Origin of the sequence: Citrobacter sp. RHBSTW-00887, assembly GCF_013728095.1 — a bacterium.
Classification (GTDB): Bacteria; Pseudomonadota; Gammaproteobacteria; order Enterobacterales; family Enterobacteriaceae; genus Citrobacter; species Citrobacter braakii.
In genome coordinates, this window is the sequence record NZ_CP056267.1 from 858,397 (window position 1) to 973,739 (window position 115,343).

Here is a 115,343-nt window from a genome sequence, read left to right on the forward strand (position 1 = left end):
GTGATTAGTAAAAAAACCGAGAAAGGAATTGATGTTGAATACGATACTCAGAGCATGAAAGAGCTTTACCGAAAAAAACCGCAACCACCCGCATTGCATAAGTTGATCTACAGTGATACGACACCAGAAGCGCTACAGCAGGGACTCTGCAGTCATGTGCCTTCATCGAGTCTTATGTCGGATGAGGCCGGTATTTTCTTCAAAGGACGTGCAAAGAATAACCTGGGATTTTTAAACCTTTTATGGGATGGAGCTCCGTTTGATATAGAACGAAAAAGTGGCAGATGTAGTATGGATGAATGTATGTTTACAATGTTATTAATGATTCAGTCCAGTGAGTTTAAAAAATATATCAAACTTCAGGGGGATTATGCAGTAGGCTCAGGGTTTCTGTCCCGTTTTATGATAACCGGAGTAACTTCAAAAAGAGGTCACCGCAGCTCTGTTAAGAATAACAGTAAAAGTAACACCATCAGGTTTCATGACAGAATAAAGGAACTACTGCTGCTTTCTGAAGAGAGGTACAAAAATAATGAAAAGCATAAATATCTATACTTATCCGAAGAGGCTCAGTCAGCACTCGGTTTAGTATATAAACATATTGAATCACGTATACTTAAAGACAGAGAGAAACATCCTGTTGTAGAAGGCATGTTGTCTAAGATGCCTGAAAATATTGTCAGACTGGCTGGGGTTTTTCATCTTTTTAGTGATGAGCACGGAAATGAAATATCTGAAAGAACCATTCAGGCAGGTGCGAAAACAGCGTATTTTTATTATCAACAGGCTCTTGATGCTATCTCATCATGCTCAGATTCAATAGAGCATAACGCTGATATATTGTACAAATGGTTATTAAAATACAAGGATCCTGATGTTAATTACCCTCAAATATTAAACACTCCCACCATTCTGAATAAAATGATAGTAAGGAGAAAAGGCCCATATGCTCTAAGAAACTCAAGAAAACTTAACGATGCGCTAGCTTATCTGGAAGAAGATGAGAAAATAAGAATTGAAAAAATTAAAAATAGTAATGGCAGCACCAGCGAAATAATACATATCCATCGTCATTGATGTCAACTGCACTGCTATCAGTTGCTACCAGTAGCAACTGATAGCAGTGATTAAGATATGTTGAATATTTCAAATGGAGTGGCAATAAATTGATATATATGATGTTTTTGAAAATATATAAAAACTTTTTTTATAAAAATATTATTTTCAGGGATGGTGTTCCAGGCGGGAAAAACATCAGTTATCACTGTCACCTCCGGACATTATCATATTAATTTTATACTATTCTAAGTTTGCAAAGAAAAATAATGCCCTTCCCTGGTCAAGTGTTAAGCACACTTGTGAATACATGAGATATGGAAGGGCATTGGAGGTGCAAAAAGTTATTTTTAACTCAATTAATTAACGCTTATTCTTATTTCGAATAAATTTATCATAATTGTCCCGCAGGTCGTCCAATAACCATTTATCGATTCTATTACGTAATGTGTTTTCCCTTTTTATTGGATCTCCCTTCCATTTTTCGGAATTGTGTTCTCCATCAAGTTTTACAACGAGTGGGATAATGGTATCAATGAATTGCCTCTTGCTTTCCCAACCACCTTCAGGGGAATGATCGGACAGCGCTGAAGATATATATAACTTTAGATAATCGAGATCTTTTGATTTTTTCTTTCCGCCAAGGCTTGATGCTGATTTTCTTTTAATTCTATCAAACCTTTCATTTAATCTAAGCCAATCACCAGTCTTTGCTTTATCATTTCTGTCTGCGGCGTAGGTGATATAAAGTAGTGCATAAAGTAAAAACTCGCAACTATCTTTTTTATTGCCATTTGATAAAATATACTCACTCCAGTAAAAATCCTTAAACCCCATAAAAAGATAATGTAACCAGAAGTTTTCATCCACTAATTTGATAATTCCAGAAATTCGACCGTCAAACATTTCTTTCTGTATACTGGCCCGAGCCTCAGCGTAAGTTTTTTTATAGACATACGGTTTTGGCACAATAATTCCATTAACATCATTAAATTCCTGTAGTAAACGGAAATTATCTAGATGGGATTCATCAACAATTCTCTCCGGCAGTACCTCCTCGATGGTCTTAAATTCCTCAATAACCTCATTAGCTTTTTCACGCATTGTTATCAGTTCATCGTATTGGACTGAACCTTTCAGCTTTGTTACTAACGCTTCAAGCTTCTCTTCAAAAGCCTTGCGTATGTCTTGATATATTTCATCCAAAGAATCGCAACTCACATTATCCATAAAAAGTAAAGCCCCCTGAAGTGATTTAACTGCTCATTTACTTAAGGCCTATTGTAGCCTGGCATTTGTTGGCAACATAGTCCCTGTCTAAAACGCAAAAAAGGTATTGATTATGTCTCAAAGTAACTCAACACAGCAGACAGTAAAGTATGTAAATCCAGCTAAAATGCTCAGGATCAAAGATGTCATGGAAAAGCTAGGCATCGCTCGTGCGACCATCTATGACTGGTTAAACACCAAATCACCACGATATGATCCAACTTTTCCCATCCAACGTCGCTTGGGCACTAAATCAGTTGGCTGGCTGGAGTCAGAACTGGACGACTGGATAAATAATCGCCCGATGTCAATCTGATATTGTAGCTGTAATGCTAATACCATCTATTCAATATTTATTGCTGTTGCCAGATCAACTCATGTCAGCATATAGGTAAGTTAACGATATATAAAAAATCGCTATTAATTCATGATCCATCCTGAATGATGATACTTATAATATCCGAAGGTGATTTTTCTTCGCACAGTTATATTTTAAAGGTAAAGTTTAGAAAAAAATCAGTCTAAACTTCAAACAACTCCAGATATTGTATATTTACCGAAAGAGAATTAATAATGAAAGAACATGCATCAGTATTTAATCATAAAAATAATAATCACATGTCAGATACAGACCTCACAAAAGATCGCCTCGTTAATATGGCCTTTATTACTGCTTACACTGGATTAACAGACAAATGGTTTTATAAACTCATCAAGGACGGTGAATTCCCGAAGCCGATTAAATTGGGCCGTAGCTCCCGCTGGACTGAAAGTGAAGTAAAGACATGGTTAAAACAGCGTATGGAAAAATCAAGAGGAAACTAACCATGCATGCAAAACGTAGAGGCAGAAAAAGCGTATTACGCTTCCATCGGGAACAAGGATCTGGCAGCCTGAACTCCCGAACTTAACTCACTCCAGGAAAACCGGGGCGGTTCAGGCGTGTTTTTTCAAAGACCAGACGGATGACATCGGCTTCCAGTCGCTGACGAGCCTGAACAACGGCGCTGGGTGCCACAAAGGGACGTTTACCAGGCAGAAGAATATCAAGGTGTGAGACTATCTGGTTCATGGACAGGGAACGAAACAATGCCATTCCGGTCACGGCCCAGACCATCATCTCCATCGGAAGCCGACGTTTGCGAATAGTGACGATACCTGTATCGGCGAGGCATTCATCAATGAGTTCAGGTGAAAGCAGTTCAGAAAGCGCAGAAAACGCCTCCGGTGTAAAATTATGAACGGTGTTGAGTACCTGACTGAGAAGCATAAAAAAATCCGGAAACGAATGAACATTTCCGGATTCTTACACAGCCACTGGATCGGTCAACCGATCCTTAACTGATCGGCATTACGCCGATAGTGGCGGGTTTCTTTTATGCGCTGGTCTTTGCGTCGCTTCCTGTGCCATACAGCACGATATTTGAGGTGTCTATCTCGCTTTCAAGCTGGCGTAAGTCGAAGGCACTTTGAAGTCTGAGCCAAAACTCAGGCGTACTGCCTAGCGCAGCAGATATTCGAATGGCAAGTGCGGGAGTTAATGCAGTTTTTCCAGCCAGAAGGCGAGATACGGTTGCTGGCGTAACCCCAATATTGAGAGCAAATCGACAACCGCTAATCCCCATATCAGCTAAATCCCTGGCGATCATCTCTCCGGGGTGGGAGATTTTAAACTGTCTCATCAATGATAATCCTCATAGTTCAGAAGGTTCGTGGATGACGGCGCGCTGCCGCTGGATAATAACCGGTGCGAACGGGCGATCCGGCAGGTGGTGATGGGGCGGAATACGTGGCTGTTCGCCGGATCGTTGCAGGCGGGGCATCGTGCTGCTGCCATCATGAGCCTGCTGGAAACAGCGCGGCTGAACGGCGTGGAGCCGTATGGCTGGCTGAAATCGGTGCTGGAGCGCCTGCCTTCATTACCGCAGGAGAGGCTGCACGAACTGTTACCCTTCGCGAAAAATCTCCTGATCGACTGACTGGAACTGTGGAATGCAGAACCGGTCACTGTCGTCAATGTGCGTTCACCGGAACGTTACATTCAATAGCCTGATCCTATTGTTTGAGAATTATTGATTACCATAATCAATAGGTATAAACAAAGAAAAGTGTTAAATAAATCGTTTATAACGATTATACATTTTGGCTAAATTTTATATATTATGTGTCAAAATATAATGTTTTTAGTCAATAATGATTCCGCGGTGGATTTTAGTAAAATTCTGGCGCGAAATGCAGTAGTGGGAAAAGCAGGTTCCGTTCAGTATCAGGGCTGAACTGACCAAGGGTGGGGGGCAAACACTGATGGTTACCTTCAGCATTATTAATCTCATCTAGGATGCAACGGTTATTTTGCACACTTCTGACAGAGGTTTTGGGATATTGATATCTTCTTCAGCCCCAACAGCTTGGATCCCGATGAACAACCCGGCCACTCTTGGCTGTGTCAACGGCAGCGTCATTGAAAGTCATTTTCTGGCCAGCCTGAAATGGCGCACCTACGCAGCTCTGACCAGAATAGGTGCTTTTAATGCATCGGCTAATGTTGATGTCACCTTCAAATAACCTAAGGGGCTATTAATGCTCACTACACCCAATATGCTGGCTGATGTATATTATGTTTTTCAACCCATGTTCGGTCGTGACGGAAATATTGTTGCCGTAGAGTGTCTGACCCGTCTAACGGACGCCCCCTTGCCCATGGAGGAATTTTTTCGTCAGATATCTGTCACACTACGCTCGCAGATCCTTCTGCAGCAGATTTCGCTTGTTGAAAAGCATCGGTCGTGGTTTCATCAGAATGATATTATTGCTACAGTGAATGTTGATGAATCAACATTACAGATACTGACTGATGACGCTATAATACAATGGGTAAGAAAAATCGGTTGTCTGCATTTTGAAATGAATGAGTTTTCTGAATCGCTGGTGAAATCCGGGTCAATCATTAACACTCTAAATAAAGAGTATTCACTCTGGATGGATGATTTCGGTGCAGGGTATGCAGGTTTTATGGCATTAGAAAATAATTCATTTCAAAATATAAAGATTAGTAAAAACCTTCTGTGGAATTTATCTGCGCAGAACGGCGGGCAGGACCTGATGTGTGCATTATTAAATTACTTCCATGTAAATAATTATAAAGTGGTCATTGAAGGTGTTGAGACTTTGCACTATGTTTCATGGTTAAAAGATATGCCATGGTTCGCTTTACAGGGATATCTGTGGCCAGAGAAAAGGATTGATGAACTTATCACGACACCACAGAGGGTAAAAACAGAAATTACACTATGAGTGTTAACTCTACTCCGTTTATAGTTCACTCCTGATCACAGAAGTAAACATGTTTATTAACGGAGCTTATGATGGTCGAATCTGGCCGTAGTAAACCGTGAATTTGTGCTCAAATTAAACAGGGAAGTAAGTTCGGAACATCTCGGAATAAAAGATCGGGTTGTGTGAGATATGCACTAGGATAAATATTTAAGAAATGTAGACCATACGTAGGATATACGGATGAAGAAAATAAAAATCTACACTGAAGATAATATTTCAGGAATGGCAATCCAGTTATTTATCAGCAGTATCAATAAAAATATTGATGTATTACCTTTCTCTGAAAGTTGTAACTTTAAAATAGAGAATCACACCAGCAGTATAATTTTTTTTAATTTAGCAAAAGATAACTTGTCCTGCTATGAGAAGATCAAGTTTATCAATAATAATTTATTGAATCCTGTTGATTCTGTACCTGTATTCATAGTTGATAATGTTCAGTCCTTTCCATATTATCGACTAATCCTCTTTTCAAAAATAATTGTTATAGATCTTAAATCTCCGCTTTCAGATTATCAAAAAATACTTGACGGAGTATATCATCGATATATTTACATTCATACTTTAACACAAAGGGAATTAATTATTTTCGACTTAATATCCAGCGAATATGATTGTAAAAAAATATCTTCAATTTTAGATGTTAATTTTAAGACAGTATATTCTCATAGGTTGAAAATCGTAAGTAAACTTAAATTAAAAAACACACATGACTTATATAATTTTATGGTCAAGTTAAAAGCCGATGATGAATTAAATTTTGAATAAAAATCTATCTCAATATGACTTTATTCCAGACGACGAGACCACATGCAAAATGTAACAAGGCTTCGTCATTTTTGCCCTTCTTTTCCCATCGGGTCAGATCCGGCGAAAGTAGTTCTTTAGGCAACCCGACGATGTAATTTAAAATCAGAGTGTTTGGCATTTTCTGCCCACACTGCCAATAATTCAACGCTGTCAGATTTGCGGACCATGCTCTGCTATCAATCCCCCGCATAGATTTATATCCGTCATCCGGTATCAACCCCACGGTGGAAGGATTAACGCGGAATAGGCAGGCGGCATCAGCGCCTGTTTCCTGCCCCGATGTGACAGGCGAGATAATCTCTTTCTGATTTTTTTAGATTATTCATGGGATTCCGTAACAAAAAAGCCAATGGGTAACTCCATTGGCTTTTTCGTCTGAACGCGGCTTAGTTGTACTCGATGGTAAAGGTGGCGGTCGATTTTATATTGCCGCCTTTAATTGTCGAGCCAGTGCGATAGTAACGCGCCTTCAGCGGCAACGTTAGCGTATTGGACTGGTTAGGAATGATACGTCCGGCATTGACCGCATCACCATTCTTGATCGGCTGGGTCGTATTGCCAGTCAACAGCTGGATGGCAACGCCGGATGCGGTGTTGGCACCAGGTTCGGATTTGATCACGCCAGGAGCATTGGAAGCATCCTGCGTATAGTCAAAACGTACATTGACGATCCCTTGCCCCGCATTGCCCGGCAACAGATCCTCGCCAATGCCACCAACGCAATTAATATTGATATCAAATGCCTTTTCGCCCTGCGTTGAACCTACACCACCAAATGAGGCTGCGGTGACGGTATCCAGATTAACCACCTTGTTCTTGGAACCGCTGTCCACGTTACAAGTCGATGTAACGATTGTCAGACTGTTGGCGTCGACGATCGATTCCAGCATCGGTAAGTTCCGTCCAGAGCCATCCATATAATAAGTCGTGTACTTTCCAGGGACCAGTTGCCCAGAACCGGTTTGTGCGGCGGTTTTAACAATGTCGATCTTGAAATAACCACCGTTCAGGTTGACAGCAATGTTGCCGTTCAACCGCAAGGTATGGGGATAATAGGTACTTATACTCCCCGCTTCTCGGTATAAACGAATCCCGATACCTGGAATATTGGTACTCCACACATTGCTGAAGCTCGTCGGGCTGCCCTGGAGGATCTCCCCAATCGCGTTGCCGCCATTAGTACAACTGCCATACCTAGAGACCGGGTTAATCGTGAACTGAGCGGTGACCAAAGTATCCCCAACCTGGCTGCTTGGTGTAACCAGCACACGCCCAAGATTCATGTTGATCACTTGCGCCTTGTAGCCATTATTGACGTAACAGGCGGCATAAGCACTCTGACCACCTGCCATTAGCAGTCCGAGCAGCATCAGGCATTTCGCTGCCGTTTTATTCAGCGATGGAACACATGTATACTTTATCATTTGCAACTCGCTTCAATAATTTCGTAGTCAGTATTATTAATTTGCGCCTTAGCGCTGTAGCTGACAGAGCACTGCTGCGTTGGCTGTGTGCCCCACTTAATTTGCAACAAACCTTTCTGAGCTTCGGTACGCAAGTAGATACGGCTGCCCTGCCCAACAATGCCGACCACCTGATTACGGGTATCCAGCACTTCGGCGCCAAACGGCAACGCGTTGCCATCAGGGCCGAGTGCATGAATGATCAACGCCTGGCCTTTCGTTGTCTTGAATTCCAACCGGGCAATCGCACCGGCATAGGGTGCAACCTGTTGGCTGCTGCTTTCCAATTCAACGTCGCGCGACATGCCGCTCGGATCGAGCGTTACGCTCGTCATGCGATATGGCGCAACATAAGGAACCACTGCATAACCGTTATCATCGATACGAACGCCTGACGAGTTGGTCACAATCGCGCCGGCGGCGTCCGGGGCTTCCACCAACACCATGGTCTGCCCGCGTTGCGGTGTCAGTGTGACACCACCGCTATGGGCAACGACGCTACCCGATACGCCGATCGAAGATTGACGGTAATCTTTACCATAGCTGTAGGACCCGTTCATCGTGGCAAAACGACTACGGTATTCACCGCTCACACTACTGTTAGTCCCGCCGGAACGATCGTTGGCCAACGTGGCACTATAGCTGATGTTGTTGTCTTCGCCGGTTGAACCATTCAGGCCCACACGACTGCTGTCGTAGCCGTTGTCGGTATAGCCTAGTGAACTATTCAGGCTCAGGGTCTGCGAACCGACGCTGAATGGAACCGACAATGTCAGGTAATAACGAGTCTCATCTCGGTTATACATATCCGTGGTACGCATAGCGGAAAGGCCATAGGTCACACGACTGTAATAGTTGTTATAGCCCACCTGGTATTGCTTGGTGCTCCCACCACGGTTCCAGTAATCACGCACCGAACCGGTGATGTACAAGGAACCGTAATTGTCCCCCAGCCCTTGGTTCAGCGTCAGCTGGTATTCGCTACGCTGGCGGTTAACCGCATCTACGCTCAATCCCTTGCGTTCATTGTCTCGGGAGTAGACGGCATCCTGCAAAGATAGGTAGCCGGAAGTTGAATAGCGATAAGCGGCGATAGTGAAGTTGGTATTAGTTTCGGCCATCAGTTTGCTATAGCTGAGCTTATAACTCTGTCCTGTCTGATCACCTTGCTTCAGTCGGGTATTAGACTGCGTTACGTCGAACGCAAATGCGCCGATCGGTGTCGCAACCGCGCTGCCCACCAGCACTGCGCCATAGCCATCACTGACGATCCCACCTGTGTATCCCGTAATAATGTTGGTAAAACCGCGCTGATAAGTCGCCTGGAACATATCGGGTTCCTTGCTTAAATTATCATCGCGTACTCGACCCGCGGTTATTGCATAACGCTGAATGCCTGGACGAAGCATCTGCGCTACCGAAGCATAGGGAACACTGAACTGGCGTTTGCTGCCATCGGCCTCATTTATGGTAACATTCAGATCGCCGCCGTAACCCGTAGGATAGAGATCGTTGATGATAAACTCGCCCGGAGCAACGGTAGTTTGATAGATTAGCTGGTTATTCTGGCGTATTTCCACCAGAGCATTGCTTTGCGCGACCCCACGCACAACCGGCGCATACCCGTTCAAGGAATCAGGCAGCATGCGATCATCCGTGGCGATCTGAACACCGCGAAAACCTATGGAGTTGAAGAAATCACCGCTGGTGTAACTGTCACCCAATGTCAGCATGCCGCGGATAGACGGCATTGCCCGCTGCGCGTAAGTCGCGGTATTTTGCCAATGAGTGCTGTCGTTAGAACGCCAGTTCACGTTGGAGTCATGACGCAGTTGCCAACCAGCCACGTTCAGCCCGGCGTTCAAAGTTAAGTATGCATTAGTTGAATCAGAATTGCTGCCGTTGGCGGAGCTGTGAGTATTGAACGCATTGAAGTTATACAACAAGCTGCCGGCGGTAATGCCACGATCCCAGAAGCGCGGATCTACATAGCCGCGAGCGCTGCGCCGCAGCGCCGCTTGGGGGATACTGATATCCATGCGCAGTGTACTGGTGTCCAAACGGTAATAGGCTTCAGGCACCCACTGAGCCAGAGTTTTGCACGTCTCGGTATTAACCGCAGGGTCCCCGCTCATTGTCGCGGTGTCTACACCAAACTCATCCAACGACAGTAGGGTAAAGCAGGTATCAGCGCTGTTTTTTCCCGGCACGTTTTTAAAGTCGATGTTTTTTTTGCCTTTCCACTCGCCGTTCACATACACGTCGAGCGAATATTTTCCCGCTAAGATCGGGTTACCATCACGGAAGCGTGAAAGATCCACACCTTGCGCTTCCCCAACCAGGAAGCTACTGTTAAAGGTCGCTTCAACCGGTGCCGTAGGCTTTTTGCTATCAGCCCCTCCATTCGCCCAAGACGCTGCAGGGGCCGCCATACAGAGCGCGCTGCCGCTTAACAGTAGAATCGATTTATAATTGGGCCACGCCATTTTAATCGCTGCAGAGATAGGTAACTCTTTCATATAAAGCATTCCTTTACCAAATTAAGCCCGCTCTCTGAAATAAATTGTTCTGGGCCTGAAACTCTGTTCCAAGAATTACTTTTGCTTATTCTTAGTACGGGACACGCGTCCGCCAAAATCATTAATGGTGGTGTAAGCAATATCAGCAATACGCGTGATGTCACCGGAGAAGGACAATGTTTTTTCCTGCCCAGGTGCCAGCATGTCACCGTTCGGGGCCAATGGCACACGTTTTTGATTTACGACTGCATTAATCTCGGTAAATGACACATAGTACGGCGTTGGGTTTTTCACGCTGACGCCCGCAGTGCTGAAACGCCACTGCAGTTTTTCGGGTGCATCATTCGCTTCCCCCGGCAGACCAGTAGGCCGATATAACAGTTTTACGCGGGAACGGAATGCCACCTGTAAATAGTTTTCAGGTGCACTATTGTTAGCCCCGGTTGGTGCTGGCGGGATCTCCAGTACGTTCAACCAGAACAAGGATTCTTTGTCTTGCGGCAAACTCGCCGTGGTCAATGAAACACGCAGCGCTTGGCCGGTAGTCGGTTCAACACGGCTGATTGGCGGTGAAATGATAAATGGCGCTTTGCTGTTTTCTGGTGTGGTTTTTGCGTCGCCTTCATCAATCCAAGACTGAATAAGTGCCGGTGAAGCACCATTATTTGATAATTGGACGGTAACTTCCCGTTGCTTCCCCGGATAAATAATACGAGTACCGTTAATAATGACACTGGAAAAAACGCTGCTGCTGAACAACATGGCGCTCAGCAATAGGCTGTATTTTTTAAATGAGTTCTTCATTATATTATCGCTACAGTAAGGGAAAACGGTGGGGACATAACATCCCCACCGGGATAAGAATATTTCTTAAAGAAATATTACTTACTGATAAATAATGGTGTACTGGACGGTAGAAGTTACATCACCGGCGCCGGCAGCGCTGGTAGCGTAATATTCAGCGTAGTAGTTCAGGTCAGCAGAGTCACCTTTGTTAGCAACGGTAACCCACTGGGAGTTCTCCTGCGCGCCATTAGTACCAGCAGCAAGGATTGGCAGGAATTGGTTGTTGCTGCCCAGCAACTGAATCTGTACGTTAGTTGCAGCGTCAGTCTGCGCTTGGTTATTCAGACGGCCAGTATTGAAATCAACAGTAGCGCCCGGCTCGAAATAAGTAGCCACATTGCCTTTAGAGCAGTCGCTCAGATTGATCGCGAACGGAGTACGGCCAGCAGTTGCGCTCTGAGCTGCCAGAGTAGAGGCAGAAACAGTTGGCAGAGTTACGGTGAAATCTTTACCGCCTGGGGTGGATATAGTACAAGTTTGGTCAGTCACTCTACCATTGAAAGTAATAGTCCCGTCAGTAGCTTGAGCTGAGAAAGAAGAAATTGCAGCAGTGCTTACAGCCAATGCCAATACAGCAGACAGTTTAGAGATTTTCATATTTAGACTCTCGATGAATTAATACGCTTATAAAGTACATTCAGCGATGCTACTCCTTGTCAGGAATGAAGCACGATGAATCCATTGCTGGACAGAATATAGTCTAAGTGTATTCAGAATGTTAAATCGTTTAAAACAATCGAAAACCACTCATTGTTAGGGGGGGGGCTATCAAGAAATGACTATTGATTGGAATTGCAATAGCAAAAATAGGAACAATCTGCTTTTAAACAAGATTAATCGTCCTGTATTTTGCGAAAATACATAAAGGTAAGAATAATATTCCAATATTTTACATTTAGCAACATGTTTAAATGTTTCGACTTTATCACGAATTGCACGTTAAATGGTCTGCCAACACGCTTCGTAAGTAACGCCTAGTGAACTCACATCTTCAAATTTTTTCAGCCCTGTAGCATCGTGGTTATGTTTATTCCCTAAGACAAAAAGCATGCCCCCACACCACCACGTAAAAAATTCAGCATGTCCGTAACTGGTACGTCAGAGGCCTTGCCCTGATTCATATTGTCTCCTGTAAGGTCTTCTCGCCCCTTCGCCTGCCGGATAACGACTTGTCTGCCACTCTGCCACCGGCGCTGCCGGAGGGAATGAAAGCCGAAGCGGGCTGGACGGCGGGCAACGGGAAGCGGAACGCGGTGAAGCTGGTACGGGAGTAGAGCAGGATGACAGAGCTGGAAACACAGTTGCTGAGCGCATTAGAGCAGTTACCCGGTCACTACCCCTAACCGTATCGGGGCTCTGTACGCTATCGAATCGGAGATCCGCGGCAGTCCGGCAGAAGAGCGACTGACCGCCAGGAAAGCCAGAAACATGCCGTTGATGCAGTCACTGTACGACTGGATACAGCAGCAGATGGGCATGCTGTCGCGTCACTCAGATACGGCGAAAGCGTTCACATACCTGCTGAAACAATGGGATGCCCTGAACGAATACTGTCGCAATGGCTGGGTGGAGATAGACAATAATCTGTGTGAAAACGCCCTCCGGGTGGTTGCGCTGGGGCGGCGTAACTATATGTTATTCGGTTCTGATGGTGGTGGCGACAGTGCAGCAGTGATGTACAGCCTGATCGGTAGCTGTAAACTTAACGGCATTGAGCCGGAGGCCTGGCTGCGGCACGTGGTCAGCGTCATCAATACATGGCCTGCCAACCGCGTGAAAGAACTGTTGCCCTGGAACGTAACTCTCTCTGTAAACTAATTTTTACCCCACGTCCTTCACGGTGCGCTTACGCTTCAGCTTCCATTTGTTCAGAAACTCGCTGATATGGCGATCAACCGTCGTCTGATGCAAGTAAAGTCTGAGCAATCATGGCTGAACTCCAGCCCTCGGAGGTCAGAAGAATGGCTTTAATACGATCGCAAACGCGCTTATCACGACTGGAGCCATGAAGACGTTCAAGTTCAGCTTTTTACTGGTCAGTGATAAAGATTTTTATGGTGAACGGCATGATCCCCTCTTGCTTGAAAATCAAGCATCTTCAATGATCACGGGTATATACCCTACAGATTGAAATTGAGCATAAATTAATAAAAATATTTACAGATCCAGATGTATAATAAAATATTTTCAGGAAGAAATGATGTCGTTTATTAACACCCCGTTTATTGCTGTTAAATTTACTGTTCTGGTTTCAGTTTTTACGTTCATTTTGTGGTGTTTTATGCCTGTCCAGACGTTGATTCATCTTGTTCAGGAAGGAGAGTTCATTGAGAGTCTGACATTGTATTTTTATGCTATTGCTCTGATAGTTATAACTCTATCCCCTTCATTCGCAGGTAGAAAATGGACCCGGTGGTCAGTCATTTGTGTATTATTTACAATGATGGCTCGTGAATCTGATTTGCATAAATCGATTAATGGAATGAGTATGCTTAAACTCCGTTTCTGGACCGGTGAACTGCCCTGGCAGGATAAAATTATGGCACTGGTGATTTTGCTGCCGATTGTTCTGGCCTGTTTACATATTTTATCCTGCCACGGGCGTAGGGTCTGGTCGGCGGCAAAAGCACATGAAGGGTACGCAATCACTGTTGTGACTTTTATTTTACTTATCATCGTGACTAATATTATTGATCGCTCCCTTGGTATTCTGAAAGAAGTCTTAGGCTGGCATGGCCCTGCATGGCTGATTGCACTGCAGACTTCTCAGGAAGAGTTTCTTGAGCTTTCTTTGCCTCTTCTGGTACTGATGGCTGTTTTTCAGTATCGCCGTGGTTCCTTGCATTTTCATTAAACTGTTCCATTTTCAGACGACTCAGCAGTACTTCAAGTTCATGCATCACAGCAATCCCTCATAGGCACTTAGCATACTCACCTGCTGTCATAGAAGGGCATGGTGCGCCGGGACGGTTTGCCAGCCAGATAATGCTGAACACAGCCGGTGTGGCGCCACCAGCACTCATCATCCAGTGATGATCCGTATCGAGACCGGCTGCCCGCACAGAGTCTCGGGAACACTGTAACGATTGCCGCCAACCTTGATATAGCTGTCCCAGGACACATGGCGGATGTCGAAGTAGCTGGTATCGAAGTCCGTATCCGGCAACGGCTGCAGATGCTCCTGTTCCAGCGCGAAGCGCTGCTCTGGTGTTTGTCTGAACTGGCGAAGCTCCCGTTTATCAGCAACATCAGCCATCCACTGCTCCAGTTGCTGGTTTACATGGGTGAAGCTGTCGAATCTGCTGTACCGGACGAAGAAGTTCTCCTTAAGATATTTCACCATCCGCTCCACTTTGCCTTTGGTTCTGGCTCTGCGCGGACGGCAGGCCCGTGGCAGGAAGCCATAGTGGTCGGCCAGCAACAGGAACCCGGAGTTGAACACCACCTTTCCGTTGTTATTCTTCATTACTGCAGCTTTCTGGTTATCAACCAGCACGGTTTTCACACTGCCACCGAAGTACCGGAAGGCGCGGACCAGCGACTCATAGGTGTGTTCAGCATCCTGTTTTGGTGCCGCGAAGACATGGAAGCGACGGGAGAACCCCAGCATATTTACCGCGAAGTTAACTTTGCATCGCTGTCCTGCAACCTCCACTTCGATTTCGCCCCAGTCGTGCTGCAACTGGTATCGTCATCTGGCACTGGGTGTGGCAGGCTGGATGCGTTATGTCAGCGGCACGGATGAGCTGCTGGCGATTGAATCCATTTTCGGTGACCACCTGACGAAGCAGCAGGGTTTTGTTGATGCGGTAAAACGTGCGTATCAGCGGTTACTTGATGCCGGTGCCCGTCAGGCCGTCGCCGCACTGTAATCCCGGAGATCTTATGAAACAGTTTCTTTGCGAAGACTTTTTACTGCACAATGACATCACCCGCCGTCTTTATCATGCGTATGCGGCGCAATCAGGCTCTACAATCGAAGAAAGAAGCTTTGGGGTAACCATTTTTTGGTCCCGAGGGTACTTTGTCGATACGGTAGGCCTAAATAAGAGAGTCGGTGAGTCTGGAGTTACAGGGGAAAATCAACTTACAGAAGCCACCTTCTTAGAAGGTGGTCTTTTACTTATTACGGTTCATAACACGCCGCAGCAGCCAGGTAAACCCCATTACCATGCTGAACAGAATAAACAGCAGCAGCACCCAGGTGACCGAGATTTTCAGCAGGGTACTTAGCGTCATACAGAGCTGAAGATACACGGTGAATGAGTGCTCTAACGGCTTTCCCAGTAGCGTCATGATGCCATCCGTCAGCCATACAATTACCCGACAAACCAACCAGATAATCGCTGGCCAGCAGAGCAAAACCAGAAAGGTGAAACGCTCTTGTATGTAATTTATTAGTTGGCGCAAAGGAGGCCAGTTAATCAGAATTTTCATTTATATTCTCATATTGCCAGCCGGTAACATGCATTATTCGTCAAAAGACGTTACCGGGTTAGCGTCCATACAGGTAATGCACCCTTATGTTTTTATCAAATTTGAATTAACTTAAACCAGCTCAAGTTAACAAAGTGTTAATGATGCTAAGAACCCATCCCAAAAGGGATTGTCAGGTAATAAATGATGGAAATTGCTGAGAGCAAAGTATGGCGGGCAACAAGTGGCAGATCAGCGATGAACTCTGGGAGAAAATGGCCCGACTCACCTTGGAACACAAAATTCAGCCCCCACTGTGTACGCATCGCAAGCGCGTTGATAATCGTGCGGCATGAATGCCATTTTCTTTATGTTCAGAAAGATTGCCAGTGGAATGATTTGAATGCTACAGGAATATGCTCGTCAAGCTCAGCCCACCGCCTCTTCCAGGAGTGGCGGGATGCCGGAGTATTTGAACGCTTCTGACAGAATGGACTGCTTGCCTGTGAGCAGTTGGATGCTATTGACTGGTCGTGGCTGTCGATGGATGGCAGCATGACCAAATCACCGCTGTCTGGCTAAAAAAAACAGGCCGAAACCCCACGGACCGCGGGAAACAGGGAGGAAGAGCAGCCTGATGACGGATGCGTACGGGCTTCCGCTTGCACTGGCTGTCGCCGGTGCAAATACCCACGACATAAAGCTGGTTGCAGATACCCTCGACGCTCTTCAGGCGGGCAGACCCGGCAGAAGACTCCGCCTTTGCATGGATAAGGGGTATGAAGCCGGATAGCTGGAGGCGTATCTGAAAATCCGGTGCTATGAACCTCATATCCGGTCACGGAAAGAGGGAGCAGAAACCATTAAAAACACAGATTTTAAGGCTCATCGCTGGGGTGTGGAGAGAACACACTGCTGGATGAATTGCTACCGCCGCGTCCTGACGCGCAGGGAACAGAAAATCGAAAATTATGAAGCGATGCTATATTTTTCCTGCGGCGTCATTGTCTGGAATAAAATCCGACTGGGATAGGCTCTTAATGAAAAACGATGAAGATTGTATGAGCAAGGCCCGGAGCATTAAACCCAATAAGCATCATGGGTAATATTGCCTCACCGTGCCTCAGCTGTTTTTTTATGTTAACTCTACGACAAGTCCATGTTTTGTATATGGACATATTTGTTGCGGGTGTTAGTATTGCATTGACAGTAGCAATAAATATGCGTGTTTCATTTAAGGCGAGGATTGCTGATGATGACCACATTAATCGCACCTCTTTCTGACCGGTTAGCAGCGCTGAAGGCGTCATGCGCCGGTTGGCCTTATCCCCCATACCTTCCTTTCCTGGAGAGACGATACTTCGCTATGCGGAGGAGAAACGCGCACCACTCAGCAAATGGAACAAAGCGAGTCGCGTATGGACAAAATCAAACGGCGTTGGGCAGTCTACGTTATTGGTTTACTGGTGGTGATTGCCGCCGCCGCATGGTGGATGCTGCGCCCACCGGGACTCCCGGCAGGCTTTGCCAGCAGCAACGGTAGAATTGAAGCCACAGAGGTCGATATCGCCACCAAAACCGCCGGACGTATCGATACCATTCTGGTCAAAGAAGGGCAGTTTGTCCGCCAGGGTGAAGTCTTAGCCCGCATGGATATCCGGGTGCTCAACGAACAACGGCTGGAAGCCGCCGCACAAATTAAAGAAGCTGAAAGTTCGATTGCCGCAGCGAAAGCGCTGCTCGATCAGCGTCAAGGCGAAATGCGCGCCGCTGAGGCGGTCGTGAAGCAGCGGCAGGCTGAATTAAACTCCGCCGCCAAACGCTACGGCCGTTCCAGCACACTCTCACAGCGCGGCGCGGTCTCCGCTCAGCAGCTTGATGACGACCTGGCGGCGGCGGAAAGCGCCAGAGCAGTGCTGGAATCAGCAAAAGCCCAGGTCTCTGCCGCCAGAGCGGCTATTGAGGCGTCAAGAACCAGCATTATTCAGGCACAAACCCGCGTTGAAGCAGCTCAGGCCACGGAGCGTCGGATTATCGCCGATATCGATGATAGCGAACTGAAAGCGCCCCGCGATGGTCGTATTCAGTATCGCGTTGCTGAACCGGGAGAAGTGCTGGCGGCAGGCGGGCGGGTGCTGAATATGGTCGACTTGTCCGATGTCTACATGACCTTCTTCCTGCCTACTGAACAAGCTGGCCTGCTGGCGCTGGGCAGCGAAGCGCGAATTATCCTTGATGCCGCACCCAATCTGGCCATTCCTGCCAATATCAGTTTTGTCGCCAGCGTGGCGCAGTTTACCCCCAAAACGGTGGAAACCAGCGATGAACGGCTGAAGCTGATGTTCCGCGTCAAAGCCCGCATTCCGCCGGAGCTGCTGGAACAGCACCTTGAGTATGTGAAAACCGGCCTGCCAGGTATGGCCTGGGTGCGTCTGGATAACCAGCAGGCGTGGCCTGAAGCGCTGACGGTGAGGTTGCCACAATGAACACGATCGCCCGCCTGGAGAACGTCAGTCAGCACTTTGGCGCAACCACCGCGCTAAAAGACATTACGCTGAGCATTCCCGCCCGCTGTATGGTGGGCCTGATCGGGCCAGACGGCGTCGGCAAGTCCAGCCTGCTGTCATTAATTTCCGGCGCACGGGTCATTGAGCACGGCAATGTGGTCGTGCTCGGCGGCGACATGAGCGATGTTCGCCACCGCCAGGATGTGTGCCCGAAAATTGCCTGGATGCCTCAGGGGCTAGGGAAGAACCTCTACCATACCCTGTCGGTCTATGAAAACGTCGACTTCTTTGCCCGCCTGTTCGGCCATGATAAGGCCGAGCGTGAGAGCAGAATCAATGAGCTGCTCCAGAGCACCGGACTCGCGCCGTTTCGCGACCGTCCGGCGGGGAAACTTTCCGGCGGGATGAAGCAAAAGCTCGGCCTGTGCTGCGCGCTCATTCACGATCCGCAGCTGTTAATCCTTGATGAACCGACCACGGGCGTTGATCCTCTCTCCCGGGCACAGTTTTGGGATCTGATCGACAGCATTCGTCAGCGCCAGCCGGAGATGAGCGTGCTGGTCGCCACCGCCTATATGGAAGAAGCGGAACGTTTTGACTGGCTGGTCGCCATGAATGCGGGGGAAGTACTGGCGACCGGCAGCGCAGACGAACTCAGGGCGCAAACGAAGAGCCAGACGCTGGAACAGGCGTTTATCGCCCTGCTTCCTGAAGCCCAGCGCCTGGCGCATAAAGAGGTGATCATTCCACCGCGCAACGCAGAGGAGAGCGAAATCGCCATTGAAGCTCGCGGCCTGACGATGCGCTTTGGCAATTTTGTCGCCGTTGATCACGTGAACTTTCGTATCGCCCGTGGCGAAATCTTCGGTTTCCTCGGCTCCAACGGCTGTGGTAAATCAACAACCATGAAAATGCTGACCGGGCTGTTACCGGCCAGCGAAGGCGAGGCCTGGCTATTTGGCCAACCGGTCGACCCGAAGGATATTGAAACCCGCCGCCGCGTTGGCTATATGTCGCAGGCCTTTTCCCTCTACAGTGAACTGACCGTTAGGCAAAACCTCGATCTACATGCCCGTCTGTTCCATATTCCGGATGCGGAGATCCCCGGTCGGGTCGCCGAGATGAGTCAGCGCTTTATGCTGGAAGAGGTTGAAGACACCCTGCCCGCCTCGCTGCCGTTAGGTATTCGTCAGCGGCTATCGCTGGCGGTCGCGGTCATTCACCGTCCGGAAATGTTAATTCTTGATGAACCCACCTCCGGCGTCGATCCCGTGGCCCGGGACATGTTCTGGCAATTGATGGTCAATCTGGCCCGCCAGGATCGGGTGACGATTTTTATCTCCACCCACTTTATGAATGAAGCCGAGCGCTGCGATCGCATTTCACTGATGCATGCTGGCAAAGTGCTGGCCAGCGATACGCCGCAGGCGCTGGTCGAACAGCGCGGGTCGGCCAGCCTCGAAGAGGCCTTTATCGCCTGGCTACAGGAGGCAGCAGATGCCGCACAGCCGCCTGCTGCTGAGGCTGCGCCGATTCCCATGATTGAACACAAAACCGAAACCATTGCTCCGCGTCAGGCGTTTAGCTTGCGCCGCCTGTTTAGCTACAGCCGTCGCGAAGCGCTGGAGCTACGTCGCGATCCGGTACGATCGACTCTGGCATTGCTGGGCACGGTGATCCTGATGTTTATTATGGGATATGGGATCAGTATGGACGTCGAGGATCTGCGATTTGCGGTACTCGACCGCGATCAAACCGTCAGCAGCCAGGGCTGGTCGCAGAATATCGCCGGTTCACGCTATTTTATCGAACAGCCGCCGCTGCAAAGCTACAGTGAACTGGACCGGCGGATGCGCAACGGCGAGCTGGCGGTGGCTATCGAAATTCCGCCTAATTTTGGCCGCGACATCGCTCGGGGAACGCCAGCGCAAATCGGCGTGTGGGTGGATGGCGCAATGCCAAACCGGGCGGAAACGGTGCGCGGCTACGTGCAGGCGATGCATTTGGCCTGGCTTCAGGAGATGGCCGGTCGCCAGGCCAGCCCCAATCGCGATACCTCACTGATTTCTATTGAAACCCGCTATCGCTATAACCCGGACGTGAAGAGTCTGCCAGCGATTGTTCCAGCAGTTATTCCGCTGCTGTTGATGATGATCCCGGCAATGCTCAGCGCGCTCAGCGTAGTGCGTGAGAAAGAGCTGGGCTCGATCATCAATCTGTACGTGACGCCGACCACCCGCAGTGAATTTCTTCTGGGCAAACAGGTGCCGTATATCGTGCTGGGGATGTTTAACTTCTTTCTACTATGTGCACTGTCGGTGTTTGTCTTTGGCGTACCGCATAAAGGGAGCTTCCTGACGCTTATGCTGGCCGCACTGCTCTATGTCACGATTGCCACCGGGCTTGGCCTACTGATCTCAACCTTTATGAAAAGCCAGATTGCGGCGATTTTCGGTACCGCGATTATTACGCTTATCCCGGCGACGCAGTTCTCGGGGATGATCGATCCCGTCGCTTCTCTGGAAGGGCCGGGCCGCTGGATTGGCCAGATTTATCCAACCAGCCACTTTCTGACCATTGCGCGAGGAACGTTTTCCAAAGCGCTAAATCTGACGGACCTGTGGGCATCCTTCATACCACTGCTTATTGCGGTTCCGCTGGTGCTGGGCCTGAGCGTGTGGCTGCTGAAAAAACAGGAGGGATAATGCGCGGATTACGCAATATTTATAATTTAGGCATGAAAGAGCTACGCAGCCTGCTTGGCGATAAGGCGATGCTGACATTAATTGTCTTCGCCTTTACCGTCTCGGTTTACTCCTCCGCTACCGTTATGCCGGGGTCGTTACATTTAGCCCCTATCGCTATTGCGGATATGGATAAATCGCAGCTCTCATCGCGCATTATCAACGGTTTTTATCGCCCCTGGTTTTTACCCCCTGAGCTGATTACCGCTGATGAAATGGACGCAGGGCTGGATGCCGGGCGATATACATTCGCGATCAATATTCCCCCTAACTTCCAGCGTGATGTTTTAGCCGGACGCCAGCCGGAGCTGCAGGTAAACGTTGATGCGACGCGAATGAGCCAGGCGTTTACCGGCAATAGCTATATCCAGAATATCGTCACTGGTGAGGTAAATAGCTTTGTCGCCCGCTATCGGGATAACAGCTCGTTGCCAGTCGAGCTAGCCGTCAGGATGCGTTTTAACCCGAATCTGGAACAGGAACGTTTCGGGGCCGTAATGGCGATTATCAACAATATTACTATGCTGGCCATCGTGCTTACCGGTTCGGCGTTGATACGTGAACGAGAGCATGGAACCGTGGAGCACCTGCTGGTGATGCCGGTGACGCCGTTTGAAATTATGATGGCAAAGATCTGGTCAATGGGTTTGGTGGTGCTGGTCGTTTCTGGATTATCGCTTATATTGATGGTCCAGGGAGTGTTGCAGGTGCCGATTGAAGGCTCTATACCGCTGTTTATGCTTGGAGTAGCCCTGAGCCTGTTTGCTACTACCTCAATTGGAATATTTATGGGAACCGTGGCCCGCTCGATGCCGCAGTTAGGGCTGTTGATGATTCTAGTGCTGCTACCACTTCAGATGCTATCCGGGGGATCAACGCCACGAGAAAGTATGCCGCAGGCGGTGCAGGACATCATGCTCACCATGCCGACAACTCATTTCGTCAGCCTGGCGCAGGCAATTCTATATCGAGGCGCAGATTTTGCGATTGTCTGGCCGCAGTTTCTGACGCTGCTGGCTATCGGTGGCGTATTTTTTACGATTGCACTGCTACGTTTTCGTAAGACGATTGGAGAGATGGCTTGAACGATGCCGTTGGAACTGCCACGGTACATGGCTGGCGAAAACAACTGGAACTTGAGGGCTTGATCATCCGAAAAGTGAAACCCGGTGTGGAACAATAGGCAGAGCAAATTTTTACTATTCTGCTTGAAACAGCTGCACTTTCTAAGCATGAGCTGTCTGAATACTGCCGTAAAAATGGCCTTTATCCTGAACATGTCGCTGAATGGAAGCCAAACTGTCTGATCGCCAACCAGCCGAAGCATCGCCAGTTGGTCGACGAGCAACGAGCGACCCGCACAGAGAAAAGCCGCATCCGGGCGCTTGAAAAAGAGTTACGCCGGAAAGATAAAGCACTGGCGCAAATGGCAGCGCTGCTGGTTCTTCAGGAAAAGTTGTCAGCCTGAAATCTCTCCAGGATTCACGGGGTGGTTCATTTTTGCCGACCATACTCAACGGCTTCCTTCAGCAGCGCATTCTCCATGGTCTTTTTACCCAGCAAGCGCTGTAGCTCTTTGATTTGTTTCACCGTCGCCGCAAGTTCTGAGGCGGGAACAACATCTTCGCCAGCCATGATCGCGGTGAGACTACCTTCCTTGTACTGCTTTCGCCAGGCGAAGATCTGGTTTGCATTCACACTATGAAGCCGTGCAACATGGGAAATGGTCATGCTAGGCGATGCGTTTCCTGAACGATGGCAATCTTTTCCTGTGGACAACGGCGCCTGTGGCGCTCTGGTCCCAGCAACTCTTCGATCATGCTTATCTCCCGACTAGTCATTAATTTAAAGTGGGTCGAAGTGTCTGGTGATTCATGGGGCCAGTCTAATCTGCATTACGACCCAAAAGTGACGGTTTACTCACAGAAAAAGATTAAGAGATAATTAATCTAAAGATAAATATTAAAAACATCATTTACTTATTGGGGTTGTTCACGCAGGCTGTTAGCAGCCATATATTTACAGATAGCCGATAAGAGATGATAGTAGGGAGGCATGATGAAAAAAAAAGTGATTGAAGCACTTTTTACTGGTTGCTGTTCGGATCCATTCTCTACACTTGGTATGCATTGTACCGACGCCAGCCCGATGTACTCTCTTTCGTATCAATTTCTCGATTGAAACTCTGCGTTTCACAGTTATCCAGTTTTTCCTCCACGACGTACTTATGGTGAATGAATGAAGCCAGTTGATCCTGATCGAATGAGCTTGCGAGATAAGGATAATTAATAACCATCTCGGCATTACTGCTCTCTTTAAGCAGCATATTCACGCGGCCAAAGAGGCGATCGACGCGACCATTCCTCTGCTCATTATCGCCGGGAGTCCAGGCAATGCCGTAATGATGGACTTTATGGCATTGCAGATGCAGATTTACGCCTTCCTGCATCACCGAAGTCGCCACAAGCACATCCGGGAAGAATGGCGAGTTAAATCCGCGTATAAGCCGCTCACGGTTGTGAGACTCACCGCTGGCGTACCATGCCGGACTGTTCAGGCTGCTGAGTTCGCGCCAGGCGTAAAGGCTATTATCAAGCGGCTGGCCAACAATCTTCTCACACAGCGTTTCAAACGTTTGGATGGCTGCCGAGAAATAACGCAGTATCAGCGAATCCTTGAATTTCGGCGTCACCCATTCAATAAATTGCAGATAGCGCTGCTGGGCATCGCCGCGCTGGGATACACGGTTAAATTCAGTAAACCAACAGTAAAGTTCGACCATCACCGGGCTGGCAAACAGGTAGCCAATGCGCAGATAGTTGGCAAAGTTCTCGACTATCGCCATGCCGTTCGGCTGCGCTTTCCATGTCCTGATCTGATGTTGATGCTGCTCAGGAAGTAAATCGAACATAATTCCCCAGGCCGTAGCCATCGGGTGGGCATAGTTTGAAACATTCTCCACCAGCATTTCCTGACGAATATCCCTCGCGGCATCACTGTAGCTATCACGCATCCGCTCTCCGGACTCTCTGCGATAATACTGTGTATAAGTTGCCGAAATACCATCGCGGGCAGGTTCCAGAAACAGCGATAACAAACTCTCCGGACGGCGAAAGCGCAGGCTGACGTTACTGCAGTCCGTGCGCCGCAGTATGCCACTCGTTTTGGTCACGAAAAGCGCCGCGATCCTGCTGGAAAGCTTTGCTTCATTTTCTTCGCCATCATCGTCCAGTAAGCATTCCTCTGCAGGCTCATCTGTATCCTGATAATTGATAGTCTTTTCCGATATCAGGTTTTCATACTCTTCCCGGGACCAGCGCGTACTGCGCCACTTCTCCAACGCCTCCGGCGGCAGTTGCCAAAGCCGAATTAATCGCTCAGCCATCATCTCATCATAGCGAGCATTAATACGCTGAGTTATCTCGCGCACCGACGGGATACGGCGGACAAAGACCAGATGCTTGCGGCTATATAGTGCCTGAGATGCAAAGGGATCGTCGGACATACACTCATTGACCAGTACATCGTATTTGGGATGATCCGGAAAACGGTGGTAGACATTATGAAACTGACGCGTCAGCCCGGTTAACAGGGACGAATCCAGCGCCCGGCTAAAATCAGTTTGAGTATGTTCATTATCATTTGCATCCTGCTCATTCTCAATATTGCCAGTGGATTCAAAACCCTCCAGGTATCCATACATCATCCGCTTGTCGCCGCTGCCTTTGTTCTCTTTATCCAGCTCTTCAACCAGTTTTTTTTGATAAAAGGCAAAAAACAGCTCTGCCTCAGCGCTACCAGAAAAACTGGCGGCACTTGCCTGTTCCCGACGATATGCATATTTACTGTAGTGCTGATTATTGCTCCCGCACATTTTCCGCAATCGACGGATGGCGAAATTCTCCATCAAAGAACGTACATCATCCATGCCATACTTCAACGTAATATCTGTAAAGTAACTTAATATATCGTATATATTCCGTGCCGCAGAATGATTTGGAGTTGCGGTCAGAAGCAGTGCATTTCGGGCCAGTCGGTCTTTCCCTTCCCCAAAGAAAGTACGTGCCGCAGCTGCTCGCTGGCTGTCATTACGGTTGCGGAAATAGTGGGCTTCGTCGATGATAATTAAATCCAAACCCGTACCATCGAGAGCGTCTTTTATTTCCTGCCGATATATCTCCCCATACTTCTCAGCGACAAAAAATGCATTGTCTTTTTCATCCTTCGGTACCAGTCCGCTCAACGAATAGATAGTAGTCAGAAAGAAATAGTGTGACTTTTCTTTAACAGCTGCGCTCAGTTCTTTCAGCCGACCATGAAACTGCGGCGCGTATTTTTCCTTTCCCTTATGAGAAGTAAAGGGGTTATCTTTCATTCTAAGATGCTTATGAATAAAGGTAGTGAACTCTGTTTTCCAGTTGTTGCACAGTGTCGAGTTTGGGGCCATGACCAGAATGCGCGCATCAGGCTTCTCCTGCCACATTAGCAGCATCACTGCTATTGCCTGATAGGTCTTTCCCATACCCACTTCATCGGCAAGCAGCGCTACCCGCTGATCAGCAAGTAAATTCCACAGGCCCGCTACGCCTTCAGCCTGCTTTGCCGCCATGCTGGTGCTGCACGTTTCGTAGCGCCATAAGGGGTCGGCTACATCAAAGTTCATCTTTTCTGAGACACAATGAGGCGTAACAGGCTGAGGTTGTTTAGTTATCATATCCACACTCTTTACGGATGATATCCAGATAACGTTGGGTGCTTTTTTTCCCCTTCAGAGGTGGGGGAGGAATGCGCAGTGAACTCCACTGATGCGCGGAAATATCTGCGGTGCTTGATGCATTTTTTTTGTTGATATCATCCAATCGCGCCTGTGCCAGAGCAGCCATGCTATTGACCTCATGTGCCAGAAACCAGTTGAATACTGACGCGGGTTCCTTTTCAACGCGCGCTTTGACCATTTCTGCCAGTTCCAGCAGACAACCGGGTTCGCTGAACAGGCGACGGTGTAGTTGTTCTCTATTATCCATGGCTGATAAGGTTTTACTGCGTAGCCGCATTGCCTGAAACAGCCGGAAGTAGCTGGTAGCTTCCGGGCTTAGGTACTCTGTCTCGTCGCTCTCCTCGCTGAATAATTCATCCTGACCAGCCACGCTGCGGAGTATCAGATTATCGCTTTGTTCAGGTTCGGAGGAATTCATATAACTGTCGAGAACATCGTCCAGTGATTTAAAGCGCAGGGCGCGGCGATATTCTGAGCCCGTTTCAACAATAGTGCCAGTCCAGTCCGCTTCACCGGTTTTACGCAGCGTGTAGAAAGGGCTATCCAGCAGTGCTGCGCTTTGCTCGACATCTATCAGAAAAGGAGATGCCAGCGTACCGTCAACTGTGTTCCAGGTAAGTCTGACCGGTTTTTTGATCCCGGGCAGAAGCAGCCGGTACCCCTCCTTCGGCTTGCCGAGAAACCACTTTCCGGTAAGCCTGTATTCGCAGCGCTGCCAGTCAAAAATAACCGTCAAGTCGAAAGGCGGGAGACTGCCCGGCACCAGGGCTTCCTCTTCCAGCAATTCTTCACTGGCAAAATCTCCCTCATTTACGGCCCATACCGTCGAGCACAATGTGGTCCGTTTGCTGACGGGATGTACGATCCCGGCTTCAACATTTCTCCCCTTTACCCTCAGGCTACTGCAGCCCGGTCCGGTGAAGTTCCATGAGCCTATCGCAAGGTGACGGCCCGTTGTACTCTCTCCCAGCCACAGTTTGGCGTGCGTCATCATTAATCGCGGATCACGTTCGGCGGGAGGTTTAAACAACGTCAATCGCTGTACCGTAATTAGCGCCTGCAGCTCCTCTCCCCAGCGTGTACGAATGAATTGCCCTGCAGCAAGATCAGGCACCAGCTCAACGCGCAGATAAGGCCCAGCCAACTTTGCTATCAGAGCAGGCAAGTTATCGGCAAGATAAGGAGACCAGACGCTGAGCGTTGTCAGTTCACCATTCGCGATTAGCGCATCCATCAGCGTGAGCTCGCTGAGGCTGTGAATAAACGACCACTTTGGATCGTCACCATAGAGTATGTCACCATCTGCAGGCAATATGTCCTGGTTAGGCTCCTCATCAAGTCCCATGAAAAACTGTTTTATCTGCTGATACTGCGCATTGCTGGAAACCGTCCGAAAGTCCACGGCTTCCTGATTCCGCCCCCAGCCGCTGAGCGTAAGATTCGCGCTTCCGGCTCCGAGGACAATTTTCTTGTTCTTATCTTCAAGGTAAAACACCTTTGGATGAAACAGGCTGTGCTCCCCGTCCAGATATAATGCTTCATCCGCAGCAAGCTTACGCACCGACACGGGATAAACTGCAATTGAGGTTCTTTTAGGTTTATCCAGGGCGATCATTCGCGGATCGCAATAAACGCGAAAATCAATATTGCTTTCATTTAATGCCCGCTGTAGCCCTTCATAATCCATGCGGCCTACAGGCGGGTCGATATCCAGGACGGCCGGAAGAATCCGGCTTTCGACAAACGCGATATCGAGATTAAAGGTCGTGAGCCAGACTCGTTTCAGCGGCCCCATCTGCGCTATTTGCTCTTTAAACGCATCGAGGAGCTTCACGCTTCAGCTCCCCATAATCCATCCAGTAAATGACGGAATTGCGGTATATAATAATGGTTGACCCAATCACTACTTTTACGTTCCAGATCAATAGCTACAAGTGGAGTCTGCAGCGAGATGATATTGCCTTCAAGCATAAGCCATGGAAACTGCCCACGGGCTTCCATCAGTCCACAGTGATACGCCAGCAGCCCACGCACCTGCGCCTCCAGAGACGGCCCACTGGCTAGCGAAAGCAGTTGCCGAAAGCGTCTGTTGGGTGTACCGGAAAGCGACGCCACCAACTCATTGTTTCGCCCAAGCCTCATCGACAGCTGAGGTAAAGTCTGAGTCGTCAGTCCGTTCCGCTGCCAGAATAGCGCGAAGTCGTCGAGGCTCTGCTGGCTCTGCCGCCTTAGTCCTGTGAACATCAGGTCAATTAAAGACAGAAACGGTTCTGCCTCAATAATGTATCCCAGCGTTTGCCGTTCGCATTCTTCCATTTCCATCGTTGCATCGGCATTCTTCCAGGCTTCAAGAAAAACACTCGAAATCGGCAAAAGTGATTGCTCAGGGTATTTTCGTTCTCGCTCCAGTACCCGATAAATGGCACCTGCACCATTTTTATTGAGCCCGGTTCTGGCGAGCCAGAATGCCTGCGAGTAGTTGCCCACATGTTTAGGGTTGCGAAATACGCTGGCGTAGAGAGTTTTAAGACTGTCGGGAATTTTACTGAAGAAGGGCGTCAGGGCATCCTTGCTTGCTTCGCACATCAGCGACTTAAGATAGGTCAGTACATCAGCATGCAGTTGGTGTAACTCGGGGACCTGGCGAATAAAGGCTTCAGCGGCCTCCCATACAGGCTTACTATCCGGCAGATCATAGTCGTAGGTCGTCGTGAAAAAACGCATGCTGATCATCGGCGATTTGTAGCGGCCGTTGGTACCGAGCGCAAGCTGGTTTGTCAGCAGTTCACTTTCCTTCTGATGGCCAAAAGTGAGCTGAGGGTTCTTATCAGAGATATGCCATTTTGCCCTGGCCTTATTAATCCCCTGCACTCCCGCGAGTGTTACGTCGCCCTGTTCCGTCCCCAACATCGAATAAATATAAATATTCTCCAGATGAATAAGGCTTGCCGCAATAAACTCCCTGAGCTGCTTTTTGGGATAGCGTATTTTCATCGCTCCAGCGGTTTGCACAGCATCATCCAGCATTATTTTTCGGATGACGCTGTGGTGCAGCAGGTTAAGCGTATACTGCCTGACATCATTGGCAATAGAAGTGATGCGTCCGTGAAAGAGATCCTGTCCCCAGGATGACCAGATAACCAGTTGACCCAAAGGGTCAATATTCATCTCGCCGGTCAGCGACTCATCATATTCAGTTAAAAATTTATCAATGTACATTGTACTGAATTCGTTGGAGAAACTACGAGAAAGAATAGCATGATGCGTGGCAGGGGACCTCTATCAAAGTCAATGTTTATCAGTTTGTAACATCCCGTTATGGTACTTGCGGATCAGAAATGGACATAAACACTCGCCCTCATGGTAAAGTACATCGGCATTAGCTCTTCCCCCGAAAGCGGGGAATAATACCCCATCACAACTGACAGCTCCCACCCTCATGAACGCATGAGGCATTATCATTCTCGCAGCGGGTCTCGTCACCCACTCTGCCAAGCGGGCGATTCCGGCATCCGGTCAATGGTACAGTGTTGCAGGAACAGTCGCTGGCACATGCGCAGGTCTGCAGGCTATCGGTACTTGTGATTACACAGCCTTCCGGTAGTTGAGGGACTAGCTAGACTAGCCCCATAGATCACCGGACACTTCGCCTCTCTTAAAATAAGAGGTAGTCTTAGACCTATGTTTAACACCAGTCAGAATAATAAGATGGTTGAAGTGTTATCAGGACCCGAGCGGCGGCGACGCCGAACACCGCAGGAAAAAATTGCCATTATTCAGCAGACTATGGAGCCCGGCATGACCGTGTCTCATGTTGCCCGTCTTCATGGCATCAATGCTAACCAGATCTTCAAATGGCGCAGGCAGTATGAAGACGGCTCTCTGACCGCCGTGGCATCAGGCGAAGAGGTCGTTCCCGCATCTGAACTTGCTGCTGCCAATAAGCAAATCCGCGAGCTTCAGCGCCTTCTGGGCAAAAAGACGATGGAAGCTGAAATACTTAAAGAGGCTGTGGAGTTCGGTCGGGCAAAAAAATGGATTGCGCATGCACCCTTGTTGCCCGGGGACGACGAATAACTGACGTCTGCCGGAGTATCGGTGTGTCGCGTGCGCAGCTGAGTATCAGGGTTAACCGGCCATCTGGCTGGCAGGATCGCAGAAGACAATCCAGCTTCGACGACACCGCGGTGTTGTCCCGGATAAATACGGCGGTGGCTGAACTGCCCACATACGGTTATCGCCGGGTATGGGCGCTGTTGCGACGGGAGTCTGAGCAGGACGGGCAGCCTGTTGTGAATGCGAAGCGGGTGTACCGCATTATGAGCACTCACTATCTTCTTCTTGAGCGTAAGCCAGCTGATCACCACCGGAAGCGGGCCCATAAAGGACGCGTGGCGGTGGCTGAAAGCAACCGGCGCTGGTGCTCAGACGGCTTCGAGTTCCGCTGTGACAATGGCGAAAAGTTGCGGGTAACCTTCGCCCAGGACTGCTGTGACCGGGAGATCATCGACTGGGCAGCGGGCACAGGTGGCTATGACAAAGAAACAGTGCAGGATGTGATGCTGGGTGCGGTGGAAAAACGCTTTGGGCAACATCTGCCGTCAGAGCCGCTGGAATGGCTGACGGATAATGGTTCGGCTTACAGGGCGCATGAAACACGGGCGTTCGCCCGGATGCTGGGGCTTGAACCGTGCACGACAAGAGTGCGTAGCCCGGAAAGTAACGGCATCGCAGAAAGCTTCGTGAAGACGATAAAGCGGGATTACATCAGCATCATGCCAAAAGCGGACAGCCAGATGGCGTTGATAAATCTGGCAGTGGCGTTCAGCCATTACAATGAACATCATCCGCACAGTGCGCTGGGATACCGCTCACCACGAGAATATATACGCAGAAAGTTATCGTAACCATAAGAGAGAAAAAGCGTCTGGATATAAAGGGTCAAATCCACTAGCAGCCAAACAATCCCAATGCATACCGCTATTAATACCCCTGCATAGGGCAGGACTATGGCACGAAAGTGGATGTTTACACGCACGACGCCCGAAAACCAAGCTAACAACTTGATTTTATTTAATTATTTTCAATTGATGTAGTGTGGCGCCAGATGAGTCACATTGAACGTAACGCGGTACTAGCGGCTTGTCTTCATAAGGCCGAGCATTTTTAAGCGCGCAGACTAATGCTGCAGTGATAGGAGGATTATTTGGATATGAATCGGAATAAGAGATTTGGTTCTTTATTGAGCAGGCGCCCAGTTAAATCTAAAACAAATCATGTAGTTACATTACCTCCCAGACTAGCTACCTTACTGAATCAGATAGTTATATAATTTGATTACGTAGCATCACCAACAGTTCTGCTGGTGATGCATTGCGTTTTTTAGGCTGTTTCAGCACCATTAGAATGAAATTGTAACACTCAGTTTCTTCTATTAACAAGCGTACCAGCATTGGGCGCTGGCATTTGATATGATCAAGGAATGGTTGAACATTGGGGCTAGGTATAAGCATAAACCTATTGCCAGCGAATTCGATAAATGTTTCCAAACCAGGAAGGGTTGCCATAACGTTAAGCGTACTAGTGTCTGAGCAAGCTAAAGAGCATTCTTATAACAACAATCACCATGATGTCTTTGACTACACTGAACTGGCAGACAAAAGTGAGATTGAAGAAGGCAAAGCAACTATTGGCAAGGAGTTAGATATCTTGATAACAGAGATGAATGAGGGATTGGTGGCGTGAGCGACTTACCGCTTGGATGGATGTATGCTCGCTTGCCTGAGCTAATTTCTAGCGATGGTATCCTCGTTGACGGCGATTGGGTTGAGACTAAGGATCAAGATCCAAATGGCGATGTTCGTCTTATTCAACTCGCAGATGTTGGTGATGGCCGGTACGTCGATAAATCGAATCGTTTTCTTACGCAAGCAACAGCAATAGAATTAGGGTGTACTTTCCTCAAACGTGGAGATGTGCTGGTAGCTCGCATGCCTGATCCGTTGGGACGGGCTTGTCTGTTTCCAGGGGACAGTAAACAGGCTGTAACCGTGGTTGATGTGTGTATTATCCGAGGAAAAGAGGAACATTTTAATCGCAAATGGTTAATGCATTTCATCAACTCTCCATCATTCAGAACAGAAATTCATTCTTTACAAAGCGGTTCAACGAGAAAGCGCATTTCTCGTGGCAACTTGAGCACACTAAGATTGCCTGTCCCCCCTCGCCCCGAACAAACACGAATCGTTGAAAAACTTGACGAGTTACTCACTGAGTTAGATATAGGCGTACAAGAACTTAAAATTGCTCAAAAGAAGCTCATTCAATATCGACAATCCCTACTTAAATCAGCCGTCGAAGGTGCGCTCACAGCAGATTGGCGTAACAACAACCATCCTGCTGAGAGTGGTGCTCAACTATTAGAACGGATCCTTTTTGAGCGGCGTGCTCACTGGGAATCCAAGCAGTTGGCCAAATTTGCTGAGCAAAACAAGAAGCCACCGAAAGATTGGCAAAAAAAATACCCATTGCCAGTTCAGCCCGATACCACAAGTTTATCGCAATTGCCTGAAGGATGGGTGTGGGCTAGTTTAGATATGCTGGGCGACATCGCATCAGGTGTTGCCAAAGGAATGAAGCGAAAAGATGGAGTTGTCTTGCGCGAGGTGCCTTACTTACGTGTTGCGAATGTGCAGAGAGGCTATTTTAATTTATCCGAGGTCAAAACCATTCTTGCAACTGAACGAGACATAAAGGAACTGGCACTCGTCAATGGTGATGTGCTATTCAACGAAGGCGGTGACCGTGATAAGTTGGGGAGAGGTTGGGTTTGGCGAAATGAGATTTCAGACTGCATTCATCAAAATCATGTATTTCGAATGCGCCCGTATGTTGAGGATCTTCAATCTGAACTTCTCTCCCATCATGGGAATACTTTCGGCAAGTTTTGGTTTAGAAAGGCAGGAAAACAAACGACTAATCTTGCATCAATTAACATGAAGATGCTGAGGTTGTTCCCTGTGCCAGTTGCTCCCGCCGCAGAGCAACAAGTGATTGTGGAAAAAATTCAAGCACACTTAGAAGCATTAACAAGCCAAGAACAATCTATTGAATTGGCTCTAAAACAATCGATTGTTCAGCGACAAAACATATTACGTTTAGCTTTCGATGGCCAGCTTGTACCGCAGGATCCTAACGATGAGCCAGCGAGTGTACTGTTGGAGCGCATCCGTATTCAGCGAACTGAACTGGCCAAGCCGTCGAAACCGCGTAAGAGCAAGAAAAAGGAGTGTTCTACAGTGGTCCGCAAATTAGTTGATGTGCTTTCTGAAGCGGGTGACTGGCTGCCAGCACAAGAAGTTTTCCGTCGTTGTGGCGTAGCCGATGGTGCACAGACCGATGAAATTGAAGCCCTTTATGCCGAATTACGTGCGTTAGATAAAAGTCAGCGTTTATTAGTGGAGGCTATCACGGAGTCAGTAGAAACCACAAAGGGTAAAGAACAACGTAAGATTGCTGACCGTTTAAAATTGGTAGATTAAGCTATGCGTTTAGATAAGCTCACCATAGGCAGTGCCAAAGATAGTGCAACCCACAAATTTAAAAATTTGAAAAATGTCACTATCGACTTTGACCAAGATCACTGGGTAACAGTTGTCATCGGCTGGAACGGAACAGGAAAGTCTAATGTGCTGGAGGCGCTGGCGATTATCTTCCGTGATCTGATCGCCAAAAAGCGCATATCCGAATTTGCTTTTAAATTGGCTTATCATATGGGTTCTGGGGAGAATCTACGACATATTTACATAGATGCTGATCCAGATCGCGAGAAGGAACCTTTTACAGTTCACATTGCAACGGATGCAGAGGCCCGTGGTGAAGATAACTCGCTTCCTTTCATTGAGGGAGAAGAATCTGTGCCAGCTTTGCGAGGCAAAGAGATAAAGTTCACTGACTTTTTGAATGCAGATAGTGAACATCTCCCGCGTTATGTATTTAGTTACTACTCGGGTGAAAGTCCGCGTATGCATGAGGTTTTTCGCCCCTATCTAGAAAGTTACGACAGCAAGCTGCGTAACGGCGAAGATCCTGGCCTGAAACGACTGTTCTATGCCATGCCTGTGCATAGCCAGTTTGTGTTACTAGCCTTCCTTATACAGCAATCTGATGTGGTGCGAACTTTCCTTGATGACCACCTTGGACTTGATCCTGATGAAGGTATTGAATCTGTCTTGTTTGTTCTGCGCCAGCCTCCATGGAAATCTGAAGCAGTCGATGGTGACCCTCGATTTTGGAATGCACGCGGTGTGGTGCGTGATTTCTTGTCGCGATTGTATGACATAGCTTTGGCTCCCATTGAAGTCAGTCGCCGTGTGTCTACATCCATCTGGAACAAAAAAAAACTGCAGTTCAAGTATTTGTACGTGAAAGATATTGCTGCATTGAGACGCTTGGTAGGCGATCAGGCCCCAGCACAATTTTTTCGAGATCTTGAGAGTACTTACGTCTCCGAATTAATCGAGGAGGTACGTATTCGAGTTCGCTTGAAAAAGAACGACGGCAGCGTTACGTTTCGCGAGCTGAGCGAGGGTGAACAACAACTGCTTACAGTATTGGGACTACTCCGCTTTACCGCAGAAGAAGAAAGCTTGTTTTTACTAGATGAACCTGATACGCATTTGAACCCACGCTGGTGTGTGGATTATCTTAACTACCTGAAGTCATTTGTTGGGCAGAATAGTAAAGGGGATGACAATAGCCACATTATATTGACAACACATAACCCCTTGGCTATTGCTGAACTAGTCAAAGAGCAAGTTCAGATTCTGTATCGCGAAGCTGGCAGTCGCACTGTACGAGCAGAAAATCCAGCTGTCGATCCTAAAGGCATGGGTTTCGCTGGTATCGTGACCAGCGATATGTTCGGCTTAGGCACCAGCCTAGATAAAGCCACCAATGACGATCTAATGATATTACATCAGCTATCTACGCAGCAGCAGCCACTCAATGAGGCTGAACGCTCGAAATTAGCGGACATCCGCCAGCGACTCGAAGGTCTAGATTTTAATTTTGCTTCGCGAGATAGGCTCGAACAAGAGTATCTACGCGCCAGATTTGATTTGGCTACTGACGGTGTTGTAGATGGTGCCGTTATCACTCCAGAAAATAAACAGCAAGCGTTAGATGTGTTAGTGCAAAGTCTACTTCGTAGCTTAAAGGATGGGCAGTCTTGAGAAGAATTTGGATTCCATTTCCACCTCACTTACCTACGCGCTGGAACAAAATATACGCGGCTAGAATTGCTAAGGTTGATGAGTTAGACGAGCATGTGCTTCGATCGGATTACATAAAGAATCATACAAGTTGGGGGGTGCTCAAAAAATGGCTTGCGAATATCAGCGGAGATAAATGTTGGTATTGTGAGGCCAAAAGTTCTCGCGCACCTTTTGATGTTGATCACTTTCGCCCTAAACTCGGTATCACAGTGGATGGTGTCGAACTAAAAAACCATAATGGGTACTATTGGTTGGCTTATGAATGGTGGAATTTCCGTCTTTCATGCCAACGTTGTAACCGTCCGGAAAAAGATGATTCTGGCACTCGGCATGGTAAGTCCAATGAATTTCCGATTCAAGATGAGAGGCTGCGTTGTGTATTACCTTCAGGCTCTTTAAATCTAGAGTTACCTAGGCTTTTAGATCCTTGTGTACAAGCTGATTGTGATCTCCTCGCACACGGCCTTGATGGTGAGGTGAAACCACTAGCCCCTGTAGGGTCTTGGGAGTATCTACGCGCGCGATATACAATTGACTGGCTTGGTTTCAATGATTGGAATACTCCCGAAGAAAAACGAAGTCGATGGCAAACGTTAGCTACCTTACTGATGATCGCCGGCAATAATGCAAATCCTACAGTCATAGCTGAACTGAAAAAATATTTATCCATAGATCAAGAATATTCAAGCTTTTATCGATCAGCTATTGGCACACATCGAGACAAAGCTTGGGTTGAGGCACTTTTATGAACGCTAGTACCCTTGTCCATAAACTTTGGAACTTTTGTAACACCCTGCGTGATGATGGTGTAGGTTACGGTGACTATTTAGAACAGCTCACCTACTTACTGTTTCTGAAATTAGCCCATGAATATGAGCAAGAACCTTATAACCACGAAACAAAAATACCGGAAGGATATGGCTGGAAGTGTTTGTGCAATAAAAGCGGAGAACCATTAGAGGCGCATTACCTGGCGACCTTGCACAAGCTTGGAGAAGAGCCTGGAATGTTGGGAGCCATATTTTTTAAGGCCCAGAATAAAATACAAGATCCGGCCAAGCTCTCTAGGCTGGTACAGATGATTGATGCTGAAAATTGGATCAGTCTTGATGCTGACACCAAAGGTGATCTATACGAAGGTCTGCTACAAAAGAATGCCGAAGATACAAAAAGTGGTGCAGGTCAGTACTTTACACCACGAGCTATCATTCAAGCTATGGTCGCTTGTCTACAGCCAAAACCTATGAAAACCATTGCAGACCCCGCTTGTGGAACAGGTGGTTTTTTCTTGGTTGCTAATGAGTGGTTATCCAATACTGGGCAATGGCTTAAAGAAAATTCAGATTGGTTACCGCGTGAGGCACAAACTTTAAACAGTAAACAAGCGCATTTTTTACGCGAAGGCACTTTTTACGGAAACGAGATCGTTCCTAGTACTCGTCGCATGTGTCTGATGAATCTTTTTCTACACAATATTGGGGAATTGTATGGGGAACCAGCAATAGAACGCTCCGATGCCTTAATTTCCGAGCCCAAAGTCAAGGTCGATTATGTGTTAGCCAACCCTCCATTTGGTAAAAAGAGTAGCATGACCATAACTAATGAGGAGGGTGAAGAAGATCGTGATACGTTGACTTACGAGCGCCAAGATTTTTGGGAAACTACCTCTAACAAACAACTCAATTTTCTACAACATATCGTTAGCATACTGAAACCGAATGGCAAAGCAGCTGTTGTATTGCCTGACAATGTATTGTTCGAAGGGGGGATCGGTGAAAAAATTCGTCGAAAATGGTTGGAAAGTTGCGATGTGCATACTGTACTGCGTTTGCCAACAGGGATTTTTTATGCACAGGGAGTAAAGGCAAATGTAGTATTCTTTGATGCTAAACCCAAAGATGGGAAAGTCCATACAAACGGAGTGTGGTTCTATGATCTACGTACTAACAAACATTTCACATTAAAGACCCGTACTTTAAAGTTAAGTGATCTTCAGGATTTTATTTCCTGCTACAACCCGAAGAATCGTCAGAAACGTCAGGAAACTGAGCGCTTTAAACTTTTTAGTTACGAGGAGCTAATCGCCCGAGATAAGGCTAGCCTTGACATATTCTGGTTAAAAGACGATAGCTCGGATAACCTCGATGACTTGCCTCCGCCGGATGTGTTGCAACATGAGATTGTAGAACATTTAGAAGCTGCATTGGCCTCTTTCCGCGATGTGGCATATGGACTACCAATCTCGTCTAATCAGTCGGATATCTGAGTAAAAATTAATAACATTCACAGATTGATTATGATTGAGAGAAAATAAAAACCTACAAATGCTTGTTCGTTTAACATACCGAACAAGCATTTATATACGTATATTTTATTTCCCCCTATGTACCACTCGTCTTTATTATTACTCACATGGTCAAATTAAAAGTATAATTTCCCATATCGGTTTTAACTTCAACTTCAGACCACATACATTTTGAATATTGATTATTCATCTCAATCCAGTTCCACCCGGAGTTTGCATAGGCAACCTTTTGACTTATAACAAGAGAGAAATCTGTACCTTTACCATAGCCCAGAGTTACTGGTCGGGTATTCCACCGATAACAACTACCACGGTCTATACTTAAACCAGTAATCGTTACACTATCCTTCAAACCATAAACATAAACATGTCTTCTTATAGTGTGCTCAGCACTGACATTACCTTTGAAGTTGTAAGTGGTATCTTCTATTTTGATCTTAACAGGTGATTGAGATGGTATCTTCTCTGATTTTGAGTTGGATTTATTACTTACATATTCGTTAATATTGTCTGAATGTTCATCGGGGATACCATGCATCATATTGCTGTCACCCAGATGTTGTTCCCAGATATCATCGCATTTTATCGTACTGATTTCTTTTCCCTGTTTTAAAATAGTTATTTCCCCATCAGTATTTTTTCCATCATCGATATAGGAAATAGAGTAAGTATACTCGTTTTCTGGTATGTTCAATGTATGTATCGACACCCCCTCAGCCCGACTGTAATTCCAGGACTGACTTAACTGACTCACATTTTTTACCAGAGTGATTTCAGGAATAACCCCACCACCTCCGTTAATGTCCGATTTACCGAATAAATAAGTGATCTCATTATTATTCCTTAACACAGCCACCTCTTTAGTGGTTTTACCTTTTATAAAACACCCGAACAAGACATCTGAATCTCCATAAGGTGATGCTATTACTGAACAGGAGATAGTAACTACCCCCAGAGCAGTCACATATTTAATTCCATTTAGAAATTTCATACAAACCTTCTCTAAAAATAAACAATATATAAAAAGCACTTACCCCAAAGGTAAGTACTTTGCCTCAAAAATGCCTATTCAATATATACAACAATCTTACCATCTGATTGTTCTGTCACGGTAATATCTTTAGTTGTACCATCACTAAGTTGAGCAAATCCATAGTGCTGTTTCCCTTCACTTTCAGTTAACGTTACGTTCTCACATTGCTGTGAGTATTGACGTAACTGTTTATGATAGATATCCGTTACCACCTCGCATGCTGTACGTTCCAGCATCGCTTTGCTACCATTGAACGCAAAGTTCCCGATGCCATATACAACCCAGATCCCAAGCCAGACCAGCAACAGCATTTTCCCCTGACCAACGGCTTTACAACGTTTAGCAATATAAACTGGCGAAAAAAGAATCCACCATTTTGAAAAACTTGCCTTACCATGTTTATCCAGTAGCTTCCAGTCCATATAGAACAAAATAACCAGGGCAATCATAACGAACAGATTAACCGTATAGTTGACAGCTAAACTAAACAAACATGCGGATAAAACGCCGACAACAAACAATCCCGTTGCAATCCAGATATATTTTTCATGTAACGACGAGTTGTCTATATTTAATAATTCACGAATATTCTCAGCGCTTACCAAATCAGACTTTTTACGATCGCCAACAATAAAAGAAATCAATTTGTTATTATACAGAACCCTGGCTTCATCGTTTAACAAAATAGATTTCATTTCACGGATGAATTTTAAATCTGCATCATCACGTTCACTTACTTTTTGTATCGCATGGTTTAATTCATCAACGCTGGCATTCATATCCAGTTCAAGATATTCATAATAGTTTATCATGATAATTCCTTATCTTTACATAATAGCCGAAATATTACAGAGAACGTTATACTGATATACATCAAGAGTGTTGAACCGGAGGGGGGGATGGCAGTAAATATAAAATAATTATTAAAATACGTAATCATTTCCCTTATTGACCTAACAAAACAACAATCCCTGTACAAACAAGCAACATGAATAAAGCACCACTGCCAAGATAGGCTTTAAAAAGCCCCTTAATTCTGTCTGGTTTCATTTTGACCTCACGACTACAGCAAAAAGAATAGCACCAAATATGGGGTCTATAAGCATACTGATAACAAACCATATGAAGAACGAACGGCCACTGGCCTGAGCCAATTTACCAATAACTATCGATGCTCCGATCCACAAAAGTAAAAGAATAAATGCCATCGTTAGCTCCTTGAAAAATAGCAATAAATGACTGAAGTGGTGGTTTAATGCCGTCACTTTGTCCGGTAAGCATGTTGAATAGATGGGCAGACTTATACCTGCCGCATTGAAACCTCCTTGCTATAGGCGCATGGTGCATCTCCTTATTGTCACCCGGTAAGAATCCTGGCCTGATTCTAATTAAATCCTTTCTAAGATAGGGAGGTTATGAGTGCAGGTAAAATTGTTATTACCGATCGAATTTCAATAATTGATCTGCAATATCTATCGATAAAAGCGATCAATTATGTATTTTTGATAGTTTATAACTATCATTACAATGATATCGATCGTTTTTGTAGATCAGTTTATGCGGGGGATGTGGTGTATTAAAATTGATGAGGCAAGTAGTGGATATTTTTTATTCATTAAAATCATAAAGATATGAAATTTTTCATAGCCTTCTAGTCAAAGGTATGACCACAATCGTCGCACTCGTATCTGTCAAACAGGAGTCCATCAAGGGCTGAGCCGGTAACTGCTCCTGTAGTTGCACCAGCCACAAACCTCCCCAGCACAGCACCAATAACAGCCCCGGTCGCAGTTCCCAGAACTGGCACAACAGAACCAATTGCCGCCCCCGAGCTTGCTCCACTAAGGGCTCCAGCCACACCTCCAGCAATACCTCCAGCCTTCCTCCCAATGTTACGTTCGCTAACGCGTTCAGAACCACATTTTGGACACATTGTAACCATTGATAAAATCTCCTGCTTTTCGGTTGTTAAAAAGAAGAAGGCACCCGGACGTTAAAGTCCAGGTGCCTTCTGTATGTAATTTGTGTACTACACGATTTATCTTGCCCGCATCGGGTTATTGAGTTTTGTATAATCAAACGGACTAATTGTTTCCTCTTGGTTAGCATCAAGAAAGTCAGCCCACCATTGCAGCATCAGTCTGCGCTCATCCAGAAATTCCGCTTTATGGATATAAGCCGCACGTACGCCATTACGTTCCTGATGGCTCATCTGGCGTTCCACTGCATCTTTCGACCATAATCCTGATTCAATCAACGAACTGCAAGCCATTGCCCGGAAGCCGTGACCACAGACATCGATCTTTGTATCGTAGCCCATCAGGCGTAATGCGTTATTGATCGTATTTTCACTCATAGGTTTCCAGGGATTATGGTCACCAGTAAAGATCAGCTCATGTTCACCGCTGATAGCCTGGATTTGTTTCAGTATATCCAGCGCCTGGACCGAAAGTGGTACCAGATGTTCTGTACGCATTTTAGAGCCACGGTGCGAGTATTTGACCCCTTCAATGGGTTTCCGCTCTGGGGGAAGGGTCCACATGGCTTTATCAAGGTCGATCTCAGACCATCTGGCAAAACGGAGTTCACTTGAACGGATGAAGATAAGCAGGGTCAGTTTTGTTGCCAGTCGGGTGAGAGGCTGGCCTCTGTATATATTTAGTCGCTCAAGGAGCTCTGAAATGCGATTTAAGGCGAGAGCAGGGCGATGCTGTCGTTTCACCGTTGTTAACGCACCGGACATATCCACAGCAGGGTTATAACTTATAATACCGGACTGGGCGGCATAGCGCATGATTGCAGTGATACGTTGCTGAAGGCGGGCTGCAATCTCATATATCTCTTTGGTTTCGGCCGCTTTGACGGGTACCAGCAAATCTGGTGTTCTCAGCGTTGTGATATCGCGTAAACCTATATAGGGGAATACGTGACACTCAAGACTTTTGAGTACCTTCTCGCTGTGAGCTTCGGACCATTTTTTATTGCTCTTATGCCATTGACGGGCTACGAGCTCAAAAGTGTTTACGGCCTCCGGTGCACCTTTCTTCGCTCTCCGTTGTTCACACGGGTCAATACCGTCAGATATGAGTTTTCTGGCCTCATCGCGTTTATCACGCGCTTCAGACAGTGATACTTCGGGATACTGACCAAGCGCCAGTGTTTTCTCTTTACCGAGATGACGATAGCGCAATCGCCAGTAGCGGGAGCCATTAGGGTGAACGAGCAAAAACATGTTGCCGCTGTCGGCCAGCTTATAAGGTTTTTCATCCGGTTTGGCTGCGCGGATTTTAGCGTCAGTCAGTGCCATAGCTATGCTCCTGATGTTGGATGAGGGTACAGAATTTTATCGAATCAGACTATACCCTCATATGTACCCGCACAAGAAACTTGATGCAGGTGGAATTCGATGGAGTTCTGTGGAAACGGATGATTCGCGAGGTGCGTATTTTGGCGGGCGCAGAATGCAAAAACGGACCTCCGTGGAGGTCCGTTGATATAAATTTGGTGCCCGGACTCGGAATCGAACCAAGGACACGGGGATTTTCAATCCCTGAGTCAAAGTTAATAGTTTGTAAACAGGCGTATTTGCATACTGTAAAGAGTGTGCAAAATGAAAATACTTCCCGTTATCTCTCCCAAAGGTGGAGAAGGCAAATCCACGTTTGCTGCTTACCTTGCCGGTTTTCTTGCCGATGCCGGCCTGAACACCCTTCTTGTGGATGCAGACTATTCCCAGCCCACAGCCAGCAGTATCTTCGCGCTGGAGCATGAATCCCCTTTCGGTCTCTATGAATTGCTGATGCAGATGGTCAGTGACCATACGCAATGCATTTCGCAGACCGCCATAAAAAATCTCGATGTCATCTACTCTAACGACCCGGACGAACTGTTGCCGACCGCGATGCTCCACGCTGCAGACGGCCGTCTGCGCCTGCGTAACATACTTCAGCATCCTTTCTTTAACCGTTATGACGTCATTATTGTGGATTCGAAAGGCGCAACAGGCGTCATGACCGAGCTTTCCCTCCTTTCCTCTACCGGTAATGTGATGGGCGTTGTTAAACCCATCCTTCCGGATGTCCGTGAATTTATCCGCGGCTCCCTTCATATGCTTACCCGCCTGAAAACCTATGAAAATTACGGTATCCGCCTTCCTGATATTTCCATTCTCGTCAACTGTATCGAAAACACTCTGCTTGACCGTGAAGCAATGGACGGTCTTGCCGCCATCATTAACGAAAAACATTACGACGCCTCTGCGCTGGGCAACCGTGACGTTTATCGTTTACTCGATACCCGTATCGAGGCGCTGGATATTTTCAAACTGGGGCACGTCAAGCAGCAGCCCGTGCATCGTCTGGAATACAAAACACGCCGCAAAGGTCCGGCCGCAGCCGTCACCATGCACGACCTCGCGTCTGAACTGTTCCCCGAGTGGCAGAGCCATTTCAGTGACGTTCTGACCCGGGAGGTGCGTCATGTCTGAGATGATGATGCCCTGCTCTTATGAGGCTGAGCAGGCCGTACTGGGCGGACTGATGCTTGATAACGACCGGTGGGATGAGGTGATACTGCAAATCTCCCCGGAAGATTTGTTTTCCCGGCCGCACCGTATGGTCTTTCGCGTGATGGCCGAGCTGGCCGGAGAAGGGCTACCGCTCGATCTCATCACTATTACGGAACGGCTGGAGAACAGAGGCGACCTTGAACAGTGTGGCGGCTTTGCTTATCTGGCTGAAATGAGTAAAAACACGCCGTCTGCAGCCAATATCCTGGCATACGCCGGGGTGGTGGCGGAGAAAAGCCGCCTGCGGCAGCTGATGACTGTGGGTAACAGTCTTCTTTCCGATGTGCAAGCCCCGAAAGCCAGCTCGGCGGGCATTCTTGAGTCGGCCGAAGGTAAGTTGTTTAACATTGCCGAACAGGGAGCCATGCAGCTCAACAGTGAGACCGGTGTTAACGAGGCGCTGGATAAACTGCTGACGCAGCTGGAAAGCATGTCCGCCAGTGACGGCCTCACCGGGACACCGACAGGGTTCAGTGAACTGGACGCGATGACCTGTGGTCTCCAGCCCGGCGATCTGGCCCTGCTGGCCGCCCGTCCTTCCATGGGGAAAACGTCGCTGGCCATGGCCGCCTGCACAGCGGCCGTGAGCGCAAAACCTGACGATCACGTCTTTGTGTTCAGTCTTGAAATGCCCTCAGAGCAGCTGATGATGCGCCTGCTGGCGATGGAAGGCCGGGTGGAACTGTCCCGGCTTCGCAGCGGCAACATGGATGATGAAGACTGGGCTCGCGTGTCCGAGGCAACCGGTCGCATTATTGAGTGGAAAAACCGTCTGATCATTGATGATACCAGTTACCAGACCCCGGCCACACTGCGCGCCCGCGCCCGTCGCTATGTCCGCAAATACGGCAGACCCTCTCTCATCATGCTGGACTATCTGCAGCTTGTCCGCTCCCCCGAGCAGGAAAACCGCACGCAGGAAATAGCGGAAATTTCCCGCTCGCTTAAGGCGCTCGGTAAAGAGCTGGGCTGTCCGGTACTGGCGCTTTCCCAGCTCAACCGCCTGGTGGAGCAGCGGGCCGATAAACGCCCCAATAATGGTGACCTGCGTGACTCCGGTGCGCTGGAGCAGGATGCGGACCTCATCATGTTTATTTACCGGGATGAGGTTTATAACCCCGGCACCCCTGATGCCGGGGTGGCTGAGATCATTGTCGGCAAGCAGCGGCAGGGGCCAACCGGCACGGTAAAAGTCAAATTTGACGGGCGTTACACCCTCTTTTCGGAGTTTCAGGAAGGCAGCTATGACTTCGGTTACCGCAGCGGGAGGAAACAGGCATGAGCCGTAAAAGTTCTAATGTGGGGGCTGCCATGCTGCAGCCCGGACGCCAGTCGCAGGCGGCCGGCAATATCAGCGTCATGCCGGCGGCTGAAATGCCCATGGTCCTGACGCTCGACCAGTTAAGCCCGAATCCTGATAATCCGCGAACATCACGCAATCCGCGTTATGACGATATCAAGGCTTCCATCCGTTCGCGCGGGCTGGACACCGTGCCCAAAGTCACCCGTGACCCGGATGGTGAGCCCGATATGTACATCTTCAGCGACGGGGGTAATACACGTTATCAGATCCTGTCAGAACTGTGGCAGGAAACCGGAGAAGACCGGTTTTTCCGCGTCCATGTGTTGTTCAAGCCGTGGCCGGGACGGCTGCAGTGTGTTATTGGCCATCTGGCAGAGAATGAAGTGCGCGGGGAGCTGAGTTTTATTGAAAAAGCGCAGGGGATCCACAAAGCCCGCTCTATATATGAAGAGCAGATGGGAAAGACGGTTTCGTTGCGTCAGTTGTCAGAGCTACTGACCCGTGAAGGTTTGCCAGTCCATTACTCAACAGTCAGCCGTATGGAAGATGCGCTGAAATATCTTTATCCGTGGATCCCAGACCTGCTTGAGTCCGGGCTTGGCAGGCCACAAATAACGTCACTGCTGGCGCTCCGGCATGATGCGGAACGCGTGTGGGATGAGTTTTGCCTGATTTCAGACACAGGCGATAAATCCTTCAGCGACGTTTTTGGCCAGTGTTGTGGCCGTTTCAACTCCCCGGAACTGTGGTCTCTGGAGATGTTTCGCGATGAATTTATTGGTGATTTACTGCAGGCGTTACCCCATCCGGAACTGGACTATGACCGCTGGATGATGGAACTCGATCCTAAAGAACGCAACCGCAGACATCACTTTGGCGAGCCGGAGACGGTTGCCTTTCCCGCCGCAAACAAGTCTGTTAATGCTGATCACGCCCTGCATACCACAGGCTCAGATGAGAGTGAAGGCGTCCCGCTACCTGTCTCCAGTTCACGTCCTGAGGTCTCAGGAGGGGCTGTAACGCCCGTTCCGGGTAATGCGTCTTCTCCTTCTGAAACACCGATTAATGAGCCCCCTCGGCATGAGGTTCAGCCAGATATGTACGGTGCCGCGCCGGTTATTTCAGGTGAGAGTGGGGATGTTAGCGGGCTGGTTACCCTCTCCGATGGGTACGGAGAAGAGAATGGTGGAGAAGAGGACAATGGGGAGGATGGCCTGCTTTCTCTTTTAACACCAGAACCTGAAGTTGTCCTGCAGGATGACGCGCCGGTGAGTAATGACAGCATCTGGCATGTGCCGGCCCATCAGGACGATATCGAACACCTGCAGAATACCGCTTTTCGTCTGGCATGGGAGCTGGGTGAGGTCCTTGGCTGCGAAGATGAAATTCTTCCTCAACGCGACAAGGACATGTCTGCCGGTTACGTCGGGGCAGGTGAGGTGTGTTCTGAAGCCGCCGCATTTCTGCTGGGCCTGACCGGCGAAGCGCCTGTGCTGCATCCGGCGGCAGGGGTGTGTGGTCTGCCGGAGCTTTTCACCGGCGGCCCGGGTGAGGGGGAAGCACCTGCCCTGACAGATGAAGATGCTCTGAAACTGCTCCGCCTGATGCGCGTTATGCGCCGTCTCCGGGAGCTGCAACGCGGTCTGAAGTACGGGGAGGATAACAGTGATGAATAACTCACAGCGACAGTTGCGACTGCTGAATCTTGTCAGGAAACTGCTGAAGCTGGGCCGCAGCAACAGTAATGCCCATGAGGCAGGACTGGCCCTGCAGCGTGCCCAGAAGCTGATGGCCAGATACGGTATCAGCGAGCTTGATGCCGGCCTTACATCCGTGCGCGAAGCGTCTTCCCGCACGGCCCCTTCGGATGCTGAAAAAGTTCCGGAATGGATGGTGACCCTTGTCCGGGGCGTCTGTCATGCCTTTGGCTGCCAGGCTTATTACTCATGGCGTCAGACCTCTGCCGGGTATCGCCGTTCGGTAACCTTTTACGGATTCAGTGAAAAACCTGAGATAGCAGCCTATGCCTTTGATGTGCTGACGCGCCAGCTGAAAGATGCCACAAATTCTTATCTCAAAACCCAGAGTAAGCGGCTGAAACTGGCCACACGCCGGGCGAGAGCGGAGCAGTTCCGTGACGGCTGGGTATGTGGGGTGCGTGAGGTGATATCGGCAACTGACATCAGCAGCGAGGAGCAGCAGGTGATGAGTCACTGGCTGGAAAGCCGCAGTATGAAAACAGTCACAACCCGTGAACTGAAAGCCTGCCGCGGGGCGGATACAGCACGTTATCAGGGGTATGAAGCCGGACAAAATGCCCGTCTTCATCAGGGTGTCAGCGGCCGGGGTCCGGCAGCCATTGGTTACCGTCAGGATTAAGGGGGAATGATGAACAGTTTATCTCAGGCTGCAAACGGATTATTGATGCAGCTGGTTATGGATCTCAGAAGTGGCTATCTCCGCCGCTGCGAATCGCTGGGACTGAACCGCGAGGAAATGCAGATGCTGCAGGGGCTCTCGCTCGAAGAGCTTCACTACCTTTCCGGCAGTGAGGTGTCGATCATCAGTGTGGGCATCAATCACGGCAATCTGGTGCGCATGCTACAGCAGGCCCGGACGGAACAGAAACGACTCCAGCGTATCGATCGGGCGCTGGCGCTGGGCGGCTCCATTGAACTGATGGCCAATTACTTCGGGCTCTCCAGTACGGACGTGGCGGCCCGCCGTCGCATTGCCGGTATCGATGTCCGGCCGGGGCGCGGTAACGCACTGGGTGATGAGGAAAACGCCGCCCTGTGGCGTCAGTGGCAAAAGTCCGGCGTTGAAGACGCGGAAAGTGCTGACGGGCTGGACGTAATGATGCTGGCTGCAGAACAGATGAACGTCTCGCTGACGTCGGTCTGGCATGCCGTCCGCGGCTGGCACAAGACCCGGCAGCCTTCTCCGGCCCGAACGCCGGTAAGGAAGACGGCATGAAATACAGAATGGTTGCGCCGGGCCTGCGGGCTCCCCATGGTACGCCGCCGCAATGCTGTCAAAAGGCGTTACGTCAGGTTCGCCGTTTCCGGCAGGGGGCGCGTAATTACACCCGGCTCGATGAGAAAGGCTGCGGTTACTACAAAATCGATCTCGGCCCGTTCTGGCGTCTGCTGAGTCGCAACGAAGGCCGGACATGGCTTCTTCTCAGCCACGAACGCTATAACAGCGCCATACGGAAATAGCAGCATGACAGCCTGTTTACCCTGCACCCGTACGCGGGTGCAGTACTAAGCATACTGACAGTTCAGAACGGCCGTGATGGCGGCCGAAAAGGAAAAATAATGAGTCTGCCTGCAGAAAGCCTGATTGCTTATACGCTGGATAAAATGAATGCCCGCCTTGCGGCCAGTCCCCGGCGGGATGATGGCAGGATACGTAACGGCCTGCTGTTTACTGGAAATGTGCATGATTCCATTCCCCGCCGGCTGTTGCTCGACACGCGGTTGTCACCACTGGACAAGATGGGCTGGATGATGATCCGGCTGTATGCACAAAATAATGAGGGGGCGGTTTTCCCCAGCTATGACGAACTGCAGCTGCAGCTTGCCTCACCCGGAAAGGGGAAAGCCTCAAGGGAAACGGTAAGCCGCGTCCTGCTTATGCTGCGAATAACCGGCTGGCTCAGCCTCTGTAAACGCGTGCGGGATGATAAAGGGCGGGTGCGGGGGAATATCTATGCTCAGCACGATGAGCCCCTGACGTTCAGCGATGCGGAAATGCTCGACCCCCGCTTCCTTGATACGGTGGCGGATGCCTGCCTGAGTAAAAACCGGACTATCAGCCAGACCGCCCGCGAAGTGCTCGACGATATAAAAAACGACCCCACCATGCGCCATTATCGCAGCCATCTTGCGCTGATCGAATCGCGTCTGGACCGCCCACAGACGCCCAGCCAGATGGCGAAACATCATCACCGAATACCCTGTCCCGCACCGGGTTCGGAAACCGAACTCAGTCATAAACGGCCAGGAATCGCCGCTAAAAAACAGGGTTCGGATACCGAACTCAGTCCAGAAAGGCATAACAACTCACTAAGTTCGGAATCCGTACTGCCAGTAAAAACAGTCAGTTATGGCCGGGTTCGGAAACCGAACCATTACGTACGTAGTATCACACACAGTGTGAATAAAAATACGTACGTACCGGGTAAACCTGTGCTTCCCGACAGTCTGCATGAACTTGTTCCGGCAGAAGATATTGCCATGCTGACCGCACAGCTGCAGGCGTTGCCTGAGGAGCAGGCACAACTTGTGCTGCTCAGCCTGCAAAAGGTGATGGCACGCCAGCAGCTCAGCAACCCGGTAGGCTGGTTGCTGGCCGTGATGAAGAAAGCGCGTGAGGGCAGGTTATACGCGCCCCGTCAGGGTGGCGATATATCTGACAGTGTCGGGCAAAAAACAGTTCAGCGTCCCGAACAGCAACAATGGAAACCCGAACCACGCGCCTCTGCCCGCCCGGTATCGGAGGAAAATATCAGGGATCTGGTGAAGAAAATTCGGGAAAAAATCATAAATTCATGAGATTGCAGATTTTTACAGGCAGCGGCGCATGAAGTCTTGCACTTTTGTCAGCAAAAATGCTGGCTAAAAAGTGAGCGCTGTTGCCAGTGGCAACACTGACTAAAAAGTAAGCACTGTTGCCAGTGGCAACAGTGCTTAAAAGCCAGGCAATATTTCTTCGCCATAAAAGAGATGAAGGTCCTGCAAATTTGTAATGGTGACGATCTGATTTTAAGTTGTTCATATACCCCTCTCGCCCGGACTATCTCAAGCGTGTCAAAACTCATTACCCACTAAAGAGAGGCGTTAGACATGTCTGATGGTAAAACAAAGGGCGGAACGACCGCTTCACGAGCGGGGGCCCTACAGTCCTCTGTTAATATCCTGCTCCATACACATTATGCAATCCGGCTTTGGGAGGGCAGGAAACGTGATGCTCCGGACGATACAGGGGTGAAAAAAAAGAGGCCTGAAATAATCAGCATGCCGCAAGCCATTGCGCGAGCTGGTAATGCTTCCCGAGACTCAGCGGCAGATAATCCCTATGCCGATATGGCTCTGGTACGGCTCGAAGAAGCCCTGCAACGAGCAACACTTAAAATTAATGAAAACTTCAGTTCACTGGATGCCATATTGTCAGCCGTACCCAAAGGGGTAACGCTCTCGGAAGTTGAATCAGCCGATCCGTTAAATGTCAGCGTTTTCAGCCGTTCACCGTTAGGATACCGGTGCGTATGGCTTCTGGTTGGATATGATCAGTTAGCAATGAAAGCTTTCCAGGCTTTTCATTACGGGCTGATTTCGCGTTCGCAACGTGACACTATCCTGGACAATGGTGGCCATGCTGTTCGTCAGGTCTATGGCGTGATTCAGCCTTACCGAACACTTGCAGTGACTCGCCGTGATATTGCAGAAAAAACCACGCAAGGGCTTGTTGCCATTGAGCGAAATGGCGAACCTGATCCGGATGTGTTAAGCGGTAAAAAACGCTCTTCGTTCTCACCTCCGCTTAAAAACAACATAGCAGAGGAGGAATAATATGATTCGTCCTGTGTTCCTCCTCACCTCCTTCTTTTTACTGAGCGGATGCGCAACAACGGACTGGGCTGCGATTAATAAACAGGTCAGTGACACAGCCGCAAACCTGACAAAAACGTTGGGCGGCAACAGCAGCGGAGAAAGTGGCGGGATGCCGCTGATGAGCCCGGCAGGGCAACAGGCCATGCAGTCCGTCGATAAAACGTTCTCCGTGCCGGTCGATGTGGATACGGCAGCGGCCCGCTTAAAGCGGCACTATAAATTCATTTCCACGCAGGAGCTTGAGTCCATGCGCCAGGCAGCAAATGACGGGGACTGGAAAGCGGCGGCTGAAGATGATGCGCATCCCGTCTGGGACGCCATGCCGGGCAGCTACTACAAAATGGGCTCCGACTGGAACGGACGTGATCACCTGGATATCGAAATCGAAAAAAACGGGTCCGGCAGCAGGCTCTATGTTGTCTATCGCTCATCATCATCACAGCGCCTGGCCCGGTCCGGCGTCACGAAACTGATGAATGATGTCCGCGCTGTTGCGGCGGGTGAAAAAAGCTGATGCGGGAGGCAACACATGCAACTCTTTCTGTGTGAAAAACCCTCCCAGGCAAAGGATATTGCCCGCGTGCTGGGCATCAGCAAGCGTGAGCAGGGATTTATCAGCGGCGGTAACATCGTTGTGACCTGGGCGGTCGGCCATTTACTCGAAACTGCCAGCCCTGAAGCCTATGGCGAGCAGTATGGCAGGCCGTGGCGTGCCGATGTTCTGCCTGTGCTGCCTGAGGCCTGGAAAATGGTCGTCAAGGAGCAGACAAAATCGCAGTTCACTGTTATCAGTAAGCTGCTCAAAAAGGCCTCTGAGGTGGTCATCGCCACCGATGCCGACCGCGAGGGCGAGGTGATCGCGCGTGAGCTGCTGGAATACTGCCGCTACAGTGGCGCGGTACGCCGGCTCTGGTTGTCAGCCCTGGATGAGGCCAGTGTGAAGGAAGCACTGGGCAATATTCTTCCCGGAGAAAAAACAGCCCTGCTGTACGATGCCGGCAAGGGCCGGAGCCAGGCTGACTGGCTCATCGGTATGAACCTGACCCGCCTTTATACTCTCAAGGCCCGTGACTCAGGGGTGTCAGAAGTGCTGTCCGTCGGGCGGGTACAGACGCCGACGCTTGCCATGGTGGTTAACCGGGATAATGAAATTACGTCCTTCGTGCCAAAGCCCTGGTGGCAGGTACATGCGCTTATTGAAAAAGAGGGCGTCCGGTTCCGGGCTGGCTGGGTGCCCGTTGAGCAGTACTGTGATGAGGAAAAGCGTTGCATCAATCCTCAGGCTGCCCGGGCGGTGGGACAGCTGTGTCAGCAGCAGGGCAGGGCTGCGGTACTGGAGGTGACACAGAAGCGGGAGAAAACGGCGGCACCCCTCTGTTTTGACCTGGGCACCCTTCAGCAGGTCTGTTCCCGAAAATTCGGCATGGGCGCAAATGATGTGCTCGCCATTGCTCAGTCACTTTACGAAACCCACAAAGCGACCACCTACCCCCGTACAGACTGCGGTTTTCTGCCAACTTCCATGCAGCAGGAAATATCCGACGTGCTGGCGGCAGTGGCGAAATCCGATCCGGCTGTGGCCCCGGTACTGAATCAGCTGGACAGGCAGTTTGTCTCGCGTGTCTGGAATGACAAAAAAATCACCGCGCACCATGCCATCATTCCCACCCGACAGGCATTTGATTTGTCACGCCTCAGCGCCGATGAGCTGAAGGTCTACCAGCTGATTCGCCAGCATTATTTCGCCCAGTTCCTTCCGCTGCAGGAATCTGACGTGACGGAGGCCTCTTTCAATATCGGTGGACAGCTGTTCCGTACACGCGGGAAAGTCGGTGTGGTGACGGGCTGGAAGTCATTGTTCCTGGCTGAAAAAGATGACGATGAAGAGGACGTCGACGGTGACAGTATGGCGCTGCCGGCGCTGGCAAAAGGGGATATTTGCGCTGTCACCGGTTCTGAGGTTAAGGATATGAAAACCAGTCCGCCCAAACCGTTCACGGAGGGGACGCTGATTGCTGCCATGAAGAACGCGGCCAGTTTCGTCAGTGACCCGAAGCTGAAGAAAGTGCTGCGTGATAACGCCGGTCTGGGCACAGAGGCGACGCGTGCGGCCGTGCTTGAAACCCTCTTCAAACGACACTATCTGGAGAAAAAAGGGAAGCACATCCACTCAACGCAGATGGCCCGGGAGCTGATTGCGGCCCTGCCGGAAACGCTGACGAGCCCGGGCATGACCGCATTATGGGAGCAGGCACTGGATGATATTTCGCAGGGGAAAATGTCGCTTGCGGTCTTTATGCAAAAGCAGCTGCAGTGGACCCGTCACCTTGTCGAAAAAGGCCGCCAGGACAGTGTGAAAATTACTGCTCCCGTCACGCCTCCCTGCCCGTTATGCAAAGGACCCCCGCGTAAACGTAAAGGTAAAAATGGTGATTTTGGGGGGTGCATACGCTATCCGGACTGTGAGGGAATTATCAGTACAGGTAAGAAGAAAGCAGCGAAGCGTAAAAAAACATCGGTTAAGGCTAAAACAGAATAATCCGCGCAGTATTGAACTATTTCACTGTACAACCCCGGGCCGGGTTCTGCTATTGTTGCCAGGCTTTGATGCATAGGTGCCCCGCTGGCCACGGTGCTGTAAGGTAAACTTTAACGGGATTTACCCCCAGCAGGCCTGGCAGGAAGTTATTGCACACTAACTGACCTGTAAGACGCATGCACTCCGTGAAAACCGCGTCGGGATTATTCCCCGGAGACAGATGAGACGACCGCAGGTTAAGGCACTGACCCCAGGGCACCGGAAACGGTGCCCTTTTATTTTTACGGATCACGTTTTCCATTTTGACCGTTGACATTCAGGGAGGACGGTTTAATTATAAAAGTGCTAAACCGTCGTTCATACGACCACCAATGATTCAGTAGCCTGTGAGAATCGCCTTCGGGTGGCTACAGCGAAAGCTCCTGTAACCTGAAAGGGAGCAAACTTTGGTACATCTGCGCACCTTTGAAAGCAGATATCGCCTGTACAAGCGCATTACGACGCGGCGATGAAGGTTCCTTCAACATACCAGACTCTCAGGATTCAACCGATCCTGACCCCCGACGGGAAACCACTCCCGTCAGGGCAGATGGTTTCTCCGTCGTACCTATTTTTACCTCCATGGAGAAAACATCATGTCTGCAAACAATACTTCTGCATCTGCAAAATCTGAGTACTTCAACCTGACTATTAAAGGCATCGGGTATCTCAGCAACATCCGCCAGGTTAACCATCAGAATGGCTCGTTCCTCAGCTGCGTAATCAATGCACTGAGCGGTCCGACTGACAATCCGGCCTACGTCCGTTTTGACATTTCTGTCGCAGGTAAAGAGGCTACCAGCCTTATCGCCCGCTGCCAGAAAGCCGTCGATGAAGACAAAAAAGTCCTGCTGGGCTTTAACCTGAGTAATCCGTCCACGGACATATTTACGCTGAACAAGGGCGAGCATGCCGGCGAACAGCGTGTCAGTCTGAAAGCCCGCCTGATAAAGGTGGACTGGATCAAAATAGGCCAGGACATGGTCTACAAGACTGAAAAATCTGACTCCGTGCCGCCGCAGAATGGCTCTGCCGCACAACAAAACTACGCAGAAAACTCATTCTGATGCGCACCTGACACACCCCGTTCGCGGGGTGTTTCTTTATTCTTTACAGGAGAAATGATTATGTCCTCACGCGGCGTTAACAAGGTGATTCTTGTCGGTAATCTCGGCCAGGATCCTGAAGTGCGTTATATTCCCAATGGCAGTGCAGTTGCCACCCTTTCTCTGGCCACGTCTGAGAGCTGGCGTGATAAGCAGTCCGGTGAACAGAAAGAAGTGACCGAATGGCACCGGGTGGTTATTTTCGGCAAGCTGGCAGAAATTGCGGGTGAATATCTGCGCAAAGGCTCCCAGGTTTACATCGAGGGCCAGCTGCGCACACGCAAATGGACCGATCAGTCTGGCCAGGAGAAATACATCACAGAGGTGGTGGTAAACATTGGTGGCACCATGCAGATGCTTGGCGGTCGCCAGTCCGGCAGCGGTCAGAATACGTCTTCCCGGAATGACTGGGGCCAGCCTCAGCAACCTTCCGGACCGACTCACAGTGGCCAGGCTTCCGGCAGCAGTGCCGGTGCGCCACCGATGGACTTCGATGACGATATACCGTTCATTGGATTCGGGTATGGAGTACCAAAATCGGCAATCCATGCACTCTGAACAGCCTTTATGGCAGTTGCTCTGAACTTACACATAATCCGGTCAGCATTTAAGGATAACTGACATGCCTGTTATACTGAGGATCAACGGTTTCCGGTTCTTTTTTTATTCTAATGAAGGTAACCCGCTCGAACCTGCACACATTCACGTAATGAAAGCAGGTAGTGAAGCCAAATTCTGGTTAACGCCATCAGTGGCTCTGGCCAGTAACGATGGGTTTAATTCACGGGTATTAAAAGAACTGACGGGGATCGTTGAAGATAACCAAGCATTGTTTCTGGAGGCCTGGAATGACTATTTCAGCTAAACGGGTCAGCTTCGATGAGGCCACGATGTGGGTTGAACTCAACGACGCCCGTACCATCGGTGTGCCGCTGGCATGGTTTCCACGCCTGTTGCATGCTTCAACTGAACAGCTTAACAGCTATGAACTGAGTCCCCGTGGTATCCACTGGGACGCGCTGGACGAAGACATTTCTATTGCGGGGTTGCTTGAAGGCCGCGGCGATGTGACCCATCGTCCCCATAAAGTAGCCTGACAGCGCGCTATTAGTGAAAAACGCTGGCTTTTGCCGGCGTTTTTTTTCATCAACGGAAAATCAGTTGTTAATTGAGTGAAACCGGACTGATTCCGCACAGTGAGGGCTGTTTTATCACTGTACAGGAAAATTCCGGATGAAACGTAACACCTCTCACAACATATTTTCACCAGGCAGGCTTGCCACTGTTCTTCCCCTGCTGCTCCTTGCGGGCTGTGTTTCCCAGCCGCAAAAGTTGCAGCAACGTGAGCCTGCGGACCCGACACCCGGCACCACCGTCACCCGCAACGTTCAGCCGGTCTCTCCGGACGAGTATGCGCGGACGCCGGAAGTGGTGCGCTACGATCGTTATCTGCTGGTCAGTACCGATCCGCAGGCGGCCCAGCGTGACCCTCTCTCGCAAATTATTGATATTCGCATCCCGTCATCCCTGCATCCTACTGTGGCGGATGCGCTGCGTTACGCCCTGCGCCAGTCCGGTTATTCCCTGTGCGCGACCGGCTCCGCCAACGGCGTGCTTTACCGCCAGGCATTGCCGGCCGTCCAGTACCAGCTGGGCCCGATGCGCCTGCGTACTGCCCTGCAGGTCCTGGCCGGTCCGGCCTGGCAGCTTGAGGTGGATGATGTACAGCGTGTGGTCTGCCACAGCCTGCGCGACGGCTACCAGCTGCCGGTCTCCCAGCTTCCGCCGCCGGTCAGCACCTGGTCCACGCCTGCGCCGTCCGCCGTGTCACAACCGGCCATCAGCGCCCCTCAGTCAGTACCCGTTAAACCTGTCAGCGGAGGGTTTCTGAGAAAATGAGCGAACAGCAACCATTCCATACTGACCCCGCTCCGGCCCGTAAAAGATTCAGCTGGCGTCCCCGCCGCCGCCTCATCTGGGGCGCTGCCAGCGGTGTGGCGCTGGCCGGCATTCTGGCGCTGGGCTACACCGCCTTCAGTCTGGGCATATCGAACCTTGATGAACGCCTTGCACGCCTTGAATCTCAGGGCAGTACAGCGGCCACTGTTGAGACAGTCGCGGCCCTGCAGTCAGATGTGACCACGCTCAAAACCGGCCTGCAGGATACCCGGAAAAAACTTGGCGAGATGCAGCAGGAGCTGAGCGCAGCAGCGAAACAGGCCGGCAGCGACGACGCCGTGCGTCAGTCATTGCGAACCCTTCAGGACGCCCAGCAGGGGCTGGAAACCCGCCTGAGTGCGCTGACTGAGCAGCTGACAGCGCTGAAATCACAGCCGGCACCCGCACCCGCCGCACCTGTCGCCTCACCGGTAAAAAAAAACGAGCCTGCTGCAAAAAAGCCCCGTCCCGCTGACACACGTCGTTCTGCTCCATCCCTTCGCGTGGCCCGCACTGCGCCTTTTGTGCTGACGGGAGTGGAGAAGCGGGGGGCAGAGTCCTGGGCTGCCATCGCGCCCCGGGGCTACAGCAACCTGTCGCAGGTGGCCCTGGTCGGAGAGGGTGAAACCGTGTCCGGCTGGACGCTGGTCAGTGCCGGTTATGGTGAGGCGACGTTTCGGGTTAACGGCCGCCAGACCGTGCTCAGAGCAGAATAACGGAGCGAATGATGAAACTGAAACATACCTTTTTAGCCGCCATGCTGCTGAGTCCCCTGACCCTGGCCGCGACCACATCAGGACAGATGGATGTCAGCCGACAGGAATCAACACAACGGGCGGACTCCGCACAGCAAAACCTGCAGCAGCAGGCCGGTCAGTGGGGACTCAGTGCCGACGATTATCAGCGTTATCAGCAGCTGATGAAGGGACCCCGGGGTACCCAGTCGCCGGGTCTCGATCCGCTTTCCACCCTCGGTATCGAGGCGCAGACGCCGGCAGAGCGCCGTAAGTTTGCTGAAAAGTGGGTGAAGGAAGAGTTTGCCCGCACCCAGAAAGAGCTTGATTTCCAGCGTGAGGTGAACGCGGCCTGGCAGCGCCTGTATCCGGGCACACTGCCGGTCAATATGGGGAACGCCTCCGGCGTGGCGCACGACAGTGGCGGCCGGCTGGCGCTGTTCGTCAGGTCAAAAGACTGCGCAACCTGCGACGCGAAACTGTCTGCCGTGCTGGCTGACAACCGGCCGGTGGACATCTATCTGGTCGACAGCCAGGGCAGTGATGATGCGCTTCGCAGCTGGGCGCGGGACCATCACATTCCCGTGGAAAAGGTCCGCAAGCGCCAGATCACGCTTAACCACGACGGCGGCCGGTGGATGCGCTTTGGTAACGGCCTGATGCCGGTTTTACTGCAGCAGGCGGGAGACGGTAAATGGGCAATCGCAGCATTCTGACCGGCGCACTGGCGCTGGGCTTACTGATGGCGGCCGTCCCTGACGGCCATGCTGACCAGACGGTGCCGGAGGGTTACGTCCGCGTGGCCATGGCGCACGGCGTGCCCCCCGAAGCGCTTTACTCGGTATCACTGAGCGAGTCTTCGCGCAAACTTCCCCGCGGAATACGGCCATGGCCCTGGACCATCAATGTGGCAGGCAAAGGGTATCGCTATGAGACGCGCCTGCAGGCCTGGCAGGCGCTGCAGGTCTTTATGAAGAGTCACCCGCTTAAGCGCATCGATGTCGGTATTGCCCAGGTCAATCTGGGCTGGAACGGTCATCATTTTGCCTCGACGTGGGATGCGTTTGACCCTTACACCAACCTGAACGCCGCCGCCACCATTCTGCGTGAGTGCTGGGCGCGTAAGCCAGGCAGCTGGCTGGATGCGGCCGGCTGCTACCACCATCCCGCAGGTGGTCAGCCTGCTGCACGTTACCGCGCCATTGTGAGAGGGCATCTGGCAAAAATCAGCCCTGCACCCCGCATTTCTGCGCCGGCAGCTGAAGCGCCCCGCTCGGTTGCTGCGCTCACCCCCGATCCAGGCTTCGTCTGGACTGAACCCGGGAGATAACCCTGATGAAAACGCTGTCCTTACTGCTGTTTACCCTCCTTCCCCTGACCGGCCATGCTGAACTGAATGTGATTGCTGATCTGGGCGGTGAAGATGCTGCGCCGTATTTTGAGGCCGTTAATAAACAGCCCGGCATGCCCGGCGTCAGTGACGTACAGCCTTCACGCCAGCCGGACCACGGTGTTCCGCTGGCTGACGGGATGGCGGGTATGTTACCCGTTAACACACCTGAACTGAGCCCGGGGAATACAGCAGACCGGCCGCTGCAGTTGCCCGGCATCGGGGCGTTGTTTCTGATCGGGGATGATGCTCTGTCCCGTGAATGGCTGAAAGCCAATGCCGGCGCGCTGGCTGAACAGCATGCGGCCGGGATGATAGTCAACGTCACAGACATGGATACCGTGCGCGAGCTGCGCGAACTGGCACCCGGTGTCAGCCTGGCCCCGGCTTCCGGCAGCGAGCTGGCCCGTCGCCTGCAGATTGAGCATTATCCGGTACTCATCACCGATACCGGCCTGACGCAGCAGTTTAAGCCGTAATGAGCACGCCAGATATCAACGGTCTGCTGATGGCACACCCTTATGGGGCGGTCATACTGATAGTCCTTTTCCTGGTGGTGATGGCCTTTCTGAACCTGCGCTGGCGTGAGAAAGCCAGCACCCGCCGTCACCGGCGATACCGGGCAACGGCGGGGCGGGTACTGAATAAACTGACCCTCCTGCCGGGAGACGGGCAGCGTCTGACCTATCTGCGCAAAATCAGCCCCTATGTCTTTGAAGAGCTGTTGCTGTCTGCCTTTGAACGTCAGGGGCTAACCGTGGTGCGCAATGCCTCCTACAGCGGTGACGGCGGCCTTGATGGCCAGGTCATCATCGACGGCGAGCACTGGCTTATCCAGGCCAAACGGTACAGTCGTGCTGTTTCCCCCGCACATGTTGAGGACTTCGACCGACTTCTCCTGCACTCCGGCCGCCGGGGGCTCTTTATCCACACGGGCCGTACCGGAAAAATGAGCCGCACCCTTCATATGGCGTCACCGCGCCTGCGCATCATCAGCGGGCAACGCCTGCTGGCCATTCTCGCCGGGCAGGACGTCCGGCAGTATCTCTGAGGAATCTTTTATGCACATCATCCTGAACAGCCTGCGCTACGCTTTGTGGCTTGTGTTCTGTTTATTCCGTCATGCCGTTTTCGTGCCTGCCGCTTTCGGCGGTGTCTGCCTGCTCGCCTGGCTTGTTTTCGGCCATCCGGTCAGTGACCTGAACGACCAGTTGCAGAAGGAGGCAACGGCATGGCGCACCGCGCCGCCCGGACATTACATGTGGGAGGAATGCCCGGTGCCTGATAATGCGGCTCCGCCTGAGGCAAAGCCGGCAGCCTGTACCGTCACTGCCGTCTCCACAGAAACCGCGGCGAACAATTACCTGCTGTCATTGCGGGCCGTATGGATCATTTTTTTCATCCTGTCGAATGTTCTGTATGTGCTCTGGCGCTTACTGGCGGATGCCCTGCGTTACCACTCCCTTTCCTGCAGGGAAGCCGGTGCCGGGAGGGGAACGTATATCCGTATGGCCGACGGTAAAATTATAAAGGAGGCAGACGATGAGTAACCGTTACGTCATTGAGGCCCTGCTGCGTCCGGCCGTTGAGCTGAATACCGCCGTGGTATCGGGCATGGCGGCGTATGTCTGTGTGCAGGCACCCTGGGCTGTCGCTCTGGCTCCGACTGTCAGCTATGTCACCGCAGCCGGGTTTGCGGCGCTGGCCGTCACCCGCACGCATCAGGGGATGAAGATTATTCGCTACCGCCGGAATCTCCGCCGCCTGACGCGCTATGTCATGAGTACTAAACAGATCCCCGTCAGTCATCGTCGCCTGTTTCTAGGCCGGGGGTTCCGCTGGACGCAAAAACACACCCAGCGGCTGCAGGATACGCTGCGCCCTGAAGTGGCCCGTTACCTGCAGCCAAACCGCTTTTACCTGGGGGCGCGTCAGCTCGAAATGATGACAGAGCACCGTCTGCCCTGGCTGGGTAAGCTGCTGAGTGCCGATACGCCGCTGAACCCGGTGCGGCCGTTACCACCGGTGGGCGGCAATCCGGCGCTGCACGGCATCGAGCCCGACGAAAAAGACGTCACCCTGGCTCTGGGGGAGCGCGTTGGCCATACGGTGGTGTACGGCACCACGCGCGTCGGGAAGACCCGGCTGGCAGAGCTGCTAGTCACCCAGGATATCCGGCGGGGTGAAGTCACCATCGTGTTTGATCCGAAAGGCGACGCAGACCTGATGAAACGCGTCTGGGCAGAGGCCCACCGGGCCGGACGCGGGGACGAGCTGTATATTTTTCATCTTGGCTGGCCTGAAATTTCAGCCCGTTATAATGCCGTCGGGCGTTTTGGTCGCGTGTCAGAGGTGGCGTCCCGCGTGGCCGGTCAGCTGTCGGGTGAGGGGAACAGCGCGGCATTCCGCGAATTTGCCTGGCGGTTCGTCAACATCATCGCCCGTGCGCTGGTCGCCCTGGGTGAGCGCCCTGACTACACGCTGATCATGCGCTACGTGAACAATATCGCCGATCTCTATATCCGCTATGCGGAAAAAATCATCCAGGCGCAGCTGCCGGCTCTGCAGACGCAGATTGAGAATAATCAGCAGGTGCTGGGAGAGGACGACGTGCCCCGTAACATGCAGGGTCAGCCGGATGCCTTACGTATCTGGGCCATTGAGGTTGCCCTGAGTTCAGAAGAGGGTAAAAAACTCTATGATCCCATCCTTGACGGGCTGCGGTCAGCGGTACGTTATGACCGTACTTACTTTGACAAAATCGTGGCGTCGCTGCTGCCGCTGCTGGAAAAACTGACCACCGGCAAGACCGCCGAGCTGCTGTCGCCGGATTATCAGGACATTGACGACACGCGGCCGATTTTTGACTGGGAACAGATCATCCGTAAAAAAGCCGTGGTGTATGTGGGGCTCGATGCGCTCAGTGACAGTGAAGTGGCGAGCGCGGTCGGTAACTCCATGTTCGCCGATCTGGTGAGTGTGGCCGGGCACATTTATAAACACGGTATCAATGCTGGCCTGCCGGGCGGGAAAGAAGGGAAGTCCCTGATTAACCTGCACTGCGATGAGTTTAACGAGCTGATGGGGGATGAGTTTATTCCTCTCATCAACAAAGGGGGCGGTGCCGGCATGCAGGTGACAGCCTATACCCAGACGTCTTCTGATATTGAGGCACGCATCGGGAATGCGGCCAAGACGGCCCAGGTACAGGGTAACTTTAACAACCTGATTATGCTGCGCGTCAGGGAGAACCGCACCGCCGAGCTGCTGACCACGCAGCTGCCGCAGGTGGAGATTTACACCAAAACGCTGGTCTCCGGGCACCAGGACACGGCGGATGTCAATGCAGACCAGGACTTCACCTCAAGCACCCAGGACCGCGTCGGGACGGTAAAAGTCCCGCTGCTGGAGCCGGCCGATATCGTGACGCTGCCAAAAGGGCAGGCGTTTGCCCTGCTGGAAGGCGGGCAACTGTGGAAAATCCGCATGCCGCTGCCTGCCGGGGATGCTGATGATGTGCTGATGCCGGAAAGTATTGAGAAAATAGCGGAGGAGATGCGGCGCAGCTATCACAGCGGCGAATCCTGGTGGCGGGACGGTCCGGCCCTGAACGTGCCGGTCACAGGAGGGGCGAATGGCTGAGGTAAAACGTCCCCCACAGCAGCAGACGCTGCCGGAACGCAAGCACGGCATTCTGTATAATCTGCTCTGGGGCTGGCCATGGGCCCTGGTGGGCGTGGTGCTGTCCTCGCTGCTGCTGAGCCTGCTGATTGAATATATCGGCATCGCCTTCTTCTGGCCGGAAGCCGGGGCGGCGCACAGTGAAGCGGTCATGAACACCGAGCTGGGGTGGCTGTCCACAGAGTTCACCCGCAGCCTGCTGCTGTCTGAACCATCGGTGACGGTTGTGCGCTGGGTGAGCACCGCCTATCAGTGGGCCTTTGTGGACAGTGGCTTCCTGGACTGGGTCCGGCAGCAGTATGCACACCAGATGCACAGTGACAATGCCGTCACCCGGGAAATCAACAGCTGGAGCGGCTGGCTTGCCGGCTACCTGCGTGAATACCTGCTGGCCACGGTATGGATCAGCATTATCACCCTGGTACGCGTCACCATCCTGGTGCTGTCCGTGCCGTTGTTTGTGCTGGTCGTGGTGGTGGCGCTGGTTGAGGGGCTGGGGCGGCGTGATCTGCGGCGGTACGGCGCGGGGTATGAAAGTTCGTTTGTCTATCATCATGCCAAGAAGCTGGTCAAACCGGCCGCTGTGGTGCCCGCCATGCTGTACCTTTCCTGGCCCACGGCAGTCTACCCCAATCTGCTGTTGTTGCCGGCGGCTGTTCTGCTGGGGATCGCCGTAACGGTGACCACTGCGTCGTTCAAGAAGTATCTTTAAATCAGGGCTGGACGGAGGCGTGCAAAACTTGTTTTGCGCGCCTGCCGTCAGCAGACAAGCCATGAAACGACCGTTACTGGCGCGTCAGTGTCAGTTATTAAATACCGTCAGTTCTGTCACTTTGAAGCTGTCTGGCTTGTTGGTTATGCTGTCGTAGGGGGCCTGTAGCTTCCATTGCTGACCCGGCTCCAGATTTTCAGCCATCGCTGCCGTATTTCCTATTACTGCCCCATTCTGAAGCAAGTTGAATTTGACAATTACAGTCTTCACAGGCCCACCTGACACGTTTGTTCCCGTGCCTTCAATTTGCTGCAAACCATTTGCTGCTGTGGCGAAATGCAGGTCTGAAAGTTGGACTTTGCCAGTACCGTCGGCCGCAAGAACAGGGCCGGTAATCAGTGCAGTGATTAACGTGGCCTTCAGAACAGTCTTCATCATTTTCATTTTCCCTCTGTTTACCGTTGAGTTTTCTTAATATCACAATGAACCTTTATTTACAGCTAAACCTGCCACCGGCACAGACCTGCAATTAATTTTGAAATTCCTGTTTAGGGTTTATCGCTGACCCGACGCTCCCTCTTCCGCATCCTGTCCGCACCCCTTAATCCTTCTGGAGGTGCGTATGAACTCACATCGTCCGGCCATGCGGCGCAACCGTCGTGTCCCGGGCATCACTGGCCTGGTATTGCTGACCTTTCTGGCATCAGCTGCTGCACAGGCATCCGAGAAAGACGAGCTTGCGTCTGTTCAGCGTCAGCTGGACCAGGTTCAGGCGTCGCTTGAACGGGCCCGCGTGGCGGTTGCACAGGCCGACCCGGCTGACCGTGGCCGCTTTTTCTTTGATTACCGTCAGGCCACATCCGATCTCAACACCATCCGCAGCGGCATTGACCGCTATCTGGAGCCCTCCCGCGCGCAACCGCGTGACCCGTCTTTTGTGGCCGGTAATTACCGGCGGGAGCGGCCCTGATGCCCATGACATCCGAACAAACGAACGCGTTTAAAGCCGGCTCCGGCAGTCTTGATGTGAACATCCTTCATCTGCTCTGCATCGGGGCACTGCTGGCGTTTCTTTTTTTATGGGCCGCGTGGGCGCTGTCGGATGTCTGGACCGGCTGGAGTAACACCAAAGTGCGTGACGCGGCCCTGGGGCGTTTTGCCGTCCGCACCGTGCTGCTGTTGCTTGTGTGTATCTGGATGTTTGCCAGTTAACTCATTCAAAACGTTAAGTCAGGAGATGAATCCCATGCACCATTCTGAGTCTGTTGTTGCCCGCCTGCGCCGTTTCGGCAGTCGTACGCTGACCCGCGCCGGTACGCTTGCCCTGCTGGGCTGGCTCACCTGCAAACCGGCCTTTGCGGATTTGCCAAGCGTTGAAGCGCCTGAGTCCGGAGGCGGAAGCGGGCTGTCGGGACAAATCAAGGGCTACCTGCAGGACGGCATTGTTATCGGGGGGCTGGTCGTGGCGGCCGTTGCCTTTATCAACGTTGCCATTGCCGCCCTGCACACCTTCACCGAAGTCCGCAATGAGAAAGCCACCTGGACCAAATTCGGGGCCATTGTGGTGGTGGGTGTGGTGCTGCTGGTTGCCGTTATCTGGCTGCTCGGCAAGTCTGCCGACATTCTGTTGTAGGAGCCTGCGACGATGCAGACCATTCGTTTTTTACCTGACCGTCTCAACAGTGAGCCCGTGGTGTTTCGCGGGTTTACCACCCATGAGATGGGGCTGGCAGCCCTTGCCGGCGCGGGTGCGGGTCTGCTCCTGTCACTGCCGTTTATCCCGCTTGCCGGCTGGGTTGTTGTTCCCACCGGCCTGCTGGTCATGCCGCTGCTGCTCGTCTGGTTCGGCGGCCGCTGGATGGCCAGGCTCAAGCGCGGTAAGCCTGAGAACTGGCTCTGGCAGCGACTGGAGACGAAAAAACGCCGGCTGGGGATGGGCAATCCGAAACTGATAGTGGATGCCCGGGGCTGGTCAGTGAAACGTAACAGGAGAGCCTCATGAGCCGTTTTCGCCATGCGGTAAAAGACCGCGACCAGCATATTCAGACGCTGCGCATCGCCTGCGCCGTGCTCGCCTTTTTCCTTTTATTCACCTGTGCCGGCTGGATGCTGGCGCCCAGCAAGCTGACCGTGCATAACCCGCCGGATTTACGTACCGGCAGCACGCGGCCCTGGTGGGAAGTGCCACCCCCGACGGTCTACTCCTTTGCGTTCTACATTTTTCAGCAGCTCAATGCCTGGCCGAAAAACGGCGAGGTGGATTATTCCGGCAAAATCAATGCGCTGTCGCCGTATCTGACGCCGTCCTGTCAGGATTTCCTGAAAGCGGATGCAAAGAAACGCGGTGACGCCGGGGAGCTCACCGACCGCGTGCGCGTGGTGTATGAAGTGCCCGGTCGCGGTTACCAGTCACAGAGCGTGACCGTACAGGATCGCGATCACTGGATTGCCCGCCTGGACGTGGTGGCCGACGAATATTTCCATGCCGAGCCGGTCAAACGCGCCCTGGTACGTTACCCGCTTAAAGTGGTGCGCTGGGAAGGTGATGCGGAGCGCAACCCGTTCGGTCTGGCGCTGGACTGTTATGCCGGTGTGCCCCAGCGTCTGGAGGCGGCACCGCCTGCACCTAAACCGGAGAAGTCAGGAGTGTTTCAGTGATGAGTAAAAACCCCCACTACCGCGCCGGGCTGATGGCGCTGTCCTTCGCCCTGCTGCCCCTGGCAATGCTGGTATCACGTCCTGCCGGCGCAGATGAGCTGATGAAATGGGAGCGTATTCCGCTGCAGATCCCCCTGAAGGTGGGGCAGGAGCGGGTGGTCTTTGTGGACAAAAACGTCCGCGTCGGTTTTCCGCCGGCGCTTAACGGTAAACTCCGGGTGCAGAGCACCGGGGGAGCCGTCTACCTGAAAGCCGACAGCGCCTTTCCGCAGACGCGGGTGCAGCTGCAGGATGTGGAAAGCGGCGAGGTTCTGCTGTTTGATATCGCCGCCGGTGAAAAAGGGCCGACTGAGCCGGTGCGGCTGGTCTACAGCGGTGATGTCAGCACGCTGAGTCACGCCGGCGATGCGGCCGGTCAGCCAGGTGGTGCAGACCGGGCTGCTTCCGGATCAGGCTCATCTGCTCCCACCGGCAGCGATGATGGTACTCAGGCAAAGCGTAAAAAAATCCGCTACAGCGCCCCCATCCCGGTGCTGCTGACCCGCTATGCCGCTCAGAGCCTTTATGCTCCGGCACGTACGGTCGAGGCGGTCCCGGGTATTCATCCGGTCAATCCTCATCTGCCCCGACGTGTCAGCACGCTGTATCCCTCTGAACCATTAACGGTCACGCCGCTGGCTGGCTGGGGTGTGGCAAACCGCAGCGTGGTGGCACTCAGGCTCACGAACACCGGCAGCCGTAAGGTCGTTCTGGATCCACGCTCGCTGCAGGGACAGTTTGTGTCCGCCACCTTCCAGCACCGCTGGGTCGGTCCTGCCGGCACGCCGGAAGACACCACCACGGTGTATGTGGTGACCGCCGGTCGTCCGGAGAGCGCATTTATTGCTGAGCCGTCTGCGCTGCGTAAAGCGGCCCGCACGGTAAAACAGGAGGCCCGCCATGCAGATTAAATCTAATGCCCTGGTGAAAATTATCGTGCCGGCCGTGGTGATTGCCGGGCTGGCCGTGGGGCTCAAAAGCTGCAAAAACGAACCGGCAGAACAATCTCAGGCAAAACAAAGCGGCGGCCCCCTGCATAATCTCTCGCCGGATGAACTGAAGGCGCTGGGTGTGGAAGGCGACACGCCGGAGGACACCCTGCGCACGCTTATCGGCCGGCTGAACGATGTGCGTGACCGCCAGAAAACGCTGGATAAGCAGAACGCGGATTTGGTGAAAGAAAACGAGCGGTTGCGCCGACGCAATCAGGACGTTTCAGGACAGGTGAATGAGGCCGTTAATGGTCTGCGCGAGCAGTACGACAAGCGGCAGGCGCAGCTTCAGAACGAACAACTGAGCCTGACGGCGAAAATCCAGGAGCTGACCGACAAACTCAAAAAGCCTGACACCGAGAAAAAAACGGCGGACAGCGATATCCCGCTGGGGCTGGGCCTGGACGGCATGGGCAGCAGTACCGGGGGGGCGGCTTCTCAGGGCAGCGACGGCATGATGTGGGTCGCGCCGACGGACCAGAAAGAGACGGACCCGCGGGACGCGGCCAGCGGCAAGGCATCTCCTCAGTTCCCGACTTCTTTTCTGGGTGAAAATGAGCTGACCCGACAGAAAGCGGCCTATGAGGAGAAAGTGAAGGGACGTACGAATGAAAAAGGGGCGGAAGAGAGCGCAGAGCCGGTTTACACGCTGCCGGAAAATTCCACGCTGGTCGGCAGCCGCGCCATGACGGCACTGCTTGGCCGTGTGCCCATCAACGGCACCGTGACCGATCCTTATCCGTTTAAGGTGCTTATCGGTAAGGATAACCTGACGGCGAACGGCATCGAGTTACCGGACGTCGAAGGGGCGATTGTTTCCGGGACGGCCAGCGGAGACTGGACACTGTCCTGTGTGCGCGGGCAGGTTAACAGCGTCACCTTTGTCTTTTCCGACGGTACGGTACGCACCCTCCCCAGACCCGACGCCAGTAACAACGCCAGCGGGCAAAATAATAACGCTCAGGCTAAACAGGATACCGGCACCAGTGGCGGTATCGGCTGGATTTCGGATGAAAACGGGATCCCGTGCATTGGCGGCGAACGTAAGTCCAATGCCTCCACCTATCTGCCCACCATTTTTGGCCTGTCGGCTGCCGGTGCGGCGGGTGAAGCGATGAGCCAGGGGCAGTACACCACACAGAATAACGTGAATGGCATTTCCGCCACCATGACCGGCGACGCCGGACAGGCGGCGCTGGGGAAAGCCATTTCCGGCGGCATGTCTGAAACCACCGACTGGATCAAACAGCGTTACGGGATGACGTTTGATGCCATTTATGTGCCGCCTGGTGCCCGTCTCGCCGTGCATATCACCCGTCAGCTGGCCATTGATTATGAAGATAAGGGCCGTAAGGTGCGCTACGACTTCACCCTGCCGGGTGGCATCAGTGACAACGGCGGACTGGACTGAGTACACGGCCATGGCGGGACAGATAACGTTTTTCCCTCTTTCATCCGTGTGCTGGACGTTCAGCGACGGGGCAGGCTGGCATATTGACGTGATCCCTGCGTCTTCTGCGGTTCTGTTGCTGCGACCCGTAGCGCTGTTGCCTGCCGGCGCACCTTTACTGCGCTGGCGCGATGGCCAGCTTTTACTGGATATCGGCAGGTTCTCCCTGCCGCTCAGTGCCCGGGAGTGTGCCGTTTCGTGGCGCAGCCCGAAAATCCCGCGCCGGCTTTACTGCCCGCGTATGACATTACGGGAGCTGGGGCACCTGCTGAATGTCAGTGCGTTCGTTTTTATCTGCGGCGGTTACGATCCGGCCGCCTCACAAAGGAGATACCGGTAATGTACAGAACGGTTTTCATTCTGGCCCTGAGCTGTGTGATGCTCAGCGGCTGCTCAACCTCCAAAGAGGAAATGCTGCCGGCGGGCGATAACACCATGCTGGAACTGTGGAACGGGGCGGACGGTGGCGGCAGTACTTCCCGCCAGTCTGCGGCGGTCCGCGACACGCTGCGACGCCCGCTGACTGGCAGCGAAACGCAGGCGGACGCGCAGGCCGACCGCAGCTACAGCCGTACTCAGGAAAGCGAAATCACCCAGCAGTTTCCCCGGCTGCCCAACCCCGACATGGTGATGTACCTGTATCCCCATCTGGCAGACGGTAACACGCCGGTGCCGGGTTACAGCACTGTGTTCCCGTTCTACAGCCAGACGCAGTATGCCATGCCTGGCGAGCGCACGGAGGCCCTGTAATGCTTTCACTGTTTACGCGTAATAAATCCACCGACCGGCAGACGCCGGTTGATGACGGCCAGTCCGTTCAGGCAGATGAAACCCTGACCGCGGCCGTGAAGGGCCGGCAACCTCTGAAGCGCCCCGGGAAAATGACGCGCCAGGATGAGGAGAAGGTTTATCACGCCAATCCGTCCATCATTGACTTTTTGCCCTGGGCAGAATTTCTCGATGAAGAGCAGTGTCTCCTGCTCGATGACGGCGTGTCGGTGGGGGCCGTTTATGATGTGACACCGGTGGCGACCGAAGGGCGAACCGAAGAGCGCCTGGAACAGATCCGGGACTCGGTTGAGGATGCACTTCAGGACAGCTTTGATGAACATGACGTGAATCCCTGGGTCGTGCAGTTCTTCTGCCAGGACGAGGACGACACTGACGCGTACCTGGACAGGCTGCGCGGGTATGTCAAACCACATGCACAGCGCACGGCGTTTACCGACGCCTGGCTGGGTGAAATGGAGCGCCATATCCGCAGTATCTCCCGGCCTGAGGGACTTTTTACTGACTCGCTGATTACCGGCCAGCCGTGGCGCGGGCAGCAGCGCCGCACCCGGATGGTTGTTTATCGCTGGCTTGGTAAAAGCCGGGATCCGATGCCGCCGGTGGCGATGCTCAATCAGGTGTGCGACCGGGTCGTTAATGCCCTGGGCGGGGCGGGGATCCGCTGCACCCGGCAGAACGGCCTGCAGGTGCATGGCTGGCTGCTGCGGCTGTTCAATCCGTCACCGGACTGGGTGGAGAAAACCACGCTCTATCGGCAGGCTGCTTACGCAGACCCGCGCGAGACACCTGAAGGCACCGTGCCGGTCAGCAATGATTTTGCCGAAACCCTGTGGTTCACGCCGCCGGTTTCAGACCCGGAAAACGGCGTGTGGTGGATTGACAACAAGCCGCACTGCGCGGTGGCGGTGGAAAAACTGCGTACACCGCCGGAGCCGGGCACCCTGACCGGCGAGAAAAGCCGGGGTGAAAAGAAAATTAATGCCCTGATGGATATGTTTCCGGAAGGGACCATGGTGTGCATGACCGTGGTGGTACAGCCCCAGGACCGGCTTGAAGAGCAGTTTAACCGGCTGTCGAAAAATGCGGTCGGTGAGAATACCGAGTCGGGCCGCGTCCGCCAGGATGTGAAGACGGTCAAAGAGTATCTGGGCAACCGGCACAAGCTGTACCGGGCGGGGATCACCTTCCTGCTGCGCGGCGACGACATGACCAGCCTGAAGCGCAAGCGGCTGGAGCTGTCCACCGTATTGCTCGGGGCCGGTCTGCAGCCGGTACGGCCGGAGTTTGAAGAAGGTCCGCTGAACAGCTGGCTGCGGGCGCTGCCGATGTGCTTTAACCCGGACAGCGACAGAAAACACTGGTATACCCGTCTGACATGGGTTCAGCACCTGGCAGGACTTTTGCCGGTAACCGGGCGGGAAACCGGCACGGGGCACCCCGGCTTCAGCTTTTTCAACCGCGGCGGGGATACCCTGACATTCGATCCGCTCAACAAGCTCGACCGCACCCAGAACGCGCATCTGCTGTTGTTCGGCCCGACCGGGGCGGGCAAGTCGGCCACGCTGTGTGCCGCGCTCTCCCAGCTGATGGCCGTCCATCGTCCGCGGCTGTTTATTGCGGAGGCCGGGAATTCGTTCGGCCTGCTGGCCGACTTCTTTGACAGCCTCGGGCTGACGGTGAATAAAATCAGCGTCAAACCCGGGAGCGGCGTCAGTCTGCCGCCGTTTGCTGATGCTCACAAACTGGTGGAAGAAGGCCTGGCCGCCCAGGCCGTTGATGAGAGCGACCTGCCGGATATCGACACGGACGACGATGGCGAGGATGACAAGCGTGACGTTCTCGGTGAAATGGAAATCTCCGCGCGCATGATGATCACCGGCGGTGACCCGAAAGAAGAGGCTGACCTTAAGCGTGCCGACAGGGCGATGATACGTGAGGCGCTGCTGATGGCGGCACATGCCACGTATAAGGAAGGGCGGCAGATGCTGCCGTCTGACCTGCAGAAGGCGCTGTACGACATTGCCTCTGACAACGATGAGGGCGTCATCAATGTCCGCAATGCCCAGCGCAAGGCGAAAGCGGCGGAAATGGCGGAATCCCTGGGCATGTTCACTCAGGCCGGGAGCTTTGAAGCGGAGCTGTTCAACCGTGAAGGGGAGCTGTGGCCGGAAGCGGACGTGACGCTGGTCGACCTGGGGCATCTGGCGCGTGAGGGCTACGAGGCGCAGATGGCCCTGACCATGGTCTCGATGACCAACATGATTAACAACATCGCGGAGCGTGACCAGTTCCTGGGCCGGGATATTGTCTTCACGGTGGATGAGGCGCATATCGTGACGGTTAATCCGCTGCTGTCGCCGTACATGACCAAGGTGGTCAAGATGTGGCGTAAGCTCGGGGCCTGGTTGTGGCTGGCCACCCAGAATCTTAAGGATTACCCAGACATTGCCGAAAAGATGCTTAACATGGCGGAATGGTGGATTTGTCTGACCATGCCTCCGGAAGAGGTCAAAGATATCAGCCGTTTTCGCGCGCTCACGCCGGAGCAGGAATCGGTGCTGCTTTCCGCCAGTAAACTGTCGGGGTGTTATACGGAAGGCGTGGTGCTGGCGAAACGGATCGAAGCGCTGTTTCGTGCCGTGCCGCCCAGTCTCTTCCTGGCACTGGGCATGACGGAAAAAGAAGAGAAAGCCGAACGCCGGGCGCTGATGAATGAATTTCACTGCAGCGAACTGGAGGCGGCAAAACGCGTCGCGCAGAATCTGGACCGTCTGCGCGGTCTGACGGAAAAACAACAGGAGCCTGCCACGGTATGATGACACTGAAGTACCCTGAACCCACTATTCATGAGCACAGTGGCTCAGCCCTGTTCACCCTGTCGCCTCAGGGGGAGCCCGGTGTGCTCCCGGCGACCCATCAGCACCTGGTGAGGCTGCGGGCAATGCTCAGGCAGCGCCTGACCGGTCCGGTCAGAATGACCTGTCACCCGCACCGGGTGGGACTCAGCAGCAGCGTGGCCATCTATCTTGAGGGAAAGCTGAAGCAGGCGGTGAACATCCTTATCACCGTGACGGGACAGACGAGCTGGCCGCAGGAAGAGGAGTATGCGCATCCGCGCTGGTATATCACGGTGCCGGATTCGGCCGACCTGGCGTATCTGATGCTGTGGATTAACGGGCTGGACGTTTAAAACGAAAACTTGTCTTCACCAGGAGCATGATAACAAAAAGAACAGAATGCTTTTTTGATGCCGGCCGCTGGGGCCGGTTTTTTTATGACTGGCGAGTTTTAGTAAAACGGTAACGCGCGAGGTGTGGGATGAAAATAAAGTTTCCTCCTTGAAAATAGAGTTTCACCCTAAGCCAACGTGCGCTATGTTGATGATATCAACTAGGACGTTGGCTTTGTTATGGCTGGCACATTAAGACTCGAGATACGTCGAAAATTGGATAAATGTATTGCTAAGCAGTCAGGATTCCCTATAGCTCGCCTTCGGAGTAGGAGAAACCATGAAGGATGCCGTCTGGTCCGCGAGTGAAAAGTGCTGCATTGTACGTAAGGTTAAGAATCGCTGTCATAGTGTATCTATTCAGTATGTGTGCATATACAATAACGCAATTGCACAGACATATGCGGGGCGTTTTCATGCGATTCACTGACCTCAAAAGTGAGACCTTAAATCTAAGAGTTTCCAGAAAGTTCAAACAGGCCTTAAAGAAGGCAGCGGAGCATGAGCAGCGGAGCATGGTGAATATGCTTGAGGTACTCCTTTGTGACTATTGCGACCACAAAGGCATTGTGTTGCAAAGCCCAGAAGCCAGCCAAGAACTTGGTCAGGGTCGAGCAGTAACTGGCCGTAAAAAAAACGTAGGGGTTTCTATATGACTTTTCGCTATATTGGCTCCAAATCTAGACTCGTCGACAAGATAGCATCCCACATTGGGCCGCCTAGAAAGGGCGCGTTTTTTGTGGATGCTTTTTGTGGAACTGGAGCTGTAGCTGAGGCTGCTGCGGAGCATGGTTGGAATGTGCGGATTAATGATAGCTTGCACTCAGCTGTTATCTCTGCTGGGGCACGTCTTATCAGCCATGATCAGGTGACCTTCAAAAAACTTGGTGGGTACTCTGGTGCTGTTAGCAAGCTAAACGCAGTTAAGCCATTGCATGATTTTATGTGGCGCACTTATAGCCCCGCTTCGATCGATACGTGTGGAATTGAGCGTAGGTACTTCACCGAAGAAAATGCAGCTAAGATAGACGCTATGCGCTGCTTGATTGTTGAGTGGAAAGGTGCCGGATATATTGACGAAATTGAGGAGAGGCTATTGATTGCCGATCTCTTTAGTGCACTGAACCGCGTTGCCAACATTGCGGGCACTTTTGGCTGCTTCCTCTCCAAATGGACAAGCCAATCTCAAAACAAGATTGCCATGCGTTGCCGTGATCTCAAAGAAACTGGAGTGTGTGTTGAGGCTAGCGTGGGTGATGTGTTCGACGTTCCGAATGTTGCACACGACCTCGTGTATTTGGACCCCCCGTACACCAAGCGTCAATACGCGAGCTATTACCACATCCTTGAAACGGTGGCTCTTGGCGATGAGCCTGTGGTGGAGGGGGTTGCGGGACTTCGTCCATGGAAGGCCTTGGCTTCTGACTTTTGCTACAAGAGCCGTGCTCTCAAAACACTCTCGCGTCTGGTTCATGGCTTGAAGGCTCAAAGGGTACTGCTCTCGTACAGTAGTGAAGGGCACATCTGCATGCAGGACATGAAGGCTGAGCTTTCTAAGATCGGCTCGTCCACAATGTACCCTTTGGGCGCCATTGGTCGATACCGGCCAAACAAGGCAGCCAGTAGCTCGGCGTCCGATGTGAATGAGTTTTTGGTGGTCGTGAAACGGTCCATGGCACAGCTTCCCCAAGCCCAGTCAAAAACAGTTAAAGCTATCAAACCCGTTCTCGTGAGGAGCTATGCATGAGTTCTCCTCGGCCTGTTGAATCAGAGTACCTGGCCCCAGCAGAAGCGGCACTCACTCAGGCTGTGGGAGGGGAAACCAGCTTTGAGCTTCGGCTTCAAGTTTTGGAGGCAGCATCAGCGCGTTTTGGCGGGTTTGACCTAACGGCGTTTCATGAGGCTTTTGGAGTCAAGAGCAAGCGCGCAGCATCAGATCTTTTGGAGCTTGCGGTACCTGTAGCAAGTGCCATCGAGCGTTCACCTATTCACCCTGCTTTGGCACTGAGTGTCTTGGCGCGTGAGGTCTTGCATGAGCAGGATCGAAAAAGCACGGGCGCCTACCATACGGATTTTCGCCTGGCTACACGACTGGCGCAGCTCGCAGCCCCCAAGCTCACACACAAGAGCAAGGTGATTGATCCTGCCTGCGGTGCAGGAATTTTGCTAGCAGCGCTGACTCACGCAGTGTGTGGTATGGATAGAGCCAAGACGGCGCATTGGTTGGCTCACGGTGTGTATGCAGCGGATCTTTCTGGCAACTCTTTGCGTGCGGCACTGCTTGCGCTTGCTTCGTTCACTGATGATGTATCGACTCTTAAGGCTATGCGTGCCCGTTGGTACTGTGGCGATAGCTTGATGGCTGATCGCAAGGTTTGGACTGCCATGGTCCCTGAGGGGTTTGATGCGGTGATCGGCAATCCACCATGGGAAAAGGTCAAGCTCTCACGGCACGAATTCTTGAAGTCCTCAGGCACCAAGCGCCACTACGGGGCCCAAATTCATGGGCTTGATGAGGATCTGTTTGCCCAGCAGCGCAATGAGGTAGCGAACTACTCTCGTCGCCTGTTGGCTCGCTATCCCGATTTGGGTAATGGAGAGCCAGACCTATACATTGCTTTCACGGACCTCTTTTTTGAACTCTGCAAAAAGCAGGGTGTGGTGGTTGCACTAATTCCGGGTGGGCTCATTCGCTCGCAAGGTACCCGCGCCATGCGGCAGAAAATCTTTGATGCGAGCCAAAGCGTGTCCATGTCGATCATCGATAACCGTGCACGGTTCTTTACGATCGACACACGCTTTAAGTTCCTGGCCGTGGCTCTCACTAAGGCTGGCTCTGAAAAGAGCAAGCGTGAGCCCATCACTCTCATGCATGAGCGGGGCACCCCTACGGGATTGGAGATTACGGGAACTGCCACTATTGGGCGTGCAGCACTTGCGGGTGTTCGGGGCGATTTGAGCCTGCCCGAGGTTCGTAACGTGTCTGAGTGGAAGCTCTTCTCAAAGATCGGAGAAGCAGGTGTTTCGTGGGAAGAGCCTGGTTATGGCTGGACCCCGAAGTTTTGCCGTGAAGTTGATATGACCAAGGAGCGTCCTAAGTTCCTGGGGCGTGCCACGCCTGGCGCTTTGCCACTGGTGGAAGGTCGAATGGTGCAGGCGCATCGCTTTGGTGTAAAAGGCCACGTGTCAGGCACTGGTCGCCGTGCGTTGTGGGAGGCTTATGCCATCGGAGACTCACGCCTTGCCCCCCAGTTTTGGATTCGTCTCTCCGACATGCCCAGTGCTAACCAGCACCGTGCGGACGTGCTGCGTGTGGGCTTTTGCGACATTGCGGGTCAGACCAATGAGCGTTCGCTCATGGCCTCGTTAATTCCTGCTGGGGTGGTCTGTGGCAATAAGGTGCCCACGATCCTTTTCCCTGAAGACCCATCAGAAGAACGGCTGCTGGTGTGGGTGTCCATCGCTAACAGTTTTGCCTTTGACTGGATGCTTCGGCGTGTGCTCACTACGACGGTGAATTACTTCCTGCTGCAAAGCGTGCCCATGCCAAAACTCGCCAAAGATGGTTTGCCATGGAAGAGGCTGGTGAGTGCTGCACGCGAATTGCGCACACTTGACAGTGCGGGGGCTACTCGTGAAACCTACGAGCGCATGGCGCAGCTTCGTGGGGAGATTGATGCGGAAGTGGCCGTGGCCTATGGGCTCGATTTGAAGGACATGGAGTTAGTGCTCCAAGACTTCCCGCTTTTGGATCGGGGCCAAGTGGGCTTGCCAGGTGAGGCCAAGTCCACAATTACCCGAGATAATGTTTTGGCTGCAATGGCAAAACGCACAGGAAGTCTGTCTACAGTTTGGTCGCACCGTGCGATGCAGGCACGCGCGCTGGGGGCGATTGCTTATGTACCCTCTGAGTTCGCTCTGGGGGGCGAAGAAATAGAAGAAGGATCCAAAATTCATGGCTAATGGAGCGGGACAGGTTGCTCGAATTCTGTACAAGGAGATTGTTGAGGGAGATCGACGGAAAGCTGATGCGGAGTCTAATGACTCTGATTCTGGAGGGGGGGCAAGAGACTTTCGATTTCCCTACGAGGCGGTGTTGCCAGCTGTTGAGTTGATATTTCCCAATAAAATTCTCCGGGGTGGAAAGGCAGTACATCAAGGTACCTTCTTTTGGAACGAGCCGGACTCAACACAGGTTGTATCAAGAGCAGCTGAGTTTATGTCACCCACAAAGTCTCGGCCGAGAGAGGGATGGATTTCTCAGGTGCCGAAATTTTCATGTTTTGATTCGGACCGAATGCCATCAGGGGGAATTGGGAATCGCGTTTTGTTGCTTCTGATTCAGCTTCATGACCAGTCGGTTTGGCCGCACTTCGCGGAAGAAGCAACTCTTCGTGTTAAAGGCGTTTGGGATCCTTCAGTTGCTCAAGAGCTATTGAGTTGTTTGGATGCACAGCGGGCTGCTAATCGAGCCGTAATTGGCTATATCGACTTCACGAACATGCGTAGGTTCTGTAATGGTAAGTGAAAACTGCAAACAGGTGTTAAAGCTACTCGCACGTTCGCGCAACGTGCTGGTGTCTGGTGCACCTGGCACGGGCAAGTCCAAGCTCTTGGCCGAAGTTGCTTTGGCCTTTGAAACAGCCTTTGGTCTTGCTCCTGCAGGTGGCCCACCGCAGCTCAATCCCATGGGCGGCATCCCTATTCCCCCTGCTGCTGGGGTTGTTAAAGACATTCCTGCACCCACCAAGATGGACCGCAAAGTCTTTCGGACGGTCTTCCACCAAAACTCCAAGTACCGCGATTTCTTATCGGGCATCACGCCTGCGGTCAACAAGACAGCAGGAGACCCAGACTTCACCATCGTGAAGGGGACTCTGTACCGTGCCAGTGAGCATGCGAAGGGTGCCAATGGGGCTGCACTGTTGATCATTGATGAGATCAACCGAGGTCCTGCGGTGCAGGTGTTCGGTGGTGCCATTGTGGCCATTGAGTCCGATAAACGCTTGGCCTCTGATGGGGCCAAACTTGCTGAAACGCAGTTCTTTGAAATGCTCGATCCCGTCTCTGGTGATGTGATCGAATACGCACTGCCCCATGACCTCTATATCCTGGCTGCGATGAATCAGGCCGATGCGTCTGTGGAGCCCTTGGATGTCGCGTTCTTGCGTCGTTGGGAACCTATGCGCCTAGAGCCCGATGAGGCGGCTTTGCGGACGTTTTACGGTTTGGGTGCCAAGGGTGTCAATGCATTGCCTGATGTACCTGCCAGCGTGAACGATGCCTTGGAGGCTTCGGTGAGTGCCTGGATTGCTGTAAACGCGCAAATTGCTCTGGGCCGTGGTCCCGAGTTTCAGATCGGGCATGGTGTACTGATGTCGGATGTGAAGCCGCAAACATTGGGCCTTAATGAAGCTTTGGGCACGCTGTGTGTAGGGTGGGCGAAGGTGCGGGCACACGTGGAAGAGGTATTCTTCGGGGACACACGAGGAATTGCAGCGGCTCTTAATGCGCTGGATGGGCCAGCCTTTAATCCGTTCAAGCTCACCGAGACAACTTTTGCGGATGATTTACGCTTTCGTTTTGAAGGGCCCACGAATTTTGCTGAGAACAATATCTACGCAGCTCTCAGGGCATTTGCCAATCCGAGGGGGTAGCACGTGGTGAACCCCCGAACACGGCTGTCCCTTATTGAGTACGGTACACCCGTTGACCTGAGCCGTGCGATTGCTGAAGCGATTGGGGTGGATCGCACGAAGGCCAACAGCCTTTTATTGGAGGCTGGGAGCCGGATTGCGTCGAGCTTAAGGCTTAGCTACAACCCTATCAGTGTGGATGCCAAGGGCACACGTGCCATCGATTTTGCGGGCCTCATTCGCCTGGCACCTTCACTGGAACTGGAAGTTGCTCCCAAGTTTTTGGGACTCGACGACACAGATGCAGCGTGGCGCGAAGATTTCTTTTTCCTCTCCACGCTTTCACGTCATGGGCGGCTCTTGGCTTCCGAACGCTTATCGGCATCAGGTGGTACCCCAAGGGATTTGTCTACGCTAGTAGCTCGTTCCATCACGAGCATGTACGAGGCCCGTAAACGTCGGCCACTGCGCAGTTATCGTAGTGTGCGTGAAGCAGACTTCTTCATCGATGGGGATCCTGATCCGGTGGATCTCATCTTTCCTTCACCTGATGGCTTTGAGCAAGAGCTCATTCGCTTTGATCGCAAGAACGGTTGGAACGGGGATATCGTGGCAGCGGCCAGGGAGTTACTCCCTGAAGTAAGTGACCCTTCAGCCGCAAGTTCGCTGGTGCGTTTGATTGAGGACCTTTCGCCTCAGAACGTTGCTGCTAACCGTCGAAACCCCATTCCTGCACGGCACCGAGCGTGGAAGCCACTGCATGAGCTGTCTATCGATGTGCTCGGAGGCCTGGGGCTTAACTACAAGCAGGGACAGGCCCATGCACCTGGTTACTTAGTGAATACCTGGCGCGTGTGGGAAGATCTGTTAACGGTGGCCGCACGATTGGGCTTTGGTCGCAGTGCCGTAGTGCCCCAACAGGGCTATCCCTTAGGCACTAAGATCAGGATGATTACCGGTGCTGTGAGCAAGCTTTCAGTGTACCCAGACTGTGTAATTGAGCTCGATGGAACAAGGCCCAGGATGCTGCTGGATGCCAAGTACAAGGGCCACGTGGAGAAGGGACAGCTTCGCATCAGTGAAGCTGACATCTACGAAGCCCTGGCCTTCTCCAAGGCTACTGGATGCAACCTAGTGGCACTAGCCTATCCTGCACAACCAAGCGATGCCCCGCAGCCCGTAGGGACGTGCACTGTCTTTGAAAAGGCTGTGGTGGATGCCGTGCAAATCGTGGGCATTCAGATCGAGAGCCGCCTGATTTCTAGGGCGGGAGCTCTCAGATTATTTGCCGCAAACATGGCTGCTGGGGTTACAGCAGCCTTTGTGTGATTGATTCAAGGGCTTCTTCCTAACAGATTTAGCGATGGTTGATTTTACATTTAGGGGCGGTCTGAAAACGTTTAACATTGTCGGCAGCCAGGAGCTTGACTGCGCCATAACAGCAGGTTAAGTAGTTCCAAGCGTTGGCGTACCAGTATGCCTTTAAGGCTTTCTAATCGCTAAGTATGAAACTTTATTTCTACGGATCCGACCGGCAGGTGCGCCCGGCCTCTGGTTTAGGATGATAACCCCTCCTTTTTCGAACAAAAAAACACCGATCCAGGCGGCTTTTGCCGTTAGTTAGTATTAAACTTTATTTTCATCCCGCACGAGGCGCGGACATTTCATAAATGATTTGATGGGTATTACTTCACCGGGATTACGATCCTCTATCAGGTTAAACATATTATCCCTGCCATGAACTCTGCATCAGCCATCTGGTGTATGCTGCGTAAGTCAAAAAGGATGAATCGCCACGGGTTTAACAGTCACCTGGAAGGCGTCAGTCCGGAGGCCTTCGAAAAGGCCTCACCGTGAGGACAGATACTGTCTGCGGAAGCGGGGGCATTCCAAAGTGCCTGCTGCTGATCATCAAAACTTCAGCCACTGCCCGGTTTAGTCCGCCCCCGGATCCTCCTCAGACCGAGCCGTCAGTCCGACTGCGCTATGGGCCCTAACCCAAAACTGAAGTTCGCGCACCTACGCAAAATCTGTAATTACTCGACTGTTTAGCTGAGCCAAATTTTACGTATGAGCGTAGTTTTCAGCCCCGTTTTTCTCAGATTAAGCGACCAAAACAGTTTTCACACGGCTTGGGCACGCAGCGGTCAGTCAGAACAGGTAAAGCAGTGGGAAAGGAAAATTCTAAACTTGCAGATTAATTTTTGAGTTCTGAAAATGAGTTTATTGCGGCTTTTATGAACGGCCGCGGGCACGCTGACAGACGATTCAGTCTGACGGAGTCCCGATTCATGAAACTGACCCCTCTTGTTTTCCTGCCGGCTCTGCTGCCGGCATTCGCACTGGCCGGCACGGTCTTCTTCACCGACAGTCAACATCTGCCGACAAATCTGCCGCCGGACGTGCCGGTGGTCCTTCTTGATGGTCCTGACCGGCTGCAGGCCGACATGTTCGGGGAATTGCCTGCAGACCCGCAGCAGGCCGAAGCACAGGTCAGGCAGATTATGACGTCTCCTGCCTGGCAACAAAAACAGCTGCAACTAAACGATTCTTATCGGCAGGTGGTCCGGGCCTGGGAGCTGGGCATCAAAAAAGTGCCGGCTGTGGTATTTGATGACCGCGATGTGGTGTACGGCACCACGGATGTGGCCGTGGCCACTTCCCTGCGTAACCGGGGAGGTGGTCAGTGAATACAAAACCTTCCCGCATCAGAACCACGGTGTGCTCGCTGGCGGTTGCCACGGTACTGGGTACGGCAACCGCGCCGGCAGCTATTGCAGCACTTAACACCGCGCAGATTATTGCCAGCGCCGTGTCGCAAAACTGTATCAGCTGGCGTGTGAGTGGCATCTGTTACTGGCTGTTCTGCACCCCCTTTGGCTGCAAGGTGCGCACATCGGTCAAAGTCACCCACTTCATTCCTCAGACAGTCGTTTCGACCTATGTCGCTCCGGGCGGCAACCCGTGGCAGGAAATGGCGTTTGTCAGCCAGACCGCCGGCGGGTTAGAGAGTGCTGTGACCAGCGGGCTTTCCGGTGTTTCTGCCGGAGGAGCCAATCCGGCCGACATGAAAAATCCCGGCCAGCGCAAGTCTGCCGTCCGTTTCAAATATGCCGATGCGATTGGCCACCCGGCCACCTCCCTGATTGGCGGCAGTATTCCGGGCTATTCCTGTGATACCGCAGCCACCCCGTTAATGCCTTACTTCCTGAGTACGCTGGATTCGGCGGCCTGGCGCACGGGCGTGCCGGAGTCCCTCTATCCGGAGGCGCTTGTGCCCGGCCAGCGGGAAATCGGCAGTCAGGCCGCAGCAAATATGTGGGGCAACGTCTATCCCCGTTCGGGGTTTGTCAGCCAGACCGATGATGATAAAGCCTCTGCCGTGGTGGCACAGCGTGTCGCAGACATTATCACCCGCGCCGGGCAGCCGCATGTGTATCAGGTGCTCAAAGGCAACCGTCATGACGGGTACTGGCCACCGGGCGAGGTTAAGGAAAACACCGGCACACGCAATCACAAATGGCAGCGGCTGGCCCCCCACATGACACAGTCATGTGCCGTCTTCCCGGACGGGAGCCACACCGCCGCGAGCGACAACAACGAAGCCTTTGCGTTCTGGCAGCCCTACAGCTGCTGCAAACGACGCGGGCAGACATTTCTGGGCAGCACTGATATCTGATGAGGAAAACCGTGAAAAAAACACCTTCATTTTCAGCCGCTCGCGTAAGCCTGCTGCTGACCGGCTCCCTGCTGAACGTCCTCCCGGCCGCGCACGCAGCCGATGATGACAATACCATCCTGGGCATGTCCCTGCCGCAGGTGAACAACAGCGCCATCGGTTACGGCAAGTCCGTGGATGGGGCGGTGTCAGACAAACTGTTCTACACCCTCGGCGGCGGCTCGGTCATTTCCCAGCCGGCCACGCGCGGCAATATGCAGAAGCTGGGGCTGAATACCGGCTGGAGCAGTGACCTGATGTGCGGCAATTTTGACCTGAAAACCACCGTCGGCAACCAGCTCAACGGCGTCACATCAGGCTTTAAAAACCTGATGGGCGACGTGATTCAGGGGGCCACCGGCGCGGTGGCCAGTCTGCCGGCGATGGTCATTCAGCGGGCCAACCCCGGTCTGTATGACATGCTCACAAACGGCGTGCTTCAGGCCAATGTGTCATTCGACAAGGCGCAGCTCAACTGCCAGAACATGGCGAAAAAGATGATGGACTTCAGCGACAGCAGTAACTGGACGCAGCAGGCCATGATGGATGAATACAAGTCTGTTGTGAACAGCGGAGACACTGACGCGGTTCGTGCAGATGAGGCGGGGCGGAAAGTCACCGGCACGTCGGGCAATAACTGGATTGGCGGTCAGAAACGTGGGGGGGCGGGGCAGCCCGCCATCCGTGTCACCCATGACCTTGTTGCTGCCGGCTACAACATGATGAACGGTCTGCCTGTCACCGCTAATTCGACTGTCGGCGAAAGCAGCTGTAACGGTGGCGCATGCTCTAAATTCGGCAGCGCGGAAGAGGCGGCGGCCATGACCGTGAAGGTGCTGGGCGATCGTTCGATGCGCACCTGTGCCAACGCGAGCGAATGTACCAGCGGTGATGCGGATGACCAGCCCGGTACGACCGTTGCCGGCACCGGCTTTGCCCCACTGCTGGAAGAGGCAACCAAAGCCAACGCTGAGCAGCTGGTCAGGCTCGTCAACGGTACGGAAAAGCCCACGGCCGCGAATCTGGCGAAGCTGAAAACAGGCGGACTGCCGGTGACGGCCGGCGTGATTAAAGCCCTGCAGCGTGATCCGGATAACGCGGCCCTGACCGCCCGCCTTGCAGGCGAGCTGGCCATGTCTGACACGGTGGAAACGGCGCTGCTGATGCGTCGCATGATGGTTACCGGTATGTCGGAGCCGAATGCTGCCGCTCAGCCAAAGGCCATTGATACCGCCGGCCAGCGTATTGAGGCGCTGGATCGGGAAATCGCGGCGCTGAAAAACGAGATGGAGATGAAGCGTGAACTGTCACGTAATTCGGTGCTGACCATTATCGACAGGGAGAACCAGCGCGTCGAAACCAACCCGCAGACCCAGTCTGATGACAATACCGACAGTCGCTTCAACCAGATGGCAGCGCCGCAGTCGGCTGAATGAGGGAATAAGGATGCGTAAAAAAACGACTGTCAGGAAAGTCCTGACCCGTGCCGGCATTTTCCTCGCCTGCATGGCGCTGTTCATGGTGGTCTCACTGATGGTGGCTGACACCGCCATGAAACATCCGACTGAAGCTGCTGCATTCCGGAGCTGGATGCAGTCGACGCGCTACGGCTGGCTGATATGGCGACTGGCGCTGTATGCGCTGGTTGCGTGGGGCCTCTTGAAAATCCGGCATGCGCCGGGTTTGCAAGAGTCGTACAGGCGACCACTGCTGCGCATCAGTGTGGTCAGTGTACTTTTTATCGCGTTATGTGAGTACGCGATGTTTACCGGTCCGGGAGCCTGAAGATGACGACAAACAGCTATCTTGAGTATTTTCTCACGCTGCTCGGCTGGGTGATCAATAACGGCCTGTGGAATGTCCTGCTGAGTACCGGGCTTTTTGTCCTGCCGCTGGCGTTTAAGGTGGTGGGGGTTTGGCTCAGGGTCCGCGAAGAGGGGGAGGATGAAGGCAACAAGGGGATGCTGTCGTTGCCCCGTATCGAGAACGCGCTGTATGCCGGTTTCCTGGTGATGATTGCCTGCTGCGTACCGCTGATTAATGTCAGCCTCAGTACGATGCAGTACGACACAACCCGGGCAAAGAGCTGTGGTGTGTGGACGCCAAAAGCGCCGGATGAAAGCGGCTATGCCGGCGTGGTCACCAGTCTCAACGGCCAGACGGCTGCAGCACCGGTATGGTGGGTGCTGATTCATAAACTCTCAAAAGGGGTAACCCAGGCAGCCGTGGCGACCATTCCCTGCCGCCCTGACATGCGCCAGATCCGCTTTGAAGTGCAGCATACGCGTATCGACAACAAAGCGCTGGCGCAGGAACTGCAGGACTTCACCAACGACTGCTATTCGGTTGCGTTGTATCTGTGGAAGCAACAGGATCAGGGCCAGACAAAGGACAAAACCACGCTGCGTGATATCGAATGGATTGGCAGCAGTACATTCCTGAGCCGGTATTATCCTTCGTTGCAGTCCAAACTGCCCCGGGCTGCGTTCCCGTGGACCGACAGCCGGGACAGCGGCCGGCCCAATACAGGAAGAGGAGGCTATCCCACCTGCAGCGAGTGGTGGAGCAGTACGGACACCGGACTGAAAGCACGGGTGAAGGACCAGGCCGACCCCGATATGTGGCTGCGTATCTCGGCCGCAATGAAAATGTCAGGCTTTAACGACAGTGACTATCAGGAAGCCGTCATCCGTCGTCTGGTCAGCCCGGAAAGCCTGACGGTCTCACAGAATGGTCACGTGTATGCCGGCTATGGCGGCAACGCCGATTTTACCCTGGATAATGCCGCGGCGCGCGTGGCCTCCATTGGCGGTACGGCCCTCGGCAGTCTGGCCGCGTTCCCGGCGTTCGATGCGATGCGGCAGGCGCTGCCAATGGTGCAGGCCATCCTGCTGATGGCAATATATGTCATGCTGCCGCTGATCCTGGCATTTGCGGCCTACGAATTCAAAACCGTTATTACGCTGACCTTTGTGATATTTGCTCTTAACTTCCTGACATTCTTGTGGGAACTGGCGCGCTGGCTCGACAGCTGGTTGTTAACCGCGTTGTACAGTTCAGACACTCACAGCCGCTTTAATATGGCAGGGCTGCAGAACAGTACCGATGACCTTATTATGAATCTGGTTATGGGAGCGATGTTTATTGTACTGCCTGCCGTTTGGTTAGGAGCATTATCTTGGGCGGGAGTAAGAATAGGCGATGTAATCTCTGGGGCACTTAAAACTGGGGTTGCTAAACCTCAAGAAACCGGGGGAGCAGCTGTAGATTCAGTTAAAAAAAGTGTTCGTTTATAATGGCATATTAAGCGAGGCGTGAATGCCTCGCTTAATCTAGTTTCTCAGACGTAATGTCATCAGAACCCGTATAATAACCATATCCATCTTTACCATATCTGTAACCGGGGCCTGTGCTTGAATCATCATCGTCAGGAGCTGACGAGCTGACATTTTTTGCAATGAAGGTGATACATAAAAGAAAGATCAGGCATGCGGAGATCACAAAACCCACTGTCAAAAGCCCTGCTAGAGTGCCGGCAAAAACCAGAATCAAGGGCATATGGCCAATCCATGTAGGTATTCTATTTTTCTTTGCCAATGTTACGCAAATTTTATCAAGATTCAGGAGATTAACTTTCATTTGCTTATAAAGGATTGCAAGTCTTGCTCCACGATTCCAAGCTCGATTTTTTTGAGATTGAGGCATTACATTCCTCCATACTAGGTAAGCCTTAAAGACCACTATAGCCATAGCCGATTTTTTGTGCAATTAACAAGGGCTATTAGTATCCTGTAATAGCCCCCGTTTAAACCGGACACTTCACCAGTAAGACATAGGCATAGAGCTATGTTTAAGGAGTGTCCTGTGCAAAGAATCGAAGTGATCACTGGCGAGCAAAAGCGCCGCCGTTATACTCCCGAAGAGAAAGCCCGTTTTGTAGCGCTCGCCATGCAGCCCTGACCTGCTCCCCGTTGATTAATACACCGTGATGTTAGTAATGTCTTCATATGACCCTGACCCCGAATATGCTCCAGTCATAATCAGGAATAACCGGCTTCATGTTGGCTGCATATTCAGGCAACCGGCAGACTTTTCAGCAAATTCAGATGGCGTCATCCAGCCCAGCGCAGAATGGGGACGTCTCTGGTTATAGTGTATGCGCCAGGCCTCGATTTTGCACCGTGCATCCTCCAGGGACATGAACCAGTTTTCGTTCAGGCATTCCTGCCGTAACCTGCCGTTGAAGGACTCCACCGTCGCATTGTCCGTCGGTGTTCCCGGGCGTGAGAAGTCGATTCTGATGCCTCTTTCGTACACCCATCTGTCCAGCATTTTACCTGCAAATTCAGAACCATTATCGGTTTTCAGCAACTGAGGTAAAGGACGTCTGAGCGCTATGCTGTTCAGCATTTCTGCCACTTCTGTTGAACGCAAATTCTGCCCCACGCAGATCCCCAGGCATTCGCGGGTGTACAGGTCGATAACCGTCAGCAGGCGCAGTCGTCGCCCGTCAAACAACGCATCAGAGACAAAATCCATGCCCCAGACGTGATTCGGATACAGACCCTGAGGCTGCGGTTGTCGGCGCTGGGCCGATTTATTGCGGCGTGGCCGTTTGAGACGCAGTGACAGCCCCTGTTCGCTGTAAAGCCGGTAGATCCGTTTGTGATTATCGCGCCAGCCTTCCCGCCTGAGCATCACGTGTACCCGGCGGTACCCGTAATGAACCCGGGTTTCGGTTATCTCACGGATGCGTAGCCGCAGTGCGCTGTCGTCGGCGGCCACAGAACGATATCGAAACGAGCTGCGGCTGACCCGCAGCGCAAAACAGACCTGTCTCTCACTGGCCCCGTAGCGGGCTTGCAAATCCCTGACCCATTCGCGCAGGTGTGCCAGCGTCAGCTCTTTTTTGCCAGCACGTCCTGCAGCATCGCCTTGTCGAGGCTCAGATCGGCAACCAGCCTCTTCAGCCGCAGATTTTCCTCTTCCAGTTGCCGCATATGCTTCAGCTCCGAAGGAGAAATACCACCGTATTTTTTACGCCACGTATAGAAAGTGGCATCCGAAATGCCCAGCTTGCGACAGACGTCCGGCACTGACGTACCCAGTTCAGCCTGCTTCAGGGCAAAAACAATCTGCTCTTCGGTGAATCGTGACTTTTTCATCGGCACCACCTCCGTTCAGGGGAGTGTTTATCATGCCGGAATTCTGTTTCTGAATGGAACAGGATTTTGGGTCAGGGTCAGTGGGGATAGGCCCAACGAAAACTCTGGTTTTATACAGTGATCAAGTATTTCTTCATTAGTCAGCATTAAACAAGGCTTTTTACATATGCTTGTAGCATATGAAGCAATCTGTCTCTCTCGCTGGAGAGTGTTTTTTTTGAACGGACTGACATGTCGACTGAATCGATACTGGAAAAACTTGAAGGTTGATAGCAGTATTAGTTAACTGGTATTTCATGAGAGTTAGATTTATTTGATGAATTGGCATCTGTATTCTCTTTCGACAGATAAACTTCAGACGATGGTTGCCGCCCAGCACGGGAAAATAGGCGATGCAATACCGCCACTGGATGTTTTCCCTAGCGGTATCGAAACTGCCTATACAAGGTACTGGGAAAGTCGCCTTACCTCACTTCATCAAGTGGTTGTCACCCGTAACCGATACGTACAGCTTATTGAATATGTCATTAAAGGGCATAACGAAACGTTCAAGATTTACTCAGGAATTGAAGCAACCCTTAGCCAGCGTTCAAAACTGCTGAGGGAGATCATTGATGAGTCCGCTATCGTAAATGTTGACGATGTTCTAACTACTCGAGTTCAACGCTTAACAAACTGTAACCGCCAGGCTATGGCCATTATTCAGCGTGTCGCTGCGCTACAAAATATTGTTAGTTGGATCAGGAGCAATCATGTATCTGATAGCACAATCATGGGATTGGCAGAAGAATATGAACGAGCGGTGTTGTTGGGAAAGTTAACATGTGGCGAGATACTAACTCTTTATGCTGATTCTGACGTTGCTATGGACTCCCTTAAAGCACTTTCTGAGGAGGTGGGAAACGCTACAGGTGAAGAGCGCCAGATGATTACAGACCCGATTAGAGAAGAAATCAGCTGGCGATCTTTCCAGCGTAACATTATCAGTGCGACGAAAGAGCATTGCCTCAGTCCGCAACTTACCGTACTGCAGCATATGCTTGAAAGTGCTAATGTCGAACGCAACAGAAGTAATTCAGCTTTTACTGCTTCAGTTAAGCAGTCGGACCGTATAAAAATGACACTATTATCTGAACCGCAGCATGCATTCGAATTCCCTGTTAATGTATCTTTTGATAATTCCATGGTTTGGGTCGAACTGGCAGATGGAAGGATCGTAGGGGCTCCACTTAAATGGTTTCCGAAACTACGAGAAGCAAATAGGTTGGAACGTGATCAATACCAGATGACTCCTGTAAGCCTTATATGGCGAGCCTTGGACACTCAAATCCATATGGATGATCTCTTTGATGGAGATAACAATCCATTATATCCAATAGATGACATCGACAAAAAAATTGACCTATAATTTGTATCAGAAAACTCTGCTTGGCGGACTAGTCACACACTTTCCACGTTGGCCACTCATGGATGTTTTCAGACATACCAACAATATTAATGTATATTCGAAATTTACCATATTTGCGGCGACGAAACTCGATCCTCTCTTGAAGTAGTTTAAGAGCGAAAGAAAGACTCATTGGTTTCTTTATACCATATTTCTGAATGCCCTGGCAGGCTATCGTCGAATCATTAATGTCATTTAGTGCTTAAACCCTTTTCTGTCGATAACGTTGGCGGTCCATAAGGAGAAGGGCTGATTATGTAAATTTTCCCCATCTGCCAAGGTGGGGTCGTGTTCAGTTTGACCCAATGCTCGAATCTTTCATCGCTATTATCACCGCAATAAAAGCTACCGCATACTTTAGCTACAGACCATTTTCCGGAACATATATACAATTGTTCATCAGTAGCCAAAACAACCCGAGCATCTAAAAGTGACTGAATAGCTTCGAAAACATTATCTAAGTCATATTTGGATTTATATTCACAGAGTATATCACCTTTTATCTCCAGCGGGCCATGTTTATGTAGTAGACCCAGAAGATCTTTTTCAAGAAGAGATAGTCGTATAGGTGACCATTGTGTTTGAGATACCTGTCTTTCAGGGACGGGAGCCTGTATAATGAATGTGTACCATCCCAACTTTTCACTCTCAACTACTGGTTTACTCAAAATTAGAGGGTAGAGAACTTCCTCATTTTGATCGTCTCCCCTGTCAGGTTTTATTCCCAATAAAAGTTGCACACGGTCAAACAATAACTCCATGATAAGTAAAATTGGGTTTGCATTACTTGAACCCAGCCAGCACCATCCATGCTCTTCATTCCAAAATCCCTTATAAGGCATCCCATTCATTTTAATTAATGAGTATCCATCACTTATCAGCAAATTTGGCATATTTTGCATGCCATATCCGGGTTGGAATTCTTTATTTTCATAAATCTTATGGACGCTTGCTCGAAGTGCGTCTTCGCTTTTGAAACCATTATAACCAATCGCAATTCGTAATGGAGTGAGCCAGTCTCTAACCAGGCTTTGATACACTACACGTTGATGTAGTGGTAGACTATCATTTTCTTCATAATGACAAGGCCACACGCCAAAAAGATTAACAAACTCCTGAGCTGGTCTGGTAGTGTTAAAATTAAGAGCCCCCTCGTCTTGCTTAACCTGATAATCTAATTTAGATAATTGGAAGACTGCATTCAAATGCTGATAAACGTTATCTATTTCACGTGAAAACAAATTTTTCTTTATTTCAAAAACTGCTATCACTTTATCTATCGGATAAAAAAAGTCATCAGTATTTGTAATTCTCTCTCCTTCACCTATAACGACCATACAATCGATCTGTCCAGAGTGATTATCACCTGATGTGATGATTCCTGATACGACCTTAAGATCAGGATGTGAAAAGTCTATTTTTTTCAGTATTTTCTTGGTGGCCCCTTCATACATGCTTCCGATCAATGTGGGGTGCTTAACCGGGTTATTATTCATCACTTTTTTTTTCATCAAGCATCAGTTTTCTGAGTAATTCTGACAATATATTCATGTAGTTAGCCCTTTATTCAATGGAATTATTCAAGATGTATGGATGTATGGATGTATGGATGTATGGATGTATGGATGGATGTATGGATGTATGGGTTTTGATAATATTCGCATCTCAATTTTAGCTTGAATGATATAAATCAAAAGATAATTATTTTTCATCAGCATCTTAATTATTGTGTGTGTGCATTTCTTGTGAGTTAGAATTTATACACACCAATGTTGGACAGTGAATTATACTAATAATTGAGTCACATTTTAGGGTGGCAATATAAGTATCAATAATTTAAACTCCTTAAAATGATGAATGAAACTGCATATACCAGCAGTATATGCAGTTTGTTTAACTGATTAATATAACTTTGCCATTAATCTGGGTAACGATAAATAGGTTGAGGTAGTTTCACGTCACCATTTTGCAGAACTATGCTGCTCATGATTCCATCTCCATTACAAACCGAGATTTTCGCTGAAATTTTTTGTCGCCCCATGGCATCATTCGTTGCTTAGGATAAGATATATAAAGCCATCGCTTGGCTCTTGTTACTGCGACAAATGCGTTATTTCTTTCCTCATCAAGTTCTTTTACTGTATTGGCTCTGTAGTCTGGGAAAACGCCTTCACACATACCAATTAAAAACACGATATCCTTCTCAAGACCCTTCATTGTGTGTACGGTACTTAATGTTAAGCCGTTTTCAAGGGTATCTTGCGAAAGCTGTCCCAGAGCTAACGCATTGCGAAATGCAACCAGGGAATCCCCAATTCCTTTCCGTTTAAAGCGTGTCCATGTGCGATTAAATTCATCAAGTTCTTCAATGCTGAGCTTAACATCTTCTATTTTACCGTCAGAAATACTGCTATGTCTTTCAACCAATGAAGTGAGAAGGCAGTTAAAGTCCTTTACAAGCTTAGGGATTTTTGGATTTTCTATATCCAATCCATCGACAGCGAAAAGAAGTTTTGCGAATACATCAGAGTACTCGTCAACTGATGATGAAACTTGAGCAGCTATTTCCTGCAATACACAGGTCGTCCAATTTTTTGGCTCAGCAATATTCAATATTTGGCATAACTTCTTCCCATCCACCCAATCTTTAGAGTTAAGTTTCACCCGAATGGCATAATCTAATATCTTGCCGAATCTAGTTGAAGGCTCAAGCTGTCTTTCACCTTTTCTCAAAGAGTAAGGTATTGAATTGTCTTTAAGAGAACTTTCAAGCTTACTAAAAACAAAACGATTGCGGCCAATCACTACCATATTTTTCAGTGAAATCTCACCTTCTATTTCATCGTTAACTCTCAAATCCAAAAGTTTTTTAACAGTAGCAACAATCGCCGCAGCCTCATCCTCTTCCGTATCAAATTCTGAAATCCATACACCGCCTTCTAAGGCATAATCAATTTCTGCTTGTGAGCCTGGCCGCAACTTGTTTGCTGCACGTATAACGGCTTTAGTGCTACGATAGTTTTCTTTAAGTTCAAAGCATTGTGGGGTGAAGTCATCTACAAAGTTGGTGCAGAGATAGTCTTTCGAGGACCCGTTAAACCCATAAATCATCTGATTAGGATCTCCTACCATTATAATGCTTTTTATAGCATCACCGCAAAGTACCCTGATAAACTCATACTGCGCTTTATTAAGATCTTGAGCTTCATCAACACAAATATGTTTATACTGGGACCGGTATATTTTTGCGACCCAATCATGTGTTAGTAGAATTTTATGTGCATATACCAAAATATCATCGTAGTCGATGCCGCCACTATTAAGCAGTGCAGATTGATAGTCTTGGTATATTTTCCAAATATTATTATTTGGATATAATTCGGCAACTTCAAGGTCAGTCAACAACTCTCGTTTTATTTTCGAGAAAATATCCATAAAGGATTGCAGATTTTTTTCTCTGCTTTTCAATTCTCTTGAATCAGTGATATTTAGATACTCATCTATATTAATGCCATCTTCACGTAAAGACTGTATGAAGACTTCCATTCGGTCTTTATCTCTATCATATATGTGTAACTCCGTGGGTAAACCAACGGTGTGTCCATATTTCTCCAAAATACGCTGTGCGACAGAATGTATCGTAGCGATCCAAACCCTATCTTCTACTTGCTCGAAATCAGCTAAACGTGCACTCATTTCCTCCGCTGCTTTATTTGTGAAGGTAAGAGCGATGATACCTTCTTTTTTAGTTTTATCCAAAATATACCGAACACGCTCTGTTAACACACGTGTTTTACCAGAGCCAGCTGATGCAAGCACTTGAACAGCAGAGTTTATTGGAGCTTCAATAATCTGACGCTGAGCATTTGATAGATTCATATCAGACTCCAGATTCAATTTTTTTGAATAATTCAATGATCTTCTCAGGAAACTTATCTGCTGACAATTTAATCAGGTTGTCTGTAATTGCCTTAGCATAAAGCGGTTTGCTTGAATCAAGAATTTCAAGGATTGCGCGAATTCGTCCAGCATCATCCTTGTAATCTCGTAGCACATCCTCAAAAATATGCTGATGACAGGTTTGGCAACTTGGCTTATCAGTTTTGACTCGTTTTAAAAGCATGCCGTCTTTTTTCTCAATCCACTTGTCTATGGTATCCTCACCTTCAACTTCATTGATAGTTTTTTCTATCAAATCGCGAAGGCCCTGACTTAATAGATATCCCTCAAAATCAGTCCCGTCAAGTATTGTGATATTATTGGCTTTCTCGATATCAGTAACTCCGAAAACTTTTTCATAATTTTTCTTGAGATCTTTAATCGTTTTAGGCTCTCCATCACTAAATATAAAGACTGGAATGTTAAGGTCTTTCGCCAAAATGAGGAATGGACGATATTTTGCCCCTGAGCCATTGACACCAACAAAATTAATTCCAAGTGAGAAGGGATGCTTTCCAGCATACGCTCCAAATAGCTCGGGGAGGGCTTGTTCTTCGGTTTCTCCTTCAGAGAGGACTATTGCTTTGGAAAATAAGAGCTCACCACGGGAGTGTACTACCTCTCTTTTCAATCTCCTCAGATCATCATCTTCAAACTCATCTCTCAACTGATATACTTGGACTGAATTTTTCCGTTTGCTCAGAGATCTAATTTCGTGCAACTCGGCTAGGCCAGCAATATACGGCGAGTGAGTGCTTATAATCACTTGTCCTGGCACATCCACGAGTTGTCTATACAATGTCCTTTGCGCGTTCGGGTGTAGATGTGCTTCTGGTTCCTCAGCTGCCATAACTGGGAAAAATGGCTCGGCTTCCTCTTCGTGATTTTTGGCCAGCAGTTCGGTAAAGGCCTTTACTGTTAACATGGATGCCCAACTGCGTGTACCCATGCCGTGATATTCCATAGAAAATGAGCTTTTATCCGTTTCACCAAAATTCACACTAAACCGCTTTGACAGGTCACGAATCTTCTTTGGAAATGGGGTAAGCTCTGTTTGGCCTGAACCCTCAAACGATTGATTCATGTTATCCAGATGAGTCTTCAATCGTTTAAGCGGCTCGCTTTTTTCTATGGCCTCTTTATTAACTTCGGCTACCAGCCGCTCTAGTTCAGCCACGTCTTTTTCGTCATACTCAACGCTGGATAGCACACGACCAACAAAAGAAGATTTTTCCTTTAGTTCATTATGGATGTCTCTTTGTGCATCGATCGAAATGAAAGGTACAGACTCCAATCGTTTGCCCAATCTGTTCTTGCTGCCAACTCGAACGTCTTGCCACCCACTAAGTTCTGGCCACTCATCCAAATGGAACCGCTCAACAATATAACCGCCTTTCACTCGATCTGGTTTTGCAGTAGTACGTATTGCTACAAATTGCTTCCCATCAGGCTCTGACTGAATTTTATCGCCAAATGCCTGTTGCCAGTTCTCTGAAAACTCTCTTGCTCTCGCATCACTATCAACAGCTATAAATCGAAGGTCTACTGTAATCGTCTCTTGGCGTTTTTCATCTTCGCCTATATGAAAATCTTCGTCAGCTAAGTACCGTGAGTAGTCCCCCAATGCTAGTTGTAGAGCTTTTACAATCGATGTTTTTCCGGCATTATTTTGCCCTAGTAAAACGGTAACTCTCGGTAAGGTCACTTCAATATTACATATACCCCGAAATCCGCTGATACGAACAGTATCTATTTGGATATTCATAATATTTCGTCCTTTGAATTAATAGAAAACGTCCAACCTCGACTTCCATCGCTATGGCTGCAGAGGGAGGCATAATAAAAAAATTTGTTAACGGCCATTTTCTTCCTTTTAGTGTCCGAGAGCTATCCCAATACAGTTAGTTTGTATCTAATCTGTTAGATCTTTGCTGTATTGAGCCCTGCTGCTTTTAAGCGCTGGGTTAAGTTGCGCATTTTGCTGAACTCCGTGCCGAAGCTGCTCCGTAGCCCAACCCCTTCACAGAACTCTTTAGATGTGATGTTCTTCAATTCATCAGCATATTTAATCATTTGCAGGTGTAACTCTGCGGTGTATTGATTGCGAGGCGCATCGACCAATACTTGTCTGATACGCTCATAAATCTCAATTTCGGTCATTTTCGCCTATACGGGTTCGGTATTTAGATAAGTTATCTAAATTATCTAAAAAGCAGCACAAATGCAAACTTACTCAGGTTATAGCCCATACAGTAAGCCTAAATTACTCGCAACTTCAAATGGTTCCAGAAAACTGCTTAGAAGAAGGTTGAATGTGCGAAAAATGCAGTGATACTGTATATAAATACAGTTTCGCTGAGTCTCTCATTATGAAGTTTTTTTATCCCATAGAGATTGTCCCTTCTATCCATCTGCCTCTCTTTGCGGAGCGAGTACCTTGTGGTTTTCCTAGTCCCGCACAAGACTACGTCGAAGATAGGTTAAATCTCAATACGCTTTTGATAGCCCACCCTAACGCCACATATTTCATTAAAGTAAGCGGTGACTCCATGACGGATGCTGGAATTGGAGATGGTGACCTTCTGGTGGTTGATCGTTCGCTTTCGGCAAGTCACGGCGATATTGTAATTGCGGCTATCGCCGGAGAATTTACCGTCAAGGAGTTGCGCACGCATCCCGTCCTGCAACTTGTTCCTTACAATAGCAATTACTCACCCATTACGTTTCATCATCCAGAAGATCTGGAAATATTTGGCGTAGTTACATTTTCAGTGAAGTCACATCAATGACGATGTTTGCTCTGGCTGACGTCAACAACTTTTATACGTCTTGTGAAACGGTGTTCCGCCCGGATTTAAAGGGAAAACCCGTGGTGGTGGTCTCTAACAACGACGGTTGCGTAATTTCGCGTTCAGCAGAGGCAAAAGCGCTCGGCATTATGATGGGAGAACCTTTTTTTAAATTGAAAAATAAAACATTCCCCTCCGCAGTGCACGTATTCAGTTCAAACTATGCCCTTTATGCCGATCTCAGCGCGCGAGTTATGCAGACGCTGACGGAGATGTCGCCTGCCATCGAGATCTATTCAATCGATGAAGCCTTTATCGACTTATCTGGTGTAGCTAGCTGCATGTCTCTGACAGATTTTGGCAAAACTGTGCGAAACCAGGTGTTTAAAAATACCGGGCTCACGATCGGGATTGGCGCTTCGCAAACCAAAACGTTAGCGAAATTAGCAAATTACGCAGCAAAGAGATGGCCTGGTACGGGAGGTGTAGTTGATTTATCTGACATATCACGTCAGCGAAAGCTGTTAGAGCGCGTGCCTGTAGAGGAGGTGTGGGGGGTAGGAAGGCGCATCAGCAAAAAACTGAACGCTATGGGGATCAGTACAGCACTGGACTTAGCCAATAGCTCACCGTGGGTAATCAAAAAGCATTTCAACGTTGTTCTGGAAAGAACGTTGCGTGAGCTGCGTGGTGAACCGTGTCTGGCGCTTGAGGAGTTCGCGTCCGATAAGCAACAGATTATGTGCAGCCGATCTTTTGGGTATCGTATTACCGAGTATGCCGATATGCGTCAGGCTGTCTGCACCTATGCGGAGCGCGCTGCAGCAAAATTGCGTAGCGAGCACCAGTTTTGTGCTTTTGTTAGCGTTTTTCTACGCACCAGCCCGCACGCAGATAATGAAATTTATTATGGAAACCAATCATCGGTGAAATTACTGACACCTTCTGATGATACGCGTGACATCATTCGTGCCGCGACAGAATCACTGGATCGAATATGGGTCGATGGTTACCGTTACATGAAAGCGGGCATTATGCTGGCAGACTTTTTTAGTCGCGGCACAGCACAGCTTAATTTGTTTGACAGTTTCGCCCCGAAAGCTAATAGCAAGGCACTCATGACGGCAATCGACGGCATTAACGCGTCAGGAAAAGGAAAGGTCTGGTTTGCGGGGCAGGGCATCCAAAAGCCCTGGGCAATGAAACGTGAGATGCTGTCACCTGCTTACACTACACGCTATTCAGATCTGCCTATCGCTAAATGAAAATGAATGCTGGCCTTACAGGTGCGGTAGCTGCAGTGACAGTATTTTCTCTCGCAGGTTACCATTCTGTATTTCACAGTTTTCAAGCTCACGTTCAAGCAAAATAACCTTCGCTATCAGGGCTATTTTGCTCTTACTCGCAAGAAGATAAGCTCTCCGTAATTCTGACTCTGTTGGATCATTAAGCTCAGCGACCGAAATGGTACTTTTTTTCTGGCTACTGCCGCTTAGTGTTGCGTGCTTTTTGTACAGCTCGTGGCATTGCCTGTTCCGCAAGATGGTGGAAGCAGATACGCCTTTTCCCGCAGGGTCTACGCTTTTTGAAGCCAGAACAATCGTCGTCAGACTGATTCTTAGCCTCCCTGACAGGAGCACATCAATCGCACGTTTAACCAAGGACACACTGTTTTCAACGCGGTTGAGTTGCCAGGTATAAATACCGCTCATATTTTTATTTGTCATACCGCTAACCTCTTGTGCGTCAGGATGAGGACTGCAGGTTACGCCTGATGGTATCGACCTGCTCAATCAAATCCATTTCTTCCAGCATGTCGTCACAGCTGCCAATAATTTCGCGAGCTTTTCTCTTTTCTGCTGGCAAATTCTGCTGCCCGGCAAGCTCAGCCATCTTTACCCAAGCATCTCTGTACACCAGGACGTCACTGCGTCTGGCGGGATCGGGGGCATTCCCCGCACAGCCAATACAGGCAAACTTGGCCGGACACGCATTCGCAATCGTGCAACATCCACCCGTAACGGGTATCAGCGCTCCCACCTTACCGATAGCCTCTGTCAGTTGCTGAACAACATCGGCTTTCGTGCGGATATGTTGCCTGGAGAAGTCATGCCGCTGAGTGAAAATTTGCTGCTGCAGCTCGACCAGTTGGGAGGGCGTATGCCTGGCATAATATTCCGTAACGTTGACATCTTTTTGCTTCATCAACAGAGCCAGCACATCAAGTGGCGTATTCAGCGTACGCATCTCTGTTGCAAAACTATGCCTGAGCAGATGGCTGGTGACTTTTACAGGCTCACCGGCAGGTGTTTTCAGGGAAAGCCCATGGAGCATAACGGAAAGTGCGCCGTTGTTGTCTTTCTGTGTGAAATGTTTTTCATCGTTTTGCCAGAGGTAGCTTGCAGGCTTTAATTTTGGCCCCAGGCATGCTGCTGCTTTAATTACGGGGAAAGTCTGCGCTCTGCTTCTTTGGTAACCCCACCATTCATAAAGACTTTCCATGCACTTATTATCAATATAAAAAGGCTCCTCTTTTAATCTCCCTTTGGGAACCGCGTTAAATAAAATGCACTCTTTATTTTCTGCCAGACTGATCCGATAAAGATGCTCTGGGACTAACCTTATCTGCAAAAACTCATGTGCTCTGGCCCCTGTCTTTGACATGATCTGTACAACAGAATGCGCCAACAGAGCATCGACCATCAAAATTTCAACAGGAATAAATATCAGTCCCAAATCTTTACTCAACAGGTATTGCCACCGGCTGGCTGTAAATCCGTAGGGAGTGGTGATGGGACCTTGAAAAGACGTCTTAGATACCCCGTATCGGTCAGTGATTTCAGTCGAAGGAGTGCCCGTGAACGCGGCAAGCATGATCAGTTCAGTGAACCACAACCCTTCAACGGGCTGGTGATGCTTATCGTAGCTTCCCTCATAAGTAGTGAATTTTATATCCGAGTCGTGAATAGTATGATGCGGATTAGCATCATGAAATCGATAGATTCCGGTTTCAGCGACATGCTCATGTGCCTGCCTCAATAGTTTTGCGTCCCAGACTTTAAACCTGTGCGTATATGCCTGTTCGCCTCTGTTTTCCATGACAACAGATTCTGTATACTCAAAAACCAGCGGCGTCTTTTTCCCCGACTTTTCAAATTGCTTAAACGCCTTTTGTATCTCCTGATGTAGCCTGTTGATCTGCAACTTTCTTCTTTCCACAAAATCGCGAAGAAAATAAAACTTCTGGTGCAGGACAGCTGTTTTAGACTTTCTTTTGTTTTTTTGTTCCTGTGAGACAGCCCTGTGTAGGGTGGATTTTTTCCAGAATAAATCGTCTGACACGCGCGGCAGTGCAAAGGGGGTAAATTTTTCTCGCTGGTCTGCGTTAAGTTTGCTGAAGTAATCTGCTTGTTTAACGAGTAACCGAAAATACGTCTGAATTATTCTAGCCCGCTGCCCTATGTTGTCTTCCGGGATAAGGTCACCTTGATGATACGCCTTGAAAAAGGTCTCACAGTCAAACTGGTCTATGTCATCCAGGCCAGTTGCGTTAAGAAAACGGGGCATGTAATAAAAAAAAGTAATGTCATTTCTTCTGTTACTGTAACAAGTCGCCATGATAAAAAATGCCGTGTTTCTCAGCCTCGGTTGCTTAATCTCGTAAATCATACGTATCTGTGCATTGGTCATTGGTTTACCTGTTGCAGGCGAATCCAGAAACGTCAACGGTATTGTATGAAGAACCGGGTCGAGTGTGGCGATCAACTCATCCAGAGAGATTGTTTTCCAGGCATCTTTTTTCACCAATTTTTTATCAGTGCGCTTTTCCCATTGAGCCACCGCTCTTTTAACTAGCCGATGGTCAAGGCAGACAATGGTGGTTATTTCTGAATATGTCACTTCACGTTGATTTCGACTTAAATAATCAATGGCAAGGGCCACTTTTTTCTCGCCAATCTCTTTTGCTCTTGCTGTATTTTGCAGTGAGTACTTGAAGGTCGTTACCGTTCTGTTCCATTCAAAGTAGGCCAAATCATCAGAAACATCTTCGTCAATAAGCAGATCAGCCAGTTTGCTAATGTAACAACGTCCATACCTAGATATGATATGTAAATCTATGCCGAATTGATCTGATATTTCTGAAGTTTTAAAGGGTTCAGCCTGCGCTTTATAAAAGTCGTATAATTTATAAATAACCTTTTCACGCTCATCCAGAGGCAGGCGTGAAATAGAGCCAGAGAGTGCAACGGGTTTGGCTATAGGCTCCTTGAACTTAATTTTCTCAACAATGCTGAAAATATCTTTATCTGCAGCACAACACTGCTGTCTTATTTTTAATATATACTCTTCATTGTTGTTTCTGAGCCCATCCTCAATGCAATAAATAATGTATCGATATTTAATCTCCAGTGCATATCTGCTGCATCGGATGAAAAAATCAAATGTCAGATATTGCTGCTCCCATCTTAGAAACGTCTTATCGCACATGGGCGTAGTACCGAGCAGCTGAGCCATAACATTCTCAATGTAAGGCATCAACGCTCTTTTCAGTGCAGGCCGTCCGGTACGGGTGCCCGGTAAGTCTTCAATCCTGAACCAATTTCCCCGTTCTTCACGCTGAGTAAGTTCACAAAATAATGTATGACGGCGCCGTGCAACAGGTTGAGTATCAATGCTCATAGTTTCCCCTCCAACATTTCTTTCAGCATCAGCGAGCCCTGACTTTCCTTGTCATCGGGCACATCACAAGCAGCTTGAGCCTCCAACTGCTTGTCTTCGATGTAGGTGTGTATTGCACTTGCCAGCAAAGGCAAATCATGACGCTGTCGGGCTTGATCATAAGCTGGCAACATATCGGATCTCCATCCCATTAATACCTGTAGGGCGCTGCGTTTCTGCAGAAGATCAGCCTCTGAAACGGCGCTACGGTGGATCTCGTTCAGCGCCATCGTGACAAACCAGTGTCGAACCTGGTGCGTGCGTATCTTAAGCCCGGCAGCGGCCAGCACAGGCGTCCACCGGTAACGTCTAAAGTTGTCCGGTGTCAGTGGATGACCTCTTTTTGTACAGAAGAGAGGAAGCCGGTGAACATTTTCGGGAGGCAAAGTGGTGCGCCCGTTGATATATGGCAGCAGCTCAGGCCTGTCATTTCTGATATAGCGCAGCAGCACCTTCAGCGTTTTATCCGTGATGATAATATTCTTGACCCGCTTCCCACGACTGCCTTTACTTAGCGACATGAACATGTTGCGAAAACCGCTGACCTTCCAGTCATGCATAGTCAGCGCACAGGCCTCGTGTATTCTGCAGCCCGTATCGAAAAGTATTCTCACGAGTGCTATATCCTGTAGGTTCCAGCCGCCCTGTTCGCCTGAGGCCAGTACATGCCCCATAAGTTCCGGATCGTCCAAATACTCAGGAATCCATTGATTATCTTTAATTCTGTAATACGAAGAAGTCAGCCTGAGAGGACGCCAATGGTCAATGCCACTGTCTGATGGCATCGGCGGTCGCTGATTTATTCTCACAAAGTCATCAAAATGCTGCTGCCGGATTTCGGCAATCATATTTTTGGCTTGGGGTAAATCAAGAGGGTGAGGATGGGGATACAGCTGCATCGAGATGAGTAACTGATAAAAAGATCGCAGCGCAGCTAACAGATGATTTATCCGGTGGGCTTTTCCCCAAGTAACCTGCACCTTGCGAATATCTCCTCCTGACAGATCGCGGGCGAAAAACAGAGTACAGTGCAGCTGGGTTGTCAGGAAATGTTCGAGTACAGCACGGACCTGACTACTGTTGCCCAGCAAATCCCAATGCTGTCGCTTCACTGTTTCATCCTGTCCAGCCCAGGAAAAAAATGCCAGAAGATGCCTGAGATAAGCCTTAACTGTGGCTGGTGAATGGTACCTGTCGGCTCGACATGCATAAACCGTCAACGATAAATGTGGCAACCCTTGAGAATCTGTCACATGAAAGAGAAAATCACCGCTACCGCGACGTAACCGAAACATATATACCTCTCCTCTAATGCTGGCAGCATATGGCAGATGTACTGATGTAACTGGATTTTTGATTGAGTGTAGAACAGCAGTGTTACACAGCAAAACTGGCCCAATATGCAAGTAAACGCTGGCCAGCTACGCGAGGAGTAGTTGACCTGAGCAATATAGGGCGACAGCGAAAGTTAATGGCCTTGGTGCCAGTCGAAGAGGTCTGGGGTATTGGCCGTCGGCTCGGTAAAAAATTGCAGTTGATGGGGATTAACAATGCACTCCAGCTGTCTGAGCTGTCTCCTTCATTTATTCGTAAGCAATTTTCAGTGGTTGTTGAACGAACAGTAAGAGAACTCAACGGCATGCCCTGCCTGGGCCTTGAAGAGTTTACAGCTCCAAAGGAGCAAATCATATGCTCCCGCTCCTTTGGAGAAAAACCTACAGATGAATTCAGCATCCATCAGGCCGTCTGCGCTCATGCCGAACGTGCAGCGGAAAAGTTACGCGCAGAGCGCCAGTTTTGTAAACGAGTAGCGGTGTTCATCAGTACCAGTCCCTTTGCAGAGAATGAGTCGTTCTTTAAAATCAGGCTGTAACGGAGCTTGCTGTTCCGGCCCGTGATTCCCGGGATATCATCAAGGCGGCTGTAAGAGCTCTTGAAACAATATTCATCCCGGGGCATCGTTATCAACGCGCAGGTGTAATTCTCACCGATTTTCGCAGCGCGGCAGTATTACAACTTACCCTGTTCGATGACCTTCAGCCTCATCGTAATAGCGATGAATTAATGACACTCATAGACAGCATTAACAGCTCTGGTAAGGGTTCAGTCTGGTTTGCAGGGCAGGGCATTAAAAGTGATGCCACAGGCTGAAAGATGCGAATAGAAAGACTTTCGCCCGCTTTTACAAACAGATTGGATGATATTGTCAGAGTAAGGTAATCTTTTTTATATTTGCTCAAAACCGCACCATTGACATTACAAACTCTATACGGCAGGGTTTACAGTCTGTTACATGGTGAATAAGTCAAGCGTACTTTTCATTGACCGCTTTTTTAGTAAATATGTTTGGAGGATATGGATCGTGAGGAGTCTTACCGCCATTTTAATAATTCCTGCTCTTGTCACAGCCTGTAGCATGCAGGAAATAGCAGATACAAATAATAAAATCAGTCATGGTGCTTCAGGTATAATGAACTCTTTGAGGGGAAACTCTAACCCATCAACTGATGTTACGACACCAATGCATTTACCTCAGTCATTAAAAAAAGAATCCAAGTCTAAAAATTATACTGTAGCTGTTGATGTAGATACTGCTGCTGCCAGAATAAAAAGACATTACAAGTTTATGTCAAGTCAGGAGCTGGATAGTTTACGGAATAGCTCTAATGACGGGGCATGGAAAGCGGCCGCTGAAGATGATGCACATCCAGTTTGGGAGGCAATACCTGGTAGCTATTATAAAATGGGCTCTGACTGGAATGATAACGATCATTTAGATGTAGAAATTGAAAAAAACGGGAGTGGAAGTAAACTCTATATAACATATTCATCGGCATCTGCAGAAAGGCTATCGGGATCTGGCGTACAGAAGTTGATGAAGGAAATTCATTCCGTGGCTATAGGTGAGTGATATTTTATCGGGAAAAGGTAGTTATCATTATGTGTTAATGATAACTACCTGACTTTACCCGTGCCACTGTGCAGTGCGCCGGCCAGATAGTATTTTTCGTTCTGCCCCGGCGTCACTACCCGTTTCTGCTGTCCGCGCAACTGCCAGTCCGCACCGATTTTAGGATTAAGGTGGATATCCACTTCATCTTCATAAAATACCGGATGCTCTGCGCTGCATTCATCCAGCGCTTTGTGGATTACCGCCATCTTTTCATCTTTATGTGGGTCACGGATACGCAGAGTTGGCGCGGCCCTGCGCCATACAAGCCCCGCAGATGGCAACCAGCGGCGAACGGTTCCTGCATGTAACTGGCAACCGGTTATCTCATTGATTTTTAATGCCAGTAATTCGGTGCTCCAGCGTGAACGTTGATAACCAAAATCGCCGGGAGAATGCTTTATCAGCTCACGTAACAGGGTGCAGATATGTTCAAAAGGCCAGCGTCGGGAGCGCCCTGCGGGTAAGGATTTCAGGCCTTCAATACCTGAGTGCGTAAACCAGTTAATCCAGCGACCAACGGATGAACGGGCACAACAGAGAGTTCTGGCAACATCGCTGACCCGTTCACCCCGATGAAGCATCAGCATGGCCGTGAGTCTGCGGGCATGATTTTTATCGCGCGTTTTATGAATAGCTTTCTGCATCAGGCGTCGTTCGCCACGGGGTATTGGTGCTATGATCGGCATCGCTCAGTCCGGTTGGTGGTTTTGGTTGGTTTGGCGATTGATCAGATCGCACAATCCGGGCTGAGTTCCCTTTCAGTGATCTACTATTCCGCGCATCTATTTAGTCATTAAGAATATATTTAGATCAATAGAGGTTAATAATAAATAAAAGAATAAAAAGTTAGATAATCCGAAAATCAGAATCATAAGGCGTTGTTTTAAAATATCCATATCAACCACTTTCATCGGAGAAAACTACATATTACTCACCCAAAAAACGATGTCTACATCCATTTGACGTCGTATTTCCCTGTTGGTACTATCAAACTGTTGTACTGTCGCACTGGCGACCACCAATGCTCTTGTAGCCTGTGATGAGCGCCTTTGGGTGGCTACAGTCGCACTTAAGCTGCGACCACCAATGTTCCGGCAGTCTGTGAGGAGCGCCTTCGGGTGACTGCACAATAAAACTCTCTAAGCCTGAAAGGGAGTACATGAAAAATGTGGCAAATCTGCTCACCTTTGAAAGCAGATATCGTCTATGAAGGCGCACTATGACGCGGCGATGAAGGTTTACTGTGTAGCAAATCTGCCAGTTTCAATTCACTTCCGTTCTGTGAACGGCATCAGTTCAACGTCTTCTCATTTGCAGTGATACGCCCTGAGTTTCGTACGACTTTTGCATCGACGGATAAGGCCATTTGGTACATTTGGCCGCTTACGGAGTTGCATTAGGAGCACGAAGCTGCGCGGCGTCACTTGTGAAGTGGCGAAGACACTACCAAGTGACGCGCGCAGCGCATAACGTCTCAACCCACGTAAGACGTGGTTTTCAACGTTTTACTACCATCTGACCAACATGTAGCCCGTGTCAGTGCGGTTTTAAAATCACTTTCACATCAACGTAAGCACGACGGGAGGCCGTCTGAACGTTCAACTATCAGTAAGGAGGAAATCGACTCGGTATCGATGGCGACACTACGAGCAGTAGTGTTGGAGGCAGCTTGACGTAAGTCAGCTCTGCATAAGCAGCAAACAGATCAGAGATCTGGGGTGCCTCGCAAGAACTCAACAATTCGCCGCCCCGATGCACAGATACCAGTCGAGACGCAGGAAGCGCAACAGCAACCGTGTCGTCGGGGAATGAATTGCTGGTCTACAGATCCGTCTGCTTCTTTACAAGCAGAGGGACGTGTATGCCTTTGGAGAGAGTGAAATGTCCAGATTCAGTAAACAGCTGTGCAAACAACTCGTCACGCTTGCCCGTCAGGGGCGGGGAAGTTATAAAACGGTGGCTGACCGTTCAAGAATCGCAGAACGTTTTTCTGAACGACTGTCTGAACTGAATATTCAGATCAGGGACGTAAAACATATCAAAACTTCCCATATTGAAAAGTATATTGAGAGCAGGAAGGCAGATAGTTTATCTCTCAGGACGTTACAGAATGAGATGTCTGCTATCCGTTCTGTTTTATTATCAGCAGGAAGAAATAAACTGGCCGATCCCAGTCACATTAACCTGAGTAATCAGGCGCTCGGGATTTCTGGTGCTAACCGGGATGGAACTAAACTTCCCATTACAGACGAAAAACTTAATGCTGTGGTCAGTTTTGCCCAAAGAAAAGACGAGGGCGTTGCTCTTGCTGTGCAACTTTCCCGATATCTTGGATTGAGAACAGAAGAAACCGTTCAGTCTGCAAAGTCTTTAAAGACATGGAGGCAGGCACTGATTAATAATCATGAGCGTGTCCGTGTTGTTTTCGGGACTAAAGGCGGACGTCCAAGGGAAACGACAGTTTTTAATCGCGAAAAAGTTTTATCAATTCTTGACAAGGCAATTAGTTATGTCAGTGAACATAACGGAAAACTGATTGATAAACCCTCTCTGCATACCGCTATTGATCGCTACCGTAATATTGTAAGAGAGGCCGGAATGAATGGTAAAAATGCGCCGCACAGTTTACGTTACGCTTACTCCCGCGATGCTGTAAATCACCATATTAAAAATGGAATGAGTCGCGATGAATCCGAGGCATTAGTTTCAATGGACCTGGGCCATGGAGATGGTCGGGGGCGTTATATTAAACAAGTTTATTTTCGTAAGGAAAAAGAATAGATTGTATCGCTACTGAATTTTCAGGATGTACAGCCACAGCTCATGCAGGGCTGTGGCTTCTTTAAATTATCAATCAGTAAATTTACATGTTCGAATAGCTTTAATGCTTGATGCGCCAGCAAGTCTTACTGTTTCATTTATTGACTTTCCGTTTCTGAAAGGATTGATTGTCTCTTTTTTACTTGTTGGATTTATTTTTAATCTGATAATTGTTTTGACATGCAAAAAATATCGTTTCTTTATTCCGGGTGTGTGAGTCATTCGCATTTTTCTTGACAAGATATCCGCAAGTACTGCTGCCAGTGGGGAGTCTGGAGTTGCTGTACATGATGATGGGTGAGTTTTACCCGACATGTACGGGTAACTCGCAGTTCCCCACCCATGATAGTTTATAAAGTTATTAATGAATCAAAAATAAAAACCTTCAGCATGTAATATTGATATTAATATCTTTGACCGCGTCAATATCCATACCTGTAAAATCAGGGGGCAGTATTACCCCGAACTATTTATTTCGGCAGGATTTCTGCTGTGATATGTACTTTATTTCCCATGCGGGCTTCGGTAATATTATAATACCTGTCACCCTGCTTGTCAGCCTGCTGGCGAATTTTTTCTTCCGTCTGCTCCAGTGTATCGCCTGTTGCCGTCACGGTTTGAGCACAGACTGAAAAAGGCAGGATTATAGAGAGGAATAACGTCATGATATTTTTCATTGATAATCCCTTGATTAATAATTAAATGGATGACTTAAGCCAGGCTGCGATATTCTGGGTAATGCTGTCAACCTGTTGATGACTATTTTAATCTGTAGTCATTCAATCCTTGTAACATCAGGATGATCCTGGTGTCAGTGAAAATACGAAATCAACACGTTGGTATCATTACCCACCTGTGAACTGACGTCGGCATTTTGAATCTCACTTCGGCGTGCCCCCTCCGAATGGCGCAAAACATTTCGTGGTATGGCATGATAGCACCCGAAGAGAGTCAATTCAGGGTGGTAAATGTGAAACCAGTAACGCTATACGATGTCGCAGAGTATGCCGGTGTCTCTTATCAGACCGTTTCCCGCGTGATGAACCAGGCCAGCCACGTCTCTGCGAAAACGCGGGAAAAGGTGGAAGCGGCGATGGCGCAGCTGAACTACATTCCCAACCGCGTGGCACAACAACTGGCGGGCAAACAGTCGTTGCTGATTGGCGTTGCTACCTCCAGTCTGGCCCTGCACGCGCCGTCGCAAATTGTCGCGGCGATTAAATCTCGCGCCGATCAACTGGGTGCCAGCGTGGTGGTGTCGATGGTAGAACGAAGCGGCGTCGAAGCCTGTAAAGCGGCGGTGCACAATCTTCTCGCGCAACGCGTCAGTGGGCTGATCATTAACTATCCGCTGGATGACCAGGATGCCATTGCTGTGGAAGCTGCCTGCGCTAATGTTCCGGCGTTATTTCTTGATGTCTCTGACCAGACTCCCATCAACAGTATTATTTTCTCCCATGAAGACGGTACGCGACTGGGCGTGGAGCATCTGGTCGCATTGGGTCACCAGCAAATCGCGCTGTTAGCGGGCCCATTAAGTTCTGTCTCGGCGCGTCTGCGTCTGGCGGGCTGGCATAAATATCTCACTCGCAATCAAATTCAGCCGATAGCGGAACGGGAAGGCGACTGGAGTGCCATGTCCGGTTTTCAACAAACCATGCAAATGCTAAATGAGGGCATCGTTCCCACTGCGATGCTGGTTGCCAACGATCAGATGGCGCTGGGCGCAATGCGCGCCATTACCGAGTCCGGGTTGCGCGTTGGTGCGGATATCTCGGTAGTGGGATACGACGATACCGAAGACAGCTCGTGTTATATCCCGCCGTTAACCACCATCAAACAGGATTTTCGCCTGCTGGGGCAAACCAGCGTGGACCGCTTGCTGCAACTCTCTCAGGGCCAGGCGGTGAAGGGCAATCAGCTTTTGCCCGTCTCTCTGGTGAAAAGAAAAACCACCCTGGCGCCCAAGACGCAAACCGCCTCTCCCCGCGAGTTGGCCGATTCATTAATGCAGCTGGCACGACAAGTTTCCCGACTGGAAAGCGGGCAGTGAGCGCAACGCAATTAATGTGAGTCAGCTCACTCATTAGGCACCCCAGGCTTTACACTTTATGCGTCCGACTCGTATGTTGTGTGAAATTGTTAGCGGATAACAATTTCACACAGGATACAGCTATGACTATGATTACGGATTCACTGGCCGTCGTATTACAACGTCGTGACTGGGAAAACCCTGGCGTTACCCAACTTAATCGCCTTGCAGCACATCCCCCTTTCGCCAGCTGGCGTAATAGCGAAGAGGCCCGCACCAATCTCCCTTCCCAACAGTTGCGCAGCCTGAATGGTGAGTGGCAATTTGTCTGGTTTCCGGCACCAGAAGCGGTTCCGGAAAGCTGGCTGGAGTGCGATCTTCCTGTCGCCGATACTGTCGTCGTCCCCTCAAACTGGCAGATGCACGGTTACGACGCGCCCATCTACACCAACGTGACCTATCCCATTACGGTCAATCCGCCATTTGTTCCCACGGAGAATCCGACTGGTTGTTACTCGCTCACATTTAATGTTGATGAAAGCTGGCTACAGGAAGGCCAGACGCGAATTATTTTTGATGGCGTTAACTCGGCGTTTCATCTGTGGTGCAACGGGCGCTGGGTCGGTTACGGCCAGGACAGCCGTTTGCCGTCTGAATTTGACCTGAGCACATTTTTACGCGCCGGAGAAAACCGCCTCGCGGTGATGGTGCTGCGCTGGAGTGACGGCAGTTATCTGGAAGATCAGGATATGTGGCGGATGAGCGGCATTTTCCGTGACGTCTCGTTGCTGCATAAACCGAGCACGCAAATCAGCGATTTCCATGTAGCCACTCACTTTAATGATGATTTCAGCCGCGCTGTACTGGAGGCAGACGTTCAGATGTACGGCGAGCTGCGCGATGAGCTGCGGGTGACGGTTTCTTTGTGGCAGGGTGAAACGCAGGTCGCCAGCGGCACCGCGCCTTTCGGCGGTGAAATTATCGATGAGCGTGGTGGTTATGCCGATCACGTCACCCTACGTCTGAACGTCGAAAACCCGAAACTGTGGAGCGCCGAAATCCCGAATCTCTATCGTGCGGTGGTTGAACTGCACACCGCCGACGGCACGCTGATTGAAGCAGAAGCCTGCGATGTCGGTTTCCGCGAGGTGCGGATTGAAAATGGTCTGCTGCTGCTGAACGGCAAGCCGTTGCTGATTCGCGGCGTTAACCGTCACGAGCATCATCCTCTGCATGGTCAGGTCATGGATGAGCAGACGATGGTGCAGGATATCCTGCTGATGAAGCAGAACAACTTTAACGCCGTGCGCTGTTCGCATTATCCGAACCATCCGCTGTGGTACACGCTGTGCGACCACTACGGCCTGTATGTGGTGGATGAAGCCAACATTGAAACCCACGGCATGGTGCCAATGAATCGTCTGACCGATGATCCGCGCTGGCTACCCGCGATGAGCGAACGCGTAACGCGAATGGTGCAGCGCGATCGTAATCACCCGAGTGTGATCATCTGGTCGCTGGGGAATGAATCAGGCCACGGCGCTAATCACGACGCACTCTATCGCTGGATCAAATCTGTCGATCCTTCCCGCCCGGTACAGTATGAAGGCGGCGGAGCCGACACCTTCGCAACCGATATTATTTGCCCGATGTACGCGCGCGTGGATGAAGACCAGCCCTTCCCGGCTGTGCCGAAATGGTCCATCAAAAAATGGCTTTCGTTGCCTGGAGAGACGCGCCCGCTGATCCTTTGCGAATACGCCCACGCGATGGGTAACAGTCTTGGCGGCTTCGCTAAATACTGGCAGGCGTTTCGTCAGTACCCCCGTTTACAGGGCGGCTTCGTCTGGGACTGGGTGGATCAGTCGCTGATTAAATATGATGAAAATGGCAATCCGTGGTCGGCTTACGGCGGTGATTTTGGCGATACGCCGAATGATCGCCAGTTCTGCATGAACGGTCTGGTCTTTGCCGACCGCACGCCGCATCCGGCGCTGACGGAAGCAAAACACCAGCAGCAGTTTTTCCAGTTCAGTTTATCCGGGCGAACCATCGAAGTGACCAGCGAATACCTGTTCCGTCATAGCGATAACGAGCTCCTGCACTGGATGGTAGCGCTGGATGGCAAGCCGCTGGCAAGCGGTGAAGTGCCTCTGGATGTCGCTCCACAAGGTAAACAGTTGATTGAACTGCCTGGACTACCGCAGCCGAAGAGCGCCGGACAACTCTGGCTAACGGTTCACGTAGTGCAACCGAACGCGACCACATGGTCAGCAGCCGGACACATCAGCGCCTGGCAGCAGTGGCGTCTGGCGGAAAACCTCAGCGTGACACTCCCCTCCGCGCCCCACGCCATCCCGCAACTGACCACCAGCGAAACGGATTTTTGCATCGAGCTGGATAATAAGCGTTGGCAATTTAACCGCCAGTCAGGCTTTCTTTCACAGATGTGGATTGGCGATAAAAAACAACTGCTGACGCCGCTGCGCGATCAGTTCACCCGCGCACCGCTGGATAACGACATTGGCGTAAGTGAAGCGACCCGCATTGACCCTAACGCCTGGGTCGAACGCTGGAAGGCGGCGGGCCATTACCAGGCCGAAGCAGCGTTGTTGCAGTGCACGGCAGATACGCTTGCCGACGCGGTGCTGATTACCACGGTCCACGCGTGGCAGCATCAGGGGAAAACCTTATTTATCAGCCGGAAAACCTACCGGATTGATGGAAGTGGTCAAATGGTGATTACCGTTGATGTTGAAGTGGCGAGCAATACGCCACATCCGGCGCGGATTGGCCTGACCTGCCAGCTGGCGCAGGTAGCAGAGCGGGTAAACTGGCTCGGATTAGGGCCGCAAGAAAACTATCCCGACCGCCTTACTGCGGCCTGTTTTGACCGCTGGGATCTGCCATTGTCAGACATGTATACCCCGTACGTCTTCCCGAGCGAAAACGGTCTGCGCTGCGGGACGCGCGAATTGAGTTATGGCCCACACCAGTGGCGCGGCGACTTCCAGTTCAACATCAGCCGCTACAGTCAACAGCAACTGATGGAAACCAGCCATCGCCATCTGCTGCACGCGGAAGAAGGCACATGGCTGAATATCGACGGTTTCCATATGGGGATTGGTGGCGACGACTCCTGGAGCCCGTCAGTGTCGGCGGAATTCCAGCTTAGCGCCGGTAGCTACCATTACCAGTTGCTCTGGTGTCAAAAATAATAATAACCGGGCAGGCCATGTCTGCCCGTATTTCGCGTAAGGAAATCCATTATGTACTATTTAAAAAACACAAACTTTTGGATGTTCGGTTTATTCTTTTTCTTTTACTTTTTTATCATGGGAGCCTACTTCCCGTTTTTCCCGATTTGGCTACATGACATCAACCATATCAGCAAAAGTGATACGGGTATTATTTTTGCCGCTATTTCTCTGTTCTCGCTATTATTCCAACCGCTGTTTGGTCTGCTTTCTGACAAACTCGGGCTGCGCAAATACCTGCTGTGGATTATTACCGGTATGTTAGTGATGTTTGCGCCGTTCTTTATTTTTATCTTCGGGCCACTGTTACAATACAACATTTTAGTAGGATCGATTGTTGGTGGTATTTATCTAGGCTTTTGTTTTAACGCCGGTGCGCCAGCAGTAGAGGCATTTATCGAGAAAGTCAGCCGTCGCAGTAATTTCGAATTTGGTCGCGCGCGGATGTTTGGCTGTGTTGGCTGGGCGCTGTGTGCCTCGATTGTCGGCATCATGTTCACCATCAATAATCAGTTTGTTTTCTGGCTGGGTTCTGGCTGTGCATTCATCCTCGCCGTTTTGCTCTTTTTCGCCAAAACAGATGCGCCCTCTTCTGCCACGGTTGCCAATGCGGTAGGTGCCAACCATTCGGCATTTAGCCTTAAGCTGGCGCTGGAACTGTTCAGACAGCCAAAACTGTGGTTTTTGTCACTGTATGTTATTGGCGTTTCCTGCACCTACGATGTTTTTGACCAACAGTTTGCTAATTTCTTTACTTCGTTCTTTGCTACCGGTGAACAGGGTACGCGGGTATTTGGCTACGTAACGACAATGGGCGAATTACTTAACGCCTCGATTATGTTTTTTGCGCCACTGATCATTAATCGCATCGGTGGGAAAAACGCCCTGCTGCTGGCTGGCACTATTATGTCAGTACGTATTATTGGCTCATCGTTCGCTACCTCAGCACTGGAAGTGGTTATTCTGAAAACGCTGCATATGTTTGAAGTACCGTTCCTGCTGGTGGGCAGCTTTAAATATATTACCAGCCAGTTTGAAGTGCGTTTTTCAGCGACGATTTATCTGGTCTGTTTCTGCTTCTTTAAGCAACTGGCGATGATTTTTATGTCTATTCTGGCGGGCAATATGTATGAAAGCATCGGTTTCCAGGGCGCTTACCTGGTGCTGGGTCTGGTGGCGCTGGGCTTCACCTTAATTTCCGTGTTCACGCTTAGCGGCCCCGGCCCACTTTCCCTGCTGCGTCGCTAGGTGAATGAAGTCGCTTAAGAAATTAATGTCGGATACGGCGCGAGCGCCTTATCCGACCAACTTATCAGGACGGAATGTTAAAAATGAACATGTCGATGACAGAAAAAATAAAAGCAGGCAAGCTATTTACCGATATGTGCGAAGGCTTACCTGAAAAAAGACTTCGTGGGAAAACATTAATGTATGAGTTCAATCACTCGCATCCATCAGAAGTTGAAAAAAGGGTAATGACTCCAACTTATTGATAGTGTTTTATGTTCAGATAATGCCCGATGACTTTGTCATGCAGCTCCACCGATTTTGAGAGCGACAGCGACTTCCGTCCCAGCCGTGCCAGGTGCTGCCTCAGATTCAGGTTATGCCGCTCAATTCGCTGCGTATATCGCTTGCTGATTACGTGCAGCTTTCCCTTCAGGCGGGATTCATACAGCGGCCAGCCATCCGTCATCCATATCACCACGTCAAAGGGTGACAGCAGGCTCATAAGACGCCCCAGCGTCGCCATAGTGCGTTCACCGAATACGTGCGCAAACCGTCTTCCGGAGCCTGTCATACGCGTAAAACAGCCAGCGCTGGCGCGATTTAGCCCCGACATAGCCCCACTGTTCGTCCATTTCCGCGCAGACGATGACGTCACTGCCCGGCTGTATGCGCGAGGTTACCGACTGCGGCCTGAGTTTTTTAAGTGACGTAAAATCGTGTTGAGGCCAACGCCCATAATGCGGGCGGTTGCCCGGCATCCAACACCATTCATGGCCATATCAATGATTTTCTGGTGCGTACCGGGTTGAGAAGCGGTGTAAGTGAACTGCAGTTGCCATGTTTTACGGCAGTGAGAGCAGAGATAGCGCTGATGTCCGGCAGTGCTTTTGCCGTTACGCACCACCCCGTCAGTAGCTGAACAGGAGGGACAGCTGATAGAAACAGAAGCCACTGGAGCACCTCAAAAACACCATCATACACTAAATCAGTAAGTTGGCAGCATCACCGTGCATCGGGTAATGACTCCAACTTACTGATAGTGTTTTATGTTCAGATAATGCCCGATGACCTTGTCATGCAGCTCCACCGATTTTGAGAACGACAGTGACTTCCGTCCCAGCCTTGCCAGATGTTGTCTCAGATTCAGGTTATGTCGCTCAATGCGCTGAGTGTAACGCTTGCTGATAACGTGCAGCTTTCCCTTCAGGCGGGATTCATACAGCGGCCAGCCATCCGTCAGCCATCCGTCATCCATACCACGACCTCAAAGGCCGACAGCAGGCTCAGAAGACGCTCCAGTGTGGCCAGAGTGCGTTCACCGAAGACGTGCGCCACAACCGTCCTCCGTATCCTGTCATACGCGTAAAACAGCCAGCGCTGACGTGATTTAGCACCGACGTAGCCCCACTGTTCGTCCATTTCAGCGCAGACAATCACATCACTGCCCGGTTGTATGCGCGAGGTTACCGACTGCGGCCTGAGTTTTTTAAGTGACGTAAAACCGTGTTGAGGCCAACGCCCATAATGCGTGCACTGGCGCGACATCCGACGCCATTCATGGCCATATCAATGATTTTCTGGTGCGTACCGGGCTGAGAGGCGGTGTAAGTGAACTGTAGTTGCCATGTTTTACGGCAATGAGAGCAGAGATAGCGCTGATGTCCGGCAGTGCTTTTGCCGTTACGCACCACGCCTTCAGTAACGGAGCAGGAAGGACATCTGATGGAAATGGAAGCCACGCAAGCACCTTAAAATCACCATCATACACTAAATCAGTAAGTTGGCAGCATTACCTGGTTTTACGAATATCTCTGTTGGTACATGCGCCGGAGTAGTTCTCAGTATCGGGGCATACGTTTTCTGAAATTTATTAAGTTCTTTTAAGGCTTCCTCAGCGTTTTTACGAATATGTAATTCAATTTCTCTGCGTGTGATGTCAGTAACAAGGATACGCACTTTATCATGTGATGCAAAATTCTCCAGTTTTTCAAGAATGTATAAGCCAAACTGAAAATGCTTTCGTTCATAGGCAGATGTATCGATATAAACAAGGCGGGTAATGAGTTCCATGATCATCTTCCTGAGATGGTTGGGGGGATGGTTCAGTATAAGTCTCATCCAATACTTGTTGTATGATTCAGTACACAAGGTTATCTGCGGCTTGACAGATCTGCGTTTTGTTTTGAAAATGAACAGGCTTATACGTTGCTTTTGCAACCACCAATGATTCAGTAGCCTGTGAGAATCGCCTTCGGGTGGCTACAACAAAAGCTCCTGTAACCTGAAAAGGGGCAAAAAATTGGTAAATCTGCACACCTTTGAGAGCAGATATCGTCAATTTAAGCGCACTATGACGCGACGATAAAGGTTCCTTCTGTACTAACCAGACAGTCAGAATGTTGTTTTTTCTGACTCCCCGACGGGAAACACTTCCCGCTCGGGCAGGTGTTTCCTTTTTTTATGGAGAAACACAATGTCTGTCATCTCTTCTGCGATTTTCCCTGAACATATCCTTACTCAGCTTCAGCAGTCTGCTGACGCAGCTGTCCGGAAATTGAAATCTTTCATTTATCTGCATCGCAACAGCAACTGGTATGTCAACGGCTCGGGCAATTATGCCGTCCGTGCTCATATCTCTTCTGTCAAAGACCAGGGCGTTAACGTCTTTCTTACCGTTCGTACAGGCTGCCACCGCGCCGAGTATGTTTTTCACCGCCTGCCGGTTTCTTTTCCTGAGGGAATAACAGGTCGTCGAAACGCATACCGCCATGCCTGCCGCCAGGCACAGCATCTGGCACACCTGCGCTACCGTTTTCTTTCCGGAGGGCATTCTCATGACTGAAGCACTGCACGACGTCACTTTTCGTATTCTGTCGATGTCTGAGACGCGACGGGATGTATGTCCCGCTCAGTATGGCCCCGTAAGTGGCGTTTTCATCAGGGGCGAAATCCTCAGAGATAACGTCTCCTGTGGCGAACAGGTTTTTGTCGCACCGCTCGGTGATTGTGATCCGGCTGACCCCGAACTTTGCGTCTGGTGTCAGTATTACGGATATTCTTCCCGGGTTAAGGCCGGCGACATACTGGATGGTGTGGCCGTTTCTGGCATAAATTTCGCTGATCCACTGTCGTTAGCTGTGCTGCAACGCCTCCGCTTTAATCCTGAATATGTGTATCAGGAGCAATCTGATTCATATGCACTGCACTGATCGGCTGATGAAGGCCGTGACCGTGAAATGTTGTGGACCCTGACGGGGATATCCCGTTATTTACCTGAGGATATACCCATGCACACAGACGTTTATACGCTTAAAACTCCACTGGACACGCTCAGCTGGCTTTGCCTGCTTGAGAGTGAACTCCTGAGCATCAGGGCATTTCAGCGTCTCGATCTTCATACGGACCGGGATGAAACGAATGAACTGACGTTTCTGGAAGATTCCATCATTGGGACCGGCACAGCTTATGGCTGGTTTGTCTTTTTACTCGGGGAAGGCGATATTCCGCCTTTGCCTGATACGTCTAAAAATCTGCTCTTCACGCTGGACGAGCTGGGAAAAGAAATTAACCGGCCCTTCTGGGAGAAGGCCGTGGATGAAGGTATCCAGGATGCCCGGTGTGATCGGGCTATAGCGGCTCTCGAACGGATGTAATCAGCAGACAGAACACACCCTGACGGGGATTTACTCCCGTCCGGGGGATAAATCCCCCCTTTTTTATTCGCGGAGGATTTATCGATGAAAAACCAGTTTTCTTCGCCGGCTTCCATGTCGGTTGTCTACACCATCGAGCATGTCAGCACGGTTCCGTTGCGACACTGGCATGCTTTCGTTCTGGCCGTCACAGAAACTTTCTGGCAACTGCCGGTGCGTCTGCGTCCGGGGAATACGTATCTGCCGTCGCTTAATCGCGCGGCTGACCTGTTTCCGGTTGCTGATGTCATGGCGTTTCGTGGCGACACAGGCGGCAGTGTCTGGCCGGTCAACATGACTATAGAGCGGGAGCGCAACCGCAATACGCTGAGTATCCAGGAGCTGGATTTTCAGCATCAGCCCTGCGATTTCTTTGCACGTATTGTGATGGTCCTGCTGCATAACCTGTGTCCGGACAGCTTCCGGATACATTCTTCAGACGAGGGTCGCAGCTGGGCGTTACCGTTACGCTGGATTGAACAACATCTCGGTCTGCCTGAGCAGCCGACGCTGACCGCGCCTCAGTCGGTACTGAAAACACCGGTAGGCGAGGGCGCGTTTGATTCCCTGCTGCTGCAGCTGCTCTCCGGTGGTGAGCGGGTGCTGAGCAATGAGGACTGGAATGCCTTCGTGCTGGCGGAATTCCATCTGTACGAACTGAAGCGGGTCGCGGAAAAATCTGACTCGTTTTAAACAGTACTGACTTTAACCCCGTCGGGAGAGATGACTCCGGACGGAGCGGCTCTCCCGTTTTTACAGGAGAGCCCCATGCTTTTTTTCGACAATAAAGACCTGACTAACGT

At 50.5% G+C, this 115,343-nt stretch carries 103 protein-coding genes and 14 pseudogenes (2 of these 117 only partly in view); 82 read left to right on the forward strand and 35 right to left on the reverse strand.

Going from position 1 to position 115,343, the window contains the following annotated elements; all coding sequences use genetic code 11:
- On the forward strand, nucleotides 1-1,077 hold the 3' portion of the coding sequence (locus tag HV314_RS04130; RefSeq protein ID WP_080748438.1) for a YfjI family protein. The gene continues 381 nt to the left of window position 1, outside the view; 1,077 of the gene's 1,458 nt are visible here — the last part of the coding sequence; its start codon lies beyond the left edge, outside the window; the stop codon is at nucleotides 1,075-1,077.
- 342 nt (nucleotides 1,078-1,419) lie between these two features.
- On the opposite strand, the gene HV314_RS04135 is transcribed toward HV314_RS04130, so the two are convergent.
- Nucleotides 1,420-2,286: a hypothetical protein gene (locus HV314_RS04135; RefSeq protein ID WP_181547434.1), complete on the reverse strand. Its 867-nt coding sequence runs from the start codon at nucleotides 2,284-2,286 to the stop codon at nucleotides 1,420-1,422.
- A 112-nt stretch (nucleotides 2,287-2,398) separates the two neighbouring features.
- On the opposite strand from HV314_RS04135, the gene HV314_RS04140 reads away from it, so the two are divergent.
- Together HV314_RS04140 and HV314_RS04145 are read left to right on the forward strand one after the other, a co-directional pair.
- Complete coding sequence (locus HV314_RS04140) at nucleotides 2,399-2,641, forward strand: helix-turn-helix transcriptional regulator (RefSeq protein WP_044350487.1); 243 nt, start codon at nucleotides 2,399-2,401, stop codon at nucleotides 2,639-2,641.
- 302 nt (nucleotides 2,642-2,943) lie between these two features.
- Entirely contained in the window at nucleotides 2,944-3,150 is a 207-nt protein-coding gene (locus HV314_RS04145; protein ID WP_047725194.1) for a helix-turn-helix transcriptional regulator, read from the forward strand.
- Nucleotides 3,151-3,268: 118 nt separating this feature from the next.
- Here the strand turns inward: HV314_RS04145 and HV314_RS04150 are convergent.
- Both HV314_RS04150 and HV314_RS04155 read right to left on the reverse strand, forming a co-directional pair.
- Nucleotides 3,269-3,595 (reverse strand): annotated as a pseudogene (locus HV314_RS04150) (transposase domain-containing protein); the annotation flags it as partial.
- Between the two features lie 106 nt (nucleotides 3,596-3,701).
- Nucleotides 3,702-4,007, reverse strand: coding sequence for a HigA family addiction module antitoxin (locus tag HV314_RS04155; protein WP_042933968.1), 306 nt, complete (start codon nucleotides 4,005-4,007; stop codon nucleotides 3,702-3,704).
- Nucleotides 4,008-4,031: 24 nt separating this feature from the next.
- On the opposite strand from HV314_RS04155, the pseudogene HV314_RS04160 reads away from it, so the two are divergent.
- The 4 genes and pseudogenes from HV314_RS04160 to HV314_RS04175 form a co-directional block, all read left to right on the forward strand.
- A pseudogene (locus tag HV314_RS04160) lies at nucleotides 4,032-4,304 on the forward strand (transposase domain-containing protein); the annotation flags it as partial.
- Nucleotides 4,305-4,743: 439 nt separating this feature from the next.
- Nucleotides 4,744-4,890, forward strand: coding sequence for a hypothetical protein (locus HV314_RS27265; RefSeq protein ID WP_014837269.1), 147 nt, complete (start codon nucleotides 4,744-4,746; stop codon nucleotides 4,888-4,890).
- Nucleotides 4,891-4,905: 15 nt separating this feature from the next.
- The gene (locus HV314_RS04170; RefSeq protein WP_042933967.1) at nucleotides 4,906-5,619 is read left to right on the forward strand and encodes an EAL domain-containing protein; all 714 of its coding nucleotides are present in this window, start codon (nucleotides 4,906-4,908) and stop codon (nucleotides 5,617-5,619) included.
- 222 nt (nucleotides 5,620-5,841) lie between these two features.
- A complete protein-coding gene (locus HV314_RS04175) occupies nucleotides 5,842-6,429 on the forward strand; it encodes a LuxR C-terminal-related transcriptional regulator (RefSeq protein WP_047683733.1) in 588 nt (195 codons plus the stop codon).
- A gap of 4 nt (nucleotides 6,430-6,433) precedes the next feature.
- Here the strand turns inward: HV314_RS04175 and HV314_RS27530 are convergent.
- The 5 genes and pseudogenes from HV314_RS27530 to HV314_RS04195 all read right to left on the reverse strand — a co-directional run.
- Nucleotides 6,434-6,526: pseudogene (locus tag HV314_RS27530) on the reverse strand (IS5/IS1182 family transposase); the annotation flags it as partial.
- A gap of 331 nt (nucleotides 6,527-6,857) precedes the next feature.
- Nucleotides 6,858-7,895 carry a fimbrial protein gene (locus HV314_RS04180; protein WP_181500197.1) on the reverse strand — a complete coding sequence of 346 codons (1,038 nt, stop codon included), beginning with the start codon at nucleotides 7,893-7,895 and terminating at the stop codon, nucleotides 6,858-6,860.
- A complete protein-coding gene (locus HV314_RS04185) occupies nucleotides 7,892-10,453 on the reverse strand; it encodes a fimbria/pilus outer membrane usher protein (protein ID WP_014837265.1) in 2,562 nt (853 codons plus the stop codon). Before HV314_RS04185 ends, HV314_RS04180 begins: the two co-directional genes overlap by 4 nt.
- Nucleotides 10,454-10,528: 75 nt before the next feature.
- On the reverse strand, nucleotides 10,529-11,257 hold the full coding sequence (locus HV314_RS04190; protein WP_042933963.1) for a fimbrial biogenesis chaperone: 729 nt from the start codon (nucleotides 11,255-11,257) through the stop codon (nucleotides 10,529-10,531).
- Between the two features lie 81 nt (nucleotides 11,258-11,338).
- Nucleotides 11,339-11,896 carry a fimbrial protein gene (locus HV314_RS04195; protein ID WP_181547436.1) on the reverse strand — a complete coding sequence of 186 codons (558 nt, stop codon included), beginning with the start codon at nucleotides 11,894-11,896 and terminating at the stop codon, nucleotides 11,339-11,341.
- Nucleotides 11,897-12,579: 683 nt separating this feature from the next.
- Between HV314_RS04195 and HV314_RS27535 the strand changes: the two genes are divergently transcribed.
- Nucleotides 12,580-12,642, forward strand: a complete 63-nt coding sequence (locus HV314_RS27535) for an MbeD/MobD family mobilization/exclusion protein (protein ID WP_071846184.1) — start codon at nucleotides 12,580-12,582, stop codon at nucleotides 12,640-12,642.
- 1 nt (nucleotide 12,643) lies between these two features.
- Nucleotides 12,644-13,117 (forward strand): annotated as a pseudogene (locus HV314_RS04205) (IS66 family transposase); the annotation flags it as partial.
- Nucleotides 13,118-13,150: 33 nt separating this feature from the next.
- On the opposite strand, the pseudogene HV314_RS04210 reads toward HV314_RS04205, so the two are convergent.
- Nucleotides 13,151-13,355, reverse strand: a pseudogene (locus HV314_RS04210) (IS630 family transposase); the annotation flags it as partial.
- Nucleotides 13,356-13,496: 141 nt separating this feature from the next.
- Between HV314_RS04210 and HV314_RS04215 the strand changes: the two are divergent.
- Nucleotides 13,497-14,153 (forward strand): hypothetical protein, encoded by a 657-nt coding sequence (locus HV314_RS04215; RefSeq protein ID WP_125295935.1) that lies wholly within the window; start codon nucleotides 13,497-13,499, stop codon nucleotides 14,151-14,153.
- Nucleotides 14,154-14,240: 87 nt separating this feature from the next.
- On the opposite strand, the pseudogene istA reads toward HV314_RS04215, so the two are convergent.
- Nucleotides 14,241-14,987 (reverse strand): annotated as a pseudogene (gene istA / locus HV314_RS04220) (IS21 family transposase); the annotation flags it as partial.
- Between istA and HV314_RS04225 the strand changes: the two are divergent.
- Nucleotides 14,986-15,171, forward strand: a pseudogene (locus HV314_RS04225) (fructuronate reductase); the annotation flags it as partial. The pseudogenes istA and HV314_RS04225 overlap by 2 nt on opposite strands.
- Nucleotides 15,172-15,418: 247 nt before the next feature.
- Here the strand turns inward: HV314_RS04225 and HV314_RS04230 are convergent.
- Nucleotides 15,419-15,736: a hypothetical protein gene (locus HV314_RS04230; RefSeq protein ID WP_014837258.1), complete on the reverse strand. Its 318-nt coding sequence runs from the start codon at nucleotides 15,734-15,736 to the stop codon at nucleotides 15,419-15,421.
- 209 nt (nucleotides 15,737-15,945) lie between these two features.
- Here HV314_RS04230 and HV314_RS04235 point away from each other — a divergent pair.
- The 5 genes and pseudogenes from HV314_RS04235 to HV314_RS27540 all read left to right on the forward strand — a co-directional run.
- A pseudogene (locus HV314_RS04235) lies at nucleotides 15,946-16,748 on the forward strand (IS5 family transposase).
- Nucleotides 16,749-17,133: 385 nt separating this feature from the next.
- A complete protein-coding gene (locus tag HV314_RS04240) occupies nucleotides 17,134-18,201 on the forward strand; it encodes an HlyD family secretion protein (RefSeq protein ID WP_028016386.1) in 1,068 nt (355 codons plus the stop codon).
- The gene (gene rbbA, locus HV314_RS04245) at nucleotides 18,198-20,927 is read left to right on the forward strand and encodes a ribosome-associated ATPase/putative transporter RbbA (protein WP_021314393.1); all 2,730 of its coding nucleotides are present in this window, start codon (nucleotides 18,198-18,200) and stop codon (nucleotides 20,925-20,927) included. Before HV314_RS04240 ends, rbbA begins: the two co-directional genes overlap by 4 nt.
- Entirely contained in the window at nucleotides 20,927-22,051 is a 1,125-nt protein-coding gene (locus HV314_RS04250) for an ABC transporter permease (RefSeq protein ID WP_021314392.1), read from the forward strand. Before rbbA ends, HV314_RS04250 begins: the two co-directional genes overlap by 1 nt.
- A pseudogene (locus HV314_RS27540) lies at nucleotides 22,048-22,252 on the forward strand (IS3 family transposase); the annotation flags it as partial. The gene HV314_RS04250 and the pseudogene HV314_RS27540, both read left to right, overlap by 4 nt.
- Nucleotides 22,253-22,463: 211 nt before the next feature.
- Here the strand turns inward: HV314_RS27540 and HV314_RS04260 are convergent.
- The 4 genes and pseudogenes from HV314_RS04260 to HV314_RS04275 all read right to left on the reverse strand — a co-directional run.
- Nucleotides 22,464-22,786 (reverse strand): annotated as a pseudogene (locus tag HV314_RS04260) (transposase); the annotation flags it as partial.
- A gap of 293 nt (nucleotides 22,787-23,079) precedes the next feature.
- The gene (locus tag HV314_RS04265) at nucleotides 23,080-25,629 is read right to left on the reverse strand and encodes a DEAD/DEAH box helicase (RefSeq protein ID WP_326928837.1); all 2,550 of its coding nucleotides are present in this window, start codon (nucleotides 25,627-25,629) and stop codon (nucleotides 23,080-23,082) included.
- Between the two features lie 40 nt (nucleotides 25,630-25,669).
- Nucleotides 25,670-27,577 carry a hypothetical protein gene (locus HV314_RS04270; protein ID WP_154948658.1) on the reverse strand — a complete coding sequence of 636 codons (1,908 nt, stop codon included), beginning with the start codon at nucleotides 27,575-27,577 and terminating at the stop codon, nucleotides 25,670-25,672.
- Complete coding sequence (locus HV314_RS04275) at nucleotides 27,574-28,962, reverse strand: hypothetical protein (RefSeq protein ID WP_151348186.1); 1,389 nt, start codon at nucleotides 28,960-28,962, stop codon at nucleotides 27,574-27,576. Before HV314_RS04275 ends, HV314_RS04270 begins: the two co-directional genes overlap by 4 nt.
- 489 nt (nucleotides 28,963-29,451) lie before the next feature.
- Here HV314_RS04275 and HV314_RS04280 point away from each other — a divergent pair.
- From HV314_RS04280 to HV314_RS04305, 6 genes are all read left to right on the forward strand, one after another.
- Nucleotides 29,452-30,650, forward strand: a protein-coding gene (locus tag HV314_RS04280; protein WP_151348185.1) for an IS3 family transposase whose coding sequence is annotated in 2 segments (ribosomal slippage) — nucleotides 29,452-29,770 and nucleotides 29,770-30,650 — 1,200 coding nt in all. Because the reading frame shifts where the segments join, the coding sequence is not laid out codon by codon here.
- Between the two features lie 676 nt (nucleotides 30,651-31,326).
- Nucleotides 31,327-31,488, forward strand: a complete 162-nt coding sequence (locus tag HV314_RS04285; protein ID WP_177952004.1) for a hypothetical protein — start codon at nucleotides 31,327-31,329, stop codon at nucleotides 31,486-31,488.
- Nucleotides 31,485-33,284: a restriction endonuclease subunit S gene (locus HV314_RS04290; protein ID WP_151348184.1), complete on the forward strand. Its 1,800-nt coding sequence runs from the start codon at nucleotides 31,485-31,487 to the stop codon at nucleotides 33,282-33,284. Before HV314_RS04285 ends, HV314_RS04290 begins: the two co-directional genes overlap by 4 nt.
- 3 nt (nucleotides 33,285-33,287) lie before the next feature.
- Complete coding sequence (locus HV314_RS04295; RefSeq protein ID WP_151348183.1) at nucleotides 33,288-34,976, forward strand: AAA family ATPase; 1,689 nt, start codon at nucleotides 33,288-33,290, stop codon at nucleotides 34,974-34,976.
- Nucleotides 34,973-35,767: a hypothetical protein gene (locus tag HV314_RS04300; RefSeq protein WP_151348182.1), complete on the forward strand. Its 795-nt coding sequence runs from the start codon at nucleotides 34,973-34,975 to the stop codon at nucleotides 35,765-35,767. Before HV314_RS04295 ends, HV314_RS04300 begins: the two co-directional genes overlap by 4 nt.
- On the forward strand, nucleotides 35,764-37,284 hold the full coding sequence (locus HV314_RS04305) for a class I SAM-dependent DNA methyltransferase (protein WP_151348181.1): 1,521 nt from the start codon (nucleotides 35,764-35,766) through the stop codon (nucleotides 37,282-37,284). Before HV314_RS04300 ends, HV314_RS04305 begins: the two co-directional genes overlap by 4 nt.
- Nucleotides 37,285-37,426: 142 nt before the next feature.
- Here the strand turns inward: HV314_RS04305 and HV314_RS04310 are convergent, their stop codons facing one another.
- The 4 genes from HV314_RS04310 to HV314_RS04325 form a co-directional block, all read right to left on the reverse strand.
- Entirely contained in the window at nucleotides 37,427-38,314 is an 888-nt protein-coding gene (locus HV314_RS04310; protein WP_181547439.1) for a hypothetical protein, read from the reverse strand.
- 74 nt (nucleotides 38,315-38,388) lie between these two features.
- A complete protein-coding gene (locus HV314_RS04315; protein ID WP_181547441.1) occupies nucleotides 38,389-39,168 on the reverse strand; it encodes a hypothetical protein in 780 nt (259 codons plus the stop codon).
- 234 nt (nucleotides 39,169-39,402) lie between these two features.
- Nucleotides 39,403-39,564, reverse strand: coding sequence for a hypothetical protein (locus HV314_RS04320; RefSeq protein WP_040216727.1), 162 nt, complete (start codon nucleotides 39,562-39,564; stop codon nucleotides 39,403-39,405).
- Nucleotides 39,565-40,394: 830 nt separating this feature from the next.
- Nucleotides 40,395-41,663, reverse strand: a complete 1,269-nt coding sequence (locus HV314_RS04325; protein ID WP_044346284.1) for a tyrosine-type recombinase/integrase — start codon at nucleotides 41,661-41,663, stop codon at nucleotides 40,395-40,397.
- A gap of 303 nt (nucleotides 41,664-41,966) precedes the next feature.
- Between HV314_RS04325 and HV314_RS04330 the strand changes: the two genes are divergently transcribed.
- The 7 genes from HV314_RS04330 to HV314_RS04360 all read left to right on the forward strand — a co-directional run bounded on the left by HV314_RS04330 (nucleotide 41,967) and on the right by HV314_RS04360 (nucleotide 48,785).
- On the forward strand, nucleotides 41,967-42,842 hold the full coding sequence (locus tag HV314_RS04330; protein WP_016807981.1) for a ParA family protein: 876 nt from the start codon (nucleotides 41,967-41,969) through the stop codon (nucleotides 42,840-42,842).
- Entirely contained in the window at nucleotides 42,835-44,205 is a 1,371-nt protein-coding gene (gene dnaB-PI, locus HV314_RS04335) for an SPI-7-type island replicative DNA helicase (RefSeq protein ID WP_004115579.1), read from the forward strand. The genes HV314_RS04330 and dnaB-PI overlap by 8 nt, the downstream gene beginning before the upstream one ends.
- Nucleotides 44,202-45,902 (forward strand): ParB family protein, encoded by a 1,701-nt coding sequence (locus tag HV314_RS04340; RefSeq protein ID WP_016807980.1) that lies wholly within the window; start codon nucleotides 44,202-44,204, stop codon nucleotides 45,900-45,902. Before dnaB-PI ends, HV314_RS04340 begins: the two co-directional genes overlap by 4 nt.
- On the forward strand, nucleotides 45,895-46,605 hold the full coding sequence (locus HV314_RS04345; RefSeq protein WP_016807979.1) for a DUF2786 domain-containing protein: 711 nt from the start codon (nucleotides 45,895-45,897) through the stop codon (nucleotides 46,603-46,605). Before HV314_RS04340 ends, HV314_RS04345 begins: the two co-directional genes overlap by 8 nt.
- 6 nt (nucleotides 46,606-46,611) lie before the next feature.
- The gene (locus HV314_RS04350; RefSeq protein ID WP_006777722.1) at nucleotides 46,612-47,202 is read left to right on the forward strand and encodes a DUF2857 domain-containing protein; all 591 of its coding nucleotides are present in this window, start codon (nucleotides 46,612-46,614) and stop codon (nucleotides 47,200-47,202) included.
- A complete protein-coding gene (locus tag HV314_RS04355) occupies nucleotides 47,199-47,447 on the forward strand; it encodes a ParE family toxin-like protein (protein WP_004115572.1) in 249 nt (82 codons plus the stop codon). The genes HV314_RS04350 and HV314_RS04355 overlap by 4 nt, the downstream gene beginning before the upstream one ends.
- 99 nt (nucleotides 47,448-47,546) lie before the next feature.
- Complete coding sequence (locus HV314_RS04360) at nucleotides 47,547-48,785, forward strand: STY4528 family pathogenicity island replication protein (RefSeq protein ID WP_016807978.1); 1,239 nt, start codon at nucleotides 47,547-47,549, stop codon at nucleotides 48,783-48,785.
- Here HV314_RS04360 and HV314_RS04365 read toward each other — a convergent pair.
- Nucleotides 48,772-49,008: a hypothetical protein gene (locus tag HV314_RS04365; protein WP_134892789.1), complete on the reverse strand. Its 237-nt coding sequence runs from the start codon at nucleotides 49,006-49,008 to the stop codon at nucleotides 48,772-48,774. The two genes, HV314_RS04360 and HV314_RS04365, sit on opposite strands and share 14 nt — an antisense overlap.
- A 68-nt stretch (nucleotides 49,009-49,076) precedes the next feature.
- Here HV314_RS04365 and HV314_RS04370 point away from each other — a divergent pair, with 68 nt between their 5' ends.
- From HV314_RS04370 to HV314_RS04445, 16 genes are all read left to right on the forward strand, one after another.
- The gene (locus HV314_RS04370; protein WP_016807977.1) at nucleotides 49,077-49,802 is read left to right on the forward strand and encodes a PFL_4669 family integrating conjugative element protein; all 726 of its coding nucleotides are present in this window, start codon (nucleotides 49,077-49,079) and stop codon (nucleotides 49,800-49,802) included.
- 1 nt (nucleotide 49,803) lies between these two features.
- Complete coding sequence (locus HV314_RS04375; RefSeq protein ID WP_016807976.1) at nucleotides 49,804-50,358, forward strand: hypothetical protein; 555 nt, start codon at nucleotides 49,804-49,806, stop codon at nucleotides 50,356-50,358.
- A gap of 15 nt (nucleotides 50,359-50,373) precedes the next feature.
- A complete protein-coding gene (locus tag HV314_RS04380) occupies nucleotides 50,374-52,383 on the forward strand; it encodes a DNA topoisomerase III (protein ID WP_016807975.1) in 2,010 nt (669 codons plus the stop codon).
- 635 nt (nucleotides 52,384-53,018) lie between these two features.
- Nucleotides 53,019-53,489: an STY4534 family ICE replication protein gene (locus HV314_RS04385; protein ID WP_016807974.1), complete on the forward strand. Its 471-nt coding sequence runs from the start codon at nucleotides 53,019-53,021 to the stop codon at nucleotides 53,487-53,489.
- A gap of 60 nt (nucleotides 53,490-53,549) precedes the next feature.
- Nucleotides 53,550-54,086, forward strand: a complete 537-nt coding sequence (locus tag HV314_RS04390) for a single-stranded DNA-binding protein (RefSeq protein WP_016807973.1) — start codon at nucleotides 53,550-53,552, stop codon at nucleotides 54,084-54,086.
- A 64-nt stretch (nucleotides 54,087-54,150) separates the two neighbouring features.
- Complete coding sequence (locus HV314_RS04395; RefSeq protein WP_016807972.1) at nucleotides 54,151-54,393, forward strand: DUF4160 domain-containing protein; 243 nt, start codon at nucleotides 54,151-54,153, stop codon at nucleotides 54,391-54,393.
- A complete protein-coding gene (locus HV314_RS04400) occupies nucleotides 54,377-54,625 on the forward strand; it encodes a DUF2442 domain-containing protein (RefSeq protein WP_004115558.1) in 249 nt (82 codons plus the stop codon). The genes HV314_RS04395 and HV314_RS04400 overlap by 17 nt, the downstream gene beginning before the upstream one ends.
- Nucleotides 54,626-54,761: 136 nt before the next feature.
- Nucleotides 54,762-55,427: a PFGI-1 class ICE element type IV pilus protein PilL2 gene (gene pilL2 / locus HV314_RS04405; protein ID WP_016807971.1), complete on the forward strand. Its 666-nt coding sequence runs from the start codon at nucleotides 54,762-54,764 to the stop codon at nucleotides 55,425-55,427.
- Nucleotides 55,424-56,182, forward strand: coding sequence for a hypothetical protein (locus HV314_RS04410; protein WP_016807970.1), 759 nt, complete (start codon nucleotides 55,424-55,426; stop codon nucleotides 56,180-56,182). The genes pilL2 and HV314_RS04410 overlap by 4 nt, the downstream gene beginning before the upstream one ends.
- A gap of 11 nt (nucleotides 56,183-56,193) precedes the next feature.
- Entirely contained in the window at nucleotides 56,194-56,916 is a 723-nt protein-coding gene (locus HV314_RS04415) for a TIGR03759 family integrating conjugative element protein (protein WP_016807969.1), read from the forward strand.
- Nucleotides 56,895-57,530 (forward strand): transglycosylase SLT domain-containing protein, encoded by a 636-nt coding sequence (locus HV314_RS04420; RefSeq protein WP_088221852.1) that lies wholly within the window; start codon nucleotides 56,895-56,897, stop codon nucleotides 57,528-57,530. Before HV314_RS04415 ends, HV314_RS04420 begins: the two co-directional genes overlap by 22 nt.
- A 5-nt stretch (nucleotides 57,531-57,535) precedes the next feature.
- On the forward strand, nucleotides 57,536-58,069 hold the full coding sequence (locus HV314_RS04425) for an integrating conjugative element protein (protein WP_016807967.1): 534 nt from the start codon (nucleotides 57,536-57,538) through the stop codon (nucleotides 58,067-58,069).
- Nucleotides 58,069-58,641, forward strand: coding sequence for a restriction endonuclease (locus HV314_RS04430; protein WP_017145109.1), 573 nt, complete (start codon nucleotides 58,069-58,071; stop codon nucleotides 58,639-58,641). The genes HV314_RS04425 and HV314_RS04430 overlap by 1 nt, the downstream gene beginning before the upstream one ends.
- Before the next feature lie 10 nt (nucleotides 58,642-58,651).
- The gene (locus HV314_RS04435; RefSeq protein ID WP_016808264.1) at nucleotides 58,652-59,140 is read left to right on the forward strand and encodes a hypothetical protein; all 489 of its coding nucleotides are present in this window, start codon (nucleotides 58,652-58,654) and stop codon (nucleotides 59,138-59,140) included.
- Nucleotides 59,133-61,232: a type IV conjugative transfer system coupling protein TraD gene (gene traD / locus HV314_RS04440; protein WP_016808263.1), complete on the forward strand. Its 2,100-nt coding sequence runs from the start codon at nucleotides 59,133-59,135 to the stop codon at nucleotides 61,230-61,232. The genes HV314_RS04435 and traD overlap by 8 nt, the downstream gene beginning before the upstream one ends.
- Nucleotides 61,225-61,983 carry a TIGR03747 family integrating conjugative element membrane protein gene (locus HV314_RS04445; RefSeq protein ID WP_006785966.1) on the forward strand — a complete coding sequence of 253 codons (759 nt, stop codon included), beginning with the start codon at nucleotides 61,225-61,227 and terminating at the stop codon, nucleotides 61,981-61,983. Before traD ends, HV314_RS04445 begins: the two co-directional genes overlap by 8 nt.
- Nucleotides 61,984-62,073: 90 nt before the next feature.
- Here the strand turns inward: HV314_RS04445 and HV314_RS04450 are convergent, their stop codons facing one another.
- A complete protein-coding gene (locus HV314_RS04450; protein WP_016808262.1) occupies nucleotides 62,074-62,421 on the reverse strand; it encodes an FxLYD domain-containing protein in 348 nt (115 codons plus the stop codon).
- Between the two features lie 184 nt (nucleotides 62,422-62,605).
- Between HV314_RS04450 and HV314_RS04455 the strand changes: the two genes are divergently transcribed.
- The 21 genes from HV314_RS04455 to HV314_RS04560 all read left to right on the forward strand — a co-directional run bounded on the left by HV314_RS04455 (nucleotide 62,606) and on the right by HV314_RS04560 (nucleotide 83,793).
- Nucleotides 62,606-62,953, forward strand: coding sequence for an integrative conjugative element protein, RAQPRD family (locus HV314_RS04455; protein WP_016808261.1), 348 nt, complete (start codon nucleotides 62,606-62,608; stop codon nucleotides 62,951-62,953).
- Nucleotides 62,953-63,195 carry a TIGR03758 family integrating conjugative element protein gene (locus HV314_RS04460; RefSeq protein WP_003029734.1) on the forward strand — a complete coding sequence of 81 codons (243 nt, stop codon included), beginning with the start codon at nucleotides 62,953-62,955 and terminating at the stop codon, nucleotides 63,193-63,195. The genes HV314_RS04455 and HV314_RS04460 overlap by 1 nt, the downstream gene beginning before the upstream one ends.
- 34 nt (nucleotides 63,196-63,229) lie before the next feature.
- A complete protein-coding gene (locus HV314_RS04465) occupies nucleotides 63,230-63,616 on the forward strand; it encodes a TIGR03745 family integrating conjugative element membrane protein (protein ID WP_016808260.1) in 387 nt (128 codons plus the stop codon).
- 12 nt (nucleotides 63,617-63,628) lie between these two features.
- On the forward strand, nucleotides 63,629-63,985 hold the full coding sequence (locus HV314_RS04470) for a TIGR03750 family conjugal transfer protein (protein ID WP_004115534.1): 357 nt from the start codon (nucleotides 63,629-63,631) through the stop codon (nucleotides 63,983-63,985).
- Complete coding sequence (locus HV314_RS04475) at nucleotides 63,982-64,641, forward strand: PFL_4703 family integrating conjugative element protein (RefSeq protein ID WP_016808259.1); 660 nt, start codon at nucleotides 63,982-63,984, stop codon at nucleotides 64,639-64,641. The genes HV314_RS04470 and HV314_RS04475 overlap by 4 nt, the downstream gene beginning before the upstream one ends.
- Nucleotides 64,641-65,591: a TIGR03749 family integrating conjugative element protein gene (locus HV314_RS04480; RefSeq protein WP_016808258.1), complete on the forward strand. Its 951-nt coding sequence runs from the start codon at nucleotides 64,641-64,643 to the stop codon at nucleotides 65,589-65,591. The genes HV314_RS04475 and HV314_RS04480 overlap by 1 nt, the downstream gene beginning before the upstream one ends.
- Nucleotides 65,581-67,083 (forward strand): TIGR03752 family integrating conjugative element protein, encoded by a 1,503-nt coding sequence (locus tag HV314_RS04485; RefSeq protein ID WP_016808257.1) that lies wholly within the window; start codon nucleotides 65,581-65,583, stop codon nucleotides 67,081-67,083. The genes HV314_RS04480 and HV314_RS04485 overlap by 11 nt, the downstream gene beginning before the upstream one ends.
- Nucleotides 67,061-67,462, forward strand: coding sequence for a hypothetical protein (locus HV314_RS04490; RefSeq protein WP_223479954.1), 402 nt, complete (start codon nucleotides 67,061-67,063; stop codon nucleotides 67,460-67,462). The genes HV314_RS04485 and HV314_RS04490 overlap by 23 nt, the downstream gene beginning before the upstream one ends.
- Nucleotides 67,462-67,872, forward strand: a complete 411-nt coding sequence (locus tag HV314_RS04495; protein WP_016808256.1) for a TIGR03751 family conjugal transfer lipoprotein — start codon at nucleotides 67,462-67,464, stop codon at nucleotides 67,870-67,872. Before HV314_RS04490 ends, HV314_RS04495 begins: the two co-directional genes overlap by 1 nt.
- A complete protein-coding gene (locus HV314_RS04500) occupies nucleotides 67,872-70,730 on the forward strand; it encodes a conjugative transfer ATPase (RefSeq protein ID WP_016808255.1) in 2,859 nt (952 codons plus the stop codon). Before HV314_RS04495 ends, HV314_RS04500 begins: the two co-directional genes overlap by 1 nt.
- Complete coding sequence (locus HV314_RS04505) at nucleotides 70,727-71,104, forward strand: hypothetical protein (protein ID WP_016808254.1); 378 nt, start codon at nucleotides 70,727-70,729, stop codon at nucleotides 71,102-71,104. Before HV314_RS04500 ends, HV314_RS04505 begins: the two co-directional genes overlap by 4 nt.
- A gap of 691 nt (nucleotides 71,105-71,795) precedes the next feature.
- Nucleotides 71,796-72,890, forward strand: a complete 1,095-nt coding sequence (locus tag HV314_RS04515; RefSeq protein WP_016808252.1) for a DNA adenine methylase — start codon at nucleotides 71,796-71,798, stop codon at nucleotides 72,888-72,890.
- Nucleotides 72,887-75,106, forward strand: coding sequence for an Eco57I restriction-modification methylase domain-containing protein (locus tag HV314_RS04520; protein ID WP_016808251.1), 2,220 nt, complete (start codon nucleotides 72,887-72,889; stop codon nucleotides 75,104-75,106). The genes HV314_RS04515 and HV314_RS04520 overlap by 4 nt, the downstream gene beginning before the upstream one ends.
- Complete coding sequence (locus HV314_RS04525; RefSeq protein ID WP_016808250.1) at nucleotides 75,099-75,671, forward strand: hypothetical protein; 573 nt, start codon at nucleotides 75,099-75,101, stop codon at nucleotides 75,669-75,671. Before HV314_RS04520 ends, HV314_RS04525 begins: the two co-directional genes overlap by 8 nt.
- A complete protein-coding gene (locus HV314_RS04530; protein ID WP_016808249.1) occupies nucleotides 75,661-76,800 on the forward strand; it encodes an AAA family ATPase in 1,140 nt (379 codons plus the stop codon). The genes HV314_RS04525 and HV314_RS04530 overlap by 11 nt, the downstream gene beginning before the upstream one ends.
- A 3-nt stretch (nucleotides 76,801-76,803) precedes the next feature.
- Nucleotides 76,804-78,108, forward strand: coding sequence for a 5-methylcytosine restriction system specificity protein McrC (locus tag HV314_RS04535; RefSeq protein ID WP_016808248.1), 1,305 nt, complete (start codon nucleotides 76,804-76,806; stop codon nucleotides 78,106-78,108).
- A 962-nt stretch (nucleotides 78,109-79,070) separates the two neighbouring features.
- The gene (locus HV314_RS04540) at nucleotides 79,071-79,469 is read left to right on the forward strand and encodes a TIGR03757 family integrating conjugative element protein (protein ID WP_016808247.1); all 399 of its coding nucleotides are present in this window, start codon (nucleotides 79,071-79,073) and stop codon (nucleotides 79,467-79,469) included.
- A complete protein-coding gene (locus HV314_RS04545; RefSeq protein ID WP_016808246.1) occupies nucleotides 79,466-80,458 on the forward strand; it encodes a TIGR03756 family integrating conjugative element protein in 993 nt (330 codons plus the stop codon). Before HV314_RS04540 ends, HV314_RS04545 begins: the two co-directional genes overlap by 4 nt.
- Nucleotides 80,458-81,933: an integrating conjugative element protein gene (locus tag HV314_RS04550; protein ID WP_016808245.1), complete on the forward strand. Its 1,476-nt coding sequence runs from the start codon at nucleotides 80,458-80,460 to the stop codon at nucleotides 81,931-81,933. Before HV314_RS04545 ends, HV314_RS04550 begins: the two co-directional genes overlap by 1 nt.
- Before the next feature lie 10 nt (nucleotides 81,934-81,943).
- Nucleotides 81,944-82,282 carry a hypothetical protein gene (locus HV314_RS04555; protein WP_016808244.1) on the forward strand — a complete coding sequence of 113 codons (339 nt, stop codon included), beginning with the start codon at nucleotides 81,944-81,946 and terminating at the stop codon, nucleotides 82,280-82,282.
- Nucleotides 82,283-82,284: 2 nt separating this feature from the next.
- Nucleotides 82,285-83,793, forward strand: a complete 1,509-nt coding sequence (locus HV314_RS04560) for a conjugal transfer protein TraG N-terminal domain-containing protein (RefSeq protein WP_181547443.1) — start codon at nucleotides 82,285-82,287, stop codon at nucleotides 83,791-83,793.
- A gap of 31 nt (nucleotides 83,794-83,824) precedes the next feature.
- Here HV314_RS04560 and HV314_RS04565 read toward each other — a convergent pair whose 3' ends face one another.
- On the reverse strand, nucleotides 83,825-84,202 hold the full coding sequence (locus HV314_RS04565) for a hypothetical protein (RefSeq protein WP_181547445.1): 378 nt from the start codon (nucleotides 84,200-84,202) through the stop codon (nucleotides 83,825-83,827).
- Nucleotides 84,203-84,553: 351 nt separating this feature from the next.
- Nucleotides 84,554-85,662 (reverse strand): IS3 family transposase gene (locus HV314_RS04570; RefSeq protein WP_100214960.1). Its coding sequence is split into 2 segments (ribosomal slippage): nucleotides 84,554-85,401 and nucleotides 85,401-85,662, totalling 1,110 coding nucleotides; the frame shifts between segments, so codons are not numbered across the junction.
- A 316-nt stretch (nucleotides 85,663-85,978) separates the two neighbouring features.
- Here HV314_RS04570 and HV314_RS04575 point away from each other — a divergent pair.
- Nucleotides 85,979-87,070 (forward strand): DUF2442 domain-containing protein, encoded by a 1,092-nt coding sequence (locus HV314_RS04575; protein ID WP_061301080.1) that lies wholly within the window; start codon nucleotides 85,979-85,981, stop codon nucleotides 87,068-87,070.
- A 230-nt stretch (nucleotides 87,071-87,300) separates the two neighbouring features.
- Here HV314_RS04575 and HV314_RS04580 read toward each other — a convergent pair whose 3' ends face one another.
- From HV314_RS04580 to HV314_RS04595, 4 genes are all read right to left on the reverse strand, one after another.
- On the reverse strand, nucleotides 87,301-88,620 hold the full coding sequence (locus HV314_RS04580; protein ID WP_181547447.1) for a DUF6602 domain-containing protein: 1,320 nt from the start codon (nucleotides 88,618-88,620) through the stop codon (nucleotides 87,301-87,303).
- 472 nt (nucleotides 88,621-89,092) lie between these two features.
- A complete protein-coding gene (locus HV314_RS04585) occupies nucleotides 89,093-90,988 on the reverse strand; it encodes an ATP-dependent helicase (RefSeq protein WP_061301082.1) in 1,896 nt (631 codons plus the stop codon).
- Between the two features lies 1 nt (nucleotide 90,989).
- Nucleotides 90,990-92,813 (reverse strand): ATP-dependent nuclease, encoded by a 1,824-nt coding sequence (locus HV314_RS04590; protein ID WP_061301083.1) that lies wholly within the window; start codon nucleotides 92,811-92,813, stop codon nucleotides 90,990-90,992.
- A gap of 155 nt (nucleotides 92,814-92,968) precedes the next feature.
- Nucleotides 92,969-93,208 carry an HTH-like domain-containing protein gene (locus tag HV314_RS04595; RefSeq protein WP_061301084.1) on the reverse strand — a complete coding sequence of 80 codons (240 nt, stop codon included), beginning with the start codon at nucleotides 93,206-93,208 and terminating at the stop codon, nucleotides 92,969-92,971.
- Nucleotides 93,209-93,417: 209 nt separating this feature from the next.
- Here HV314_RS04595 and umuD point away from each other — a divergent pair, with 209 nt between their 5' ends.
- Nucleotides 93,418-93,837: a translesion error-prone DNA polymerase V autoproteolytic subunit gene (umuD, locus tag HV314_RS04600; protein WP_061301088.1), complete on the forward strand. Its 420-nt coding sequence runs from the start codon at nucleotides 93,418-93,420 to the stop codon at nucleotides 93,835-93,837.
- A gap of 2 nt (nucleotides 93,838-93,839) precedes the next feature.
- Nucleotides 93,840-95,102, forward strand: a complete 1,263-nt coding sequence (umuC, locus tag HV314_RS04605) for a translesion error-prone DNA polymerase V subunit UmuC (RefSeq protein WP_166716095.1) — start codon at nucleotides 93,840-93,842, stop codon at nucleotides 95,100-95,102.
- A 15-nt stretch (nucleotides 95,103-95,117) separates the two neighbouring features.
- Here umuC and HV314_RS04610 read toward each other — a convergent pair whose 3' ends face one another.
- The 3 genes from HV314_RS04610 to HV314_RS04620 are packed head-to-tail and all read right to left on the reverse strand — an operon-like array spanning nucleotide 95,118 to nucleotide 99,851.
- Entirely contained in the window at nucleotides 95,118-95,564 is a 447-nt protein-coding gene (locus tag HV314_RS04610; RefSeq protein ID WP_181547449.1) for a hypothetical protein, read from the reverse strand.
- A gap of 19 nt (nucleotides 95,565-95,583) precedes the next feature.
- Nucleotides 95,584-98,517 (reverse strand): site-specific integrase, encoded by a 2,934-nt coding sequence (locus HV314_RS04615; protein WP_181547451.1) that lies wholly within the window; start codon nucleotides 98,515-98,517, stop codon nucleotides 95,584-95,586.
- A complete protein-coding gene (locus tag HV314_RS04620) occupies nucleotides 98,514-99,851 on the reverse strand; it encodes a tyrosine-type recombinase/integrase (protein WP_061301087.1) in 1,338 nt (445 codons plus the stop codon). The genes HV314_RS04615 and HV314_RS04620 overlap by 4 nt, the downstream gene beginning before the upstream one ends.
- Nucleotides 99,852-99,913: 62 nt before the next feature.
- Here HV314_RS04620 and HV314_RS27285 point away from each other — a divergent pair, with 62 nt between their 5' ends.
- The 3 genes from HV314_RS27285 (at nucleotide 99,914) to HV314_RS04630 (ending at nucleotide 101,467) form a co-directional block, all read left to right on the forward strand.
- On the forward strand, nucleotides 99,914-100,429 hold the full coding sequence (locus tag HV314_RS27285; RefSeq protein ID WP_326928838.1) for a DinB/UmuC family translesion DNA polymerase: 516 nt from the start codon (nucleotides 99,914-99,916) through the stop codon (nucleotides 100,427-100,429).
- Between the two features lie 38 nt (nucleotides 100,430-100,467).
- Nucleotides 100,468-100,707, forward strand: a complete 240-nt coding sequence (locus HV314_RS27290; RefSeq protein ID WP_326928816.1) for a DUF4113 domain-containing protein — start codon at nucleotides 100,468-100,470, stop codon at nucleotides 100,705-100,707.
- A 211-nt stretch (nucleotides 100,708-100,918) separates the two neighbouring features.
- Nucleotides 100,919-101,467, forward strand: coding sequence for a hypothetical protein (locus tag HV314_RS04630; RefSeq protein WP_221891797.1), 549 nt, complete (start codon nucleotides 100,919-100,921; stop codon nucleotides 101,465-101,467).
- A gap of 50 nt (nucleotides 101,468-101,517) precedes the next feature.
- On the opposite strand, the pseudogene HV314_RS04635 reads toward HV314_RS04630, so the two are convergent.
- Nucleotides 101,518-102,195: pseudogene (locus tag HV314_RS04635) on the reverse strand (IS630-like element ISEc33 family transposase); the annotation flags it as partial.
- Between the two features lie 1,195 nt (nucleotides 102,196-103,390).
- Between HV314_RS04635 and HV314_RS04640 the strand changes: the two are divergent.
- The gene (locus HV314_RS04640) at nucleotides 103,391-104,290 is read left to right on the forward strand and encodes an integrase domain-containing protein (protein WP_026056053.1); all 900 of its coding nucleotides are present in this window, start codon (nucleotides 103,391-103,393) and stop codon (nucleotides 104,288-104,290) included.
- Nucleotides 104,291-104,799: 509 nt separating this feature from the next.
- Here HV314_RS04640 and HV314_RS04645 read toward each other — a convergent pair.
- The gene (locus tag HV314_RS04645) at nucleotides 104,800-105,006 is read right to left on the reverse strand and encodes a DUF1471 domain-containing protein (protein ID WP_016809494.1); all 207 of its coding nucleotides are present in this window, start codon (nucleotides 105,004-105,006) and stop codon (nucleotides 104,800-104,802) included.
- A gap of 293 nt (nucleotides 105,007-105,299) precedes the next feature.
- Here HV314_RS04645 and lacI point away from each other — a divergent pair, with 293 nt between their 5' ends.
- From lacI to HV314_RS04665, 4 genes and pseudogenes are all read left to right on the forward strand, one after another.
- On the forward strand, nucleotides 105,300-106,382 hold the full coding sequence (gene lacI, locus HV314_RS04650) for a DNA-binding transcriptional repressor LacI (RefSeq protein WP_181547453.1): 1,083 nt from the start codon (nucleotides 105,300-105,302) through the stop codon (nucleotides 106,380-106,382).
- A gap of 122 nt (nucleotides 106,383-106,504) precedes the next feature.
- Nucleotides 106,505-109,579 (forward strand): beta-galactosidase, encoded by a 3,075-nt coding sequence (gene lacZ, locus HV314_RS04655; protein ID WP_181250253.1) that lies wholly within the window; start codon nucleotides 106,505-106,507, stop codon nucleotides 109,577-109,579.
- A gap of 51 nt (nucleotides 109,580-109,630) precedes the next feature.
- Entirely contained in the window at nucleotides 109,631-110,866 is a 1,236-nt protein-coding gene (gene lacY, locus HV314_RS04660) for a lactose permease (protein WP_064146656.1), read from the forward strand.
- Between the two features lie 83 nt (nucleotides 110,867-110,949).
- A pseudogene (locus HV314_RS04665) lies at nucleotides 110,950-111,090 on the forward strand (maltose acetyltransferase domain-containing protein); the annotation flags it as partial.
- Nucleotides 111,091-111,104: 14 nt separating this feature from the next.
- On the opposite strand, the pseudogene HV314_RS04670 reads toward HV314_RS04665, so the two are convergent.
- The 3 genes and pseudogenes from HV314_RS04670 to HV314_RS04680 form a co-directional block, all read right to left on the reverse strand.
- Nucleotides 111,105-111,800, reverse strand: a pseudogene (locus HV314_RS04670) (IS1-like element IS1A family transposase).
- A gap of 78 nt (nucleotides 111,801-111,878) precedes the next feature.
- Nucleotides 111,879-112,587: pseudogene (locus tag HV314_RS04675) on the reverse strand (IS1 family transposase).
- A 28-nt stretch (nucleotides 112,588-112,615) separates the two neighbouring features.
- Nucleotides 112,616-112,918 carry a PIN domain-containing protein gene (locus HV314_RS04680; RefSeq protein WP_016807936.1) on the reverse strand — a complete coding sequence of 101 codons (303 nt, stop codon included), beginning with the start codon at nucleotides 112,916-112,918 and terminating at the stop codon, nucleotides 112,616-112,618.
- A 403-nt stretch (nucleotides 112,919-113,321) separates the two neighbouring features.
- Between HV314_RS04680 and HV314_RS04685 the strand changes: the two genes are divergently transcribed.
- The 5 genes from HV314_RS04685 to HV314_RS04705 form a co-directional block, all read left to right on the forward strand.
- On the forward strand, nucleotides 113,322-113,690 hold the full coding sequence (locus HV314_RS04685) for a hypothetical protein (protein ID WP_045282254.1): 369 nt from the start codon (nucleotides 113,322-113,324) through the stop codon (nucleotides 113,688-113,690).
- Complete coding sequence (locus HV314_RS04690; RefSeq protein WP_016807934.1) at nucleotides 113,683-114,057, forward strand: hypothetical protein; 375 nt, start codon at nucleotides 113,683-113,685, stop codon at nucleotides 114,055-114,057. The genes HV314_RS04685 and HV314_RS04690 overlap by 8 nt, the downstream gene beginning before the upstream one ends.
- 78 nt (nucleotides 114,058-114,135) lie before the next feature.
- On the forward strand, nucleotides 114,136-114,501 hold the full coding sequence (locus tag HV314_RS04695; protein WP_016807933.1) for a hypothetical protein: 366 nt from the start codon (nucleotides 114,136-114,138) through the stop codon (nucleotides 114,499-114,501).
- A gap of 84 nt (nucleotides 114,502-114,585) precedes the next feature.
- On the forward strand, nucleotides 114,586-115,233 hold the full coding sequence (locus HV314_RS04700; protein ID WP_016807932.1) for a hypothetical protein: 648 nt from the start codon (nucleotides 114,586-114,588) through the stop codon (nucleotides 115,231-115,233).
- Nucleotides 115,234-115,308: 75 nt separating this feature from the next.
- Nucleotides 115,309-115,343, forward strand: the 5' end (the start) of a protein-coding gene (locus tag HV314_RS04705) for a DUF3085 domain-containing protein (RefSeq protein WP_016807931.1). 568 nt of this gene lie beyond the right edge of the window; only the first 35 of its 603 coding nucleotides appear in the window; the start codon lies at nucleotides 115,309-115,311; its stop codon lies off the right edge, out of view.

Bases quoted from the DNA above. Each gene is read 5' to 3' on its own strand.
- HV314_RS04135 (WP_181547434.1), bottom strand. From the start codon at position 2,286: ATGGATAATGTGAGTTGCGATTCTTTGGATGAAATATATCAAGACATA.
- HV314_RS04140 (WP_044350487.1), top strand. From the start codon at position 2,399: ATGTCTCAAAGTAACTCAACACAGCAGACAGTAAAGTATGTAAATCCA.
- HV314_RS04145 (WP_047725194.1), top strand. From the start codon at position 2,944: ATGTCAGATACAGACCTCACAAAAGATCGCCTCGTTAATATGGCCTTT.
- HV314_RS04155 (WP_042933968.1), bottom strand. From the start codon at position 4,007: ATGAGACAGTTTAAAATCTCCCACCCCGGAGAGATGATCGCCAGGGAT.
- HV314_RS27265 (WP_014837269.1), top strand. From the start codon at position 4,744: ATGAACAACCCGGCCACTCTTGGCTGTGTCAACGGCAGCGTCATTGAA.
- HV314_RS04170 (WP_042933967.1), top strand. From the start codon at position 4,906: ATGCTCACTACACCCAATATGCTGGCTGATGTATATTATGTTTTTCAA.
- HV314_RS04175 (WP_047683733.1), top strand. From the start codon at position 5,842: ATGAAGAAAATAAAAATCTACACTGAAGATAATATTTCAGGAATGGCA.
- HV314_RS04180 (WP_181500197.1), bottom strand. From the start codon at position 7,895: ATGATAAAGTATACATGTGTTCCATCGCTGAATAAAACGGCAGCGAAA.
- HV314_RS04185 (WP_014837265.1), bottom strand. From the start codon at position 10,453: ATGAAAGAGTTACCTATCTCTGCAGCGATTAAAATGGCGTGGCCCAAT.
- HV314_RS04190 (WP_042933963.1), bottom strand. From the start codon at position 11,257: ATGAAGAACTCATTTAAAAAATACAGCCTATTGCTGAGCGCCATGTTG.
- HV314_RS04195 (WP_181547436.1), bottom strand. From the start codon at position 11,896: ATGAAAATCTCTAAACTGTCTGCTGTATTGGCATTGGCTGTAAGCACT.
- HV314_RS04215 (WP_125295935.1), top strand. From the start codon at position 13,497: ATGATGTCGTTTATTAACACCCCGTTTATTGCTGTTAAATTTACTGTT.
- HV314_RS04230 (WP_014837258.1), bottom strand. From the start codon at position 15,736: ATGAAAATTCTGATTAACTGGCCTCCTTTGCGCCAACTAATAAATTAC.
- HV314_RS04240 (WP_028016386.1), top strand. From the start codon at position 17,134: ATGGACAAAATCAAACGGCGTTGGGCAGTCTACGTTATTGGTTTACTG.
- rbbA (WP_021314393.1), top strand. From the start codon at position 18,198: ATGAACACGATCGCCCGCCTGGAGAACGTCAGTCAGCACTTTGGCGCA.
- HV314_RS04250 (WP_021314392.1), top strand. From the start codon at position 20,927: ATGCGCGGATTACGCAATATTTATAATTTAGGCATGAAAGAGCTACGC.
- HV314_RS04265 (WP_326928837.1), bottom strand. From the start codon at position 25,629: ATGAACTTTGATGTAGCCGACCCCTTATGGCGCTACGAAACGTGCAGC.
- HV314_RS04275 (WP_151348186.1), bottom strand. From the start codon at position 28,962: ATGTACATTGATAAATTTTTAACTGAATATGATGAGTCGCTGACCGGC.
- HV314_RS04295 (WP_151348183.1), top strand. From the start codon at position 33,288: ATGCGTTTAGATAAGCTCACCATAGGCAGTGCCAAAGATAGTGCAACC.
- HV314_RS04305 (WP_151348181.1), top strand. From the start codon at position 35,764: ATGAACGCTAGTACCCTTGTCCATAAACTTTGGAACTTTTGTAACACC.
- HV314_RS04310 (WP_181547439.1), bottom strand. From the start codon at position 38,314: ATGAAATTTCTAAATGGAATTAAATATGTGACTGCTCTGGGGGTAGTT.
- HV314_RS04315 (WP_181547441.1), bottom strand. From the start codon at position 39,168: ATGATAAACTATTATGAATATCTTGAACTGGATATGAATGCCAGCGTT.
- HV314_RS04320 (WP_040216727.1), bottom strand. From the start codon at position 39,564: ATGGCATTTATTCTTTTACTTTTGTGGATCGGAGCATCGATAGTTATT.
- HV314_RS04325 (WP_044346284.1), bottom strand. From the start codon at position 41,663: ATGGCACTGACTGACGCTAAAATCCGCGCAGCCAAACCGGATGAAAAA.
- HV314_RS04330 (WP_016807981.1), top strand. From the start codon at position 41,967: ATGAAAATACTTCCCGTTATCTCTCCCAAAGGTGGAGAAGGCAAATCC.
- dnaB-PI (WP_004115579.1), top strand. From the start codon at position 42,835: ATGTCTGAGATGATGATGCCCTGCTCTTATGAGGCTGAGCAGGCCGTA.
- HV314_RS04340 (WP_016807980.1), top strand. From the start codon at position 44,202: ATGAGCCGTAAAAGTTCTAATGTGGGGGCTGCCATGCTGCAGCCCGGA.
- HV314_RS04345 (WP_016807979.1), top strand. From the start codon at position 45,895: ATGAATAACTCACAGCGACAGTTGCGACTGCTGAATCTTGTCAGGAAA.
- HV314_RS04350 (WP_006777722.1), top strand. From the start codon at position 46,612: ATGATGAACAGTTTATCTCAGGCTGCAAACGGATTATTGATGCAGCTG.
- HV314_RS04355 (WP_004115572.1), top strand. From the start codon at position 47,199: ATGAAATACAGAATGGTTGCGCCGGGCCTGCGGGCTCCCCATGGTACG.
- HV314_RS04360 (WP_016807978.1), top strand. From the start codon at position 47,547: ATGAGTCTGCCTGCAGAAAGCCTGATTGCTTATACGCTGGATAAAATG.
- HV314_RS04365 (WP_134892789.1), bottom strand. From the start codon at position 49,008: ATGAACAACTTAAAATCAGATCGTCACCATTACAAATTTGCAGGACCT.
- HV314_RS04370 (WP_016807977.1), top strand. From the start codon at position 49,077: ATGTCTGATGGTAAAACAAAGGGCGGAACGACCGCTTCACGAGCGGGG.
- HV314_RS04375 (WP_016807976.1), top strand. From the start codon at position 49,804: ATGATTCGTCCTGTGTTCCTCCTCACCTCCTTCTTTTTACTGAGCGGA.
- HV314_RS04380 (WP_016807975.1), top strand. From the start codon at position 50,374: ATGCAACTCTTTCTGTGTGAAAAACCCTCCCAGGCAAAGGATATTGCC.
- HV314_RS04385 (WP_016807974.1), top strand. From the start codon at position 53,019: ATGTCTGCAAACAATACTTCTGCATCTGCAAAATCTGAGTACTTCAAC.
- HV314_RS04390 (WP_016807973.1), top strand. From the start codon at position 53,550: ATGTCCTCACGCGGCGTTAACAAGGTGATTCTTGTCGGTAATCTCGGC.
- HV314_RS04395 (WP_016807972.1), top strand. From the start codon at position 54,151: ATGCCTGTTATACTGAGGATCAACGGTTTCCGGTTCTTTTTTTATTCT.
- HV314_RS04400 (WP_004115558.1), top strand. From the start codon at position 54,377: ATGACTATTTCAGCTAAACGGGTCAGCTTCGATGAGGCCACGATGTGG.
- pilL2 (WP_016807971.1), top strand. From the start codon at position 54,762: ATGAAACGTAACACCTCTCACAACATATTTTCACCAGGCAGGCTTGCC.
- HV314_RS04410 (WP_016807970.1), top strand. From the start codon at position 55,424: ATGAGCGAACAGCAACCATTCCATACTGACCCCGCTCCGGCCCGTAAA.
- HV314_RS04415 (WP_016807969.1), top strand. From the start codon at position 56,194: ATGAAACTGAAACATACCTTTTTAGCCGCCATGCTGCTGAGTCCCCTG.
- HV314_RS04420 (WP_088221852.1), top strand. From the start codon at position 56,895: ATGGGCAATCGCAGCATTCTGACCGGCGCACTGGCGCTGGGCTTACTG.
- HV314_RS04425 (WP_016807967.1), top strand. From the start codon at position 57,536: ATGAAAACGCTGTCCTTACTGCTGTTTACCCTCCTTCCCCTGACCGGC.
- HV314_RS04430 (WP_017145109.1), top strand. From the start codon at position 58,069: ATGAGCACGCCAGATATCAACGGTCTGCTGATGGCACACCCTTATGGG.
- HV314_RS04435 (WP_016808264.1), top strand. From the start codon at position 58,652: ATGCACATCATCCTGAACAGCCTGCGCTACGCTTTGTGGCTTGTGTTC.
- traD (WP_016808263.1), top strand. From the start codon at position 59,133: ATGAGTAACCGTTACGTCATTGAGGCCCTGCTGCGTCCGGCCGTTGAG.
- HV314_RS04445 (WP_006785966.1), top strand. From the start codon at position 61,225: ATGGCTGAGGTAAAACGTCCCCCACAGCAGCAGACGCTGCCGGAACGC.
- HV314_RS04450 (WP_016808262.1), bottom strand. From the start codon at position 62,421: ATGATGAAGACTGTTCTGAAGGCCACGTTAATCACTGCACTGATTACC.
- HV314_RS04455 (WP_016808261.1), top strand. From the start codon at position 62,606: ATGAACTCACATCGTCCGGCCATGCGGCGCAACCGTCGTGTCCCGGGC.
- HV314_RS04460 (WP_003029734.1), top strand. From the start codon at position 62,953: ATGCCCATGACATCCGAACAAACGAACGCGTTTAAAGCCGGCTCCGGC.
- HV314_RS04465 (WP_016808260.1), top strand. From the start codon at position 63,230: ATGCACCATTCTGAGTCTGTTGTTGCCCGCCTGCGCCGTTTCGGCAGT.
- HV314_RS04470 (WP_004115534.1), top strand. From the start codon at position 63,629: ATGCAGACCATTCGTTTTTTACCTGACCGTCTCAACAGTGAGCCCGTG.
- HV314_RS04475 (WP_016808259.1), top strand. From the start codon at position 63,982: ATGAGCCGTTTTCGCCATGCGGTAAAAGACCGCGACCAGCATATTCAG.
- HV314_RS04480 (WP_016808258.1), top strand. From the start codon at position 64,641: ATGAGTAAAAACCCCCACTACCGCGCCGGGCTGATGGCGCTGTCCTTC.
- HV314_RS04485 (WP_016808257.1), top strand. From the start codon at position 65,581: ATGCAGATTAAATCTAATGCCCTGGTGAAAATTATCGTGCCGGCCGTG.
- HV314_RS04495 (WP_016808256.1), top strand. From the start codon at position 67,462: ATGTACAGAACGGTTTTCATTCTGGCCCTGAGCTGTGTGATGCTCAGC.
- HV314_RS04500 (WP_016808255.1), top strand. From the start codon at position 67,872: ATGCTTTCACTGTTTACGCGTAATAAATCCACCGACCGGCAGACGCCG.
- HV314_RS04505 (WP_016808254.1), top strand. From the start codon at position 70,727: ATGATGACACTGAAGTACCCTGAACCCACTATTCATGAGCACAGTGGC.
- HV314_RS04515 (WP_016808252.1), top strand. From the start codon at position 71,796: ATGACTTTTCGCTATATTGGCTCCAAATCTAGACTCGTCGACAAGATA.
- HV314_RS04520 (WP_016808251.1), top strand. From the start codon at position 72,887: ATGAGTTCTCCTCGGCCTGTTGAATCAGAGTACCTGGCCCCAGCAGAA.
- HV314_RS04525 (WP_016808250.1), top strand. From the start codon at position 75,099: ATGGCTAATGGAGCGGGACAGGTTGCTCGAATTCTGTACAAGGAGATT.
- HV314_RS04530 (WP_016808249.1), top strand. From the start codon at position 75,661: ATGGTAAGTGAAAACTGCAAACAGGTGTTAAAGCTACTCGCACGTTCG.
- HV314_RS04540 (WP_016808247.1), top strand. From the start codon at position 79,071: ATGAAACTGACCCCTCTTGTTTTCCTGCCGGCTCTGCTGCCGGCATTC.
- HV314_RS04550 (WP_016808245.1), top strand. From the start codon at position 80,458: ATGAGGAAAACCGTGAAAAAAACACCTTCATTTTCAGCCGCTCGCGTA.
- HV314_RS04555 (WP_016808244.1), top strand. From the start codon at position 81,944: ATGCGTAAAAAAACGACTGTCAGGAAAGTCCTGACCCGTGCCGGCATT.
- HV314_RS04560 (WP_181547443.1), top strand. From the start codon at position 82,285: ATGACGACAAACAGCTATCTTGAGTATTTTCTCACGCTGCTCGGCTGG.
- HV314_RS04565 (WP_181547445.1), bottom strand. From the start codon at position 84,202: ATGCCTCAATCTCAAAAAAATCGAGCTTGGAATCGTGGAGCAAGACTT.
- HV314_RS04575 (WP_061301080.1), top strand. From the start codon at position 85,979: ATGAATTGGCATCTGTATTCTCTTTCGACAGATAAACTTCAGACGATG.
- HV314_RS04580 (WP_181547447.1), bottom strand. From the start codon at position 88,620: ATGAAAAAAAAAGTGATGAATAATAACCCGGTTAAGCACCCCACATTG.
- HV314_RS04585 (WP_061301082.1), bottom strand. From the start codon at position 90,988: ATGAATCTATCAAATGCTCAGCGTCAGATTATTGAAGCTCCAATAAAC.
- HV314_RS04590 (WP_061301083.1), bottom strand. From the start codon at position 92,813: ATGAATATCCAAATAGATACTGTTCGTATCAGCGGATTTCGGGGTATA.
- HV314_RS04595 (WP_061301084.1), bottom strand. From the start codon at position 93,208: ATGACCGAAATTGAGATTTATGAGCGTATCAGACAAGTATTGGTCGAT.
- umuD (WP_061301088.1), top strand. From the start codon at position 93,418: ATGAAGTTTTTTTATCCCATAGAGATTGTCCCTTCTATCCATCTGCCT.
- umuC (WP_166716095.1), top strand. From the start codon at position 93,840: ATGTTTGCTCTGGCTGACGTCAACAACTTTTATACGTCTTGTGAAACG.
- HV314_RS04610 (WP_181547449.1), bottom strand. From the start codon at position 95,564: ATGACAAATAAAAATATGAGCGGTATTTATACCTGGCAACTCAACCGC.
- HV314_RS04615 (WP_181547451.1), bottom strand. From the start codon at position 98,517: ATGAGCATTGATACTCAACCTGTTGCACGGCGCCGTCATACATTATTT.
- HV314_RS04620 (WP_061301087.1), bottom strand. From the start codon at position 99,851: ATGTTTCGGTTACGTCGCGGTAGCGGTGATTTTCTCTTTCATGTGACA.
- HV314_RS04640 (WP_026056053.1), top strand. From the start codon at position 103,391: ATGTCCAGATTCAGTAAACAGCTGTGCAAACAACTCGTCACGCTTGCC.
- HV314_RS04645 (WP_016809494.1), bottom strand. From the start codon at position 105,006: ATGAAAAATATCATGACGTTATTCCTCTCTATAATCCTGCCTTTTTCA.
- lacZ (WP_181250253.1), top strand. From the start codon at position 106,505: ATGACTATGATTACGGATTCACTGGCCGTCGTATTACAACGTCGTGAC.
- lacY (WP_064146656.1), top strand. From the start codon at position 109,631: ATGTACTATTTAAAAAACACAAACTTTTGGATGTTCGGTTTATTCTTT.
- HV314_RS04680 (WP_016807936.1), bottom strand. From the start codon at position 112,918: ATGGAACTCATTACCCGCCTTGTTTATATCGATACATCTGCCTATGAA.
- HV314_RS04685 (WP_045282254.1), top strand. From the start codon at position 113,322: ATGTCTGTCATCTCTTCTGCGATTTTCCCTGAACATATCCTTACTCAG.
- HV314_RS04690 (WP_016807934.1), top strand. From the start codon at position 113,683: ATGACTGAAGCACTGCACGACGTCACTTTTCGTATTCTGTCGATGTCT.
- HV314_RS04695 (WP_016807933.1), top strand. From the start codon at position 114,136: ATGCACACAGACGTTTATACGCTTAAAACTCCACTGGACACGCTCAGC.
- HV314_RS04700 (WP_016807932.1), top strand. From the start codon at position 114,586: ATGAAAAACCAGTTTTCTTCGCCGGCTTCCATGTCGGTTGTCTACACC.